The organism is Shewanella sp. MSW, assembly GCF_007636515.1.
In the GTDB taxonomy this organism is placed as follows: domain Bacteria; phylum Pseudomonadota; class Gammaproteobacteria; order Enterobacterales; family Shewanellaceae; genus Shewanella; species Shewanella indica.
On record NZ_LVDR01000010.1, the window covers coordinates 1 to 86,126 of the forward strand.

An 86,126-nucleotide genomic window follows, 5' to 3' on the forward strand; every position below is an offset into this window, starting at 1 on the left:
TTAAATCTTCCTTCCCAGAATCGGCCGGTACAGTTATCTTCCTGATTGGCTTGACGCGCTATCGGTTCGTTGAGACAACGCATGAACCAACTGATGTCACATAACCTGCTGCGAAAAATCGCGATAGTATGCTTCAGCCTAGGAACTTCATACGCTTCAATCAGCTCACCCTGGGTGAATTTGCGGGTTAACTCATCACCTTTAAACAGCTTATGCCATTGCTCAAGCACTTCTCTGTCTGTCCATCGGTTTGCTGTCTCTATATCAATATGCAACACCAGATGCAGATGATTACTCATGATGGCGAATGCCGCCACATCAATAGCAAAAACAGCTTCCAGTTCAAACAATAACGATTCCACCCAACCACGGCGGTGGTCATAATTCTTACCCGAGTAGGCATCATCACCACACAGAAAGGCTCGCCGCACCACGCGGCTGCAACAGTGGTAGTAAGGCGTATCTTCAAGGCTGATTTGAGTTCGGCGAGGGCGCGGCATAATAACCTCCTTGTTAAATGCTTAAACAAAGCATAGTCGGAAGCTAACTACCACGCCATTAATGCTGGGTGTCCATTTTTTACACTGCCTCGCCATCCCTGGCTCGGAAGGTCACAGTTCCGCTTGTGCCTGGAAAATAGGTGTATGTCTGCAAACTCTTCAGATATTTCAAGCTACTCAGCGCTAACAGAATTGCACCAATGCCCCCTTCGGAGCCGCCGCTGGCGTTGTTGCAAATTGGCGTAGCCGAGACAGGGATGTCGAGGCTCGAAGGTCGAGCAAGGATGCGAGTCCTGAGTGTAGCCAATTTGTTTCATAAGCCAGCGGGGATTTCGGCTACGTCGGGGTGTCCTTGGGGATGCAAGGGGCTTTGGACAAGCAAAACCCCTTGGCCGGTGTGGTGTGGAACACCACGACTTTAGGCCGCTGGCACAGCGGCTATCATAGCTTCCAGCTAAAAGTTCCTAAATTAGTACTGGCCGAGCTTCCGGCCACGGTGTAGCCAATCACCTGCGGTGCGCCTTTCGCACAGGCGATCCTGTGACATGGCGTGAATACGTCCATGTAGCCTCGACGAAAACGTCCCTGTTTTCGACGGTCACAGTTCCGCCTGTGCCTGGAAATGAGGTGTATGTTTGTAGAAATATAAGCAATTTTAAGCAACGTTATTTTTGCAGAATTGCACCAATACCCCCTTCGGAGCCGCCGCTGGCGTTGTTGCAAATTGGCGTAGCCTAGACAGGTGAGTTGACGCAGTGCACAAATGGGGCTTATTCGCAGCTTATTCGCCCTTTCCTAAGCCCCTTTGTTGTTGATTGGTTTTCTTGAGATTAAGCCAAGATTATTTCCATTTATCTCTGAGAAACTCAGGCTCCATATATTCGTCCGGATAACGTCTCTTGCTGTCCCGGCGGCGCTGTTTGACCCGTTTGTTCTTTTGCTTACCTCTGACATGATCTCCCCATGGAGCATCGTTGTCATCGAAATCATAGTGGTTTGACATGATCCATTTCCAATAACACAGTGCATATAGGTTGCACCGCTCCTTTTTACCTAAAGCGCCGGTCAAGCTAAAGTGAGAAATTTAGCGTCTCAAGGTAAAAATTATTGCATGTCTGTCCCCGATTCCCTTCGGGCATTAACCTGACTCTTGCTAGCCTTGTTTACGAAAACGAACAACAAACATCCCATCGGCATTGGCTTCAAAGGGCCAAATCGTCAAATACTGCGTCTGTTCACCGCTGAATGGGTGGCTGAGCGTTTCCAGAGTAAACTCGGGCCGCTTGGCCAGGAAGGCATCGACCACCTGGCGGTTTTCGCTGTCCGCCAGTGAGCAGGTGGCGTAAACCAAAGTACCTCCTGGCTTGACTGCATCGCAGGCGCGGCTGAGTATGTCGAGCTGCAGCGCGGGTTTATCGCTGATGGCCTGGCTGTCATCCAGCCAGCGCATGTCCGGATTTCGGCGCCAGGTGCCGGTGCAGCTGCAGGGGGCATCGACCAGCACGCCGTCGAAGGTTTCTCTGGCAACCGGCAGGGCATCGCTGCGCCAAGGCGCAACCTTGATGTTGAAACCGGCGCGTTTGGCGCGTTTTTCCAGTTCATTGAGCGCAGCCGGGCGGATATCCGAGGCGGTAATAGTGCCAAAAACGCCTTTGGCGGTACTATCTTGCTGCATCAGCGAACTGAGTTGCAGGCTCTTGCCACCAGCGCCGGAGCAGGCGTCCCACCAGTTTTCGCCGGCTCTTGGGGCGCAAACCTGACCTATGACCTGGGAGGCCAGATCCTGCACTTCAATAAACCCTTCTTTATAGAGTCTGATTTCATTGAGGTTGATACTCTTGCTGCCAAGGCTGATGGCGTCATTGAAGACGGGAGCGGCGCTAGCATCGACTCCGGCGCTTCTGAGTTCGGCCAGGGCCTTGGACAGCGGCATATTTTGCACCCTGGCCCAGATAGGCGGGCGACTGCAAAGCGCGTCTATCAGCAGCTCTTCCCCGGCCGCTGGCAGCGGCGCCACGGCCTGCCAGAACCAGTCCGGCGCCAGGTCTCTTGCCAAGACATGTTGGCCAGAGACCTTGAATACCAATGCGGCGGCGGCTTTGGGGGCCAGAGCCTGCTCAGGCAGGGCGAATGACTTGCCCACTTGTTGCTGCCAGGCACTGATAATGTCCGTCCAAGGGTGAGCTTCTATCGCCGCCGCCAATGCCAGGCGCTGGAACCACAGGGTTTGCTCATCGGTAGCTTCAAGTTGTTGTAACCAACCCCACCAACGAAATAGGGCAAACAGGGTTTCCCGAATGACCTTTCTGTCTTTGGAGCCGTGTTTCTTGTTGCTGCGGAAATAGTTCGCCAGCACCCGATCGGCACTCTGGCGACTGTCGAGGATTTCAGTAAACAGAGTGTTGATGGTGTTGGCATAACTGGCGGCACGTTTTTGGGCCGGAGTCAATGAAGGGCTTGGCGCGGTCAAAGGTCTCTCTGCATCAAGTGTGGATAGCAATGGCGCCAATATTAACAGAAGTGCCGCGGCCTGTCCCCGGCACCTTGTTTTGCTAATGTTTGCTAATGGTTACCACACGACTCAGACTTAGCGGGTAACCATTTGCGCTATCTGTTTGGCCCTGTCTTCATCGCTTAACTGGTCCCTGGACTCTGGGGTGACTATGCCTTTTTGACAGGCCGGGCGCAGAGCCAGCGTATCGAGCCAACGTTGCAGATGAGGCAGGCCTTGAATATCTATGCCGCTCCAGTCGTAAATCCGTACCCAGGGCCAGGTAGCCATATCGGCTATGCTGTACTCATCACCGGCCAAATAGGCATGTTTGGCCAACTGATTATCCATCACCTCAAACAGGCGCCGGCCCTCTTTTTGATAACGCTCTATCGCGGCCGGGATCTTCTCCGGAAAATAGCGGTAGAACACATTGGCTTGTCCCATCATAGGGCCTACGCCGCCCATCTGGAACATCAGCCATTGGATGACCTGGGAGCGCTTCTTGGCATCAGCAGGTAAGAATTTCCCTGTTTTTTCAGCTAAGTAAAGCAAGATGGCTCCGGATTCAAACACCACGAAATCATCGTTATCCCTGTCTATGATGGCCGGGATCCGGCCGTTGGGATTGATGGCTAAAAACTCGGGTTGTTTCTGTTCATTGGCACTGAGATCCAGATGGTGTACCCGGTAAGGCAAGCCCATCTCTTCCAGGGCAATACTGATTTTAAAGCCGTTGGGGGTGGCGGCGGTATAGAGTTCAATCATGTGTGTCTCCTAGATTTTATCCTTGCTTTTATCCTTGTTTTGGCTGGCTCATTGCCGGGCGTTGTCCGGTTTGCTCATACCAGCTCTGCAGCACAGGGAAAGGCTGCAGTGAAATCTGCAGATTTTTGATGAATCCCAATAAGATATAGGCGGTGATATCGGCAATGGAGTAGTTGTCACCGGCCAGATAAGGGGATTCACTCAGGCGCTGCTCCAGCAGAGGCAGGAAAGATTCCAGGCGCTTGCGGGATTCTTCGCCCCAGGCTTGAATGCAGGTTTCCCGGTCGCTGTAGATGCCGCTGATATTGCGAAATGCCTGAAAGGCAGGTAACAACCCCTGCAGTTCAACGATGCGCTGCCACATCTCCACCTTTGCTCGCTCCAGCGGCGTGTTGCCAAAGAGCTTGAGCTCGGTAGGGAACAGCTCGTCGAGATAACGGCAGATGGCCACAGACTCGCACAGATAACTGCCATCATCCAGCTCCAGCAGCGGAATGCGGCCATTGAGACTCTTGGCCTTGAATTCGGCCGAGAGATTTTCTCCGCCGCGAAGATCGACGTTTATCCGCTCGATATCTATGCCTTTCTCCGCCATGAAAATACTGACTCTGCGGGCACTTGGGGTAGGTCCGAGTTCATACAGCTTCATCTATCTTTCTCCATCTGTCTTGGGTCGTTTAGTTACTTTTCCTGGTTTGGTTTCAGGAAAATGTATTCAAATCTTTTTCGGAACGATCGTTTAGGTTAGACTTTAGGGATATCAGAACGATCAGTCAAGAATTAATTTGGCTAAATATACAGCACGTCATTCGCTGAAAACGTTTGGGAGCAGTATGGCAAGAAGTTGCAATTTTGACCGGCAAGATAAGCTGAAATTGGCAATGGAGCTCTTTTGGCAAAAGGGCTATGCCGCCACCTCAGTGGCGGATCTGGTCGAGCATCTGGGGATCAACAGATTCAGTCTCTATAACACTTATGGCGACAAGCTGAATCTGTACCGGGAGGCGCTGCGTCTGTATCTGCAGCAAAACTCTTTGCCAGCGCTCGACAGCCTGCGCGCTGAAGGCGCAGGGTTACAGCAGGTAATTGATTACCTTGAACAGTTTGTGGCCCTGCAGCGAGAGCAAAAATACGGCTGTTTCCTGCAAAATGCGCTGCTGGAGATGAGCCTGGAGGATGCTGTCGTACAGCAAGAGAGTCGGCACTTGTTTGACTCCATCAAGGAGGCGTTTGCCAAGGCGTTGACCCACGCCAGAGAGCGCGGCGAGCTTAACAGTGACAATACCGAGGCGCTCGCGGCCTGGTTACTGTTGCAACTGCAGGGGATTCGGGTGCTCGGCAAGGCCGGTTTGCATCAGGAGTTGCAGCAGGCGTTGAGTGTGATGCGCGCTCAGCTTGGACGTTGAGCCAGATTCTACCTGGGCAGTTTAAGCTCGGGTACGGCAATCAATAATCCAGGAACAGACATCAATAATCCAAGTCCAGGGCAAAGCACAGATAGCGCATCAACGCCTGGGTGTGTTGGAACTCACTGGCACAGAAGTCGACAAAATCGCTGCGACAAACCTGCTCTTTTGTCAGCATCTTAAGCGCCACAAAGTCTTTGCGTTTCAACTCGTTTATCAATGGGTGGCTTTTATCGAACCCCTTGGGTGGCCGCACCAGGCTGTCACCGTCCATCGTAAACCCATGACGCTGTAATTCCTCCAACGCCTTGCTGTAGGCGCGTGGGTTGTCGTCGATACATTGTCTGATGGCGCCGAGCACCTTGGATTCGGGGCGCCAGATCCCGGCAGCGATAAAGCAGCCATCGTTGGCCAGATGCAGATACAACCCGGGAGCGTGGACATCCTTACCCTGAAAATGGCGAAACTGGATCCCGACATTGAGCTTGTAGGGCGACTTGTCGTGACCAAAGCGAGTGTCCCGCTGTGGCCGCATCAAACTGCCTCCGACCTTCTTGGCGATCGCTGTCAATCTGGGAGACAAGGCCTGAATAGGCTGCTGCATCTGTTCAATAAACGCCAGTGCCGGCCCCCTGAGCAGGGTTTCATACTCATCCTGATGTTGCTTGAACCAGGCCCTGTCGTTGTTGTTTTCCAGCCGGGTCAGAAAGGCAAAACCTTGTTCGCTGAAGCTCATTTTTGTTCTCCATTTTCTTCACGGCGATATCTCAGGTGAAAGCCTGTTGTGAGTCAATTGGTTTTACATTTTTGAAACAAATATAACCAAATAGGATCCTGTGTAAATATCGGTGAGAATAATTCTCATTTGTCAGCTTGATTCTTATAATGCCGCCTTATTTTTAAGGGGAGATGATAGATGACAAGCGAACAATCCCGGCGAATGGCGCCGAGCGGCAAGCTGCCATTACTGCTGTGTGCCTTGGCGCCCTGGCCCTTGCTGGCCGCCACTTCTCAGCCGTCCAAGAGTGGTACCAGCGTGCTGGGTGAACCTAAGGTGGAAGCGATAGAGATCATAGAGGTGCGTGGCCAGCCTTTTCGTCGGGAACTGACGCTGACCCGTCCGGGCGAAGCCTTGGTGACATTGGAGGACATAGAGGAGCAACAGGCGGGAAACTTTGCCGAAGTGCTGGACACTGTGCCCGGCATCACTCTTGATGGCGGCCCCCGCAGCGGCGGTGAAAAAATCAATGTTTGGGGCTTTGGTGAGACAGAAGATCTCAATGTCTATGTCGACAACGCCCCGGTCGGGTTTGAACAGTATCGCTACGGCTCTTTCTTTATCGACCCGGATATGGTCAAGCGAATTGAGGTGATCAAGGGCGCCCACGATCCCCGCTCCGGCAATGGTGGTTTCGGTGGCTCCATGTATGTGGTGACCAAGAGTGCCGATGATTTTCTGGATTACGGCAAAAGCTTGGGCGCCAGAGTCAAGGCCAGCTATGCCGATAACAACGGCTTGGAGACTTACACTGGTACGCTTTATGGCCGCTTGAACTCAGGGCTGTCGGCACTTGTTAACTACAGCTATAAAGATGCCGGCGATCTTAAGCTGGGCAACGGCCAGGTGTTTCGTTTCTCAGGTTATCGGCAAAACAACCTACTGGCCAAGCTGGATTATGAGCTGGGGGCGCACAAGTTGTCTTTGAGCTATACCTCCTACGATGATGAAGGCCGTAAACCCTGGGCCAACCGCCGCGGCGAAATGCCCACTGTATCTGAGTTCAATATCAAAAAGTACGGCTCTTTTGAGGCGGCAAAATACGCCAATACCGCCCTCAACAGTTACAAAGACAGCACAGTTTCACTCAACTATCGTTATACACCGGCCAGTCCGCTGTGGGATCTGCAATTGGCGCTGTCCAGCAGCAGTAACGACAGGCACTGGGTAAGGCCCCAGATAGCCTTCGATAAGATGTTTGTTTCTGTAGGTAACTTTGGCCACGAGTCCTGGCTCGAATACGACAGGGACTTTATCGATATCAACAACACCAGCCAGTTGGGTGACCACTTGCTGACTGTGGGGCTGCAGTATCGCTCGCTCGATCGCCGCTCATTGGTATTCAACAAGAGTTATCAGAACAAGGCGGAGAAAAACTTCGGCCTGTACACGCCTTACTACCAGCCTGGAGGTCGCCAGGATACCTACGCCTTTTATATCAGCGACAGCATTGCCCTGACGGATAACTTCATCCTAAAACCATCGCTGCGGTTCGATAGTATTTACAGCATAGGCCATGGCAATCTGGCGCCGGATTACAACGACCCCAGTGTCGGCCATGACTTTTCCTCTACCCGCCACAGCGGTTGGTCGCCAAGGCTTGGGCTGGAATACCGTCTCAGTGATGTCAGCTTGCTGACCCTGGATTATGCCTACAGCCTGCAGGCGCCTGTGGTGGATGAGATTTACGCGGTGCAATATGCCAAGGCCAGTAGTGCTCAGGCGACCAGTCGCGGGATAGATGTCGAGCGGCTGCACGCCTATAAGCTTGGGCTGAGCAGCGCCTTTGATGGGGTCTTCGCCGGTGATGACAGGCTCTCGACCCAACTGACTCTGTATTGGAATCAGGGAAAACAGAATATCGCCCAGCGCAAAGGGCTCTGGGTCGACAAGAGTCAGCCATTTGAGAGCGGTTATGTGAATCTCGACGGCTACCATATCTACGGTGGCGATTTCGAGGCTCAATACCGTTGGCACGATTGGTTTGCCGACTATACGGCTTCCTATACCCGAGGCAAGCACAGCGGCAGCCTGCGTGACAGCAGTGGCAGGGATGAAAACCTGGCAGACATTCCTCCGCTCAATATGCGTCTGCACCTGGGGTACTACCTGACTCCTGAGCTGTCGCTCTCCTGGCGTGGCAGTTGGTATGATGCGCAGCAGAAGGTGCCGGAAGAGGGCCTGTTTGTCAGCGATAGACCCAGCCAGGCCTATTTTCTGCAAGACTTGTATCTTGCCTTCCAGCCGGAAGATATGTTGCAGGGGCTTGAGCTGAGGCTGGCGCTGCGTAACCTGACCAACCAGTATTACAGCCCGCATTTGGCTGACGGCATTGCGGCTCAGGGACGGGATATTCGCCTTAGTATGGCGTATCATTTCTGATAAAACCCCAGTTATTTTGTGCTTTTGTGAACTGCAAAACTGATCAAGCTCTGATTTTGCGGCATAATGTGCGTTTTGCCTGACCGAAGAATATTAGTGATGACTTCAGAAACTGAATTGCAAAGCCGCTGTGGCGGGAAATGTGAACTCTGTGGAGCCGAAGGCGCTCTGTCTGTCTATGATCTGCCTCACTCGGGTGATCGCACCGATAGTGACATTATGATCTGCGCTACCTGTGAAGGCCAGATTACCGCTCCGGACACCATGGATGTTAACCACTGGCGTTGCCTGAACGACAGTATGTGGAGTCAGGTTCCTGCCGTGCAGGTCATGGCTTATCGCATGCTCAAGCGCCTCAATGGCGAGAGTTGGGCTCAGGATCTGCTGGATATGCTTTATCTGGAAGACGATCTCAAAGCTTGGGGCGATGCCGAGTCTTTGTCGGCCGAGAGCGATGATTCGGCGCCGACACTGGACAGCAATGGCACTCAGTTGGCCGCTGGTGATAGCGTGGTGATCATTAAAGATCTCAACGTGAAAGGCACCAGCTTTGTGGCCAAGCGCGGTACCGCCGTGCGTAACATAGCTCTGACCAATAACCCTGAGCATATCGAAGGCCGGGTCAATGGCACCCGCATAGTTATCCTGAGCTGTTATGTGAAGAAATCATAAGGGGAGTTATTCGCCTCTTTACTGATTGATTCAGTTAAAAACGCCGCAGAAATCGATTTCTGCGGCGTTTTTGCTTTTCAGGCTTGGGAATAGCCGCTTGCTGGCATAATATTCCTTATAAAGAATCTTGCTATAGAGATAGTTATGTCGCAGGAAGAGCTAAAAACACAAACCCACAAGCCACAAGCCCACAAGCCGCAAGCCGCAGATATCAAGGATGGCGTAGATACCATAGTCAGCCAGTGGTTGGTCGCCGGGGTGACTGACGACCTGCAGCCGATGGAAGTCTTTGGCCGCCTGGCCAGGATCTACAAATATATAGATGCTGAAATCCTCCGTTGCCATAGCGAATTTGGCTTGCGTCAGGGAGAGTTTGATGTGTTGGCAACCTTACGCCGCAGCGGTGAGCCATACACTCTGACCCCGGGGCAATTGCACCAGAGCATGATGCTGACCTCAGGCGCCATGACCAGCCGTTTGGATAAGCTGGAGCAGAAAGGATTCATTTGTCGCAGCCACAGCACCGAAGATCGCCGGGCGGTGAATGTACGATTAACCGCCGAAGGCAAGGCCAAGGTTGAGGCCGCACTGCCTGCTCATATGGCGACTCAGCAGCAGTTACTCAAGGGTGTATCTGCCAAAGACAGGCAGAAACTGGCTGCGCTGCTCAAGGGCTGGCTGGCAGAGCTTGAGTCTTGAGCCATCTATCTTGAGCAAAGGTAACCTTCCGTCATTGGCGGAGCCGCGAGGCTCCATCAGTGCGCTTGTTTTGTTAATTAATGCACTGCGTGGGCCCTCAATAGCTGCATCTCCAGTTGCCGAACTTGAGTTCTCAACGACCAAGCTGTCTGCTACTGTATTTGATAAATTAATGATACTGAATCTGGTTGGCTGAAACTCATTGGCACGTACCTTTGATGGTTACCGCTTCAGTCATAGGTTGGCGTTTCAACGGATATTAAATGTTGCGCTCTTGACTGAACCCGGGCTGACAGGAATTCAGATCCCGGCTGCGGCCATTGGGCTTTGAGGTTAAGGTAGCTCAATGTGCCGATATGGTTGTTTTTGGTGTTAACAGGATGAATTATGAAGCTGTTTATTCGTGTGGCTGTAGTGTTGGGGCTGGTGTTTCTGGCGGTGATTGCGCTTGGGATCTACAGGTTCAACTTCACCCAAGATGACCTCTATGTCAGGGAAAACGATATGGTGCGTCCATTGGCTGAATTTGATGGTGGCGCTCAAGGTGTGATGCAGAGGTTGTTCAGCCTGGATACCCGAGAACAGTTCAGGATCCGTTTGCCGGACAGCAATAAGTTAGTCACTCTCACCGGCTTTAAAGAAGAGCAGCATCTGGCGTTTGGCGAATATCAGGATGAAGTGGTTCGTGGGGAGGTGTTGCTCGATTACCGTAAGTTGACTCCATTAAACTTGCCCGGCAATGCCGAATCGATGCAGTTTGTTGTTCCGTTCGCGGTGACAACCCAGGGCTCAGGTGTGTTCTGGTACCTGGGCATGTTCAGATTCGACTATCAAACCGGCGCCATTGCGCATCTGGCCAGCCAGTTTCTCGGCGACCGAATTGAGATAGAAGCCATTACCCCCAAAGAGCCGTTCGACCCGCCTTACAGCGTGACTTTGGCGCTGAAGACCCGCACCCAGGAGCAATCCATGGCCGAAGCGCCGGGCGAGTATGTGGAACGCACTTTCTTTGTGACCCTTAACTCGATTCTGCCGTCTTCTTCCCAATAGGCGCCCGACTGAATGAGCCATGAATCTATGTCTCATCAGGCCGCTTTCCGGGCGCTGACAGACTTTTTCCTTGAATTGGGGCTTGAACCCAGTGCTTTGGCGCCACTCTTGGATAAGGCTCAGCTGAAAAGTTGTCAGGCAGGTGAGGTGCTGCTGGCACAAGGTGGCAAACAGCAGTCGGGCTTTTTATTGCTCAATGGTCTGCTGCGGGCCAGCCACTATCTGAGTGATGGTCAGCAGCGCTGCAAAGAGTTCTATTTCCCTGGCGAATTTTGTCTGCTTTACAGCAGTTTTCTCAGTGCTGAGCCTGCCCGTTATCAGCTTGAGGCACTGGAAAACAGCACTCTGGTGGTCGTGCCCCTGAGCCTGTTTGAGCTTAGCGGGTTTCAGCGCGCCGAGCTTTCATTGCTGCGTGCCCAGCTGCGTTACAAGGAGCAGAAAGAAGCTTTTCTATTGCTCAAGTCGCCAGAGCAGCGCTACCTGTGGTTAAAAAATCATTGGCCACACTGGATAAGCGCCCTGAGCCAGGTGCAGTTGGCCAACTATATCGGCATCACCCCAGAGAGCCTCAGCCGTATTCGCCGGCGTCTTAACCTAAGTTAATGCCATCGCCTCAATGGCACAGCACAATAGCGGCCGGTTTCAATCTTCCGGGATATAGTGTTGTCCATTTTTGTTATTTCACAGCTGTTGGTCACTCTGGCGCTGTTTAGCGATCTTTTGTCATTCCAATTCAGGCACAGACGCGCCGTGCTCGCTTGTCTGGTGGTGTCGGGCCTGCTGATCGCGGCGCATTTTATCTTGCTTAACCACTGGAGCCCGGCCATTTTAATGTTGGTTGCCAGTGTCAGATTCTTTGTCAGTATCTTCACCGTTGACAGACGTCTGATGTGGCTGTTTATGGCCGCTTCGGTCACGGCCGTGGCCGTGAGTTTCAATCAATGGCTCGATCTTTTGAGTCTGGCCGGCAGTTTGTTGCAGACCAGGGCGGCCTTTTGCCGTGATGACAAAGGATTAAGGGAGCTGATGTTCGTCGGCAGCGGTTGCTGGCTGCTGAATAACATCCTGTTGGGTTCGCCGATGGCGGTATTGATGGAGTCTGTGTTTATCGGCAGCAATCTGTTGGGGTACTACCGTTTCTATCTGCGCCGCAAAGGCTCGGCGCCCGCACAAGGGGGCTAATTCATGCGCGCCTTGCCACCGATAATCTTGAATGCAGGCACGCCGCGGATCAGTGCCTGACGGGCGAAGACCTGGCCGCAGCCGGGGCAGGTACAGGGCGTTTGCGTATGATCTGTGAGGATCCGTTCGACAAAACATTTAACCAAGGCGCCTTTGCCGCCCTTTCGATATTTGAACAGTTTTGCTTTGCAGCCGCAGCAGATGATTTCCACCGTCTGTTGCGGTCCTTTTTTATTGGGCTTACTCACTTGCCCGGCAGTTCGGTTTCCAGCTCAATATCTGTGCAGCCCTTGGGGCAGCGGATGCTGGCAAGCTCTGAGGTGGATTTTGCCGGTGGCAAGGTGGCACTCAAGGCTTGTTGGCATTTAGGGCAGGGCACTTTTTTACCGGCCAGCAGTTGTTTGATCAGATTCTTCTGCGCCTTGAAGGACTGGGCGCTGCTTTGGTTGATATTGGAAAAGTCGGCGGATTGAGCTGTCATAGGCAGTATCTGAATTCGTCTGTTACGGGTAAATAAGTCTGCAGCGATTATAGCCTCGCTGGCGTGACAAATAAAAGAGGGGGCGCCTGGCGCCCCCTCTATCAATGCAGCTTGAGGTGGGGATGGATTATCCGGGTTATCCCCTTGGCAAACATCAGCAGGGTGCCCTTGACCACGCCGTGCAGCTCTATCAAATGGCGGCGATAGAGAGAGGTATAAACAAATCTGGCTATCTTGCCTTCGACCATGACGCCTCCGCCAATGAAAGACATCAGGTTGCCGACCGTGTGGAAGCGTGACAGGTTCACCAGTGAACCGAGATCCTTGTAAAGGTACTCTTTCGAGGGAGTCTTGCCGCTGAGCATGGCTATGATGTTATCCGCAGTCATCAAAGCCATCTGCCTGGCGGCCTGGCCCCTTGGCGGCACCCAGCTGCCGTCCGGCTGCGGACAAGCGGCACAGTCTCCAATGGCAAAGATATGCTCATCCAGCGTGGTTTGGGCATTGGGTTTGACCAGCAGCTGATGGATATGATTGCTTTCCAAGCCGCCAATACCGTGGAGAAACTCAGGCGCCTTGACCCCGGTGGACCAGATCACCATATCGCTCGGGATCTCTTCGCCCTCACTGGTAGTCAACGCCTTGGCTGTCACCTGGGTGATACGGGTATTGGTCATCACCCGGACTCCCAGAGTGCTCAGCTCTCTGGCGACTGCCGCCGAGATCTCTTCCTTTTCCACCTTGGGCAGTATTCGTTTGTCGGCCTCAATCAGGGTGACTTCCAACAGGCTGGTATCTATCTTGTAGCCAAAGCCTTTGAGCTGATCCACCGCGTGATGCATTTCGGCCGACATCTCCACTCCGGTGGCACCGGCGCCGACGACGGCGATTTTGATCTTCTCATCCAACTGTTGATGGCTGGCATAACGCATAAACTTGTTCAACAAACGCTGGCGGATGGCCATGGCTTGCTCTGTGTTGTCGAGGAAGACGCAGTGTTCCCGCACCCCGGGAATATTGAAGTCGTTGGCGATACTGCCGATGGCAACTACTAGATAGTCATAGTCGATGCGCCGTGATGGCAACAGCTCTTCACCTTTGTCATCACAAATGGGCGCCAGTATCACCTGCTTGGCTTTGCGGTCTATGTCCGTCATGGCGCCTTGCTGAAAGTGATAGCCGTGAGCGGCAGCGTGACTGCGGTAACTGATGGCATCAACCCCGACATCCAATGCGCCTGTGGCGACTTCATGGAGCAGGGGTTTCCAGACATGGCTGTCGGCGACATCGATAAGTGTGACTCTGGCTTTGGCTTTGCGGCCCAGTTTATGGCCCAGTTTGGTGGCGATCTCCATACCACCGGCGCCGCCGCCGACGATGACGATATTGGCTAACTCGTGCATTTAATGGCTTTCCTGTTGCAGATTTAAAAACAAATTCTGTTATTCCGGCGGGCGAACTCGGTCGCCCTGATTTGCATCAACCCCGCAAGGCCTGAATGATTGAGATCTTTAGACTTTGGCCCGCGCTGGAAAGTCTAGCAGTGGCAGGGTTTGCCAACAATTGGCCTAAAAATGGTTTATATCTGGGGTAAGTTTGAGTTTTCTTTTATTAGCTTTTGAAAAATAAGGAAATGATTTTCTCAAAAATGATATTGTCTATCGGATTTGTGCCAAAATGAATTGAATATCTGTGATCTATCGCCGTTGTCCGTGGTAAATTTGTGAGCTGGCGCTTGTTTGGCCGTATCTTTACCAGTAATGACAAGAATACGGCCAATTGAGAGTCTGCCTATGGCAGCTTGATTGACTCAGGGGTAATCAGCTCCAGGGCGGTTCAACCTAGGCTTTTCAGGCGAGTCTGGCAGTCCTGGTATATGTGCTCAACTATCTCCTCAACAGAGGTATCTTTGGTGCACTTGTCGATAAACACTTTGAGCGTGATCAGCGCATGGCCGGCGGATTTTAATCTCTCGCTGATCATGGCGAAGTAAGCCTCCTCCTTTTCCGCCTTACGCACCACTATGTTCTGAAAACAAAATACTCTGTTACCTGAGTGAGCATGCCACTTACTGAGTCGGTCGAGGGCGATTTCTGCCGAGTGATTGATTTCGATGTGATTGCGCCATGTGGCTTCGGCGCTCTGATCTTGGTAGTGGGGGCAACGAACTGTGTAATTGATTATCTGGGTAATGGCTGTCATAAGGGATCCTGCCTGGTTGATTCCTGAATTTATCATAGGGGCTGAACTAAAAATCGGCCACTGTGACAAGGGTTACAAACGCGGGGGTGTACTCCTTATTGCTTGCTGCTCTTAATCTCATTTAGCCTGTATTCGACAGAAATAAACCGGGGACAGATCTCAAAATTTAGCTGTTGCCGAATAACCGTCGAAATGCTGAGCTGATGGGCTTGGAAGCTTGAAGAGAGTGTTGACAGAAAGAGAAGAGGCCCGCTCGGTGAGCGGGCCTCTTGTACAGCTTTCTCATTGCAGGGAAAAAGCGGACGCTGAAATTATATTACAAATGTATCAAAGTGCGTTAGTGAAAATTTGGCAAATTTCCTCGTGAGTCGCCTGTTTGGGGTTGGTAAAGCCGCAGGCGTCTTTTAGAGCATTATCTGCAAGCACAGGAATATCTTCGGCTTTTACTCCGATTTTTGTCAGGTTTTCAGGGATTTTTACTGCCGCAGCCAATTCTTTAATCGCCTTGATTGCTGCCGCAGCACCCTGTTCATCACTCATGGCACTGACATCAACACCCATGGCTTTGGCAACATCTTTCAGTCTTGGTGCCGCCACTTGAGCATTGTATTCCTGCACATAAGGCAGCAAGAGTGCGTTACAAACGCCATGGGGCAGATCGTAGAAACCACCTAACTGGTGCGCCATCGCATGTACATAACCCAGGCTGGCGTTGTTGAATGCCATACCGGCGAGGAACTGGGCGTATGCCATCTGCTCACGGGCCTGGATATTGTCACCATGCTCTACCGCATTGACCAGGTTGGCGTGAATAAGCTCAATAGCCTTGATGGCACAGGCATCAGTGATGGGGTTAGCTGCTGTGGAAACATAGGCTTCTACCGCGTGCGTCAGGGCATCCATACCGGTTGCCGCGGTCAGGCTGGCAGGTTTTTTCAGCATCAGCTCTGGGTCGTTGACTGAGATGATGGGGGTAGTGTGCTTGTCGACAATGGCCATCTTAATATGGCGGCTTTCATCTGTGATGATGCAGAAGCGGGTCATTTCACTGGCGGTGCCGGCTGTTGTATTGATAGCCACTAAAGGCAACTGGGGTTTGGCCGACTGATCCAAGCCTTCATAGTCTTTGATGGAACCGCCATTGGCTGCAACCAGGGCAATACCCTTGGCGCAATCATGTGGTGAACCGCCACCCAGGGAGATTACGAAGTCACAGTTGTTGGCGCGCAACAACTCAAGGCCTGCTTCCACGTTGCTAACGGTTGGGTTGGGTTGAACGCCATCGAATACAGTGGCGCTAATGCCTGCCTGACCCAGCTTTTCGGCGATCTGTCCTACCAGACCTATGTTGACCAGAGGCTTGTCTGTCACTATCAGGGCTCGTTTGAATCCCAGAGTTTGGATATCACCGATAGCATCGTCTACAGCGCCCTGACCCAGGACGTTTACTGAAGGGATAAAGAATTTAGCAGCCATAAGTTCACCTGTATATGCTGTTGAAAATGAAATCTGTATCTCTCTTGATGTCAAATTACCAACTCATCTGACCAAAAAGCGTGAGGTAGCGCCAAGAATCGCGCCAAAAAGAAAGAAAATTAAGAGAGAACTGAAACTAAGTGACATAAAAGCTGTTTTTATGACACAGATGCGGATAACGCCTTTCCTTCCATGGTGGCTAGGGTTCCTACGGTCACCATATTATCCCTTAACAAGGGGAGGGCTATTAGTCGAAAGCATGGAATTCTCTCGACAAAGACCCGTATTTATATTGGGTAATCGAACCTTTCCGTGGTAGACCGACTCATTAATTACCACATAAGTGGTAGCTAAACAAGTAATTTATGCCAGAGGTTCATGCTCTCTATCTGACCACCTATTTGGGTATTGAGGTGCAGACGGCCGCCATAGCGGTAATCTGCTGCGGCAAAGGTACGGTTCATACCAACGGAAACGGCTCTGGCTATGGTATAGGCGGTTCGGTAGCCCTGGTGGAGTATTGCTTGTTCCATATGTGCCAGCAAGGCTCTGGCGCAGCCCTGTCCGCGGGCCTGTGGCAAAGTGGCGAAATCTGTCATCTCTGCACTGAGACTCTTGGGATCTTTTTCGGCAGAAGCCAGGGCTATCAGCCGCCCTTGTTGGCGGATCCCAAAGTAGTCGACATTACTGGCCATGTTCTGCCGTAAAAATTCCGGATCTTCAATGGGGAAGGGGTAGCTGGGAAACACCTCGCTATAGAGCCTGGCCATCTGTGGTAGGTCCTCTGCCCGGCAGCGACTGACCTCGGCCGGTGAATGGAATTCAGGCTTGATATCCGCCCTGGCGCGCTCCAACAGGGTATCCAACTCCGGCATGGTGCGAAATTGCCTGGTTTTGTCCTGGTAACGGGCGAGAAATACGGCATCCCGGCCTTGATAAAATCCTGGGATCCTGGCTTCTTCGCTGAAACCATATGCCAAAAACAGACCGGCCTTGTGCTCAGGTAACTTGGCGATGATCTTGCCGTAACCATGTTGCAGCGCCATAGCATTCAGCGCATCCAGTAAAGGGCCGGGTTCGGCATTACCAAGGGAGATTAAATAAATGCGATCATTGGCTGGGCCATGCTGGATGTGGGCGCCGAGTAAGTTGAGTTGCTGATCAAATTGAACTTGGGTCATGAGTGTGAACTGTCCTGATGCGAGGTGAGCCGGGGCTTGGGAGCTGGTTGGTGAATGATGTTGACCAGCACCAACAAACCGGCGGAGACCAAAATGCCATAGATACTGGGATCTAGACCGAGTTTAGCCAAGCCATCCGGCAGCTTGAGCAGCTCTGTCAGTAGTGCCAGCGCCGTGAGGCCACCCCCTAACATGGCGCAAAGTGCCGCCGTGGAGCTGACTCTGGGCCAAAACAGCGCCGCCAGAGTCGGGACAAACAGTCCGGAAACCATAAAGGCATAAGCATAGAGAATGGCATCCAATACCTGCCTGGCCTGACTGGCGAGGTAGATGGCCGCCAGCCCCAGCAATAGAGTGGCAATCATCGACAGTCTCAGGGTGTTGTTCCCTCTGGGATCCAGCCCGAGCAGATCTTGGGTCAGGTTGCCGGATGCCGCCATCAGGCAACTGTCTGCGGTGGACATGATGGCGGAAAAGTATGCCGCGATAATCAGCCCGGTAAAGCCCATTGGCAAGAGATCGCGGATCATCGCCGGCACCGCCATTTCACTGTCCATATGTGGCAACATGACTCTGGCGCACATCCCCAATAAAACACCGGATATCGCCATCAGGGGATATTCAAGCACCCCGGCCAGATACCAGGCGCGCTTGGCGGTGGCGCTATCTTTACAGGCAAACATTCGCTGATAGAGAGTCATGGCAATCAGCCACACAGGTGTGATGGTGAGTAGCCAATTGATGGCCGTGATGGGATCTATGGCGGTCAGTGACATATGGGACGGCGGCAGATTGCGGCTCAACCCCTGCCAGCCACCGACCTCTACCAGAGCGTAGGGCAGGGTAAAGCCAATCAAGCCCAGCAATAAAATGAGCCACTGAACGCTGTCGGTATAGATAACCGCCTTGAGGCCCCCAAATACAGTGTAAAGTATGGTGGTCCCGCCTATAACCCAGAGTGCCAATTGCAGCGGCGGCAAGGCATCGAAGCCCTTGGGCAACAGAGTGGCGGCCGCCAGTTTGGCGCCGGCGAGGATCTGCGCGCCGGTAAACCCCAGATAACCGATACAGGAGATCAAGGCGGCCAACATGGCGACTCTGGCCCCGAATCTGTGCTTGAGCAGATCCGGATAGGTATAAAAGCGCTCGCCCTGCTCCAGACGTTTGACCCTGGGAATAACAAACACAGCAGATAACCAGGCCCCCAGCAAACCGGTAAACAGCAGCCAGCTGCCCGCCAGCCCCATACTGAAGCCGAGACCGGCAAGACCTATGGAAAATCCACCGCCCACATCCGTGGCGGCAATGGAAAAGCCCACGTGCCTGGCTTTGATGTTGCGGCCACCGAGATAGTAGTCATCGCCGTCACTGTGGCGTTTGAAATGGAAGTAACCAAACCCCAGTAAACCTACGAGATACGCCAGGAAAATTCCATAGTCCAATGCGTGCATGGATCACTCCTGTAGCAGGAATGATACGTCGGCGCTGCGCCCCTCAAAGTTGGTGGCTATCAGACGCTCGCCTTCCGGGCCTGTTTGCCTGCGGACATATTCCGGCTGCACCGGCATTTTGCCCAGGCCGCCGACGCCATCGACGATAAAGGTGGGAATTGCCGGGCCGGATACCCAGCCGCGGATGCCGTGATAGATTTTCAGCATTCGCTGATAACTGACCTGAAACTTGCTGTTGCCCGGCGCCGGATCCATGGCATAGACGTAATAGGGACGTATGCCTATGGATACCAACTCCATTACCAGTTCCTGCATAGTATCTATGCTGTCGTTGACGCCTTTGATCAGCACACTCTGGTTGCCGAGCATGATGCCGGTTTCCCTGAGCATGGCGATATGTTTGCTGAATAAGGGGGTGATTTCTCTGGGGTGGTTTACTTGGGTGTTGATCAGTGTGACTCGGTTACGCTTCAGTACCCGGCACAACTCGGGGGTGACCCGGGTAGGAAGCTGCGCCAATAAACGGCTGCCGATACGCAGAATTTTCAGATCCGGTCTGGCCTCTCGGATCATCGACAGAATCTCATCCAGCTTGTCATCTGTGAGCAGCAAAGGATCGCCGCCCGACAGGAGCACGTCCTGCACTTCTGTATGTTGGCGCAGATACTCCACCGAACGACGGATCCTGTCCATGGAGATCACATTGAGCGGATCGGACACCATGCGCTTGCGGGTGCAGTGGCGGCAATAGGAACCACAGATGTTATGCACCAGAAACAACACCCGGTTGGGATACCTGTGCACTATCGAGGTGCCTTCCGGCATCATGTCATCTTCCGCCAATTGATCGCCCATTTCATGGGGGGCGACCTCCAACTCATCCTGCTCTGGGACGTACTGCAACCGAATCGGGCAGTTGGGATCATCTTTGTCCATCAGCTGGGCTATATAGGGGGTGATCCTGGCGGCAATCACTTCATAAACTTGGTCATCGACCGCGCGAATATTGTTGAATACCTGGGACAGTTGTTTGTCATTCTTAAAGCTCAGCGACAGGGTTTCTCGCCAGGGGCGATTGGCAACATCAAACTGCATCAGCGCCTGATGGCTGGAAAATGGCCGCTTCTCTGTGATGACTTTCAGTGGAATAGGATTTTCTTCGCTCTTGTACTTCAGGCTGGTGGCCGACATGGGGATAGTCCTTTTCTGATAATTAATGCTCGATAATTGATTTGAGCTCTAATTGTTAGCTATCTAATGATTACACTATGAGGTTTTTGTATCAACAAAAGATGAATAATTTGTTGGTCTAAAGTTGCATTTGGCGGTGCTGACATTTTGGGAAATTCAGCTATTGAGTCGATGGGCTATGAGTTTGCCGGGCTTTTCTGATAAGCTGGCGCCTTTCGGCTACCTGTGATTTCAGTAGCCCTTTTCGAACCAGTGTGAGTAGGAAGTATTCATGGAAAAGTATGAGCAGTTATTAATCTCGCTGCGCAAAGTGATCCGCGCCATCGACCTGCATTCCAGGCAGCTGAGCAAGCACTCGGGCCTCACCGGACCGCAGCTTATGGTGATGCAGAAAATCGCTTCCATGGGATCGCCGCTAGCTAAACAGGTGGCGACCGAGATCAATCTGAGCCCTGCCACCGTCACCACCATCATCGACCGTCTGGAAGCCAAGGACTTGGTCATACGTCAGCGCAGCCAAACCGATAAGCGCAAGATACACCTGTTGCTGAGTGAGTCCGGTGTTGCCTTGTTGGGACAGGCGCCCAAACCCTTGCAAGAGCACTTTATCAAGCGCTATCAGGCGCTGGAGGCCTGGGAGCAGAGCCAGCTCTTGTCTGCGGTGGAGCGGATTGCCACCATGATGGATGCCGAAGAGCTGGATGCCGCCCCCATGCTGCTGGTGGGACAAATTCAGCCGAGCGATGAGCCGGAAGCTGTGACCCCAAAGCAAACCAAGAGCTGAGTTTTCCTCTTTACAAGCGGGTCGCCGTCAGCGACCCCAAGATTGACTTCTGTTTGAACCCCCGTTTTCCCCCTGGTTGCCCATCCCGGCTTTTGTCGGCGATGTCTTGCACTCAATTGGTGAAAGATTGCACACTCTTGAGTCATTGGTGCAACTCATTTACCTTTGCTGCCTTTTGAGAGACGCTCGCCAAGCATCAGGGTTGATTTCATCAAGTTGCTGAATTGAATCATTAAATACTTGTCACTTGGCTGACACACCTCTGTCTTATTGCTGTTATTTTACCCTGGCATGCTATCTGCTCACAGGGAACTTAAGGTGATTGGCGTGGAGTGCTGAGATGGGACTGGAGAAGTTGCTGTATCTGCAAGGGATAGGGGACGGCTTCAGCGATAGCTATGGGCGTTTTTGCCCTACATCGGCCGACACACGCAAACAGATCCTCTGCGCCATGTGTGGCCCTATACCCGAAGATGCGAGCGAGCTTTGGATTGAGCAGCGGATCCATCAGCTCGATGCCGAACCCTGGCAGCAGCTGTTGCCTTCATTTCAATGGTGTTATCTCGACAGTCTCAGTCTGAGGTTCAGACTCGAGGCGCAGTCTTTGCTATCCAAGGCGCTGCAGCTGACGCTGACGAGTGAGCTGGGTGAGGAGTTTGTTGTCAGCTTTTCAGCGGCAGACTGTCCGGTGCGTGGCGATTATCGTATCGGTGAGCGCTGCTATTTTGAGCACGAGCTTAAACTGGACGAGGTTTCCGGTAACTGTGGCATTGCCGCCGGACTTGGCTACCACAGGGTGTCTTTATCCATCATTGAGCGTGATGGCGATGAGCAGCTACTTGCTGTTGGTACCTTGATGGTAGCGCCAAGGCAGGCTTTCCAAGGCGTACTGCAAAAAAATACGGCGCGACAAACCGAGCCTCATCGCAGGCCCTGGGGTGTCAGTGTGCAGTTGTTTTCTCTGTGGCAGGAGGATACTCCCGGCCCTGAGGCAATGGGCGACTTTGGAGCCTTGCTGAAGCTGATAACCCAGCTGGCCCCCAAGGGGCTGGACTTTATTCTGCTTAATCCCCTGCATGCGCTGGCGCTCACCGAGGATGCCTCCTCAAGTCCCTACAGCCCAATAGACAGACGCCGCCTGCACCCCTTGTATATCTCGCCGCTGCTTTGCGCCGAAGGGACGGCACCAATCCGTGATGCTGAATCTTTTGCCGAGCAAACGGCCTTCAGCCCCTGGCTGGACTATGCCCTTGTCAACCGTGATAAGTGTGCCCGCCTCAAAGCAATGTGGCAGCGTTTCAACGCTTTGCCCAAGGATGCTCCCAGGCGCCTGGGCTACGAAGGTTTTGTGCGTCGGGAGGGACTGGCGCTGCAGCACTATGCCCGGGAGCAGGCAAGTTTCGCCACCGGAGATTGGCCCTCAGATGCCAACTTTTATCTCTATCTGCAGTTTGTTGCCGAAGAGCAGCTGGCTTTGTGTCAATCCCGCGCCATAGAAGCCGGCATGAGTATCGGCCTTATCCGGGATCTGGCTGTCGGCACTGTTGGCAGCGGCATTGAGGTGAGTCAGCATCAGAGTCAGTTTTGCCAAGGTGCCAGCATAGGGGCGCCGCCGGATGCCTTTGCGCCCCAGGGGCAGAACTGGGGGCTGACGCCTCTGGATCCCGTCGGTCTCAAGCAAGCGGATTTTAGCCATTTTATTGAGTTGCTGCGCACCAATATGCGCCACAGCGGTGCCATTCGGATAGATCACGTGATGTCGCTGTTTCGTCTCTGGTGGTGGCCGGCCGAGGCCGAAAATCAGATTGAAACTGCAGTCGAAACTGAGTCTGGCAAGCCTGAAGGCGCCTATGTCTATTACCCCTTCGATACCCTGCTGGCGATTTTATTGCTGGAGAGCCAGCGTGCCCGCTGCCTGGTGATTGGCGAAGACCTTGGTCTGGTGCCACCGCAAATCTTAGCGCCGCTTAAGCTTGGCGGGCTGTACTCCAATGAGCTGTTCTATTTTTGCCGTGAGCAGCAGGATTTCCCCGAGTTTGGTGGATTTCGGCCGCCAAATGACTACAAGCCAAACGCCATCATGATGCTGAGCAACCATGATGTAGCGCCGCTCAAAGCCTGGCTGGAAGAAGAAGATCTCAGGCTCAGGCGGGAACTTGGTTTGCTGGGTGCTGAACAATACGCAAGGGAAAGCGATGACCGCCGCAGGGATATTCAGGCTCTTGAAGTTTGGCTCTCGCAATTTTATCCCTTTGAAAACAAGATAAAAGTTGCACTTGAGCCGGACTCTGTCACCTATACCCAAAACGTGATCCACAACCTCGCCGTCACAGTTGCCTCGGGGTGCAGTGCGCTTTTCAGCCTGCCGCTGACAGATCTGCTCGGCGATAAGGTGGCAGTCAATATCCCGGGCACCAGCGCTGAGTATCCCAACTGGCGCCGACGTTATTCGTTGGCCGTGGAAAGGCTCAATGATTCCGAGCTGCTGCAAACCTTGCTCAGGGATATCCGCCGGGTGCGCGAGCAAAGTTGCTGCGCTGAGCCGGAGCGGCTTCGAGCTCAATCAACAGGAGATGCAGATGAAACAGCAAATCGCCGCCAATGAAACCGCGCCGCACTTTAGTGAGCCAAAGCAGGAAAGCCTGGTCCCGGAACTGGACTTTGCCGCCGCCTGCGCCTTGGCCGAAGGGCGCCATGGCGATCCCTTCGCCTGGCTCGGAATGCATCTGGTCGAGCAAAATGGCCGCAGCCGCTTGCTACTGCGCGCCGTGCTGCCCGGCGCCGCCGCTGTCGAGGTGCTGGATGCGAAAACCGGCCGTAAGGTAGCCGAGCTTAACCCTGTCGTTGGCGCCGAGCCCCTGTTCAGTGGTTTTATGGGGCGCAGGGTAAAACCCTTCGACTACAGGCTCCGCATCAGCTATCCCCAGGCCGAGCTGGTGCTGGACGACCCTTACCGCTTTGATGCTTCGCTCGATGAGCAGGCATGTTTTCTCTTCAATGAAGGCAGTCTGCTGAAGGGCTGGCAGTTGCTTGGAGCCAATTGGCTGGAGTGCCAGGGCGAAAAAGGTGTGCGTTTTTGTGTTTGGGCTCCCAATGCCAAAAGCGTGTCTTTGCTGGGGGATTTCAACCATTGGGACAGGCGTCGCCACAGTATGCGCCGCCACCCGGCCTCAGGTCTTTGGGAGCTGTTTTTGCCGCAAATCCAGGGCGGTGAGCACTATAAATTTTTGCTGCAAACCCAGGATGGCAGCTGGCTGGAAAAGGCCGACCCCTGCGCCAGACAGATGCAAGGTGCGCCCCACAACGCCTCGATAGTGCCGATGGCGGAAAGTGATTGGCAGTGGCAGGACAATGATTGGATGGCCGCCAGGGCGCAAAGCACCTGGCACCGACAGGCGGTCAGTATCTATGAGCTGCACCTGGGGTCCTGGCGGCGTAACGGCGAAGGTGGTTTTCTCAGCTACGCAGAGGTGGCAGAACTCTTGGTGCCTTACCTGCAATCTCACGGTTTTACCCATGTGGAATTTATGCCGCTGAGTGAATACCCCTTCGACGGTTCCTGGGGTTATCAACCCGTGGGGCTGTATGCTCCCAGTCACAGGTTTGGCGATCCCGAGGGGCTTAAACTGCTGGTTGATGCCTGCCACAGGGCGGGTATTGGTGTGCTGCTCGACTGGGTGGCGGCGCACTTTCCTTCCGATCCCCACGGCCTGGCGCATTTTGATGGCACTTGTCTGTATGAACATGAAGATCCCCGCCGTGGCCGTCATCCCGATTGGGACACCTTGATCTACAACTATGGCCGCAAAGAGGTGCAGAGTTTTCTGCTCAGCAATGCCTGTTATTGGCTGGAGGAGTTTCATTTCGATGGCCTGCGCCTCGATGCCGTGTCCTCCATGCTCTATCTGGATTACAGCCGCGAAGAGGGCCAGTGGCAGGCCAACGAATATGGCGGCCGTGAGAATTTGGAAGCGATAGCCTTTTTGCAGCAGCTCAATACGCGTCTCTACCATGAGTACCCGGGGATCATCATGATTGCCGAAGAGTCCACCGCCTGGGATGGTGTCAGCCGGGATGTCGCTGCCGGCGGCCTGGGGTTCGGCTTCAAATGGAATATGGGCTGGATGCACGACACCTTGGATTATCTCACCAAGGAGCCGGTACATCGCAGCTATCACCACGGGCAACTGACTTTTTCCCTCATCTATGCCTATACCGAGCAGTTTATTTTGTCGCTGAGTCACGATGAAGTGGTGCATGGCAAGCGCGCCTTGTTGGAGAAGATCCCCGGCGATGACTGGCAGAAGTTTGCCACACTGCGGGCTTTTTACGGTTTTATGTGGGCTCACCCGGGGAAAAAGCTGCTTTTTATGGGCGGCGAGTTTGGCCAGCGACGCGAATGGCAACATGACTTCAGCCTCGACTGGCACCTGCTGCAGTATCCGTCTCATCAGGGACTCAGCGATTGGGTGCGGGATCTTAACCTCTGTTACCGCCGGCAGCCGTCATTGTGGCAGTGTGACGGCGAGCCGCAAGGGTTTCGCTGGCTCGACTGCAACGACAGTCAGCACAGCCTGCTGGCGTTTACGCGTATCGATTCTGACGGCAACATGGTGCTGGTTATCTGTAACTTTACCCCTTGTGTCAGGGAAGGCTATCGACTGGGATTGCCAGAGCCCGGACGTTACCGCGAGCTGCTCAACAGCGACAGCGCATTCTACGGCGGCAGTAATCAAGGCAACGCCGGCGGTATGGAAGCCGAGGTGATCCCCTGGCAGGGCATGCCATATAGCGCGCTGATCCGGGTGCCGCCCCTGGCGAGCGTCTATTTCGCCTTGGAGCGTGGCTGATGCAGATGCTTGCAGGCAAACCCTGGCCTCTGGGCTCGACCCTGGTGCATGCAGCCAATGGCGAGCCGGAAGGGGTGAATTTTGCGCTGTTTTCGGCTCATGCAACCCGGGTCGAGCTGTGCCTGTTTGAGTTCCAAAATGGCCAATGGCGGGAGTCGGGCCGTTTTGAGCTTATGCCGTCCTCGCAGCAGGTGTTCCATGGTTTGCTGCAGGGGGCCGGTGAAGGGCTTTGCTATGGCTACCGGGTGCATGGCCCTTATCAGCCTCAGGAAGGGCACAGATTCAATCCGGCCAAGCTGCTGCTGGACCCTTACGCCAGAGCCTTTTGTGGTCGCTGGCAGTATGGCCCCTGGCAACTTGGCTATGCCAGAGTCGATGAGCAGGGCCGGCCATTGGCCGCTGTGTGCCATCCGGGGGGGGCTGAATCCCCAGTGCCAGCGCTCCCGGTACCAGAGTTTCCTGTACCGGCGCTCGCTGTACCAGGGGCCCCGGAGCGGGAGTCCGGCAGCGGCGGAATAGGTGATGATTTATGGGCCGATCCCTGTGACAACGCCTGGGCCATGCCCAAATGCCAAGTGGTAGCCGATACCCGCTTTACCGGTAAGCGCTTGCCGGGCGGCCAATGGCGTAATGAAGTGATCTACGAAATGCACCTCAAGGGCTTCACCGCCGCCATGGCCGGGATCCCGCCAGAGCTTCGCGGCACCTTTGCCGGTTTGGCGCACCCGGTGGCGATAGCTTATCTCAAGTCGCTTGGGATCACCTGTGTCGAACTGCTGCCGGTGCACGCCTTTCTGTCAGAGCCTTTTCTGCTGGAGAGCGGTCGCAGTAACTACTGGGGTTATAACAGCATAGGTTTCTTCGCTCCCCATGGGGCATATTCGGCCTCTGACGACGCCATTGGCGAATTCAAGCAGATGGTCTCTGCCCTGCATGATGCCGGTATCAAACTTGTGCTGGATGTGGTCTTCAACCACAGCGCCGAGGGTAATCGTCAGGGGCCGACCGTCAGTTTTCGCGGCTTGGACAATCTCAGCTACTACCGTTTGCATGCAGCAGATAAGCGTTTTTATATCAATGACTCTGGCTGTGGCAACTGCCTGGATATCAGTCATCCAAGAGTGGTACAGCTGCTGATGGACTCGCTGCGTTACTGGGTCGATATCATGGGGGTGGATGGCTTTCGTTTCGATCTGGCTACCAGCCTTGGCCGTGAGATGCAGGGTTTCAGCAATCGCGCCGGATTATTCGATGCCTTGCTGCAGGACCCCGAGCTGCAGCAATGTGTGCTGATAGCCGAGCCCTGGGACATAGGCCCGGGCGGTTATCAGTTGGGGCAATTTCCCAATCGTTTTGCCGAATGGAACGACAGATATCGCGATACCCTGCGGCGCTTCTGGCGCGGTGATGCTGGGCTCTTGCCCGAGCTTGCCAGGCGCCTTTCCGGCTCAGGCGATCTGTTTGAACACTCGGGGCGCGGCCCACAAAGTTCAATCAACTTTATCTGCAGCCATGATGGATTCACCCTGAGAGATTTGGTGAGTTATCGCGAGCGGCACAATCAGGCCAACGGTGAAAACAACCGCGATGGACACCACGAAAACTTCAGTGCCAACCATGGCGTGGAAGGCGAGAGCAAAGATGCCGCCATATTGGCCTTGAGGGCGCGCCAAAGCCGTAATCTGTTGGCGAGTTTACTGCTCTCCCAGGGCACGCCCATGTTGCTGGCCGGCGATGAGTTCGGCAACTCCCAGAGCGGCAACAACAACGCCTATTGTCAGGACAACCCATTGGGTTGGCTCGATTGGCACAGGGAAGATACTGAGCTAGGCGCCTTTGTTCGCAAGCTTATCTATATCCGCCGGGATTGCGGTTTTTATGACAGCGATGACTATGTTCACACCGATGCCCTCCAGGCTCCCAGAGCCCTGGCTTGGTTTGCCGCCTCCGGCGAGGCCATGACACCCGGCCATTGGGGCGAAGTCCAGTGCCGCAGCTTACAGTTGATGCAGAGCCGTCAGCTCAATAAGAGCCTTCAGCGGGCAGAGAGCCGTCAGCGCAATAAGAGCCATCAGCTGAGCAAGAGCCTTCAGCTGAGCAAGAGCCATCAGCCCAATATGAGCCCTCAAGGAGAAAACAAACTTCAGACCGAAGCCCTGCTGATCCTGCTGCATGCCGGTGACAGCAACAGCCATTTTTGTCTGCCATCTCCGCCGCCCGGAGCCGGTGAGCAGTGGCAACTGCTGCTTTCCAGCGAAGCCGGACGGGATGAACAGCAATCCTGCTATCCCACAGCTTCATCTTTCGCCGTTGCCGCCTTCAGTTTTCAGCTGCTGGCCGCAGGTGGCCGTTATCTGTCGTCCTCAGCCAAAGGAGCCAGCCATGACTGACACTTCAAGGAATAGAGTCAAGAGCCGCAGTAAGAGCCAATCGACAACAGCATCAAAAGCCGCATCGCCAATCGCGCCCGCGACTCAACAAGCCCCAGGCCATCTGGCGCACCATGACTGCGAGCCCTGTGATTCACTGCCGGCGGCCTTTGCCAGACAGCTGAGATACGATCTTAACCGCAATGAGCGCAGGCCTCAGGAGCTCTATCAGGCGTTGGCCCTGAGCGTCAAAGAGCAGCTGTTGGACGATTGGTGCGCCAGTCGCAGCCAGGATGCTTTGTACCAGCGCAAACAGGTGGCCTATCTGTCGCTGGAGTTTTTGATGGGCCGAAGCCTGGGCAACGCCTTGCTCAATCTGGAGCTGACCGACGAGTGCCGGGAGATGCTGCAAGGCTATGCGGTAGCGCTTGAAACCCTGCAACAGCAAGAGCATGACGCCGGTCTGGGAAACGGCGGTCTCGGGCGGCTGGCGGCTTGCTTTATGGACAGCTGCGCCAGTCTCGGGCTGGCGGTCACTGGCTATGGCATTCGTTATGAGTACGGCATGTTTGCCCAGCAGATAGTTGATGGTTACCAGCAGGAGCAGCCGGACCGCTGGCTCAGGGATGGCAACCCCTGGGAAGTGCGGGCCTCACAGCACAATGTGACAGTGCCTTTCTTTGGTCATGTGCAGAGTCATGTTGACCGCGATGGCCGTCGGCACAGAGCCTGGGTGGATACCCAGGATGTACTGGCGGTTGCCTATGATATGCCGGTGCCGGGTTATCGCAACGGCCGGGTCAACACTCTGAGGCTTTGGAAGGCCGAGGCCACGGATGAGTTTGACCTTGCCGAGTTCAACCAGGGGGATTACACCGAAGCCGTGGCGGCCAAGAATCTGGCCGAGCAGATCACCATGGTGCTGTACCCCAATGACAGCAGTGAAAACGGCAAAGAGTTGCGGCTGCGGCAGCAGTATTTCCTGTCCTCTGCCAGTTTGCAGGATCTGTTGACGACCTGGGTTGCCAACAAAGGCCGGGACTTCAGTGAGTTTGCCAAGTTTCATGTGCTGCAGCTCAATGATACCCATCCGGCGATTGCGGTGCCCGAGTTGATGCGCCTGCTTATCGACGAATATCAGCTGGAGTGGCAAGCCGCCTGGGACATAGTCAGCCATTGCATGGCCTACACCAACCATACCTTGTTGCCGGAGGCGCTGGAGCGCTGGCCGGTGCGTATGTTCGCCCAGATGCTGCCGCGTATTCTGGAGATCATCTATGAAATCAACGCCAGATACCTGGAGTTGGTGGCACATCACTGGCCCGGCGACGTGTCACGTCTGCGGCAGATGTCCATCATAGAAGAGGGGGATGAGCCCCATATCCGTATGGCCTATCTGGCAATAGTGGCCAGCTTTTCGGTCAATGGTGTGGCGGCGCTGCACTCAAGGCTGTTGACCACAGGGCTGTTTCGGGACTTTTACGAACTCTGGCCGCATAAGTTTAACAACCGTACCAATGGTGTGACGCCCAGGCGCTGGCTGGCTCACTGTAACCCCCGTTTGACTGCGCTCATCAGCAGTCGCCTGGGGCAGGATTGGCTGAGCGACCTAAGATGCCTGACTGCCCTCAATGCCTTTACCTCGGACAAGCCATTTATTGCCGCCTGGCGTGAGGTGAAGCAGGCCAATAAACAGGCGCTGGCCGAGCTGGTGGCGCAGCGCTGCCAGGTGAACTTCGACCCCTCCATGATGTTTGATGTGCAGGTTAAGAGGATCCACGAATATAAGCGGCAACTGCTGAATATCATGCATGTGATCCATCTCTATCAGCGGATTGTCAGTGGCGATACCCAGGGGATGCAACCACGCTGTGTCTTGATTGGCGGCAAGGCGGCCCCCGGTTATGCCATGGCGAAACGGGTGATCAAATTGGCCAACAACGTGGCTCATATGGTCAATGAGGATCCCAGAGTCACTCCTTGGCTCAGGTTTGCCTTTTTGCCCGACTATAACGTCAGCGCCATGGAGGTGATCTGCCCGGGTACGGATTTGTCAGAGCAGATATCCACCGCCGGCAAGGAAGCCTCGGGCACAGGCAATATGAAGTTCATGATGAATGGCGCCCTGACCATAGGCACTCTGGATGGCGCCAATATCGAGATGCTCGAAGAGGTAGGTGAAGACAACTTCTTTCTGTTTGGCCTCAATGCCCTGGCGGTGGAGGAGCTCAAGGCGCACTACTGTCCGGCGCAATATATAGCGTCCTCGGCGGCGCTCGGCGGCGTAATGGCGCTGCTCAAAAGTGGGCACTTTAATCTGCTGGAACCGGGGATCTTCGACCCCATCATAGCCGCCATTGAGTCGCCACAGGATCCCTGGATGCTGGCGGCCGATTTTGAAACCTACCGTCTGGCCCAGCTGCAAGCCGCCAAGGCTTATCAGGACCCTCAGCGCTGGACCGCCATGAGTATTCGCAACACCGCGGTCAGTGGCCGCTTCTCCAGCGATGTCACCATAGCCGGTTATCGCGACCATATCTGGGGCGCGCAGTGAGCGCCTTTTTCTGTTAATTGGGAGCACGCTTTTATGCCGAATCCGAGTCCGCGTTATATCAGTAACCTTACCCGTGAAACCTATGCCCTGATCCTGGCCGGAGGCCGGGGTTCCCGCCTCCATGAGCTGACCGATTGGCGGGCCAAGCCTGCGCTCTATTTCGGCGGCAAGTTCAGGATCATCGACTTTCCGCTGTCCAACTGCATCAACTCGGGGATCCGCCGGGTAGGGGTGGTGACCCAGTACAAGTCCCATTCGCTTATCCGCCACGTGACCCGCGGCTGGGGGCATTTCAAAAAGGAGTTGGGGGAGTCGGTGGAGATATTGCCGGCGTCTCAACGGTATTCGGACAACTGGTATCAGGGCACGGCCGATGCTGTGTTTCAGAATATAGACATCATACGTCACGAGCTGCCGCGCTATGTGATGGTGCTTTCGGGCGATCATATCTACCGCATGGATTACGCCGGTCTGCTGGCCGCTCATGCCGAGTCCGGCGCCGATATGACGGTTTCCTGTATGGAGGTGCCGGTGGCCGAAGCGGCCAACGCCTTCGGGGTGATGGAGGTGGACAGCAGCAACCGTATTCTGGGGTTTGAAGAGAAACCGGTCGAACCCAGGCCCTTGCCGGATAACCCCGAATCCTGCCTGGCATCTATGGGCAACTATGTGTTCAATACTGAGTTTCTGTTTGAACAGCTGAAAAAAGATGCCCAGAACGCCGATTCCAACCGGGATTTCGGCAAGGACATTATCCCGGCCATCATAGAAAAGCACCGGGTCTATGCCTATCCGTTTCGCAGCGCTTTTCCCAACGAACAGGCCTACTGGCGCGATGTGGGAACTCTGGATTCTTTCTGGCAAGCCAATATGGAACTGTTGTCGCCGACGCCGGCACTCAATCTCTATGATGCCAAATGGCCCATCTGGACCTATCAGGAACAACTGCCGCCGGCCAAGTTTGTGTTTGACGATGATGACAGGCGCGGCATGGCGCTGGACTCTGTGGTTTCCAGTGGCTGTATTATCTCTGGTGCCACTGTGCGCCACTGCGTTCTCTTTAATGAGGTCAGGGTTTGTTCTTACTCAGAGGTGGAAGACTCGGTGATCCTGCCCGATGTGGTGGTGTTGCGTCATTGCCGGATTCGCAAGGCTATTATCGACCGGGGCTGCATTATCCCCGAGGGGATGGAGATAGGCTTCAACCATGACCACGACAGGGCCAAGGGTTTTCGGGTCTCGGAAAACGGTGTGGTGCTGGTGACCCGCGACATGTTGGGACTGCCTGTGGGGTACGAATAATGGTGGCGAAAGCAAAACTGCAGGTGTTGATGTTGGCGGCGGAAAATGCCGCCTTGGCCGGTGCCAAAGTCGGTGGTATGGCCGATGTGCTGGCCGAGTTGCCTTTGGCGCTGCAAAGCCAAGGCGTGGCGGCGCATATCATAATGCCGGACTATGGCTTTTTGGCCAAGGAGCAGGGGGCCGATTTTCTGTGCGAGTTTGAATTTGCTTTCGGCGCAGGCACCACCCGGGCTGGGCTGTATCGGATCGCTAATCCGGCGGTTCAGCCAGGTTCCCAGGGATTGTGGATCTATCTTCTGGCTCATGAAGGTTTTTGCGGCGTTAAGCGTGAAGTCTATAGCCTGGATGGCCCTGAGCGCCCCTTTGCCACAGATGCAGGCAAGTTTGCCCTCTTCGGCGCTGCTGTTGCGGCGGCGTTGAAACAGGGGTTATTGCCGCTGCCGGACAGGTTTCACCTGCACGACTGGCACTGCGGCGGCTTTGCCATGTTAAGAGCACTGGATCCCGCCTACTGCGGCCTATCAAAAGTGCCCTGCATCCTCAGTATCCACAATCTGGCGATGCAGGGGGTGCGGCCGCTTGCCGGCGAGGCATCTTCCCTGGCGGCCTGGTATCCCTGGCTGTTGGCCGAAGGGGCAAATCCCAAGCTGCAGCTGGCGCTGGATACCCGCTACCCCGGATGTATCAATCCGCTGCGGGCGGCGATTCAGTTCAGCGATGTCATCCATCTGGTCTCGGCGACTTACGCCAAGGAAGTGCTGCGCCCGTCACAACCTGAACAGGGCTTCTTTGGCGGTGAGGGATTGGAGGCTGAGCTGCAGGCCAAAGCCAAGCTTGGCCAGGTGTTCGGCATTCTCAACGGCTGTGACTATCAAAAAGGATTACCGCTCGCTGCCGGCAAGCGGCGGCAACTCAAGCTGCAACTGCCCAAGATAGCCACAGAGGCATTATTGAGTAAACTCGGGCGCAGCGATGCAGTGACGCCGGCCGATATGATTACCCAAATCCGTTTGGGGCAGATATCTGAGTCGCCGGGAATGCTGCTGACCTCGGTTGGCAGGCTCACTGAGCAGAAGTTACTCTTGCTGTGTCATCCCTGGCAGGGCAAAACAGTGCTGGAAGAGCTGCTGCTAAGGCTGGCGCAGTTCAGCGACAGCGCCTGTTTTTGGCTGCTCGGCAGCGGCGATGAGCAGATAGCGGCACTCTTTGGTCGCATCGCCGCGAGTAACAGCAATTTTCGCTTTATCAATGGTTATCATCAGGAGCTGGCCGATGCCCTCTATCAATGTGGCGATCTGTTTGTGATGCCCAGTTCTTTTGAGCCTTGTGGTATCAGCCAGATGCTGGCTTTGAGAGCAGGCCAACCCTGTTTGGTGCATGCCACAGGTGGGCTGGCCGATACCATCAGTGACGGTGACAATGGCATGGTATTCGCAGGGATTGGGCTGGATGAACAGGCCAAGGCGCTGCTCGACGCCCTGTCCCGGGCCTTGGAGCTCTATCCCACTGCCAACTGGAACGCCCTTAGAAAAAGGGCCTCCGCCAGTCGCTTCTTATGGCAAGACAGTGCCCAACTATATTTGAAGTTGTTATATGACGCCTAATTTTTCGGCAGTAATGAATGCTGCGCCGAGGTAAGCGCATAAATTAGTCAGGTTTCCAAAGGTGCTCTGCTACACTAGACCTGTAGATTTCTTCTTTGTTATTCACAGGCTTGGGAATAGATGGAACAGAGCATTTTCCTTCCTTTGGCACAAAATGCCGCTTTTCTGCTGGCATTGGTATTTATTTATGATGCGATTCCCAGACAACAACAACGGGACTACTTCCTGCTGTGGCGCTTGTTAATAGGCGTCATTATCGGTGGTATCTGTATTGCTTTGATGCTCACTCCCTGGAGCTATGAGCCGGGGATTTTCTTCGATAGTCGCTCTGTACTTTTAAGTATTTCAGGCCTGTTTTTCGGCGGTTTGCCAACCCTGATAGCGTGCAGTATTGCAGCCGCTTTTCGTATTTATCAGGGGGGCGGCGAAGGTGTTTGGATTGGCGTGGGAGTGATTCTCTCTAGTGGTTTGCTTGGTCTACTTTGGCGCAGGCGACGCAAACAGTCCCTCGCCGATATCGGCTACCCGGAGCTGGCCGGCTTTTCCCTGCTGGTGCATCTGGTGATGCTGGCCTGGATGTTGCTGCTGCCCTGGGAAACCGCCAAAGGGGTGCTTGCCAGTATCAGTTTACCTGTACTGACTTTGTTCCCACTCACCAATGTGTTGCTTGGGCGCTTGCTGTCGCGGCGACTGGAGTTTGAGCGCGACAATCGCATTCGGCTGCAGGATGACTTTTTGTTTCGCTCCCAGTTCAATATCGGCAATATAGGGATTTCGATTACTGCGCCGGATCAACATTGGCTCAAGATAAACCCCCATATGAGCAAAATGTTGGGTTATACAGAGCAGGAACTGACGCAATTGACCTGGTCTGAAATGACCCATCCCGATGATTTGCCCGCTGATATGGCGCAATTCAGGCGGATGCTGGACGGTGAAATAGACGAATATGAGATGGAGAAACGTTTTATCTCCAAGGCTGGTCATTATGTTTATACCCATATGACTGTGGCCTGTCAGCGCCATCATCAACAGGTGCAGCTGGTGATTGCCGGTTATATCGATATCACCTCGGCCAAGTTGGCTGAGCAGGCGAGTGCCGCCAGTCGCGAACAGTTGGAACTGGTGTTGCAAAGCGGTCAACTCGGCTTCTGGGATTGGGATCCCATCAAGGATACAGTAGTGCGTAACAAACGCAGCGCCGAGATCCTTGGTTGCTCGCTTGATAACCTCAACGATAACAAACGTCTGTGGCTAGATGGTATTCATCCCAAGGACAGAGACTGGGTGCTGCGTTCTTTGGATGATCATCTGGCCGGAAAAACAAAGCAGCACCAGGTGCAATACCGGCTGATCCGCCCGGATGGAGAGTTGCGTTGGGTACAGGACACCGGCAAGGTGGTTAGCCGTGATGAAAAAGGACGGCCGCTTAGGGTTTGCGGTGTACATGTGGATATTACCGAGCAAAAACAGCAGGAAGCTTCCCTTAAACTGGCGGCGTCCGTCTATGAAAACTCCAGTGAGGCGATGAGTGTGCTGGATGAAGTCGGCACTATTATGACGGTTAACTCGGCATTCAGTGCCATCACGGGATATCAAGCGGAGGATATTCTTGGCAGCAACATAGACATGCTCAAATGTGACGATCATGGAGAAGTGTTCTATCGTGAACTAAGTCAGGCGCTCGGGCATAAGGGGCGTTGGCAGGGCGAAATGTGGCTTCGTTGTTACGATGGCCGCAAGATAATGATCTGGCTCAGCATCAACACTATTCATAGCACGGATGATACGCCGCTGAGAAGAGTGGCGCTGTTTTCCGACATTACCGACAAAAAGCAGAACGAGCGTCTCATCTGGCGTCAGGCCAACTATGATGCCCTCACGGGCTTGCCAAACCGACGTATGTTCACCGAGCACCTGGGCAATGAAATTCGCAAGGCTGTTCGTCATCAACAAAAATTTGCGCTGCTGTTTCTGGATCTGGATTTTTTCAAGGAAGTTAACGATACCCTGGGCCATGATATGGGCGACCTATTGCTGGTGGAAACCTCAGAGCGACTGCAGACCTGTGTCCGTGAATCCGATGTGGTGGCCAGGCTTGGTGGCGATGAGTTCACTCTATTGCTCTCGGATGTGCAGGATCATAACGGGGTTGAGCGGGTTGCCAATCATATCCTCAGTAGTCTGGCCGAGCCCTTCAAGTTGGGCGATGAGACCGCCTTTATCAGTGCCAGCATAGGTATTACCCTTTTCCCAGATGATGGACAAACGGCTGAATTGTTACTTAAACATGCGGATCAGGCTATGTACGCCGCCAAAGATCAAGGCCGTAACCGCTTCAACTATTTTACCGCCTCAATGCAGGAATACGCCAGATACAGGATGCGGCTTATTCAGGATTTACGTCAGGCTCTTGAACGAAATGAATTCGAACTCAGGTTCCAACCTATAGTCGAGCTGGGCAGCGGTCGGGTGTTCAAGGCCGAAGCCTTGCTGCGCTGGAATCACAGTGAGCGCGGCAGTGTCTCGCCGGCAGAGTTTATCCCTATTGCAGAAGACACTGGGTTGATTTTCGATATCGGCAACTGGGTGTTTGAACAGGCGGCGCGTCAGAGTGCCGCCTGGCGCAAGGCCTATGGCCGCGAGGTGCAGATTAGTATCAATAAGTCGCCAATCCAGTTTCGCGACGAGGGTAACCGTTTTGCCGAGTGGCTGGAGCTGTTGGCAAGTCTTGAGGTGTCCGGCTCCGGGATCTGTATAGAGATAACTGAAGGGTTGTTGCTGGATGCCAAAATGGGGGTCAGTGATAAGTTGTTGGCCTACCGGGATGCCGGCATTCAGGTGTCGTTGGATGACTTTGGTACCGGCTATTCTTCCTTGGCGTATCTGAAGCGGTTTGATATCGACTATCTCAAGATAGATCAATCATTTACACGTAATTTGGAAACAGATGAGAGCGATTTGACTCTCTGTGAAGCCATCATAGTGATGGCGCACAAACTGGGGATGAAGGTAATAGCCGAAGGGGTGGAGACTGCCGGTCAGGCCGAGATCTTGACTCGTATAGGTTGTGATTATGCTCAGGGGTATCTGTATTCCCAGGCATTGGATATCGAAGGCTTTGAGCAAAAATATCTTGGTAAGCATCAGGTCATCGGCAGTGGAAAAGTCAGCTGATAACTTGTGTTTGCGCTATACTCGCCGGCCTTTTTATGTTTCAGGTGTTGAAGATGCAGTTTTCTGAAACCCAGCTGCCGGGGCCGCTGCTCGAAGCCGTTGCCCAGTGCGGCTATCGTGAGCTGACGGCGGTGCAGCAGCAGGTGTTGCCGGCGGCATTGGCCGGGCGGGATATTATGGCTTCGGCCCAGACAGGTACAGGCAAAACAGCGGCCTTTGGTTTGCCGCTGTTGGCCGCCTTGATTGATGAGTGGCAGCAACTGGGGCTCGCTGAGCCTGAGTATGGCGCCGCGCCCAGAGTGCTTATCCTGACACCAACCCGCGAGCTGGCACAGCAGGTGGCAACTCAGTTGGATAAATATGCCGTCCATACGCCATTTCGCATTCTGGCCATTTTCGGCGGCGCCAACTTCAACCCTCAACGTAAGGCGATAGCGGCCGGTATTGAAGTGCTGGTGGCGACGCCGGGGCGGCTGTTCGACCACCTTAGCCAAGATCATCTCAGGCTGGATAAGGTTAAGACCCTGGTGTTGGATGAGGCGGACCGCATGTTGGACCTGGGGTTCTTACCGGATATTGAGCGTCTGGGGCGCTATCTGCCAGCCGGGCATCAGACCATGTTGTTTTCTGCGACCTTCCCCGAGGAGGTCAAGCGCCTCGGGCATAAGTTGCTTGATAAGCCAGAATGGTTTGAAGTGGATAAAGAGCGCCGAACTCAGGCGCAGATCCAGCAAAAGGTGTATCCGGTAGACTATCGCCGTAAAGCCGAGTTGCTTGCCGAGCTTATTGGCCGCAATAACTGGCAACAGGTGTTGGCTTTTGTCAGTACCAAGGAGAGCGCCGAGCAGTTGCAGCAAGAGCTGAAACTCGACGGCATCAAGAGCGCCTGCTTTCACGGTGACAAGACTCAGGGCGCCCGCAGCCGTGCTCTGGCGCAGTTCATCGATGGTGAGATTCGGGTATTGGTAGCAACCGATGTCGCGGCCCGAGGCCTGGATATTCCGGCCTTGCCAAGGGTTATCAATCTCGAGCTGCCATCCCAGGCTGATGACTATATTCATCGCATCGGCCGTACCGGCAGAGCCGGGCGCAGCGGCGAAGCCATCTCTTTGGTGAGCCCGGCCGAAGAGCAAAAATTGGCTGAAATAGAAGCCTTGCTCGGTTACAAGCTGCCAAGAGAAGTACTGCCGGGTTACGAGAAGGGCGCGCCGTTGCCGGAGCGTTATTTACAGCCTATAGAGAAGCCCCGACATGCCAAGACTCACAGGGGCCATAAACCCGGTCGCAAGGGCCAGGCTCCGAAAGGGCCAAGGCGCAGATAGATTAAAAAAGCCTGCTATACTCAATGCGTTGCCTCAATAAGCCGTCGGCAGCGCAGCCCCCTTAGCTTAAGGAATAGTAAAGGTATCAGGAGATGAGTATGTTGCGAAAATTAGTGATCTTGCTGTGGTTGAGTATGCTTGTGGCTTGCAGTTCTACCCCCAAAGATTGGTCCGGTATGAGTTCAACCGAGATAGCCTCCTGGAAAGAGGCTGGCTTTGACTCCCGAAGCGCCCAGCAGTGGCATGTTGCCGGTTTCGATGCCTCAAGCGCAGGCGCCTGGCAGGATGCAGGCTTTAAACTCCAAGATGCCAAAGAGTGGCACTTGCAGAGTTTCTCTGCGGCCGAGGCCAAGGGCTGGCGCGCCGGTGGCTTTGACTTGGACGATGCCATTGAGAACCGTGCCAAAGGGCTGACACCGATAGTGGATCACGAACTCAAGCCTTAAGGTTTACAGAAATGGGCGCTATTGGCGCCCATTTTGCATCTGTTTACAATTTCCAGCTAACTCTTTCCCTGCTTGGGTTACACTCTGTTGCCTCAATGCTGTAAGGAATGGAGTCACAGATGATCCTTAAACCCGTCGCCACCAATCTGATAACCGGCTTTCTCGGCTCAGGCAAAACTACCTTTATCAAAGCGCTGCTGGCCAATAAGCCCGCTGGCGAGACCTGGGCGGTATTGGTCAATGAGTTCGGTGAAATAGGAATAGATGCCGGTCTGATGGGGCAGAGTGACTCAGGCGTTGTGATACGAGAAGTACCCGGTGGCTGTTTGTGCTGCGCCGCCGGGGTGCCGACTCAAGTGGCAGTGACCCAGCTGCTGGCCCGGGCCAAACCCGACAGATTGCTGATAGAGCCTACCGGCCTTGGACATCCCAAAGAGATTTTGAAAACCCTAAGCTCGAAACAGTTTGCCGAAGTGCTCAGCCTCAAGGCCAGTATCTGTCTGTTTGACCCGCGCAAACTCAGTGACAAGCGTTATACCGAACATGAGAACTTTCTCTCCCAACTGCAGATAGCCGATATCCTGATGGCCGGCAAGCAGGACCTCTGGCAACACCAAGCGCCAATGGCTCTGCCTGGGGATAGGCCGCAAAGTGATCCGGGGAGTGAGCAGCTAAGTGAACAGATAGCCGCCTTTATTGCCGCTCAGCAACTGGAAGGGGAGCTGTTTTACTGGTCCAAAGAGCAAAAGCTCAGCGATGAATTGTTGCGAGCGCTGGCTCAGCCGGCAAAGGCCAATTTGAACGTTAAAGCCACCCCCATAGGCGCCGGGCTGCTGCGGCAAAATGCCGGTGTGTTTGCCATCAAACCACTTGATGCCGACTCACAAAGCCCCGAAGCACCCGAGTGGGACGCTCGCGGCATAGTGTTCAAGAGTAATAAAGGCGAGGGCTGTTACAGCTATGGCTGGATCTTTGCTCCGGATTGGCTGTTCGATCTCGAGCGCCTCTATCGCTGGGCCAAGGCACTCGATGTGGTGCGGCTAAAAGCTGTGATGATCACCAAAGACGGCATAGCGGCACTCAATATGCTCGACGGTGAATTGAGTGTTGAAGAGCTCGATGATGTCATGGATTCCAGGCTGGAAATCATCAGTCGCGCCCCCTTGCAGCCTGAGTCTTTGGAGCAGCAACTGCTTGCCATCAAAGTCGCCGAATGATGGCCTATTTAAGGTAGTGGCATCCTGGCGGATAACTCGGGTACAATCCGCCATTCACTTTTCTAAGGTGATTGATTTCGGAGCGCTAATTTGAAAAGAGGCCGAGTAGGTGCCTCTTAATATGGCCTCTGATATCGAACTTATGGTTTAACACCTTCGATGTTGAGAAAGCGTCATGACCCAAAACAGCGTCTCCCAGACTGAGCAGGATCTCGCCTTACTGCAGCAGCCGGTCAGTAAACTCTTTTGGCGTTACACTGTCCCCACTGTGATGTCCATGTTGGTGACCGGAATTTACGTCACAGTAGATGGGATGTTTATCGGCCATTACCTGGGAGAAACAGGTCTTGCGGGTATTATGCTGGCTTATCCTGTGGGCGCCATTCTCTATGCGATCGGTGCGCTTTTGGGCATGGGGGGCGCCGCGCTTATCTCCATCAACCTTGGCCGCGGTGACGTCGCCAGGGCCAGAAAAATTCTCGGCAACACCTTTAGTCTTTGCCTGTTGAGTGCGCTGGTGGTGTCGCTTGCCGGAACCATGTTGACCGACGATATTCTACGCTGGCTGAAAGCCGAAGGTGAGGTCTATGAAGGTGCCTACCAATACCTGTTCTGGTACTTTGCCTTAGGTATTTTCCCCATTATCTCCATGGCCTTCTCGGCGCTTTTGCGTAATGACGGTCGCCCCAGTTTCGTCACCTGGATCCTGGTATTTGGAGGTGTGCTCAACACCCTGCTGGATTGGCTGTTTATTGTGGTCTTTCCCTTCGGATTGACCGGTGCCGCCATTGCTACCATGTTGTCCCAGGCGGTCACCGGCGGCCTGTGTCTGCAAAATTTCTTTGGCAAGCGCACCCGGCTTAATATCGACTGGCAGCAGATGAAATTGAGCCTGGAGCTGGTTTGGGAAATCGTTAAGTTGGGGATGCCCAGTTTCCTGATGAATCTCTACCTGTCGATTGTCTTAACCATGCATAACATGGCGCTGCTCTGGACCGGCACTTCGCTGCATGTGGCCGCCTATGGCGTGGTGAGTTATACCGAGGCCCTGTTCTATTTTGTGTTTGAAGGCATAGCCCTCGGCACACAACCCATTCTCAGCTTCAATGCCGGTGCCGGTCAATATGACAGGGTCAAGCAGACTGCCAAAATGGCATTTTCCGTTACCTTAATCTGCGCCTTGCTGGGATTGGTGCTTATCTACAGCCGCCCGGAATGGATGGTGTATCTGTTTGCCGGTGACAACCCGACCCTGGCCCCGGTTGCCATTGAAGGCATGTATCTTTATTTCTGGGGCTTACCGATGGAAGGTTTGATTTTGGTGGGCGCCAGTTTCTTCCAGGCCATCAATCGTCCGGCCGAGGCCTCGATACTCACGGGCAGCAAGTTGCTGCTGATAGGCCTGTTCCTCTGGGTGTTTGCCTGGGCCTTTGGGGTGCCGGGCGTGTGGATCTCCTTGGCGTCCTGCAGCAGCCTATTGTGCCTGTGGATGTTCTACAGCTTAAAGCGCACCAAGGTGGCATTACACCAACCTTGAGGGACAGGAAATGATGGCAAATATTTACCTGCATCAGTGATATATAAAGAAATATTAATTTAGAACTCGGGTTATTTTTGAGCGGGATCATGTTATAAAAGACTATCTTGCATTAGTTCATACTCTTGGGGGAATTTGTGACCAGTAAGCGGATTTTAATTGTGGGCGGCGGCGCCGGAGGATTGGCGCTGGCATCCAAGCTGGGACGCAAATTGGGCCTGAAGGAAGAGGCTGAAATAACCCTGATAGATAAGAGTCCGGTACATATCTGGAAGCCCAAACTGCACGAAGTGGCCGTTGGGGTGATAGATCAATCAGTAGAAGGCTTGCTGTATCGCGACCATGGCCTGAAAAATGGCTATCGCTTTCTGCGCGGTGAAATGCTGCAATGCGATCCTGAGGCCAAGACTATCACTCTGGCGGGTGTCAGTAATGATGACGGCGAGCAGATTATCGCCGAGCGTGATTTACCCTATGATTATTTGGTGATCGCCATCGGCGGGGTGGCCAACAGTTTCAACACCCCGGGCGCCAAAGAACACTGTATCTTCCTCGACAGCCTCGACAGCGCCAATCAATTTCATCACAAGTTGCTGGACAACCTGTTGCTGCTGGATGAAACCAGTGAAAAGCTCAGTATCGGCATAGTGGGCGCCGGCGCGACCGGAGTTGAGCTGGCGGCCGAGTTGCATCATGTGCTGGACTCGGTCAAAGAATACGGTTACCTCAATGTCGACAAGCATCATCTGGAAATTCACCTGATTGAGGCGGCGCCCAAGATATTGCCGGCATTGCCGGACAAGGTGAGTTCCAGAGCCCAGTCTGTGCTGGATCATATTGGGGTTCGCTTGCATATTGGGGTGCAGGTCAAAGAGGTGACCAAGCAGGGGTTTGTGACCCAGGAAGATGTGCTGATCCCTGCCGGACTCAAGGTGTGGGCGGCCGGCGTCAAGGGGCCGGATGTACTGCAACAGTTTGATAAGTTGCCGGTCAATAACCGTAATCTCATCGAGGTAGATGCCTGTATGCGGGTCAAGGGCCACAAGGATATCTACGCCTTGGGTGACTGCGCCTTTTTGGTGCAGGACAACGGCAAGCCTGTGCCTCCCCGGGCCCAAGCCGCATCGCAGATGGCGGAAACCCTGTATAAAAATATTCTCAACCGTTTGAAGGGCAAGGCAGAAAATCCTTTTGTTTACCGCGACTATGGTTCATTGGTGTCACTGAGCCGTTTCTCGGCGGTGGGCAATCTGATGGGTAACCTGAGATCCGGCTCCCTGTTTATTGAGGGTTATGTGGCGCGGATGATGTACATGTCCCTGTATCAACGCCATTTAGCGAGTTTGTACGGTTGGTTTTCGGCGTTGGTGTATCGTCTGGCGCAGCGGCTGCTGAAGTGGCACAGGCCCAAACTCAAGCTGCACTGATAAAGTGATTTTGAATCTTATCCTAAAGGCGCTCTGTAGAGCGCCTTTTTAGTGGCTGGAATTTCAGCTTGCTTGCACCCTGGCGCTCGAGTCTCTGATAACCGGCTCTGGGGTAAAGATTTCACTGCAAACGCTCTGTTCACGGCGATTGGCAATCAACAGTTCGGTAGCTATCTGGGCAATCTTGCCGTTGGGCTGATGCACTGTGGTCAACTTGGGCCAGGTTTGGCGTGAGAAGGGGCTGTCCTCAAAGCCGACAATCGAGAGCTCGGTGGGAATATCCACCCCTTCCAGCCTGGCGGCAAACAGGGCACCGGCGGCGATTTCGTCGTTACAGGCTACTATGGCGCTGGGCCGGTTAGCCTTTTTGAGCAGCTTTTTGGCACCCTCAACTCCGGATTCAAACGAGTATTCACCCTCGACAATCAGCTCGGGAGACTCGTCCAGGCCGTTATCTCTCAAGGCCTGACGATAACCTTCGAGACGCTCTTTGGTTGATTGGTGCTGATAGTCGCCGCTGAGAAAGGCGATTTGCCTATGCCCGAGATCGATAAGATGTTGGGTAATGGCCACGGCGCCGGATCTGTCATTAACCAGTACCGCCAGCCCGGTATCGGCCAGCACTCTGTCACCGGCCATGATACGAACATAGTTGGCGCCTATGGCATCCAGGGCGGAGAGTACCTTGGGATCTTCCGACAGCGGCGGCGTCAGTACCAGTCCGGCCAGGCGGGCATGTTTCACCATAGTGGTCAGCTGTTCACAAATACCATCGGCCTTGGCATCACAGGGGTGGATCAGCAGCTCATAGCCCTTGTCCCGACAGGCGGAGAGAATACCGTTCTGCATATCGATAATGTAGTAGGCGTTGGGGTTGTCATAGACGAAGCCTATGACATAGGAACTGGTGGCAGCCAGGTTGCGGGCAGCTAAATTGGGCTGGTAATTCAACGCTTTGATTGCAGCATTGACCTTGTCGATAGTGGCCTGTTTAACCGAAGGCTCATTATTGGTGACCCGGGATACTGTCTTGATGGAAACGCCGGCATATTTAGCCACGTCATTGATGGTTACTTTCATTCAACTTAGTCCGAGATATCAGGCGAATACTCACAGCCAGCAGGGGCCGGAAGCGGCATGGCCGCTGTCGAGCATCTTATACTGCTGACTTTTAATCAGTTTGGCAACGCAGAATTTAGCCATGATTTAGTCTGGGACTTAATTTGTTTCCCGCTACAGTTGACATGCTTGGTTGTATAAAACTCTACCTGAACAGTTTTTGACCAGCTTAAAAATCTGTTTTACCCCACTAACACAGCAATATGACAGTTTTTGTTTGCTTTGTGGTTATTTTGTTGTGGCAAGGCTGTTAATTATTGTGTAATGTTTGTTCCTGGACATGACAGCGTTGTCATTCCCTTGGAGGGAATGGTTATGGCAACAAAAAAGATAATAAAGTGATGGAAGGGAAACGAGATGAAAACATCTACCTTTAAGAAAACTGCCCTCGCTGCAAATATCGCTATCCTTCTTGGGGGAGCGGTATCTGTTGGCGCGCTGGCTGCCGAGGCAGCAGATAACAACAGCAACGAAACTGCCAATATTGAAAAAATTGAAGTCCGCGGCATGCGTGCCTCGATGAAGGCTTCGGTGAATACCAAGCGTTTTTCTGATGCCGTAGTCGATGCGGTAACTTCAGAAGATATTGGTAAATTCCCCGACAGTGATGTGGGTGAGTCTCTGGGACGTATTCCAGGGGTCGCCGTTAACCGCCAGTTCGGTCAGGGGCAACAGGTTTCTATCCGCGGCGCCTCGGCGCAGCTGACCAGTACCCAGCTTAATGGTCACTCTGTGGCTTCTACCGGTTGGTTCGATCAGCAGGCCATCGACCGCAGTTTCAATTACACCTTGCTGCCACCCGAGATGGTGGGCTCGATTGAAGTCTACAAATCGTCCCAGGCCGATATTGCCGAAGGGGGGATTGGCGGCACTGTTATCATCAACACCCGCAAACCGCTGGATTTGGATGCCAACTCGGTGTTCCTGAGTGCCAAAGGGGATTATGGTAGCGTCTCGGAAGAGATAGATCCTGAAGCCTCCGGCCTCTACAGCTGGAAAAATGAAGATGAGAACTTCGGTGTGTTGCTGGCAGGTTCCTGGAGCCAGACGGACTATCAGCGTAATGGTATCGAAACCCTGCTTGGCTGGGGGGAGATAGTGCCAACCACTTTCCAACAGGATCGTGAGCGCACCGCAATCAACCTGGTGTTGCAGTATCGTCCCACCGACAGACTGGAATTGGGGCTCAACTACATGAATCTGGAGTTGGACGCCAACAACGCCAACACCTCCATCTTCCTGTTCCCCACACAACGAGGCGACTACACCTGTGAACAGGTCAATGCCGCCGGTGTTTGTACCAAGATAAACCACAGCGATCAAGGCGGTTTTGCCTGGGCACAAACCTGGGCCCGTAAGGCGAGCATGAGCTCGGATACAGTGGATTTCAACTTCAACTATGAAGCGGATAATTTCACAATTGAAGGCCGCATTGGTCGCACCGAAGCCGAAGGTGGTACCGACTTGACTGCCAACTATGGTAACTCAATCGGTGTCCCGGCTGACTTTGCCGGTATTTATGATGCCACCGGCGATAAGATCAATATCGATATCGCCAACAAGTATTTTGAGGCCGGTGACTTTAACGACCCATTGGCCACTGCCGGCTGGGCGCTGAAGAAGCAGCCCAACACGGATGAAGAAACCTTCGCTCAGTTGGACTTCAACTTCCCGGTTGCCTGGGGCGCTATCAGTGCCATCAAGACAGGTGTGAGTTATGCCGATCATGAAGTCACCCAGATGACAGATAAGGCGATAGTCAATGATGCCAAGGTTCTGACCAAAGATGCTTCTGCCTACTACAATGGCACCATGTCATCCGGCGCCGGTTTCACTCTGCCTGAACCGATATTTGATGCCATGATTGCCGATGCCTATGCCGCCATCGATGGCTTTACTATCGACAAATCCGGTTATGGCACCATCCAGGAGGAGAACCTGGCCCTGTACGCCATGGCTACTTTTGCCGGGGAAGGATTCCGCGGTAACTTCGGTTTCCGTTATATCTCGACCGATATTGAGTCCGACTATTATGCGCTCAACAAACAGGGGCAGTTTGCCGATGACCTGAGCACAGACAAGTCCAGCTATAACGACGTATTGCCGAGCGTTAACATCGCCTTCGACTTGAGCGAGGATGTGATACTGCGCGCCTCTGCCGCTCAGGTGATCTCTCGCCCCAACTACGCCGAGCTGTTTGCCACCTCGACCCTGCCGGGTTACAACGATGGCACACCTTATAATGAAAAACTGGTGCGTGGCAGTGTGGCGCTGGATCCATTCAAGGCGACTCAGGCCGACTTGAGTCTGGAGTGGTATTTCAGTGATTCGGGCCTGTTTGCCGCCACTTACTTTATCAAGGATGTCAGCTCCTTTATCACCACCAAACAGAAGCTGAATCAGCAGATAGGTATTGAAGATCCCAACCTGGTAACCGAAGGTAAAAGTTCTTGTGGCGTAGGTATCTATGACTGTTGGACTGTGAGTGAGAAGTACAATGCCGACGGCGGCAGCATAGATGGTATCGAGCTGCAGCTGCAGGACTCCTTCGACAACGGTTTGGGTTACTCGGTGAACTATACCTTTGCCGATGCATCCTCTCCGGCAGAAAACTATCCTGACCGTGTGGGCGTGTTCTCTGACTCATCCAAGCATACCGTCAACCTGGTAGGTTACTATGAGATGGACGACTTCAGCGCTCGTCTGGCCTATAACTGGCGCTCTGAGTATATGATGCGCGAGCTGCCTGGCTTCTATGGTAACCGTCAGCACGAGTCTTACGGGACCTTGGACCTCAGTGCCAGCTACTCGGTAACCGACTATTTGGATATCACTTTTGAAGCGGTCAACATCACCGAAGAAGACAGCATACAGACGGGTGTTTCCCCAATTAGTGCAGAGGATGTGATCAGCGAATTCAAGGCCGATTACCCAGTGTGGAGCTTTGAAGGCGAAGCCAGATATAAAGTAGGCGTAGCCCTGCGCTTCTAAGTACAGCTCTTTATCTTCAATACCAAAGCCGACCTTAGGGTCGGCTTTTTACTCTTTATTGTTCAAGGTTTTCATCCTGCCATTTTGCGGCGTCAGGATGAGCTATCTCTGATGACAGAGGAGTGACTGATTTGGTTAATGATAGTGACGATGGATTATGGTTTCAGAGTTAAAGCAGACAAAGTTACTTGGATAGCTTTGTGCAAGTTGTTCAATGATGGGGAGTCATTGTCACCTAGGAGGTGTTGCGTTAATCTCAAACCATTAATTGGTCTTAATTGTCTTTGATAATTGGTGGCTCAAACATAAGTAAGCATTTGCCATGAGCACTGTGGCACATTACCCAGGCACTCGAGGTCCCTGCTCGGCGGGAGGAGAATAATAACAAAACCAAGGAGAGCATTATGAAGTCGGCTGTTGAACAGTTGTCCACTTACAAGAGTGTGCATCTTAACCCCACCAATATCAAAAGCCATTTTATTGGTATCCCTTTGATTATCTGGTCAGTATTTTTAATGCTGTCACTGTGGCGTCTGCCTTTTGCTGACGGTACGTTCAGTATAGCCATGCTACTGGCTGTCCTAGTCATGGCCTATTACATCAAGTTGCATTGGCGTTTGGCGCTGGGACTGGCGCTGTTTATTCTGCCGGTTATTCTGACAACTGAATGGCTCTATACTCAAGGCTATGCCAGTATCTGGTTGGGCATAACAGTTTTTGTTATAGGTTGGATATTCCAGTTTATAGGTCACAAGTATGAAAAGGCCAAACCTGCTTTTATTGATGATCTCAACCAACTGCTTATTGGCCCGTTTTTCCTGATGGCCGAAGTGTTTTTTATGCTGGGACTGGAAGATGAGTTGGATCGCACCATTACCGCGATCGCTCGGGACAAACGTCGGGCACTGGAAGCGGCCAAAAGGGCAGCCAAAACTGCCCAATGACTCAGTTCAAAGCAAGTTGAGTTTCAGGATGGACGATAAAATTGCGGCATGATCCGTACCGTTTTGATCATGTTGTCGGCCACTTCTACCACTTCCATAGGGTAACCTGCGAGTCTCAGGCTAGTGTTGGCCTGGGGGATCTCTTCCAGATATTCCAGGATCAAACCATTGAGGGTCTTGGGGCCGTCGGTTGGGAAGTCCCACTCCATCTCTTTGTTGAGGTCGCGGATGTTGATGGTGGCATCGATCAGGAAGCTGCCATCCTGCTGCGGGGTAATATCTTCGCTGGGAGTGGTGATCATGGAAGTGGTAAAGTCGCCGACGATTTCTTCAAGAATATCTTCCAGCGTCACCAATCCTTGAATATCCCCGTATTCATCTACCACCAGGCCGATGCGTTCCTTGTTGTGCTGGAAGTTAGCCAATTGCACGTTGAGCGGCGTGCCTTCGGGAATAAAGTACAGCTCTTTTACAGCCCTCAGCAGGGAAGATTTACTGAACTGTTCCTTGGATTGCAGTCTTAACGCATCACGCAGATGCACAAAACCTACGGCATCATCTATGTTGTCACGATACAGGAGTACCCGGGTATGCGGGCTCTGAATAACCTGTTTGTTGATGCTTTTGAAGTCATCATTGACATTGATGGCGTAGAGTTCAGAGCGGGGCACCATGATGTCTTCCACTGTGACCTTCTCCAGATCCAGAATTGACAACAACATTTCCTGGTGGCGTCTGGGGATAAGGGCTCCTGCTTCATGAACAACAGTGCGGAGTTCCTCCTGGCTCAGGGCATCATCGGCACGTATGGTGCGGATCCCCATTAGTCTGAGTATGAAAGACGTGATGATGTTGACGCTTTTGACCAGAGGCAAAAACAGCCATAACAACCACTTGAGTATCAGGCTTGATGGGAAGGCGATGCGTTCTGGATGCAGTGCAGCCACAGTTTTGGGCGTCACTTCGGCAAACACTAATACCACGAGTGTCAGTACCCCGGTGGCGATGGCTAATCCCAAGTCGCCCCAGAGTCGGATACCCAGAATCGTGGCGATTGAGGAGGCGAGAATATTAACCAGGTTATTGCCTATGAGGATCAGGCCTATGAGTTTGTCGGGACGGTCGAGTAGTTTGATGGCGCGTTTGGCACCTTTGTGGCCATTATTGGCCAGATGACGCAACCGGTAGCGGTTTAGGGTCATCATGGCGGTTTCCGAACCGGAAAAATACGCCGAAATCAGGATTAACAGCAGGAGAATTATCAGGAGTATGCCGGTCGATATATCGTCCAAAAAGGGGCCCCGTCAGGAATAGCGAAAGTTAGTAAATACTGGCAATTGGATGGAGTGTCAAGTCAGGCAAAGGTCTAGCCCTGCCTGACTTAATTCAGATTAGCTCAGGATAAGTTCTTTGACGATGCGGGCGCCAAAGTAAGCCAGAGAGAGCAGGCTGGCACCGGTCAGACTGTAGATCACTGCCGTGCGGATACGGCAACCCACGGTATATTGCTGCCACAGCATAGCGATATAGACGAACCAGGCCAGAATGGAAAGTACCGCCTTGTGGCCCTTGCCATCGGCAAACATATCATCAAGGAAAATAAAGCCGGTGGCCAGCGACAGACTCAGCAGAATCACCCCTATGATGATCAGATGATACAGCTGCTTCTCTACCGTCATCAGTGGCGGAAGCGCGGGGTTCAAAATCAGTTGCTTTTTCTTTAGCTTATTTTGGATTACAGCCAGTTGTATGGCGTAAAGCGCTGCTATCATCAAGGCACTGTAGGCCATCAGCGACAATACCACGTGGACCAATACTTCAGGGTGCACTTCAAAATGAGTGATGTACTTAGGTGGCAAAAGCCATAGCAGGGATACGGATATCACGGAGCAGGCGTACACCACAGGTACCAGCACAATGACCTTGATACGTGAAAGTACCAAGGTAAAGGCCAGGGCGATAATCCAGTTCACCATGGATATTACATTGGTCAGACTGAAATTCTGGCCATCGACAGTAAAGATTGCCTGGTACAAGGCTGCAGCGTGCAGTATCACACCCAAAGCGGCAAAACCGGCAACGGTGCGGCGGTTGGGCCCCTCGGCGTGAAACAAGCGGCTTGTCACTAATATCAGCGCTATGCTGTAGAAAAACATCGCGGCAGCAGAGAGAATGACCATCTGGGATTAACCTATCCTTATGTGTAATTGGCCTCTGTGGGCAGCTTTAGAAAACTTGCAGGTATTAGAATAACATGAGCCACAGGTAATTGGGCAGTGACCCAGACGACAAAATTACTCAGTGCCCAGTAGATTAGTGCGTAATAAAGGGTAATTGGTTCCCGTCAAAAACATTCATTTGTACCTTGATAAGCGTCTATTTAACCCCATGTTGAGAACAGGGCTGCATTAATACTCCGGCTATAGTTATAATATGCCCCATCATTTTACATTCATAAACGGTATAGAACTGGACGATGTTTGAGAATCTCACCGACAGATTGTCCCGCACCCTGAAAAATATCAGTGGTCGGGGTCGCTTGACTGAAGAGAACGTGAAGGACACCCTGCGCGAAGTTCGTATGGCACTGCTGGAGGCCGATGTGGCTCTGCCTGTGGTGCGGGAATTTGTCAGCAGCGTCAAAGAACGTGCCGTTGGCCAGGAAGTGGCTAAGAGCCTGACCCCTGGGCAGGTATTTGTCAAAATCGTTCAGAGTGAACTGGAAAAAGCCATGGGGGAGGCCAACGAGGCTCTCAATCTGGCCGCTCAGCCACCTGCTGTATTGATGATGGCAGGACTGCAGGGCGCGGGTAAAACCACCAGTGTTGCCAAGCTGGGTAAGTTCCTGCGAACCAGACAGAAGAAGTCTGTGCTTGTGGTCAGTGCCGACGTATACCGTCCGGCGGCGATCAAGCAGCTGGAAACCCTGGCCAATGAAGTCGAAGTCGAATTCTTCCCATCGGACGTCAGTCAAAAGCCGGTAGATATTGCCAATGCCGCCATCGCTTACGCCAAGCGTAAGTTTATTGATGTAGTCATTCTGGATACCGCCGGTCGCCTGCATGTGGACGAGGCGATGATGGATGAAATCAAGGCGCTGCACGCTGCGGTCAAGCCGGTTGAAACCCTGTTTGTGGTCGACGCCATGACAGGTCAGGATGCGGCCAATACTGCCAAGGCCTTTAATGAAGCGCTGCCGCTGACCGGGGTGATCCTCACCAAGGTGGATGGTGATGCCAGAGGCGGTGCCGCCCTGTCCATTCGTCACATCACAGGTAAACCGATTAAGTTCCTGGGTGTGGGTGAAAAAACTGATGCGCTCGAGCCTTTCCATCCAGACCGGGTAGCTTCCCGTATTCTGGGAATGGGGGACGTGTTGTCGCTCATCGAAGAAGTTGAGCGCGGTGTCGATAAGGAAAAAGCCCTTAAGCTGGCTTCTAAAGTGAAGTCCGGCGGCAGTTTTGACCTGGAAGACTTCCGTGAGCAGCTGCAGCAGATGAAGAATATGGGCGGCATGATGGGGATGCTGGAAAAACTACCCGGCGTTGGTCAACTGCCTCCCGATGCTTTGGCGCAGGTGCAAAACGGTAAGCTCACAGGTCAGATGGAAGCTATTATTAACTCCATGACGCCAAATGAACGTAAGCGTCCGGATATGATCAAAGGCTCACGAAAACGCCGCATCGCTGCCGGTTCAGGCACTCAAATTCAAGATGTAAACCGCTTGCTGAAGCAGTTTACCCAGATGCAGAAAATGATGAAGAAAATGTCTGCCAAAGGCGGCATGCATAAGATGATGCGCGGCCTGGGAGGCATGCTGCCTCCGGGAATGAAATTCCCCGGTCGCTGATACCAAATGACATTACCTGATGTTCTTAACTATTGTCCCGCTTGGGATAAGCTGTGAATGGGCGTTGTAAAATTAGCCGGGATCGGTTGCAATCGCCCGAAAGTCAGGTAAAATCTTCCGGCTTTCTATCTGGGACTCTTCGCGAACACGGGGTTCCAGTTTTTATTTTTGCTGAAAAGCAAATCATTAGAGGATAAAGAACGCATGGTTACCATTCGTTTAGCTCGTGGTGGCGCGAAAAAGCGTCCATTTTACAACATCGTTGTTGCTGATAGCCGCAATGCCCGTGACGGTCGTTTCATCGAGCGTGTAGGTTTCTTCAACCCTCTGGCCAAAGGTCAGGAAGAAACTCTGCGCCTGGATCTGGACCGTGTTGAGCACTGGGTTTCAAACGGTGCTGCAACTACAGAACGCGTAGCAAAACTGATTAAAGACGCTCGTAAAGCAGCTGCTTAATAGCGTTTAAGGTATAGATTGATGAGCAGTAACCCACAGCCAATCGTGTTGGGCAAACTTGGTTCCAGCTATGGCATTAAAGGTTGGCTGAAAATCACCGCCTATACCGATTCTGTTGAAGGTATTTTTGACTATTCACCTTGGCTCATTAAAGAGCAGGGCGAATGGCGTGAAGTGAAGGTCACCCAGTGGCGCTATCAGGGCAAGGCGGTTGTTGCCGCACTTGAAGGGGTAGAGACGCGGGAGCGGGCGCAGATGCTCACTAACTGTGAGATCGGCATACTGCCTGAGCAGATGAAAGACCTGCCGGAAGATGAATTCTACTGGCGCGATCTTATCGGCTGCGAAGTGATCAACACCAAGGGCTACAACATGGGCAAGGTCGATCAGATCGTGGAAACAGGATCCAACGACGTCTTGCTGGTGAAGGCCAACGCCAAAGATAGCTTTGGCAAAGCGGAACGTATGATCCCCTTTGTCACCGAACAGTTCATCAAAGAGGTGAACGTTTCGGCAAAACAGATTTTAGTGGATTGGGATCCGGACTTCTGAGTCGAGGAAACAGCTTATGTGGTTAGGGGTCATCACCCTGTTCCCGGAGATGTTTCGAGCAGTAACAGACTTTGGCGTGACGGGTCGGGCCGTGAAGAATGGCCTGCTGGAAGTACAGACGTGGAATCCCAGGGATTTCACCCATGATAGACACAACACTGTGGACGACAGACCTTATGGTGGTGGTCCCGGAATGTTGATGATGGTTCAGCCCCTTCGCGATGCCATTCATGCAGCCAAGGCTGCGGCAGGTGAGGGAGCCAAGGTGATATATCTGTCACCTCAGGGACGCAAGCTGACTCAGCAAGGCGTGTCTGAGTTGGCACTATCATCCAAGCTGATCCTGGTGTGCGGTCGCTACGAAGGTATCGATGAGCGCATCATTCAGACGGAAGTGGATGAGGAGTGGTCGGTTGGTGATTACGTGCTCTCGGGCGGTGAATTGCCGGCAATGACCCTGATAGATTCGGTTTCGAGACTGGTTCCCGGCGTGCTGGGCAAACAGGCCTCGGCAGAGCAGGATTCCTTCTCTGACGGATTATTGGATTGTCCTCACTATACCCGGCCTGAATGTCTTGATGGACTGGATGTTCCGGCGGTGTTGCTCAGCGGCAACCACGAACAAATTAGACGCTGGCGTCTACAGCAGAGTTTGATAAGAACACTGCAGCGACGGCCAGAATTATTTGAAAATCTAGCTCTGACTGACGAACAGACGACTCTATTAGCGCAGTTCGTTGACGCAATGGACTCAGCCTAGTCGCAGCTCAGTTAATTCTAGAACGGAGTAAGTTATGAACAACATCATTAAAATGCTCAACGATGAGCAAATGAAAAAAGACGTACCTGATTTCGGTGCCGGTGATACCGTAGTCGTTCAGGTTCGTGTTAAAGAAGGTGACAAAGAGCGTCTGCAGGCCTTTGAAGGCGTGGTTATCGCTAAGCGTAACCGCGGTCTGCACTCCGCATTTACCGTACGTAAGATCTCTAATGGTGAAGGTGTTGAGCGTGCTTTCCAAACGCACAGCCCAATGATTTCCAGCATCGAAGTTAAGCGTCGTGGTCGCGTTCGTCGTGCCAAGCTGTACTATCTGCGTGAGCGTTCAGGTAAGTCTGCACGTATCCGTGAGAAGCTGGCTACTAAGTAAGCCGCTACATAAAGACGCAAGTGTTCGCACAGAGACCCGCCTATATGGCGGGTTTTTGTTTTCAGCCGTAAATCACCTCCATAGCAGAAGGTGGACATTCAGCTATGCCAGACGAAGGTTTCTATTAGAAATTTCCCCCCGCAGTAATCACTGCTCAGCTTTCATCTTGGAAATGTAAACCCTAAATATCGCATATGGGCATAAGCTCCTGGCAAGCGGCTTTTATAGAAAAGCGTTAATGTATTTTAGGGTGACACTATTATCTTCTATTGAGATTATTGATGTTTGGGTGATTCTGTTGCAGGTTTATAGGCGATATGTTTTTTACTACACATCGTTTTCCATTAAAGCCGGGCTTGGTGTGCGAGATATCTCACAAGGTTGTGAGACAAACAAGAATTAAATAGCGGGTTTTGTCACTAAAAAATAATTAAACCATTTAAAATTAATTACTTACCAACCTTGTTTTGATTGCTGCAAAAAAGTTACAAGAGTTATTGGGCGGTTTGTGTACAACTCCTGGGCCGGGATTGTATTAGTATTTAAATCATCCAAGGACAAGGATGATTCAGGGAACAAGGTCAGGAAGGCCTCAACCGTGAGGAACACGGTCCAGGGATAACTCAAGGAAGATGCTTATCAGGATGATGGCAAACAGGGAAAGCTACTGACCCAAGGAATATGGTCAGCGTCAGGAAGACGAAACAGGATGTATTGAAAGGATGCACAAGGACGATACAGGACACGCTTAAGGACAGAGCAAGGCCCGATCAAGGGATAATCGGGACTAAGGGAACAGGTACGCAAGTACAGGGACTCACCAGGATGGTACAGGGAGCGCAGGACGCACGGCAGACGCATGGATGGTGCAGGGAAGCAACTTAATAGCTGGAAGGCTTAACAGAGAAACAGATGGGCGCGGCTTAATTGTCGCGCCCTTTCTTATTTCGGGGCTTTGAGAATAGATAAACTCAGTCGCTCCATACTCTGAATTTTAATGGCAGAACAACCCTAACTAGCTTTCATGGGTAGAGAAGGCCTCATCGACACCTGCCCGAATTGCACCCCCCTCCTGAGCCACAACCGCCACCGACACTGCCCCTGGCCGTTGGCGCTTCATGCCATTCGGGTTCGGGAAAGATGGGCCATTCGATTTTCTGGATTTGTTTGCCGTGCATCAGAATATGGCCGCGATACTGGTTGATGCCATCGGTACTGAACTCAAACATAAAGCGTGCCTTCCAGCACAGACCATTCCGGCCACCTATGCTGGGACGCGCCGACTCCATGGCGATGGCAAGCATCTGCACCTTTTGTCGCTGGCATTCCCTTTCGGCAAATACCCGGCTGAGTTCGGCCATTTGTCGCAGCTGCCAGAAAAACGCAGCAATCATAACCAGCGCTGCGATCAGTAGAAAATCTGTCATCATTCTGTGGTCGCCCTGAACAGACCGCCAATGGCGCCGGATAGGCGGTCACTGCGGTGAGGATTGCGAAGTTCGCTCAATACCTGGGTACGTATCCCGGGTATGGCCACAATATCAGCAAAGATTTGATTAAAGAAGCTTTGCTCCTGTAAAGCCAAAGCCTCGAGATAAATTTTGCGGCATCCATCCTGTTTCAGACTAAGCCAGCAGCGGGCGGCGATGGCAACCAAGGCATCAATATTTAGCGCTTGTTGCTTGTTCAGCTCAGTTATCGCCTGTTGGCAGAGTTCGGGGTGAGACGCCAAGGCGCGAAGGAAGTAAACCTTATGTTCGGGGGCCGCTTCTTTGAATGCCTGGAAGAGCGTTTCGGCAAGTGGCTCAGGCAGCAATATATGTTCCAATTGCTGGCAAAGGGCAATCTGTACCTCGGTGGCGCCTTTGTTCAATCCTTGTTGCAACAGGGCTGAGTGGTCCAGTTCATTGACCCTGGCACAGATATCCGCCAGCCCTTGCAGTCCCAGATGTTGCCAGTTTTCGGCTGCCACCTTGCCGCTCAGGTATTGGCAGGCATATTCATACTGTACAGAAGCGGCTTGTCCCAATTGTTTACGCACCAAGGCGTTGAACAGGGCCAATTTTTCCTGCGATGGCTTGAAACTGAAGGGATGATTGGCCATCTGTTGCTGCTGGGCTTCGCTCAGTTCACGGGTCAGGTTTTCCCCCATGGCTTCAAGCAGCATTTGAATAAACTGGCTACGCGCAGCTGGGACCAGGAGTCCGCGCTCATCCAAGGGTAATTTCAGGAACCAGATATATTGCTGATTGCTGCCATCCCAGAACACCAGGGCAAACTGGGCATGCCCTTGTATGGGAAAGGGGTAAGGGCTTTGAAGGGCTTCTATTTGATGAAAAGCCATGGGATCTATGTGCTGCACCCTGCGGCCGAGATCATAGACCTGATACTGGGTGTTGGCGGCGGTGAGAAGTTCGCTGAGGGTAGTGATACTGTCCATGCTCGTTTGACTCTTGTACAACAAATGCGGTGCATTATAGGGATAAGCTTGGCCCGATGGTATGATTGACGCCAATTTATTGTTTTGGATCTACGAGGTAACAGATGCCTTTTCTGGCGACTGAAAAACTCCTGTTGGCCATAGAGGTCGAATTGAAAGCGCTGGGAATGTGGAGCGCAACGGATCCTGGCGCGACTGCCATGGCCAGCCAGGCGCCCTTTGCCTGTGACAGTATGGCGTTTGAAGCCTGGTTGCAGTTTATTCTGTTGCCGAAAATGCGCGCGCTGATAGAAGCACAAATGCCGCTGCCATCAGCTATAGCAACTGCGCCTATGGCCGAGCATGTATGGGGTGAAGCGCCCACATATCGTAATTTGATCACTTTGTTGAGAACCTTGGATGAACTCCTTACCAAACAAGCAAGATGAGACCCAGCTTCAAGCCGAGATTTCGGAGCAATCTTTGACACCAGTGGATGAAGAGTGCCCCGAGATCCGTATCCTCTATGAAGATGAACACCTGGTTGCCATCCATAAACCGGCGGGATTACTGGTGCACAGAACCTATCTGGCGCGAAAAGAGCGTTTTTTCGCCATGCAGCTGACCCGGGATCTGGTGGGTTGCCATGTGTTTCCGGTGCACAGGTTGGATAGGCCTACTTCGGGCGTCTTGCTGTTTGCCAAAAGCAGTGAAGTTGCTGCTCTTCTGTGTCAGCAGTTTGCCGGGCGCGAGACGCGCAAGGAGTATCTGGCCCTGGTGCGCGGTAATATGCACCAAGCCGGTACACTGGACTATCCACTCAAAGAGGAATTGGATGCCGTGGCCGATAAAAATGCCGACCGCAACAAGGAAGCCCAGGATGCCATTACTCAATATGCGCCGTTGCTCAATGCCGAGATCCCTTTCCCGTCAGGGCGGTACCCCAGCAGTCGTTTTGCCTTGATGCGCCTCTCGCCGTTGACCGGACGTAAGCATCAGCTCAGAAGGCATATGGCTCATCTGCGTCACCCCATCATAGGTGACACCACCCACGGCGATGGCAAACAAAACCGTTTCTTTCGCGAACACTTCGGCCTCAACCGTTTATGGTTGCTGGCTCAGAGCTTGAGCTTCACTCACCCAAAGACAGGCGAACCCGTCACTATAGTGACAGAGCCGGAGGCTGAATGGCAGCAAGTGTTCGATGGCCTGGGCTGGGATGAGTCCCTGCTTGAGTCAGACAGCGGTTTACTGCTGGCTTAGGTTTCGTCTTTATTGGTGCGCTGGTGCATCATGTCAAGCAAGGGACGGTAAGCGTCGAGTGGATAGTGGGCATGGTGTTGGTCTTGTTGAGCGGCTCTAAAGTAACACATACGGCGAACATGAGTTGCCCTTTGATGTTGCTTCTGAAGTTTCTGTCTGCTGCTCTGTCGCATCGCTGCGTTTCCTTATCGCCAATGGCGTGTCGGCTGGGTGTCTGTTGATGCTTATGCTTGCAGCATAAGCAGACGATACAGTATGGTGGAGAACAATGAGTATTGACTCCGAGGTGCAGAGTATAACATGAAAAAAGTGAACCTGGTGTTTGGAACTGTCTATGGTAATGCCCAGTTTGTTGCCGAGACGCTCCAGAAGCAGCTCCAGACTCATGGCTTGGAAGCTAAACTTTGGCAAAGTCATGAGCTTAAAGGATATATACCGGCGGCCGATGAGTATCTGTTGCTGGTTTCTTCCACTACCGGGCAAGGGGATCTTCCGGATGATATTTTGCCCTGGTTTTTGGAACTGAAAGACACGGCCCCCTACTTGCCTGAGCTCAGGTACGGAGTTATTGCCCTGGGAGACTCGAGTTATGAGACCTTCTGCGGCGCAGGTAAACAATTGGATGAACTGTTTGCGGAGCTTGGCGCCAAACGTATCGGTGAACGTTTGGAGATTGATGCCTGCGAAACCATGGAACCCGAGGTCGAGGCTCAAGCATGGCTCAACAACTGGCTACCCCTGCTGAAAACAGAAGCGGGCGCCTGAAAGGCTTTTCACAACATTGGTTTAAGTTTGCTCAGCGCCTGAGTCAGGCGCTGCTTGTCCCCATAGCTATCCTGCCTGCTGCCGGAGTGATGAAAGGCCTGGCCAGCACGCCGACAGGTATTTTGTCTCCTTCGCTCAATGAGCTGTTTGCCACTACTGGCGATCTCATCTTCACTATGATGCCGTTGTTGTTTGCCATCGCGATTGCCATAGGCTTTTGCCGTGATCAGGGGATTGCCGCCTTCAGTGCTGCGTTCGGTTATGGGGTATTCAACTCAAGCTTATCGCTGCTGGCCTCGCAAAACCCCGTGCACACCTCGGTTTGGCTCGGAGTGGAAACCATAGATACAGGTATAGCCGGTGGCATGTTGCTTGGGGTAATGACCTGTTTGGCGATGGCCATGAGTCGTCATTTACGTTTGCCGGCTATCTTTTCCTTCTTTGAGGGACGCCGCAGCGCGCCATTGTTGATGCTGCCGTTGGCGGTGTTGCTGGCCTATTTGCTGGCGCTTATCTGGCCACCTTTGGCGCACTATATTGAGGTGTTCTCCAACTGGGCCGTGTATCAAAAGCCACAGCTGGCCTTTGCCATCTATGGCACAGTGGAACGCCTCTTGCTGCCGCTTGGACTGCATCATATCTGGAATGCGCCTTTCTACCTCGAGCTTGGGCAGTATTATCAGGATGGTCAATGGCTCAGAGGCGAAGTGGCGCGCTACCTCGCCGGCGATCCCCAGGCCGGCAACCTGGCCGGTGGCTATCTCATCAAAATGTGGGGCCTGCCAGCGGCGGCCCTGGCGATTTGGCGCTGTGCCGACAAGAGTGAACGCAATCGGCTGGCCGGCATTATGCTGTCGGCGGCGGCCACCAGTTGGCTCACCGGGGTAACTGAGCCGATTGAGTTTGCTTTCCTGTTTGTGGCGCCTTTGCTGTATCTGGTGCATGCACTGCTGACCGGGCTGGCTTATGCAGTCTGTATCTGGCTCGACATTCACTATGGGCTGGTGTTTTCCAACGGTTTGCTGGATTTTGCCCTTTTGTGGCATCAATCCGCCAACGCCGGTTGGTTTCTGATCCTGGGCCCCTTGACCGCAGTCATCTATTACCTGATTTTCCGGGCTTCCATCATGGCATTCAATCTTAAGACGCCGGGGCGGCTGGAGCCGGAAACCACTTCGGGCGGCAATCTGCTGGCCATGATAGGCGCGCTCGGCGGCGCCGCCAATATCCGCAACCTCAGCGCCTGTATGACCCGGTTGCGCCTGAGTGTTGAACGTCCTGAGCTGGTGGACAAGTCACGCTTGTTGGGATTGGGAGCCAAGGGCGTAATAGTGGTGGGGCAGGGCGTTCAGGTGGTGTTTGGCACCAAGGCCGAGACCTTGAGAGGGCTTTTGCAAAAGTATCTGGACAGCCGCCAGACAAGCCGGAGATAACGAGCTGCTTTTGATGAATAAATTTTAAGCGCGCCAGTGGCGAGACTGTGGCATATTCAAACTTTAATGCTGTAATCGGAGCCGATATGCCACGCAAAATACTGATGATTGATTGTGCCGATGAATATGGGCTTATCGCCAGAGTTACTGGGGTATGCTTTCAGCACAGACTGAATATCATCAAAAACAACGAGTTTGTCGATAATCAGCAGGGGCGCTTTTTCATGCGTACCGAGCTTGAAGGTGAGTTCGATGAAGCTAAGCTGTTAGAAGAATTGGCTGAAGTTCTGCCCAAGCAAAACCATATGAAACTGGTGGATGCCGGACGCAAGCGCATAGTGGTGTTGGCGACCAAGGAGGCCCATTGCCTTGGTGATCTCTTGATGAAAACCTACTATGGTGCCCTCGATGTGGAAATAGCCGCCATAGTGGCCAACTACGATACGCTGGCACCGCTGGCGGCCAAGTTTGAGGTGCCTTTTCATCATGTCAGCCATCAGGGGCTGGATCGCAGCGCCCATGAGCGTGCCATGTTGGATATTATCGCCGGCTATCAGCCTGAATACCTGGTACTGGCCAAATATATGCGGGTGCTTACCCCTGAGTTTGTCGAGCAGTATCCCAATAAGATCATCAATATTCATCACTCCTTTCTGCCGGCCTTTATTGGCGCCAATCCCTATCGTCAGGCGTGGGAGCGCGGGGTGAAAATTATTGGGGCCACGGCGCACTTTGTGAATAACTGTTTGGATGAGGGGCCTATCATTAAGCAGGATGTTATCCCTGTGGATCACAGTTACAGCGCGGCAGATATGGCCAAAGCCGGCCGAGATGTGGAAAAAAGTGTTCTCAGCCGGGGTCTGGCGCTGGTACTCAATGAACAGGTCGTGGTGTACGGCAACAAAACCTTGGTATTTTAATCCGAGTGTTTTGGGCTCAGTGAGTTCAGCGGAAACTCACGTAGAGTTTTTCCTCCTCTGGGATCATGGCCATATCGGAAATGGTCACTTTGCCGGGCAGGAAGCGGCCAATCTTTTTGGCTGTGCGATCGGCGCCATGACTCATGGCAAATTGATGCAGTGACTCACCATTGCACACCAGTCGAGGGAATACTCGCTGTTCATTGATCCGGTACTCACGCAAGGTGGTGGAAAACTCTATCATGCTGTTGCTGGCACTGGATTTACAGACCTGGATCAACGCCTGCTCAATATAAGGATCCATTGCGGCCTGGGCACTGAGAGAGCCGAAGCTCAGGCCGGCGACAGCCAGTAATACTGCGCCGGTGCGGGTACGTTGGCAAAGGTTCATGGCTTGCTCCTTTTCGGGATGCTTCAAGTACCATTTAAGTACAGTCGCAGCAGCGGCATTTGCCAGCGATTGAATAGAGGCTTTCTGTCAGCAGTTGTTGCTGTTTGGGCAGGGTGTGTCCCAAGGTGTGGAAGTTTGTCTCTTGGTAAGTAAATGTGTCTGCCTGTGCCCTTATGGGCAGAGCAGACAGACACATAGATGGGGATACTGACCTAATAAAGTGTTTATTGCTCTAGGTCAGTTCCCGAGGGCAAGGGTCAGTCGACCATCCGCAGCAGTTCGTTGATACCCACTTTTCCGCGGGTCTTCTCGTCTACCTTCTTGACTATGATGGCGGCATAAAGATTGTACTTGCCGCAGCTGGAGGGCAGAGTGCCTGACACCACCACAGAACCTGCTGGAACCCGGCCATAGTGAATTTCGCCGGTTTCGCGGTCATAGATGCGGGTGCTCTGGCCGATATAGACCCCCATGGAGATCACTGAGCCTTCCTCGACCACGACTCCTTCAACGATTTCAGAGCGGGCACCGATAAAGCAATTGTCTTCAATAATGGTCGGGCCGGCCTGCAGTGGCTCGAGTACGCCACCGATGCCGACACCGCCGGAGAGATGCACGTTTTTACCAATTTGCGCGCAGGAGCCAACCGTGGCCCAGGTGTCGACCATGGTGCCTTCATCCACATAGGCGCCCAGGTTAACGTAGGAGGGCATAAGCACAGTGTTTTTACCGATGAAAGAGCCTTTGCGCACCGCAGCCGGTGGCACAACACGTATGGCTTCGGCGCGAAAACGCGCTTCATCATAGTCGGCAAACTTCTGTGGTACCTTGTCGAAATACTTGGTTTCGGCCCCGTCGATTACGCCATTGTCGAAGATGCGGAAAGACAGCAAAACGGCTTTCTTGAGCCATTGGTGCACATGCCATTGGCCGTCCAGTTTCTCGGCCACTCGGGCCTCGCCTCTGTCCAGCATGTCAATCACTCGTTCCACGTCGGCACGCAGCTCGGCGTCAACTGTGGTTGGGCTTATCTGTGCGCGAGCTTCAAAAGCCGCCTCAATACGTTGGCGTAAAGCCTCCATTGGTTTCTCCCGTTTACTTAGGTTGTTGGGGTCCCGAATTGGGACAGGGCACTGATCAGTGACTCTTTCAGCCTGTGTTGCTGGGCTTCATCCAGTGCCAGTCCCTGATTGGTTTGTAGAATAAAAAAGTCCTCAGCGCGCTCGCCTATCGTGGTGATCTTGGCCGCCAGCAGGGTGACATCACAGCGATAGAAGGTTTCACCTATCTTGGCCAGCAGACCTGGGCTATCCAAGGCTATCAGCTCCATCATACTTGTACCATGGCGGCGGGTAGGCAGAAAACTGACCTGAGTCGGAACTTTAAAAGGTTTCATCTTGCGCGACAACTTGCGAAAGCGCGGGATCTTGGGTTGTTCGCCACTGAGCGCTTTGCCAAGGGCCTTGCGGATACTTTGTATCCGCGATAACTGACTTACCGCCTTGCCGTCCTGCTCGAGGATCACAAAGGTATCCAAAGCGTAATTGTCCTTGGATGTCATGATGTTGGCATCATGAACATTGATATTCTTGTTGTCCAGCACCGCCATCACAGTGGCAAACAGCTTGGGTTTGTCCTGGCAGTAGACAAACAGCTCTGTGCCGCCACGGGTGGTGTGTTTGGATACCATTACCAGCGGTTCATCCTGCTTGTGCTTTAGAATGGCCTCAGCGTGCCAGGCGATTTGATTGGGTTGATGACGCAAAAAGTAATCGGCCTTGAATCTCTGCCACAACAGATCCAGCGCTTTTTCCTTGAAGCCGCGCCGCAGCAACTCTTTCTTGGCTTTAGCTTGATGCTCCCGTACCCGGGCACGAATATCCACCGGCTTTTCTTTACCGCGGGCAAGCACTCTCTGAGTGGCAAAATAGAGATCCCTGAGCAGGGAGCCCTTCCAGTTGTTCCAGGTTTTTTCATTGGTGGCACAGATATCGGCTACCGTCAGGCAGTAGAGGTAACTCAGGTGCACCGCATCGCGAACTTTATCGGCAAAGTCGGCGACCACTTCCGGATCGGAAATATCCCGCCGCTGGGCGACAATCGACATCAACAGATGATTTTCTACCAACCAGCTGACCAAGCGGCCGTCGTGGTCGTTGAGACCGTGCAGTTTGCAAAATTCCAGCGCATCGACTGCGCCGAGCTTACTGTGATCGCCGCCGCGGCCTTTGGCGATGTCGTGGAAAATGGCCGCCAATACCAGCAGCCCCTTTTTTGGCAATTGATTGATCAGCACAGAGCCGAGTGGGAATTCCTCTTTCTGTTCTGCCTGGGCAAATTTGTCGATATTGAGCAGCAGCCTGTGGGTGTGTTCATCTACCGTGTAGGCGTGGAAGAGGTCAAACTGCATCTGGCCTTCAATGGCGCGCCAGGCAGGTAAATAAGCCGACATCACTCCGTGTTTGTGCATTAGCGACAGGGCGGCAATACCGCGAGCATGACGGAGAATTTCCATAAATACTCTACGGCAGCCCTCCCGGGCCATCAGCGGTTGCGGCTGGGCGCGTCTGGCTCTTCTCAGCGCCCTCAGGGTTGGCGCGTAAATTCCCTGAATGTTGGAATTGCGGGCCACATGCAAAAACAGCCTGACGATCTCTTCCGGATCGTCAAACAGCGCCAAGTCCAGCGCCTCGATAAAGCGACCGCGGCGCTGATAGTGTTCATCTATAGGCTGGATTTCCAGCGCCTGAGTGTGTCCCAGGGTGGCGCGTTTGAACAGTTGCAGCAGCATCTCGTTGAGCTCCATCACCCGCCGCACTGTGCGGTAATAGTGCTTCATCATCTGCTCGACCGCCAGTTGGGTAGCGTCTTCGTAACCCATGAGGCCGGCTACCTGACGCTGCAAGTCAAACAGCAAACGGTTTTCGTCGCGGCCCGATGCCAGGTGCAGGGCAAATCTCAGCTCCCAGAGGAAGTGCTGACACTCAAGCAGCTCTTCGAGTTCTACCTGCTCCAAAAAGCCGTGTCCGACCAGTTCTTCAAGTCTGGCGGCATCGAAGTGGCGCATAGCGACCCAGGCTATGGTCTGAATATCCCTCAGGCCACCGGGGCAGGTCTTGATATTGGGCTCAAGATCGAAGGCGTTGGCCCTGGCATGGCGGGCACGTTGTTCATCTCGCTTGGCATTGAAAAATTCGTTTGAGGGCCAGAATTGGTGCTCGCGAATCGCGTCGTAGAGAGTATCAAACAGGATTTCCGGGCCGGTAAGCAGTCTGGCTTCCAATAGGTTGGTGGCTATGGTGATGTCTTGTCGACCCTGTTGCAAGGTTTCTTTCAAGGTTCTGACACTGTGACCGATTTCAAGACCAGCGTCCCAGAGAAAGGCGATATAAGCACTGAGCCTGCTCTCGGCTGCTGGGTCCAGGTTGTCATCCACCAGAAACAGCAGATCTATGTCCGAGTAGGGATGCAGCTCACCGCGGCCATAGCCGCCGACGGCGATAAGAGCGATGGGATAAGCATCCAAGCCTTCGGCCTGCCATTGTTCAATCAGCTGCTTATCGACAAAGCGACAGCGGCTGGTAACCAGTTCGACTATCTTTTCTCGCGAGGTAAACCTGTCAAACAGGGCTTGATTCTGCTCACAAAGTGCCGTTTTGGCTGCCAGCGCTGTGCTCATTCTATTCCTTGGGTGACGCCTTATTTGGCGTGATTGATGATCCTCGGGAAATCTTCCTCGGCGCGCAGCGTCAGAACTTCTACGCCGGTTTCGGTGATTAACAGAGTATGTTCCCACTGAGCTGAATTTTTACCATCTGAGGTGGTGACAGTCCAGCCGTCATCCTTATTCAGTACAGAAGTGTGGCGACCGGCGTTGATCATCGGCTCAATGGTAAAGCACATGCCAGGGCGTAGTATGGTCTTGTCGTTGTTTCTGTAGTGCACCACCTGTGGTTCTTCGTGGAAGCCGGCGCCGATACCGTGACCGCAGTAATCCTGCACGATTGAATATTTGTCCAGGCCTGACTTGCTGGCCTTGATAAACTTCTCAACTGTGGTACCAATCTCGCCCAGCTGCATGCCGGGGCGAACTTTACGGATGGCGGCGTAGAGGCTCTCCTGGGCGATACGGCACAGGCGGCGATCTTTCGGGCTGACATCACCGATCAGGAACATTTTGGAAGTGTCGCCGTGATAACCGTCCTTGATAACTGTGATATCAATGTTAAGGATATCGCCGTCCTTGAGCACGCGATCACTGGGAATACCGTGGCAGATCACCTCATTGATAGAGGTGCAGATGGACTTGGGAAAACCGTGGTAATTGAGCGGCGCGGAGATGGCGCCCTGTTCTTCGGTGTACTTGGCGCAGATATCGTTGAGTTCGTTGGTACTGACCCCGACCTTGACGTGTGGGGCTATCATTTCCAACACATTGGCGGCCAGCTTGCCGGCGGCGCGCATTTTCTCAATTTCTTCTGCTGTCTTGATGACTATACTCATGGGGCTTTCTCTTAATAACGAGTGCCTTGGCCAAGGCCAATTCACCTTGTTTGTGAAACGGTAAAATAACGCTACTGACGCGGCTTTGAACTGAGTTTAAGGCCGACATGAGAGCGGTAAAAAGTTTGTGTTTGCCGGCGATTTATGGTATAAAGCGCGCCGTTATGTTTGACTCTAAGTGACTTTGAGTTGACGACTCTATGAGTTCGAATTAGCTTCAAGTCGGCTGCCTTTGATGGGGGAACCCATTTTGTCGGCAGGTAAGAGTAAAGATGGCGGCCATTATACATGGCATTTAACTCAAATACTAAATCACACACGTATCGACACATTCTTCGGGGTGCCCGCGGCTTGACCAAAGGGTCGAAGACATGGGATGCGTGGAGGTCTAACCCCTTAAATTAAGGTATAGAAAATGACTACAGTTTCAATGCGCGATATGCTCCAGGCCGGTGTACACTTCGGTCACCAAACCCGTTACTGGAACCCTAAGATGAAGCCTTTCATCTTCGGTGCTCGCAACGGTGTACACATCATCAACCTCGAGCACACTGTGCCAATGTTCAATGAAGCTCTGGCTTTCATCAGCAACATTGCTTCCAAGAAAGGTAAAATCCTGTTCGTAGGCACCAAGCGCGCTGCCAGTGAAGCCATCAAAGAAGCTGCCGTATCTTGCGAGCAGTTCTACGTGGACAAGCGCTGGCTCGGCGGTATGCTGACCAACTGGAAAACCGTTCGTCAGTCAATCAAGCGCCTGAAAGATCTGGAAACCCAGTCTGTTGACGGTACTTTCGACAAGCTGACCAAGAAAGAAGCGCTGATGCGTACCCGTGAGCTGGAAAAGCTTGAGAAGTCTCTGGGTGGTATCAAGAACATGGGCGGTCTGCCAGACGCCATTTTCGTTATCGGTGCCGACCATGAACACATCGCTATCAAAGAAGCCAACAACCTGGGTATCCCAGTTGTTGCCGTAGTAGATACCAACTCTGCTCCAGATGGCGTTGACTACATCATTCCTGGTAACGACGACGCTATGCGTGCAATCCGTTTGTATGCTGAGTCTGTAGCTGCTGCTGCCAAAGCTGGCCGTGGTCAGGACCTGGCTGTTCAAGCTGAAGAAGACGGTTTCATCGAAGCTGAATAATAAGGTGCGATGCTAGTACATCACCCTTATTAACCAAGAGATATGATTGGTTAACAGGGGCCATATGGCCCCTGTTTTATACCTACTTATCAATAGGTTAAATTTGTCGAATTATCAATTGAGGATTTAACAATGGCAATTACTGCTGCCCTGGTTAAAGAACTGCGCGACCGTACTGGCGCAGGCATGATGGATTGTAAAAAAGCCCTGACCGAAACTAACGGTGATATCGAAGCTGCAATCGATAACATGCGTAAGAGCGGCGCGGCTAAAGCGGCCAAGAAAGCCGGTAACATCGCTGCCGAAGGTACTATCCTGATCAAAAACGGTGCTGGTTACACTGCTCTGGTTGAAGTTAACTGCCAGACTGACTTCGTAGCAAAAGACTCTAACTTCCTGGCTTTCGCCAACGAAGTTCTGGACGCTGCCGCTGCTGCCAAAGTGACTGTTGAAGATCTGAAAGCCCAGTTCGAAGAAGCACGTGTTGCCCTGGTTGCCAAAATCGGTGAAAACATCAATGTTCGTCGCGTTGAGTACATCGACGGTGACAAGATGGCTTTCTATCGTCACGGCGATCGCATCGGTGTTGTTGTTACCGGTGAAGCCGATGAAGAAACGCTGAAGCACATTGCAATGCACGTTGCTGCCTCTAAGCCTGAGTACGTTAACCCAGAAGACGTTCCAGCTGAAGTGGTTGAGAAAGAGCGTTCCGTTCAAGTTGAAATCGCTATGAACGAAGGCAAGCCTCAGGAAATCGCTGAGAAGATGGTTGCCGGCCGCATGAAGAAGTTCACCGGTGAGGTTTCTCTGACTGGTCAACCATTCATCATGGAGCCAAAGAAAACTGTTGGCGAAGTTCTGAAAGAGAAAGGCGCCACTGTGACTAACTTCATCCGCTTGGAAGTGGGTGAAGGTATCGAGAAGAAAGAAGAAGATTTTGCTTCTGAAGTAGCTGCCCAAATCGCTGCTTCCAAGAAGGCTTAATCGCCAATTCTTAACCCTCCCAAGACCGCAGCAGCCGCTGCGGTCTTGTTATGACCAGGACAGAAAAAGATGAGCACCAACCCAAAACCTGCATTTCGACGTATTCTGCTGAAACTGAGTGGCGAAGCCCTGATGGGCGAAGAAGGCTTCGGTATCGATCCCAAGGTACTGGATCGTATGGCCCAGGAGATTAAGGAGCTGGTTGAGCTCGGCATTCAGGTTGGCGTGGTCATCGGTGGCGGAAACCTGTTCCGTGGTGAAGGGCTGGCCAAGGCCGGTATGAACCGCGTGGTGGGCGATCACATGGGTATGCTGGCGACAGTGATGAATGGTCTGGCAATGCGTGATGCGCTGCACCGTGCCTATGTTAATGCCCGTCTGATGTCTGCTATTCCGCTCAATGGCGTGTGCGATAGATACAATTGGGCCGAAGCTATCAGCTTGCTCAAGTCCGGGCGCGTGGTGATTTTTGCTGCCGGTACCGGTAACCCATTCTGTACCACAGACTCTGCTGCTTGCCTGAGAGGGATTGAAATTGAAGCAGAAGTCGTGCTAAAAGGCACTAAAGTTGATGGCGTATATTCAGATGATCCTATGAAGAACCCTGAAGCCGTCAAATACGATGAACTGAGTTACAATGAAGTTCTGGATAAAGAATTGAAAGTCATGGATCTGGCTGCTTTCACCATGGCCCGTGACCACGACATGCCTATATTGGTCTTCAATATGAATAAGCCAGGTGCGCTGCGCCGGGTTATCATGGGTGAAGAAGCCGAAGGCACGCTGATCAAAACGAAATAACCGACTGATTGCAAAAAGGACATTTAACGTGATTGATGCGATTAAAGAAGATGCACAGGTTCGTATGGACAAGTGTGTGGAAGCCACCAAGGCACAAATGGCCAAGGTGCGTACCGGCCGTGCTCACCCCGCACTGCTGGATTCTATCCAGGTGTCTTACTACGGCACCATGACCCCGCTCAAGCAGGTGGGTAATATTTCAGTTGAAGACAGCCGCACTCTGGCGGTTAACGTGTTCGACCGTAGCATGATTCAGGCTGTAGAAAAGGCGATCATGAGCTCAGATTTGGGCCTGAACCCTATGTCTGCCGGTGCCACTATCCGTATCCCTCTGCCGGCTCTGACCGAAGAGCGCCGCCGTGATCTGGTTAAAGTGGTGCGTGCCGAGGCTGAAAACGGTCGTATCGCCGTGCGTAACGTTCGTCGTGATGCCAACTCTGCGGTGAAGAACCTGGAGAAGGACAAAGAGTGTACCGAGGACGATGTACGCCGCAGCGAAGATGAAGTACAAAAGATAACTGACGTACATATCAAGAAGATAGACGAACTGTTGGCCGCGAAAGAAGCGGAATTGATGGAAGTCTGATATTGACTCGCTAAACTAGAGTTGATGCGCCGTGTAGGGGTATACTACGCGGCGTTTGTCTATTTATAAGGGTTGTTTATTCAGATGTCATCCAATATGGAAGCCGATCCTACGACTCCAACCAGCACAGGTGACTGCCAGACTTCAGAGTGCTTACCTGAGCAGCTTTCAGAGCTGGTAAAACAGTCTATCCCGCAGCATGTGGCTATCATTATGGATGGTAACGGCCGTTGGGCTCAGGCCCAGGGTAAAGCCAGGGTTTTTGGGCATAAGGCCGGAGTCAAAGCCGTGCGCCGGGCCGTGAGTACAGCAAGGCAGCTCGGGGTACGTTCATTGACCCTGTTCGCGTTTTCCAGTGAGAACTGGCGTCGTCCGGATCAGGAAGTCAGCCTGTTGATGGAGCTGTTTTTTACCGTGCTGCGTCGGGAAATCAAGCTGCTGCACCAAAATGGTGTCCGGTTGAATATTATTGGGGATACCAGTCGTTTTTCCGAGAGACTGCAAAAACAGATCCGTGCCGCCGAAGAGAAAACCGCTGCCAACTCAGAGCTGACCCTCAATGTCGCCGCTAATTATGGTGGCCGCTGGGACATAATGCAGGCCGCCCGCAAACTGGCAGAAAAAGTCGAATCCGGTGAAATGACCAGCAGTCAGTTCAGTGAAGAGGCCCTGGCAGCGCATTTGTGCATGCAAAATCAACATGAAGTTGATTTAATGATCCGTACGGGCGGGGATTACCGCATCAGTAATTTTATTCTCTGGCAGGCGGCTTATGCCGAGTTGGTCTTTACCGACACCCTTTGGCCGGATTTTGATGAGCAGGCATTTCGCCAGGCTGTGGCGACTTTTGCCAGCCGCCAGCGTCGTTTCGGTCTGACCGGAAGTCAGATAGAAGAAATACGCAGCGAATAACATCTTACGAGGGACATTTTTTGCTAAAACAACGAATAATAACAGCAATTTGGTTAATCCCACTGGTTATGGGGGCCATTTTTTTGCTCCCGGCGAGTTATTTTTCATGGGCCTTGGTGGCGGTATTTCTGATTGCGGCGAAAGAGTGGGGCCGTATTATCGACAGCCGTTGTGAGGTCACTCAATGGAGTTTTACCGCTACCCTGGCGATAGTATTGGTGGCGATTAACCTCCTGGTACCGACCGATGCCGTCTGGTCCAGAGGTCAGTTACACCCCATCATGCTGGCCATCATTCTTATCGGCGCCTGCTGGTGGCTATTCTCTTTGGTGCTGGTGATCTCCTATCCCCGCAGTGCCAAACTCTGGCAGGGCAGTCCCATGCTCAAGTCCATGTTTGGTCAGTTGACTTTGCTTCCTTGTTTCGCTTCCCTGATCGCGCTCAAGGCGCTCAGCAGTCCTGCTGACCCTTATTTTGGCGGTATCCTGGTGTTCTTGGTGATGCTGACCGTATGGGCCGCTGATTCGGGCGCCTACTTTGCCGGTAAGGCGCTGGGGCGGATTAAACTTATGCCCAACGTCAGCCCGGCCAAGACTCTGGAAGGTTTACTTGGTGGCCTGTTGACCACCATGGTGGTGGTGGCCGGTGTTTGCTATTTCTCTCCAGAGCAGGAGCTTGGACTGCTGATAGCCGTGACCCTATTTACCGCTTTGGCCTCGGCGCTCGGCGATCTGTCCGAGAGTATGTTCAAGCGCGCCGCCAAAATCAAAGACTCGGGCACTATATTGCCCGGTCACGGCGGTGTGCTGGATCGCATCGATAGCCTGACCGCAGCCTTGCCTGTATTTACCCTTATCTATATTGCATTCTGGATGTAGTGCTATGCAAAACATGGTGATTTTAGGAGCGACTGGTTCTATTGGTGCCAGTACCCTCAGTGTGATCCAACATAACCCGGCGGCATATCAGGTTTATGCGTTGGTGGCCAATACCAATGTCGACAAGATGGCCGAGTTGTGTACGATCCACCGACCTGAAGTTGCCCATATGGTTGACCCCAATGCTGCCAAGCTATTGGCCGAGCGTTTGGGGGCCACATCTGCTACCCGCGTGAGCAGCGGCGAGTCAGAACTACTTGAGCTGGTGGCTCACAGCCGGGTCGATGCCGTGATGGCGGCCATAGTCGGCGCCGCCGGCATGTTGCCAACGCTGGCGGCAGTCAAGGCCGGTAAGCGGGTGCTGCTGGCCAATAAAGAGGCGCTGGTGATGTCCGGGCGCTTGTTTATGGAAGCCACCCGCCAGTCGGGCGCGACTCTGCTGCCGGTAGACAGCGAGCACAACGCTATTTTCCAATGCCTGCCGGAAGCTGTGCAGCAACAGCTGGGTTATTGCAACCTTCAAGGCGCAGGCATTTCATCGATTCTGCTCACCGGCTCTGGTGGGCCATTTTTGAGCGCCGATCTTGCCAGTTTGGCGAGTGTGACACCGGCCCAGGCTATCAAGCATCCCAACTGGTCTATGGGGCCTAAAATTTCTGTCGATTCGGCGACTATGATGAATAAAGGGCTTGAGTATGTAGAGGCGCGCTGGCTCTTCAACGCCAGTGCCGAGCAGCTTAAGGTGGTTATCCACCCCCAGAGTGTGATTCACTCCATGGTGCAGTATCAGGATGGTAGCGTGCTGGCGCAGCTCGGTAATCCGGATATGCGTACTCCGATTGCTCATTGTATGGCCTATCCGGAGAGAATTGTTTCAGGGGTTGAACCTTTGGACTTTTTCAAAGTCGGACAATTGAGCTTCTGTGAGCCGGATTTTGCCCGTTATCCATGCCTTGAGTTGGCAATGACTGCCAGTGCTTCGGGGCAGGAGGCGACCACAGTGATCAACGCGGCCAATGAAATGGCCGTTGCCAGCTTCCTTAAAGGGGAAATTGGCTTTACCGATATCGCCCGGGTCAATGAAGCCTGTTTGGCCCGTGTGCCGCAATCGCCTTTAAATTCCATAGCGGATATTCTGGCATTGGACGGCCAAAGTCGTCAGTATGCCAAGGAAGCTATCGCCGGATGCAAGTGAGGAAAATAAGGTCTGATGTTTGATTTTTTATGGAACCTGGGCGCTTTTATCGTCGCCTTGGGGATACTGATCACCGCCCATGAATATGGCCACTTTTGGGTAGCCAGGCGCTGTGGTGTCAAGGTGGAGCGTTTCTCTATCGGCTTTGGTAAGGCGATTTGGCGTCGCCTCGGCAAAGATGGCACCGAATATGTGATAGCCATGATCCCGCTTGGGGGCTATGTCAAAATGCTCGACGAGCGGGTCGAGGATGTACCCGAGGAGCTTAAACAGCAGGCCTTTAATCGCAAGAGTGTCTGGGCGCGTATCGCGATAGTCGCTGCCGGACCGATAGCCAACTTTATCTTTGCCATTTTCGCGCTCTATATTATGTATCTTATCGGCGTGCCTTCACTCAAGCCGGTGATCAGCGATGTCAGACCCGGCTCGCCTGCGGCCGTGATGCAGATAGATGGCCCTCAGCAGATAGTGGCGGTTTCCGGGCAAAAGGTACGCACCTGGGAAGAAGTGAACCTGGCACTGGTCGGTCATATCGGCGATGACAGTATGAGCTTGACCCTGAGGCCGCTCGACCAGATATCTCAGCCTGACGATGGTCTTGAGCCTTCCGGGCGTACTTATCAGTTGGATATCCGCAACTGGCGTTTCGATCCGGAAAAAGAATCCCCCTTCAGTACGCTGGGGCTGGATATCTTCCGCCCGGATGTAATCCCTGAAGTGGAGACGGTTACCGAGGGCGGTGCGGCCGCCAAGGCCGGGGTCAAGGCCGGTGATATTCTGGTGGCCGTCAATGGTGAGGCATACAGCGACTGGCAAACCTTTGTCGGACAAATTAAAGTATCAGCCGGTAAGCCGTTGCAACTGACGGTTAAGCGCAGTGGTGAACAACAGACTTTCACTCTGATCCCGGACAGCCGCAAGGGTGCCAATGGCGAAATGGAAGGTGTCATCGGCCTGGCGCCCAAAGCCCCCAAGTGGCCGGACAATATGCTGCTGGATCTGCAGTATGGCCCGCTTGAATCCATTTCGGTGGCGGCAGATAAAACATGGCAACTTGTAGTCGTCAGCTTTAAGATGATCGCCAAGTTGTTTACCGGTGATGTTTCGGTTAAAAATTTGAGCGGCCCCATCTCCATCGCGCAGGGGGCCGGTAACAGCGCCAACATAGGGTTGGTATATTTTCTCGGGTTCCTCGCCCTGATAAGCGTAAACCTCGGCATTATTAATCTCTTGCCGTTGCCAGTGCTGGACGGGGGACACTTGATGTATTACTTGGTGGAAGTAATAACAGGTAAGCCTGTATCCGAACGGGTACAGGAAATTGGATTCAGATTTGGGGCGGCGTTGCTGCTGATGTTGATGAGCATTGCCCTTTTCAATGATTTTGCCCGACTCTGAGCAAGGACAGACAAATAATTAGAAGTGCGCTATGCGATTGAATAAACTTTTTGCCTCGATGTTATTAGTCGGCGCGTCGTTTTCAGGGAATGGTTGGGCAGAGTCTTTCCAGCCTTTTGAAGTGACCGACATCCAAGTTGAAGGTTTGCAACGAGTGGCACTCGGTGCGGCCTTGCTGAGTTTGCCTGTCAAAGTGGGTGACACAGTCGACCAACTTAAGTTGCAACAGGCGATAAAGAGCCTGTATGCCTCCAGTAACTTTGAAAATGTTCAGGTGTCCCGCGATGGTGGGGTGCTGATAGTGTCGGTACGTGAAAGACCGACCATCAGTGCCGTGACCTTCGACGGTAACAAGGACATCAAAGATGAGCAACTGCAGGAAAGCCTGGACGGCAGTGGTGTGAAGGTGGGCGAAGCCCTCGACCGCACCATGCTCTCGGGTATTGAGAAGGGCCTGCAGGACTTCTACTACGGCGTGGGTAAATACGGCGCCAAGGTAGAGGCCCAGGTGATCAACCTGCCTCGTAACCGGGTAGAACTTAAGTTTAAGTTTACCGAAGGTCTGGCGGCCGAAATCCGTCAGATTAACATAGTGGGTAACGAGCGCTTCAGCGACGCCGACCTTATCGGCATGCTGGAGCTCAAAGACTATGTAGCCTGGTGGGATCTGTTCGGCGAGCGCCGTTATCAGAAACAAAAACTGCAGGCCGACCTTGAGACCATCAAGACCCACTACCACAATAATGGTTATATCCGTTTCAAGGTGACCTCGACTCAGGTGGCTATGACGCCGGATCGTAAGGGCCTTTACATCACCATTAACGTCGATGAAGGCGAGCAGTACAAGGTCAAGGAAGTCAACCTGACCGGCGAGCTCATGGGCCGCGAAGAGTTGCTCAAGGGTATCTTGCCTATCAAGGCCGGTGAGCAATACAACGGCGCAGATGTGACCTTTACCGAAGAGATGTACAGTAAGTATCTGGGCCGCTTCGGTTACGCCTATCCAGAGGTGAAGACTTTCCCTGAGATAGATGATGAAACCAAGGAAGTGACCCTGAATGTTAACGTTAAGCCCGGCAAGCGTGTTTATGTCCGCGCGATTAACTTCACCGGTAACACAGTAACCAAAGATGAAGTAATGCGCCGTGAGCTGAGACAGATGGAAGGAGCCTGGTTGAACTCGGCCTTGGTCGAGCAATCCAAGGCACGACTCAACCGTCTGGGTTACTTTGAAACTGTCGATACTGAAACCGTGCAGGTGCCGGGCACAGACGACTTGGTGGATGTGGCCTTCAAGGTGAAAGAGCAGCCATCAGGCTCCTTTAACGCTGGTATAGGTTATGGTACAGAGTCAGGCATGAGCCTGCAGTTCGGGGTTCAGCAGTCCAACTTCCTCGGTACGGGCAACCAGGCCGGGATTAACCTGAACACCAACAAGTACTCCAAGAACGTCAACCTGTCGTATACCGATCCTTATTTCACCAAAGATGGGGTCAGCCTGGGTGGCAGCATCTACTGGAACGAGTTCGATGCTAATGAGGCTAACCTCGAACGCTATAAGAACAGCTCCTATGGTGTTGCGCTTAACAGTGGTTTCCCCATTAACGAGTACAACAGACTCAACGGCGGCATAGGCTATCGTCATAACACCATTTCTGAGATTTCCAGTTATGAGCAGGCGATCCGCTTCTATAACATCTATCGTGACAACGAGGATCCCAACTCTGACTTGAGCTTCGATAACTTCGAACTTAGCCTGGGTTGGTATCGCAGCACTCTCAACCGCGGAACCTTCCCAACCGACGGTTCATCCCAGCGTTTGAGTGGTAAGATCACGGTTCCAGGTTCGGATCTGCAGTACTTCAAGACTGACTTTGATACCAACTTCTATTGGCCGCTGACCCGTAGCCATAAGTTTGTGCTCTTGACCCGTGCCCGTCTGGGTTATGGCAACGGTTATGGTGGTTTCAATGACAACGACCAGATCCTGCCGTTCTGGGAAAACTACTACTCAGGTGGCTCCAGCTCACTGCGTGGCTTCAAGTCCAACTCTGTGGGGCCAAGAGCCTTCTATCTGTATCGTGGCAGCGAGCCTTGTGGACCCAATCCGGATGGTGAAGGCTGTAGCTTGCCGGGCGATCCCAACCAAGTTTACATCAGCTCAGGTCGTTCTATCGGTGGTAACGCCATCGCTACGGCCAGTATGGAGTTGATTGTGCCGACTCCTTTCCTGGATGAGGCCTATAGCAACTCAGTACGTACCAGCTTCTTTATCGATGCGGGTAACGTCTGGGATACGGAGTTTGATTATGACTCCTATCGTTTCTTGCCGGCGGATGAGTTTTCCAAGTTGGCCGATTACAGTGATCCGAGCCGTATCCGTGCCTCCTGGGGCCTTAGCCTGCAATGGCTGTCGCCCATGGGGCCCATGGTGTTCAGCCTGGCCTGGCCCGTTAAGGAATACGACGATGACGAGACCGAGATCTTCTCGTTCAATATTGGCAAAACTTTCTAAATTACATAAACTCGGCAAGCATTGCTGAAGAAAAACAAGGAGTCTGACTTTGAAAAAAATGGTAAACGGCGCACTGATGACGCTGATGTTGATGGGGGCTCCTCTGGCTGCCCAAGCTGAGAAACTGGCGGTTGTCGATATGGGCGCCGTGTTTGAACAACTGCCACAACGTGAGCAGATCAGCAACGCACTCAAGACTGAGTTTGGTGATCGTATGGCCGAAGTTCAGAAATTGCAGGAAGACCTTCGTGGTTTGCTGGAAAAGCAGCAGCGTGATGCCGCGCTGATGAGCGAAGCGCAAAAGACCGAACTGGTTCGTAAAATGGAATCTCTGAAGGCTGACTATCAGCTCAAAGGTAAGGCGCTGGATGAAGATCTGCGTCGTCGTCAGGGCGAAGAGCAAAACAAGCTGCTGGTAAAGGTGCAGAAGGCTATTAACACCATAGCTGAAAAAGAGAAGTACGACATGGTACTGCAACGCGGTGCCGTGGTTTATGTTAAGCCAGCTGCCGACATCAGTTCTAAAGTGGTTGAAGCCTTGAGCAAAGGCCAGTAAATCGATGAAGTCTTTTTCGTTGAAAGAGCTTGGCCAGCTACTAGGGGCTGAAGTTCGCGGGGATGACAGTGTGACTGTCTCCTCGGTGGCGACACTCGAAAAGGCGCGGCCGGATCAGATCACCTTTCTGGCCAACACCAAATACCGTAGCCAGCTGGAGCAGACTCAGGCTGGTGCGGTATTGATCTCGCCTAAAGAGTTGGACGGTTTTGCCGGTAACGCCTTGGTACTCAATGATCCCTATGTCGGTTTCGCCAGAGTCGCGCAATTGCTGGACAGTACGCCGGCCGCCGCAGAGGATATCCATCCCTCGGCGCAAATTCATCCCAGTGCCAAACTGGGTGAGGACGTTGCGGTTGGCGCTAATGCGGTAATAGGTGCCAACAGTATTTTGGGCGAAAACGTTCAGATAGGTGCCGGTACTGTGGTTGGTCAGGATGTCATCATAGGCTCAGGCAGTCGCCTGTGGGCCAATGTCACCGTCTATCATAATGTGCATATGGGGCAAAACTGTATCGTTCACTCGGGGGCGATTATCGGCTCCGATGGTTTCGGTTATGCCAACGAACGCGGTCAGTGGATCAAAATCCCTCAAACCGGCGGCGTGCGCATAGGTGACAGAGTGGAGATTGGTGCCGGTACTACCATAGATCGCGGCGCAATCGACCATACTGAAATTCATGATGGTGTGATCCTCGACAACCAGGTGCAAGTGGCCCATAACGATATTATTGGAGCCAACACTGCGATTGCCGGCTGCACTGTGTTGGCAGGCAGCGTGACTATAGGTAAACATTGTATCATTGGTGGCAATTGCGCGATTTCCGGTCATCTGAGTATTACCGATGGGGTGCATGTCACTGGCAGCACCAACATTACTAACGATGTTCGTGAACCTGGGGTATACTCCTCCGCCACTGTGGCCATGCCCAACAGGCTGTGGCGTAAAAATACGGTTCGCTTCCGTCAATTGGACGAGCTGTTCCAGCGGGTCAAGACCCTGGAAAAAACCGTTAAACCCCAAGATTAATACCGCTGTGTGTTAAGCGGCATGAGGAAACGAGTTCGTGTCTAATCAATTAAATACAATGGATATCAAAGAGATTTTGGCTTACCTGCCACACAGGTATCCATTTTTGTTGATCGATAGAGTACTGGATTTTACTCCGGGTGAAACTCTGCATGCGATCAAGAACGTCACCATCAATGAGCCTTTCTTTCAGGGACACTTCCCTGTGCAGCCGGTTATGCCTGGCGTGCTCATTCTGGAAGCCATGGCGCAGGCCACCGGCTTGTTGGCGTTCAAGACCATGAGCGACAAGCCGTCTCCGGACGTGTTGTATTATTTTGCCGGTATCGACAATGCTCGTTTCAAACGGGTTGTTGAGCCAGGTGATCAGCTGCACTTTGAAGTGAAGATGATCAAGGAACGCCGCGGGATTGGCGTTTTCTACGGCGAGGCCAAAGTGGATGGTGAGCTGGTGTGTTCAGCCGAAATCATGTGTGCCCGCAGAGAGATTAGCAAGTGATAGATAAATTAGCTTTCGTTCACCCCGACGCCAAGATAGGTAAGAATGTTACTATCGGTCCCTGGAGTTATATAGGACCGGATGTGGAGATCGGCGATGATTGCTGGATTAGTTCCCATGTGGTTATCAAGGGACCCAGCATCATTGGCAAGGGCAACCGGATTTTTCAGTTTGCCTCAGTTGGTGAAGATTGCCAGGACAAGAAATATGCCGGTGAACCTACCCGGCTTATCATGGGTGATAACAATATCATCCGTGAATCTGTCACCATTCACCGTGGCACAGTGCAGGACAACAGCGAGACCCGTATCGGCTCCAACAACCTGTTTATGGCCTATGTACATATCGCTCACGACTGCGTGGTGGGCGACAATGTGATCATGGCCAACAACGCCTCTATTGCCGGTCATTGCCATGTGGGTGACTGGGCTATTCTCGGCGGTATGACAGGGGTGCACCAGTTTGTGCACATTGGTGCCCATGCCTTTACTGCAGGTTGTTCTTTGGTGCTGCAGGATGTGCCTCCTTTCGTGATGGCCTCTGGCCAGGCGGCCATTCCCCGAGGTCTGAATATGGAAGGCATGAAGCGCCGCGGCTTTGCCAAAGAGACCCAGCAAGCGCTGCGCCGGGCTTACAAGACCCTGTACCGCAGCAGCCTGACTCTGGAAGAGGCCATCGCAGCTATGGCTGAAGACGCCGCAAAAGAGCCGCAGGTACAAGCATTTGTTGATTTTGTGACCTCCTCAAATCGAGGAATTATTCGCTGACACAGTGAGAACGAATGACACAAAATAGAAAGTTAGTCTTTGCAATGGTCGCCGGAGAAATCTCCGGCGATATTTTAGGTGCCGGCCTGATGAGAGCATTGCAACAGCGCTATCCGGACGCCCGTTTTATCGGTATAGGAGGCCCTCGCATGGAGGCGCTCGGATTCGAGTCGCTGTTTGCCATGGAAGAGTTGGCCGTGATGGGAATTGCCGAGGTGCTTTCCCGTCTACCGAGATTGTTGAAGATACGCTCGAGTCTGGTCAAACAGATAACCGCGCTGCAGCCGGATTGCTTTATCGGCATAGATGCCCCGGACTTCAATATCGGCCTGGAGCTCAAGCTCAAGGCGCGTGGGATCAAGACGGTGCATTATGTCAGCCCGTCGGTTTGGGCCTGGCGTCCTAAGCGGATCTTCAAAATCGCCCGCGCCACCAATATGGTGCTGTCACTGCTGCCGTTTGAAAAAGCCTTCTACGACAAGCATCAGGTGCCTTGTACCTTTGTCGGCCACACTTTGGCCGATGAGATCCCGATGGAGAATGACAAGCGTCTTGCCAGAGAAGCACTCGGCTTGAAAGTCGAGGCTGAATATTTGGCCATCCTGCCGGGTTCTCGTGGTGGCGAGTTGAAGATGTTGGCCCAGCCCTTTGTGGAGGCGGCCAGGCTGCTGAAACAGCGCTATCCGGATCTCAAGTTTATTACCCCCTTGGTGAATGAAAAACGCCGCCAGCAGTTTCTTGCCGCGCTGGAAACCTATGCGCCGGATCTGGAAATTCATATGACGGAAGGGCGCTCGCGGGAAGTGATGGCCGCCAGCGATGCCATCTTGCTGGCATCGGGCACCGCCACGCTGGAAGCCATGTTGGTCAAGCGCCCTATGGTGGTCGGCTATCGGGTCAGCCCTATCACTTACCGTATTGCCAAGCGGATGATGCAGATAAACCACTTCTCTTTGCCCAATTTGTTGGCCGGAAGAGAGTTGGTGGCAGAGCTTATCCAAGATGATTGCACTGCCGAGCGGATAGCCGAAGAGGTGGGTAAATTGCTGGATAAAGATAACCGGCCGCTGCTGGCCGAGTTTACTAAGTTGCACAGCCTGCTGGCCTGCAACGCCAGTGAGAAGGCGGCCCAGGCGGTTGTGGCATTGCTGGATAAAAAAGCCGAGGAAAGATGACAGTCTATAAGCAACTCTCGGAAGCCGAAGCGCAGCTGTTGTGCCAGGGGCTGGTCGCCGGGGTAGATGAAGTGGGGCGTGGCCCCTTGGTCGGCGATGTGGTCACGGCAGCGGTGATCCTGGATCCCGCCAATCCCGTCACCGGCCTCAATGATTCCAAGAAGCTCAGCGAAAGGAAACGCGATGCCCTCTATGAAGAGATCCTGGCCAAGGCGCTGGCGGTCTCAGTCGGTCGAGCCAGCCCGGCGGAAATCGATGAGCTCAACATATTGCATGCCACCATGTTGGCGATGCAGCGCGCCGTTACGGGCTTGAAGGTGCGTCCCGAAAAAGTCTTGGTAGACGGCAATCGGACCCCGGATTTTGGCCTGTCTTCGGCCGCAGTGGTTAAGGGCGATGGCTTGATCCCGGCCATCAGCGCCGCCTCTATCATAGCCAAGGTCACCCGCGACCGGGAGATGGCCGAGCTTGACCTCCGCCACCCTGAGTATGGTTTTGCTGCCCATAAGGGCTATCCCACCAAGGCGCATTTCGAAGCCTTGAGTCAACACGGTGTCTTGCCTGAACACAGACGCAGCTTCAGGCCGGTACGCGAATGGCTGGAACAGCATTCATAAGCCGTTCTGAAACCTAAAGATGCAACCCAAAGGGCAGCCGCTGCTGCCCTGTCATTTTTTGCTGTTACATCTTTTTGTTGGTATGTCGGTGAAAAGCGAATCTGAGCCGAGCGTCATTTCTCGGTTAATTGGCGCTTCTATCAACAGCAAGGTTAAATGGCCGGTTTTAACTTTGGTGAACCTCTCCCGGCGTGTTATCTTTGCCTATTGATTTTCAGCTTGTCAGAGTAATCGGATTTTCATGTCACAGCCCCGTTTCGTCCATCTACGTGTTCACTCAGACTTTTCCATGACCGATGGTCTGGCCAAGGTCAAGCCCATTCTGGCCAAGGTGGCCGATGAGGGCATGGCGGCAGTGGCGCTGACGGATCAGAACAACCTCTGTGGTCTGGTGAAATTCTACGGTGGCTGCCATGGCGCCGGGATAAAACCCATCATAGGGGCCGACTTCTGGATGTTGGTGCCCGGCTTTGAAGATGAGTTTTGCGCGCTTACCGTGCTGGCTATGGATAACGATGGCTACCAGAACCTGACTCAACTGATCTCCAAGGCCTATCTGCGCGGTCAGGTGCGTGACAGAGTCGCTATCGATCAGCAGTGGCTGCTGGAGCACGGCGCCGGTATTTTGCTGCTCTCCGGCGCAAGGGAAGGGGACTTGGGCAAGGCGCTGCTCAAGGGCAACCAGAACCAGGCCCAGGAACTGACCGATTTCTATAAGCAGTACTTCAACGACCGTTACTTTATTGAACTGATCCGCACCGGGCGCCCGGATGAGGAGCGCTACCTGCACATGGCGGTGGAACATGCTGCCAACACAGGCCTGCCTGTGGTTGCCACCAACCAGGTGGTGTTCATGACCCCGGAAGAGTTCGAGGCCCATGAAATCCGGGTGGCTATCCACGATGGCTACACATTGGCTGACCCCCGTAGACCCAAGAAATACAGCGAGCAGCAGTATCTCAAGACTGAAGCTGAGATGTGCGAGCTGTTTGCTGACATTCCGGAAGCGCTGCAAAACACGGTGGAGATAGCCAAGCGCTGTAACGTTACCGTGCGGCTTGGTGAGTACTTCCTGCCCAACTTCCCCACGGGTGAGCTGTCCACCGCTGACTATCTGGTGATGCGCTCCAAAGAGGGGCTGGAAGAGCGTCTCGAGTTCCTGTTCCCGGACCCACAGGAGCGGGCGGAAAAGCGCGGCGAGTATGACGAGCGTCTGGATATTGAGCTCAAGGTTATCAACCAGATGGGCTTCCCCGGCTACTTCCTTATCGTGATGGAGTTTATCCAGTGGGGTAAGGACAACGGCATTCCCGTGGGCCCGGGGCGGGGTTCGGGTGCCGGCTCCCTGGTGGCCTATGCGCTTAAGATCACTGACCTGGACCCGCTGGAATTTGACCTGCTGTTCGAACGTTTTCTTAACCCCGAGCGGGTGTCGATGCCCGACTTTGACGTCGACTTCTGTATGGACAGGCGCGATGAGGTTATCGATCACGTGGCCGAACTCTATGGCCGGGACGCGGTATCGCAGATCATCACCTTCGGTACCATGGCCGCCAAGGCGGTAGTGCGTGACGTGGGCCGGGTGCTGGGGCACCCCTACGGTTTTGTCGACAGAATTTCCAAGATGATCCCGGCCGAGCCCGGGATGACGTTGGCCAAGGCGTTTGAGGTCGAGCCTGCGCTGCCTGAAGCCTATGAGGCCGATGAGGATGTCAAAGACCTTATCGACATGTGCCGCAAGCTTGAGGGGGTGACCCGTAACGCGGGTAAGCACGCCGGGGGCGTGGTAATTGCGCCGACCAAGATCACCGACTTCTCGCCGCTTTATTGCGACGCAGAAGGGAAAAACCCAGTGACCCAGTTCGACAAGAACGACGTGGAAACCGCCGGTCTGGTGAAATTTGACTTCCTGGGTCTCAGAACCCTGACCATTATCGACTGGGCGCTGGGGATGATTAACCCAAGGCTCGCCAAGCTCGGCAAGCCGCCGGTCGATATTGCCGCCATTCCGCTGAACGATGCCAAGTCCTTCGGGGTACTTAAACGCTACGAAACCACGGCGGTATTCCAGCTGGAATCCCGCGGCATGAAAGATCTTATCAAACGTCTGCAGCCCGACTGCTTTGAAGATATGATCGCTCTGGTAGCCCTGTTCCGCCCAGGCCCGCTGCAGTCGGGGATGGTAGATAACTTTATCGAGCGTAAGCACGGCCACGAGGCCATCTCCTACCCGGATGAGAAGTGGCAACACGAGAGCCTTAAACCGATTTTGGATCCTACCTACGGCATCATCCTCTATCAGGAACAGGTGATGCAGATTGCCCAGACGCTGGCGGGTTATACCCTGGGCGGCGCGGACATGCTGCGCCGGGCCATGGGTAAGAAAAAACCGGAAGAGATGGCCAAGCAGCGTGCTGGTTTTGAAGCCGGGGCGATAAAAAACGGCGTTGATGGCGAACTGGCGATGAAGATCTTCGATCTGGTGGAGAAATTCGCCGGTTACGGCTTCAACAAATCGCACTCGGCCGCCTACGCACTGGTGTCTTATCAGACACTCTGGCTCAAGACCCACTATCCGTCTGAATTTATGGCGGCGGTAATGTCCGCCGATATGGACAACACAGACAAGATAGTGACCCTGGTGGATGAGTGTGAGCGCATGGGGCTCAAGCTTATTCCGCCGGATGTCAACAAGGGCCTGTTCAAGTTTACCGTCGATGAAGAGCTCAATATCGTCTACGGTATAGGCGCCATCAAGGGCGTGGGCGAAGGGCCGGTCGAATCGATTCTGGAAGCTCGCAAGGGTGGGCCGTTCAAAGACTTGTTCGATTTCTGCGCCCGGGTGGATTTGAAAAAACTCAACCGCCGGGTGATTGAGAAGCTGATCAATGCCGGCGCCATGGACAATCTGGGGCCGCACCGGGCTTCCATGATGGCTACCTTGCCGGAGGCGATACGCGCCGCCGATCAGCACGCCAAGGCCGAAGCCATAGGCCAGTGCGACATGTTCGGTCTGCTCAACGACGACCCCGAGGACAGCAAACAACAGTTTGTCGACTGCCCGCGTTGGCCGGACAAGGTCTGGTTGGAAGGGGAGCGTGAGACCCTGGGGCTTTACCTCACAGGTCACCCCATCAACCAATATCTCAAAGAGCTCAGGCACTACACCTCCGGGCGGCTCAAGGATATTCACCCCACAGACAGGGGCAAGACGGTCAAGGCCGCCGGATTGGTGGTCGCCACCCGGGTGATGCTGACCAAGCGAGGCTCAAAGATGGGGCTGCTGACGCTGGACGACAAGAGTGCCCGTCTGGAAGTGATGCTGTTTACCGAGGCCTTCGAGAAATTCAATCACCTGCTGGAGAAAGACAGGATCCTCATCTGTGAAGGTGAAGTGAGCTTCGATGACTTCTCCGGCGGCAACCGGATGACGGCGCGCAACATCATAGATATGGGCGAAGCCCGCAGCCACTTTGCGGCGGCGGTGGAGCTGGATCTCGACGCGGCAATATTGAGCCCGGAATGGCTGACACAGTTTTATGAGACCCTCTCACCCTGGCGCGGTGGCTCTGTGCCTGTGGCGATCAACTATCGTCAGGCCCAGGCCAAGGGACAGTTCCGTTTGAGTGACGACTGGCGGGTAAACCCCAGTGATGAACTCATGATGGCACTGGAAGCCATGCTCGGCACAGATAAGGTCAGGATCCTCTTCTAATGCCCCATACTCTGGTTGATACCCTGGTACTCAAGTTAACGGCGCTGCTGGATAAAATCGGCGCCACGGCTGACAACCACCTCTGGCTGGGTTACAGCGGCGGTATGGACTCAGAGCTGCTGGCCTACACCTTGGCGCGCTTTGGCGAGACTCACCCCAAGACGCCTTATCAAATCTCCCTGGTGCACGTACACCATGGCCTCAGCCGCAATGCCGATACCTGGGCGGCTCATTGTCGCCAAAGAGCCGAGCATTATGGCCTGAATTTTGTTCTTCGGAAGGTCCAACTTGAGCTCGGCCCGCGCGTCAGTATCGAGGCCGAGGCGCGGCGCGCTCGCTATCAGGCGATTGCCGAGCTGCTCAATCCCGGCGATATTCTGCTGACGGCCCATCATCAGGACGATCAGTTGGAGACGCTGCTGCTGGCGCTCAAGCGCGGTCAGGGCCCCAAGGGACTGGCGGCCATGGGGCAAGCTCAGCACTTGGCTCTGATATCTAAGGCAGAAAGTTCCTTGGCTCAGACATCCAGGGCAGAAAGTGCACCATGCTGGCAATTACGGCCCATGCTGGACAGCAGCCGGGCTCAGATAGAGCAGGCGGTGGCGAGTCTCGAGCTGCCCTATATCAATGATGAGAGTAATCAGGACACCCAGTATGACCGCAACTTCCTGCGCGCCGAGGTGATCCCAGTACTCAAGCAGCGCTGGCCTTCGATTGCCACTACGGCCTCACGCAGTGCCGCCCTGTGCGCCGAGCAGCAGTTGCTGCTCGATGAAGTCAGCGCCGAAAAGTTGCAGCCCTTGCTCGGCCGTTGCCGCTTCAGCGGCGTTAGGGTGCTGGATAGCGCCGGGCTCAAAGTGTTGTCACCCCAGTGGCAGGCGCAGTTGCTGCGGCAGTTTATTCAGATGCAGCGCTTGCCCTTACCGGCGCAGGTGCAGTTGCAGCAAGCCTTGGCGCAGCTACTTGATGCCAGGGAGGATGCTCAGCTTGAGCTTAGCTTTAAAGGATTGCTCCTCAGGCGTTATGGGCAACAGATCTATGCCATGGCGCCTCTGCCAGGGGCAGCATTCCAATTACTTGATAGCGCAGGTTCGGCTGAAGATGTGGCTGCAAGACTCTCGAAACTGACCCTGAGCCAAAAGCAGCTGCAAGCATTGAGCCAAGGGCAGAGTCTGAGTGTTGGGCTCACCTCCCCCTGGCAGCGCCTGGAGCTGACATTGGCTGACTCAGGGCCCAGGGTGGCGCTGGCTCAAGTAATGGCCCCACAACTGGCTTCGCTAATGGCGTCAATACCGGCACCACTACCGGCGTCACTATCGGCGTCACTAGGGGCAAAAGTTCAGCCATCAGATGTTGCTGCTGCGCCTGAATTGGTCATGGGACTCAAGGGTAGTTACCGCTGTCAGCCCCACAATAGAGACAAGGGGCGGGAGCTCAAGAAACTCTGGCATGAACTCGGAGTGCCGCCCTGGCTCAGAGACAGAGTGCCGCTGCTGATGCAAAATGGCCGACTGCTGGCGCTTGCCGGTGGTTTTGTCGAGCGTAGCGCACTGGCATCTGGCGCAGAACCCGGAATCGTGTTGAAACTGGTTGCTGAAGCAACCCCTTAGCGCAAATAATTGTGGGCACAGTGGCTAATATGGCTTTTGGCTAAAAGTTCCTAAGTGAGTATTGGCCGAGCTTCCGGCCACGATGTAGTCCATTACCTGCGGTGCACCTTTCGCACAGGCGATCCTGTGATTCGCTGTGAACCCATCCCTGGGCGCTCGACGAAAACGTCCCTGTTTTCGACGGTCACAGTTTCGCCTGTGCCTGGGAATTAGGTGTATGTCTGCAGACTCTTCAGATGTTTCAAGTTACTCCATTCTCACAGAATTGCACTAATTCCCCCCTCGGTGTCGCCGAGAGCCGCTGGCACTGCGGCTATTATGGCTTTGAGCCAAATCTCACTAATAAACCTGGTTTTAGCTGCCAGCTAAGTTGCAGCCCATCACCTGCGGTGCGCCTTTCGCACAGGCGATCCTGTGACTCGCTGCGAGTACGTCCCTGTAAGCTCTGCCTCGCCATCCCTGGCTCGGAAGGTCACAGTTCCGCCTGTGCC

The 86,126-nt window shown here is 53.3% G+C and carries 72 protein-coding genes and 1 pseudogene; 49 read left to right on the plus strand and 24 right to left on the minus strand.

Features of this window, described 5'->3' with window-relative positions; genetic code table 11:
- From AYI96_RS12105 to AYI96_RS12125, 5 genes and pseudogenes are all read right to left on the minus strand, one after another.
- Window positions 1-500: pseudogene (locus AYI96_RS12105) on the minus strand (transposase); the annotation flags it as partial.
- An 841-nt stretch (window positions 501-1,341) separates the two neighbouring features.
- Window positions 1,342-1,503: a hypothetical protein gene (locus tag AYI96_RS12110; RefSeq protein WP_037437387.1), complete on the minus strand. Its 162-nt coding sequence runs from the start codon at window positions 1,501-1,503 to the stop codon at window positions 1,342-1,344.
- A gap of 150 nt (window positions 1,504-1,653) precedes the next feature.
- On the minus strand, window positions 1,654-2,970 hold the full coding sequence (locus AYI96_RS12115) for an RsmB/NOP family class I SAM-dependent RNA methyltransferase (RefSeq protein ID WP_233962720.1): 1,317 nt from the start codon (window positions 2,968-2,970) through the stop codon (window positions 1,654-1,656).
- A 117-nt stretch (window positions 2,971-3,087) separates the two neighbouring features.
- Window positions 3,088-3,759 (minus strand): glutathione S-transferase family protein, encoded by a 672-nt coding sequence (locus tag AYI96_RS12120; RefSeq protein WP_144361680.1) that lies wholly within the window; start codon window positions 3,757-3,759, stop codon window positions 3,088-3,090.
- Window positions 3,760-3,787: 28 nt separating this feature from the next.
- The gene (locus AYI96_RS12125; protein ID WP_144361681.1) at window positions 3,788-4,408 is read right to left on the minus strand and encodes a glutathione S-transferase family protein; all 621 of its coding nucleotides are present in this window, start codon (window positions 4,406-4,408) and stop codon (window positions 3,788-3,790) included.
- Between the two features lie 184 nt (window positions 4,409-4,592).
- Between AYI96_RS12125 and AYI96_RS12130 the strand changes: the two genes are divergently transcribed.
- Window positions 4,593-5,165 carry a TetR/AcrR family transcriptional regulator gene (locus tag AYI96_RS12130; RefSeq protein ID WP_071476619.1) on the plus strand — a complete coding sequence of 191 codons (573 nt, stop codon included), beginning with the start codon at window positions 4,593-4,595 and terminating at the stop codon, window positions 5,163-5,165.
- Between the two features lie 61 nt (window positions 5,166-5,226).
- On the opposite strand, the gene AYI96_RS12135 is transcribed toward AYI96_RS12130, so the two are convergent.
- Window positions 5,227-5,901 carry a DUF2461 domain-containing protein gene (locus AYI96_RS12135; protein ID WP_039034740.1) on the minus strand — a complete coding sequence of 225 codons (675 nt, stop codon included), beginning with the start codon at window positions 5,899-5,901 and terminating at the stop codon, window positions 5,227-5,229.
- 180 nt (window positions 5,902-6,081) lie between these two features.
- Between AYI96_RS12135 and AYI96_RS12140 the strand changes: the two genes are divergently transcribed.
- From AYI96_RS12140 to AYI96_RS12165, 6 genes are all read left to right on the plus strand, one after another.
- Complete coding sequence (locus AYI96_RS12140; protein WP_233962721.1) at window positions 6,082-8,325, plus strand: TonB-dependent receptor domain-containing protein; 2,244 nt, start codon at window positions 6,082-6,084, stop codon at window positions 8,323-8,325.
- Between the two features lie 99 nt (window positions 8,326-8,424).
- Window positions 8,425-8,997, plus strand: coding sequence for a PhnA domain-containing protein (locus AYI96_RS12145; RefSeq protein ID WP_071476616.1), 573 nt, complete (start codon window positions 8,425-8,427; stop codon window positions 8,995-8,997).
- Window positions 8,998-9,141: 144 nt separating this feature from the next.
- Window positions 9,142-9,696: a MarR family winged helix-turn-helix transcriptional regulator gene (locus tag AYI96_RS12150; protein WP_071476615.1), complete on the plus strand. Its 555-nt coding sequence runs from the start codon at window positions 9,142-9,144 to the stop codon at window positions 9,694-9,696.
- Between the two features lie 387 nt (window positions 9,697-10,083).
- A complete protein-coding gene (locus tag AYI96_RS12155; RefSeq protein ID WP_071476614.1) occupies window positions 10,084-10,746 on the plus strand; it encodes a hypothetical protein in 663 nt (220 codons plus the stop codon).
- Between the two features lie 12 nt (window positions 10,747-10,758).
- Window positions 10,759-11,349: a Crp/Fnr family transcriptional regulator gene (locus AYI96_RS12160; RefSeq protein ID WP_101096118.1), complete on the plus strand. Its 591-nt coding sequence runs from the start codon at window positions 10,759-10,761 to the stop codon at window positions 11,347-11,349.
- Between the two features lie 60 nt (window positions 11,350-11,409).
- Window positions 11,410-11,928, plus strand: a complete 519-nt coding sequence (locus tag AYI96_RS12165; RefSeq protein WP_143078410.1) for a YgjV family protein — start codon at window positions 11,410-11,412, stop codon at window positions 11,926-11,928.
- On the opposite strand, the gene AYI96_RS12170 is transcribed toward AYI96_RS12165, so the two are convergent.
- The 8 genes from AYI96_RS12170 to AYI96_RS12205 form a co-directional block, all read right to left on the minus strand.
- The gene (locus AYI96_RS12170; RefSeq protein ID WP_028778989.1) at window positions 11,925-12,176 is read right to left on the minus strand and encodes a hypothetical protein; all 252 of its coding nucleotides are present in this window, start codon (window positions 12,174-12,176) and stop codon (window positions 11,925-11,927) included. The genes AYI96_RS12165 and AYI96_RS12170 overlap by 4 nt on opposite strands.
- Complete coding sequence (locus AYI96_RS12175; RefSeq protein WP_025011415.1) at window positions 12,173-12,409, minus strand: hypothetical protein; 237 nt, start codon at window positions 12,407-12,409, stop codon at window positions 12,173-12,175. Before AYI96_RS12175 ends, AYI96_RS12170 begins: the two co-directional genes overlap by 4 nt.
- Window positions 12,410-12,510: 101 nt before the next feature.
- Window positions 12,511-13,812: an NAD(P)/FAD-dependent oxidoreductase gene (locus AYI96_RS12180; RefSeq protein ID WP_025889419.1), complete on the minus strand. Its 1,302-nt coding sequence runs from the start codon at window positions 13,810-13,812 to the stop codon at window positions 12,511-12,513.
- Between the two features lie 433 nt (window positions 13,813-14,245).
- On the minus strand, window positions 14,246-14,611 hold the full coding sequence (locus AYI96_RS12185) for a hypothetical protein (RefSeq protein ID WP_039034746.1): 366 nt from the start codon (window positions 14,609-14,611) through the stop codon (window positions 14,246-14,248).
- A gap of 327 nt (window positions 14,612-14,938) precedes the next feature.
- Entirely contained in the window at window positions 14,939-16,087 is a 1,149-nt protein-coding gene (gene yiaY, locus AYI96_RS12190; RefSeq protein ID WP_039034747.1) for an L-threonine dehydrogenase, read from the minus strand.
- 350 nt (window positions 16,088-16,437) lie between these two features.
- The gene (gene ablB / locus AYI96_RS12195) at window positions 16,438-17,268 is read right to left on the minus strand and encodes a putative beta-lysine N-acetyltransferase (protein WP_071476612.1); all 831 of its coding nucleotides are present in this window, start codon (window positions 17,266-17,268) and stop codon (window positions 16,438-16,440) included.
- Complete coding sequence (locus AYI96_RS12200; RefSeq protein WP_071476611.1) at window positions 17,265-18,719, minus strand: sodium:solute symporter; 1,455 nt, start codon at window positions 18,717-18,719, stop codon at window positions 17,265-17,267. The genes ablB and AYI96_RS12200 overlap by 4 nt, the downstream gene beginning before the upstream one ends.
- 3 nt (window positions 18,720-18,722) lie before the next feature.
- Entirely contained in the window at window positions 18,723-19,910 is a 1,188-nt protein-coding gene (locus tag AYI96_RS12205; RefSeq protein ID WP_071476610.1) for a KamA family radical SAM protein, read from the minus strand.
- Window positions 19,911-20,181: 271 nt separating this feature from the next.
- On the opposite strand from AYI96_RS12205, the gene AYI96_RS12210 reads away from it, so the two are divergent.
- The 13 genes from AYI96_RS12210 to AYI96_RS12275 all read left to right on the plus strand — a co-directional run bounded on the left by AYI96_RS12210 (window position 20,182) and on the right by AYI96_RS12275 (window position 42,499).
- Window positions 20,182-20,694: a MarR family winged helix-turn-helix transcriptional regulator gene (locus AYI96_RS12210; protein WP_039034750.1), complete on the plus strand. Its 513-nt coding sequence runs from the start codon at window positions 20,182-20,184 to the stop codon at window positions 20,692-20,694.
- Between the two features lie 340 nt (window positions 20,695-21,034).
- A complete protein-coding gene (gene malQ / locus AYI96_RS12215) occupies window positions 21,035-23,299 on the plus strand; it encodes a 4-alpha-glucanotransferase (RefSeq protein ID WP_144361682.1) in 2,265 nt (754 codons plus the stop codon).
- On the plus strand, window positions 23,274-25,544 hold the full coding sequence (gene glgB / locus AYI96_RS12220) for a 1,4-alpha-glucan branching protein GlgB (protein ID WP_144361683.1): 2,271 nt from the start codon (window positions 23,274-23,276) through the stop codon (window positions 25,542-25,544). Before malQ ends, glgB begins: the two co-directional genes overlap by 26 nt.
- A complete protein-coding gene (glgX, locus tag AYI96_RS12230; RefSeq protein WP_260852996.1) occupies window positions 25,544-27,934 on the plus strand; it encodes a glycogen debranching protein GlgX in 2,391 nt (796 codons plus the stop codon). The genes glgB and glgX overlap by 1 nt, the downstream gene beginning before the upstream one ends.
- On the plus strand, window positions 27,927-30,467 hold the full coding sequence (locus AYI96_RS12235; RefSeq protein ID WP_071476607.1) for a glycogen/starch/alpha-glucan phosphorylase: 2,541 nt from the start codon (window positions 27,927-27,929) through the stop codon (window positions 30,465-30,467). The genes glgX and AYI96_RS12235 overlap by 8 nt, the downstream gene beginning before the upstream one ends.
- 33 nt (window positions 30,468-30,500) lie before the next feature.
- Entirely contained in the window at window positions 30,501-31,769 is a 1,269-nt protein-coding gene (gene glgC / locus AYI96_RS12240; protein ID WP_044733960.1) for a glucose-1-phosphate adenylyltransferase, read from the plus strand.
- Window positions 31,769-33,373 (plus strand): glycogen synthase, encoded by a 1,605-nt coding sequence (locus AYI96_RS12245; protein WP_260852997.1) that lies wholly within the window; start codon window positions 31,769-31,771, stop codon window positions 33,371-33,373. The genes glgC and AYI96_RS12245 overlap by 1 nt, the downstream gene beginning before the upstream one ends.
- Window positions 33,374-33,493: 120 nt before the next feature.
- Window positions 33,494-36,550: an EAL domain-containing protein gene (locus AYI96_RS12250; RefSeq protein ID WP_039034752.1), complete on the plus strand. Its 3,057-nt coding sequence runs from the start codon at window positions 33,494-33,496 to the stop codon at window positions 36,548-36,550.
- A gap of 53 nt (window positions 36,551-36,603) precedes the next feature.
- The gene (locus tag AYI96_RS12255) at window positions 36,604-37,872 is read left to right on the plus strand and encodes a DEAD/DEAH box helicase (RefSeq protein ID WP_144361684.1); all 1,269 of its coding nucleotides are present in this window, start codon (window positions 36,604-36,606) and stop codon (window positions 37,870-37,872) included.
- A gap of 98 nt (window positions 37,873-37,970) precedes the next feature.
- Window positions 37,971-38,318 (plus strand): hypothetical protein, encoded by a 348-nt coding sequence (locus AYI96_RS12260; RefSeq protein ID WP_144361685.1) that lies wholly within the window; start codon window positions 37,971-37,973, stop codon window positions 38,316-38,318.
- A gap of 119 nt (window positions 38,319-38,437) precedes the next feature.
- Window positions 38,438-39,535, plus strand: coding sequence for a CobW family GTP-binding protein (locus tag AYI96_RS12265; protein WP_144361686.1), 1,098 nt, complete (start codon window positions 38,438-38,440; stop codon window positions 39,533-39,535).
- Window positions 39,536-39,710: 175 nt separating this feature from the next.
- Window positions 39,711-41,072, plus strand: coding sequence for an MATE family efflux transporter (locus tag AYI96_RS12270; protein ID WP_144361687.1), 1,362 nt, complete (start codon window positions 39,711-39,713; stop codon window positions 41,070-41,072).
- A gap of 137 nt (window positions 41,073-41,209) precedes the next feature.
- Window positions 41,210-42,499, plus strand: coding sequence for an NAD(P)/FAD-dependent oxidoreductase (locus AYI96_RS12275; RefSeq protein WP_039034798.1), 1,290 nt, complete (start codon window positions 41,210-41,212; stop codon window positions 42,497-42,499).
- Between the two features lie 63 nt (window positions 42,500-42,562).
- Here the strand turns inward: AYI96_RS12275 and AYI96_RS12280 are convergent, their stop codons facing one another.
- Window positions 42,563-43,579: a LacI family DNA-binding transcriptional regulator gene (locus AYI96_RS12280; protein WP_039034755.1), complete on the minus strand. Its 1,017-nt coding sequence runs from the start codon at window positions 43,577-43,579 to the stop codon at window positions 42,563-42,565.
- Between the two features lie 396 nt (window positions 43,580-43,975).
- Here AYI96_RS12280 and AYI96_RS12285 point away from each other — a divergent pair, with 396 nt between their 5' ends.
- Together AYI96_RS12285 and AYI96_RS12290 are read left to right on the plus strand one after the other, a co-directional pair.
- Window positions 43,976-46,609, plus strand: a complete 2,634-nt coding sequence (locus AYI96_RS12285; protein ID WP_039034756.1) for a TonB-dependent receptor — start codon at window positions 43,976-43,978, stop codon at window positions 46,607-46,609.
- A gap of 404 nt (window positions 46,610-47,013) precedes the next feature.
- Complete coding sequence (locus AYI96_RS12290; RefSeq protein WP_071477052.1) at window positions 47,014-47,553, plus strand: DUF962 domain-containing protein; 540 nt, start codon at window positions 47,014-47,016, stop codon at window positions 47,551-47,553.
- Between the two features lie 23 nt (window positions 47,554-47,576).
- Here AYI96_RS12290 and AYI96_RS12295 read toward each other — a convergent pair whose 3' ends face one another.
- Complete coding sequence (locus AYI96_RS12295) at window positions 47,577-48,845, minus strand: HlyC/CorC family transporter (protein ID WP_039034758.1); 1,269 nt, start codon at window positions 48,843-48,845, stop codon at window positions 47,577-47,579.
- 99 nt (window positions 48,846-48,944) lie between these two features.
- On the minus strand, window positions 48,945-49,733 hold the full coding sequence (locus AYI96_RS12300) for an inner membrane protein YpjD (RefSeq protein ID WP_039034759.1): 789 nt from the start codon (window positions 49,731-49,733) through the stop codon (window positions 48,945-48,947).
- 296 nt (window positions 49,734-50,029) lie between these two features.
- Here AYI96_RS12300 and ffh point away from each other — a divergent pair, with 296 nt between their 5' ends.
- From ffh to rplS, 5 genes are all read left to right on the plus strand, one after another.
- Window positions 50,030-51,403 carry a signal recognition particle protein gene (ffh, locus tag AYI96_RS12305; protein WP_039034760.1) on the plus strand — a complete coding sequence of 458 codons (1,374 nt, stop codon included), beginning with the start codon at window positions 50,030-50,032 and terminating at the stop codon, window positions 51,401-51,403.
- 204 nt (window positions 51,404-51,607) lie between these two features.
- Window positions 51,608-51,859 carry a 30S ribosomal protein S16 gene (gene rpsP, locus AYI96_RS12310; protein WP_025010564.1) on the plus strand — a complete coding sequence of 84 codons (252 nt, stop codon included), beginning with the start codon at window positions 51,608-51,610 and terminating at the stop codon, window positions 51,857-51,859.
- A 21-nt stretch (window positions 51,860-51,880) separates the two neighbouring features.
- A complete protein-coding gene (gene rimM / locus AYI96_RS12315; RefSeq protein WP_025010565.1) occupies window positions 51,881-52,411 on the plus strand; it encodes a ribosome maturation factor RimM in 531 nt (176 codons plus the stop codon).
- 16 nt (window positions 52,412-52,427) lie between these two features.
- Window positions 52,428-53,171: a tRNA (guanosine(37)-N1)-methyltransferase TrmD gene (gene trmD / locus AYI96_RS12320; protein WP_039034761.1), complete on the plus strand. Its 744-nt coding sequence runs from the start codon at window positions 52,428-52,430 to the stop codon at window positions 53,169-53,171.
- A gap of 34 nt (window positions 53,172-53,205) precedes the next feature.
- A complete protein-coding gene (rplS, locus tag AYI96_RS12325) occupies window positions 53,206-53,559 on the plus strand; it encodes a 50S ribosomal protein L19 (protein WP_039034762.1) in 354 nt (117 codons plus the stop codon).
- Between the two features lie 1,040 nt (window positions 53,560-54,599).
- Here the strand turns inward: rplS and AYI96_RS12330 are convergent.
- Window positions 54,600-54,989: a DUF3301 domain-containing protein gene (locus tag AYI96_RS12330; RefSeq protein WP_039034764.1), complete on the minus strand. Its 390-nt coding sequence runs from the start codon at window positions 54,987-54,989 to the stop codon at window positions 54,600-54,602.
- Complete coding sequence (locus AYI96_RS12335; protein ID WP_039034765.1) at window positions 54,986-55,999, minus strand: DUF3549 family protein; 1,014 nt, start codon at window positions 55,997-55,999, stop codon at window positions 54,986-54,988. Before AYI96_RS12335 ends, AYI96_RS12330 begins: the two co-directional genes overlap by 4 nt.
- A 104-nt stretch (window positions 56,000-56,103) precedes the next feature.
- On the opposite strand from AYI96_RS12335, the gene AYI96_RS12340 reads away from it, so the two are divergent.
- Window positions 56,104-56,427: a YqcC family protein gene (locus AYI96_RS12340; RefSeq protein ID WP_071477055.1), complete on the plus strand. Its 324-nt coding sequence runs from the start codon at window positions 56,104-56,106 to the stop codon at window positions 56,425-56,427.
- The gene (gene truC / locus AYI96_RS12345) at window positions 56,399-57,241 is read left to right on the plus strand and encodes a tRNA pseudouridine(65) synthase TruC (protein WP_039034767.1); all 843 of its coding nucleotides are present in this window, start codon (window positions 56,399-56,401) and stop codon (window positions 57,239-57,241) included. The genes AYI96_RS12340 and truC overlap by 29 nt, the downstream gene beginning before the upstream one ends.
- On the opposite strand, the gene AYI96_RS20320 is transcribed toward truC, so the two are convergent.
- Window positions 57,238-57,414 (minus strand): hypothetical protein, encoded by a 177-nt coding sequence (locus AYI96_RS20320; protein WP_099049524.1) that lies wholly within the window; start codon window positions 57,412-57,414, stop codon window positions 57,238-57,240. The two genes, truC and AYI96_RS20320, sit on opposite strands and share 4 nt — an antisense overlap.
- A gap of 127 nt (window positions 57,415-57,541) precedes the next feature.
- On the opposite strand from AYI96_RS20320, the gene AYI96_RS12350 reads away from it, so the two are divergent.
- The 3 genes from AYI96_RS12350 to purU all read left to right on the plus strand — a co-directional run bounded on the left by AYI96_RS12350 (window position 57,542) and on the right by purU (window position 60,359).
- On the plus strand, window positions 57,542-58,006 hold the full coding sequence (locus AYI96_RS12350; protein ID WP_071477065.1) for a flavodoxin: 465 nt from the start codon (window positions 57,542-57,544) through the stop codon (window positions 58,004-58,006).
- Window positions 57,958-59,439, plus strand: a complete 1,482-nt coding sequence (locus AYI96_RS12355) for a PTS transporter subunit EIIC (RefSeq protein WP_071477056.1) — start codon at window positions 57,958-57,960, stop codon at window positions 59,437-59,439. The genes AYI96_RS12350 and AYI96_RS12355 overlap by 49 nt, the downstream gene beginning before the upstream one ends.
- Window positions 59,440-59,525: 86 nt before the next feature.
- Entirely contained in the window at window positions 59,526-60,359 is an 834-nt protein-coding gene (gene purU, locus AYI96_RS12360) for a formyltetrahydrofolate deformylase (protein ID WP_071477057.1), read from the plus strand.
- A 25-nt stretch (window positions 60,360-60,384) separates the two neighbouring features.
- On the opposite strand, the gene AYI96_RS12365 is transcribed toward purU, so the two are convergent.
- From AYI96_RS12365 to map, 4 genes are all read right to left on the minus strand, one after another.
- Window positions 60,385-60,750, minus strand: a complete 366-nt coding sequence (locus AYI96_RS12365) for a DUF3718 domain-containing protein (RefSeq protein ID WP_039034770.1) — start codon at window positions 60,748-60,750, stop codon at window positions 60,385-60,387.
- Between the two features lie 257 nt (window positions 60,751-61,007).
- On the minus strand, window positions 61,008-61,832 hold the full coding sequence (dapD, locus tag AYI96_RS12370) for a 2,3,4,5-tetrahydropyridine-2,6-dicarboxylate N-succinyltransferase (protein ID WP_028779848.1): 825 nt from the start codon (window positions 61,830-61,832) through the stop codon (window positions 61,008-61,010).
- A gap of 17 nt (window positions 61,833-61,849) precedes the next feature.
- Entirely contained in the window at window positions 61,850-64,429 is a 2,580-nt protein-coding gene (gene glnD, locus AYI96_RS12375; protein WP_071477058.1) for a bifunctional uridylyltransferase/uridylyl-removing protein GlnD, read from the minus strand.
- Window positions 64,430-64,449: 20 nt separating this feature from the next.
- Window positions 64,450-65,253: a type I methionyl aminopeptidase gene (map, locus tag AYI96_RS12380; protein WP_039034773.1), complete on the minus strand. Its 804-nt coding sequence runs from the start codon at window positions 65,251-65,253 to the stop codon at window positions 64,450-64,452.
- Between the two features lie 415 nt (window positions 65,254-65,668).
- Between map and rpsB the strand changes: the two genes are divergently transcribed.
- The 17 genes from rpsB to tilS all read left to right on the plus strand — a co-directional run bounded on the left by rpsB (window position 65,669) and on the right by tilS (window position 85,635).
- Entirely contained in the window at window positions 65,669-66,397 is a 729-nt protein-coding gene (gene rpsB, locus AYI96_RS12385; RefSeq protein WP_025010979.1) for a 30S ribosomal protein S2, read from the plus strand.
- 132 nt (window positions 66,398-66,529) lie between these two features.
- Window positions 66,530-67,381, plus strand: coding sequence for a translation elongation factor Ts (gene tsf, locus AYI96_RS12390; protein WP_028779851.1), 852 nt, complete (start codon window positions 66,530-66,532; stop codon window positions 67,379-67,381).
- Window positions 67,382-67,450: 69 nt separating this feature from the next.
- Window positions 67,451-68,182, plus strand: coding sequence for a UMP kinase (pyrH, locus tag AYI96_RS12395; RefSeq protein ID WP_039034774.1), 732 nt, complete (start codon window positions 67,451-67,453; stop codon window positions 68,180-68,182).
- A 28-nt stretch (window positions 68,183-68,210) separates the two neighbouring features.
- Complete coding sequence (frr, locus tag AYI96_RS12400; RefSeq protein WP_039034775.1) at window positions 68,211-68,768, plus strand: ribosome recycling factor; 558 nt, start codon at window positions 68,211-68,213, stop codon at window positions 68,766-68,768.
- 84 nt (window positions 68,769-68,852) lie between these two features.
- On the plus strand, window positions 68,853-69,680 hold the full coding sequence (uppS, locus tag AYI96_RS12405; protein ID WP_039034776.1) for a polyprenyl diphosphate synthase: 828 nt from the start codon (window positions 68,853-68,855) through the stop codon (window positions 69,678-69,680).
- A gap of 20 nt (window positions 69,681-69,700) precedes the next feature.
- Window positions 69,701-70,558, plus strand: a complete 858-nt coding sequence (locus tag AYI96_RS12410) for a phosphatidate cytidylyltransferase (RefSeq protein WP_039034777.1) — start codon at window positions 69,701-69,703, stop codon at window positions 70,556-70,558.
- A gap of 4 nt (window positions 70,559-70,562) precedes the next feature.
- Window positions 70,563-71,753 (plus strand): 1-deoxy-D-xylulose-5-phosphate reductoisomerase, encoded by a 1,191-nt coding sequence (gene ispC / locus AYI96_RS12415; RefSeq protein ID WP_144361688.1) that lies wholly within the window; start codon window positions 70,563-70,565, stop codon window positions 71,751-71,753.
- Between the two features lie 15 nt (window positions 71,754-71,768).
- Entirely contained in the window at window positions 71,769-73,151 is a 1,383-nt protein-coding gene (rseP, locus tag AYI96_RS12420; RefSeq protein ID WP_144361689.1) for a sigma E protease regulator RseP, read from the plus strand.
- A gap of 31 nt (window positions 73,152-73,182) precedes the next feature.
- Window positions 73,183-75,666 (plus strand): outer membrane protein assembly factor BamA, encoded by a 2,484-nt coding sequence (gene bamA, locus AYI96_RS12425; RefSeq protein WP_039034780.1) that lies wholly within the window; start codon window positions 73,183-73,185, stop codon window positions 75,664-75,666.
- A 58-nt stretch (window positions 75,667-75,724) separates the two neighbouring features.
- Window positions 75,725-76,222, plus strand: a complete 498-nt coding sequence (locus AYI96_RS12430) for an OmpH family outer membrane protein (protein ID WP_039034800.1) — start codon at window positions 75,725-75,727, stop codon at window positions 76,220-76,222.
- Window positions 76,223-76,226: 4 nt separating this feature from the next.
- A complete protein-coding gene (gene lpxD, locus AYI96_RS12435) occupies window positions 76,227-77,252 on the plus strand; it encodes a UDP-3-O-(3-hydroxymyristoyl)glucosamine N-acyltransferase (protein ID WP_144361690.1) in 1,026 nt (341 codons plus the stop codon).
- A gap of 37 nt (window positions 77,253-77,289) precedes the next feature.
- Window positions 77,290-77,751 carry a 3-hydroxyacyl-ACP dehydratase FabZ gene (gene fabZ / locus AYI96_RS12440; protein WP_025010987.1) on the plus strand — a complete coding sequence of 154 codons (462 nt, stop codon included), beginning with the start codon at window positions 77,290-77,292 and terminating at the stop codon, window positions 77,749-77,751.
- Window positions 77,748-78,518: an acyl-ACP--UDP-N-acetylglucosamine O-acyltransferase gene (gene lpxA / locus AYI96_RS12445; protein ID WP_144361691.1), complete on the plus strand. Its 771-nt coding sequence runs from the start codon at window positions 77,748-77,750 to the stop codon at window positions 78,516-78,518. Before fabZ ends, lpxA begins: the two co-directional genes overlap by 4 nt.
- 14 nt (window positions 78,519-78,532) lie before the next feature.
- Window positions 78,533-79,693: a lipid-A-disaccharide synthase gene (gene lpxB / locus AYI96_RS12450; protein WP_039034783.1), complete on the plus strand. Its 1,161-nt coding sequence runs from the start codon at window positions 78,533-78,535 to the stop codon at window positions 79,691-79,693.
- Window positions 79,690-80,310: a ribonuclease HII gene (gene rnhB, locus AYI96_RS12455; RefSeq protein WP_071477063.1), complete on the plus strand. Its 621-nt coding sequence runs from the start codon at window positions 79,690-79,692 to the stop codon at window positions 80,308-80,310. The genes lpxB and rnhB overlap by 4 nt, the downstream gene beginning before the upstream one ends.
- Before the next feature lie 241 nt (window positions 80,311-80,551).
- Window positions 80,552-84,025: a DNA polymerase III subunit alpha gene (gene dnaE / locus AYI96_RS12460; protein ID WP_101096145.1), complete on the plus strand. Its 3,474-nt coding sequence runs from the start codon at window positions 80,552-80,554 to the stop codon at window positions 84,023-84,025.
- On the plus strand, window positions 84,025-85,635 hold the full coding sequence (tilS, locus tag AYI96_RS12465) for a tRNA lysidine(34) synthetase TilS (protein WP_144361692.1): 1,611 nt from the start codon (window positions 84,025-84,027) through the stop codon (window positions 85,633-85,635). Before dnaE ends, tilS begins: the two co-directional genes overlap by 1 nt.
- Window positions 85,636-86,126: the final 491 nt, after the last annotated feature.

Coding starts and splice junctions, on each gene's coding strand:
- AYI96_RS12150 (WP_071476615.1), top strand. CDS start 9,142: ATGTCGCAGGAAGAGCTAAAAACACAAACCCACAAGCCACAAGCCCAC.
- AYI96_RS12290 (WP_071477052.1), top strand. CDS start 47,014: ATGAAGTCGGCTGTTGAACAGTTGTCCACTTACAAGAGTGTGCATCTT.
- dapD (WP_028779848.1), bottom strand. CDS start 61,832: ATGGAGGCTTTACGCCAACGTATTGAGGCGGCTTTTGAAGCTCGCGCA.
- AYI96_RS12285 (WP_039034756.1), top strand. CDS start 43,976: ATGAAAACATCTACCTTTAAGAAAACTGCCCTCGCTGCAAATATCGCT.
- ispC (WP_144361688.1), top strand. CDS start 70,563: ATGCAAAACATGGTGATTTTAGGAGCGACTGGTTCTATTGGTGCCAGT.
- AYI96_RS12270 (WP_144361687.1), top strand. CDS start 39,711: ATGACCCAAAACAGCGTCTCCCAGACTGAGCAGGATCTCGCCTTACTG.
- AYI96_RS12260 (WP_144361685.1), top strand. CDS start 37,971: ATGTTGCGAAAATTAGTGATCTTGCTGTGGTTGAGTATGCTTGTGGCT.
- AYI96_RS12265 (WP_144361686.1), top strand. CDS start 38,438: ATGATCCTTAAACCCGTCGCCACCAATCTGATAACCGGCTTTCTCGGC.
- AYI96_RS12280 (WP_039034755.1), bottom strand. CDS start 43,579: ATGAAAGTAACCATCAATGACGTGGCTAAATATGCCGGCGTTTCCATC.
- dnaE (WP_101096145.1), top strand. CDS start 80,552: ATGTCACAGCCCCGTTTCGTCCATCTACGTGTTCACTCAGACTTTTCC.
- glgC (WP_044733960.1), top strand. CDS start 30,501: ATGCCGAATCCGAGTCCGCGTTATATCAGTAACCTTACCCGTGAAACC.
- rpsB (WP_025010979.1), top strand. CDS start 65,669: ATGACTACAGTTTCAATGCGCGATATGCTCCAGGCCGGTGTACACTTC.
- pyrH (WP_039034774.1), top strand. CDS start 67,451: ATGAGCACCAACCCAAAACCTGCATTTCGACGTATTCTGCTGAAACTG.
- AYI96_RS12245 (WP_260852997.1), top strand. CDS start 31,769: ATGGTGGCGAAAGCAAAACTGCAGGTGTTGATGTTGGCGGCGGAAAAT.
- AYI96_RS12330 (WP_039034764.1), bottom strand. CDS start 54,989: ATGATGACAGATTTTCTACTGATCGCAGCGCTGGTTATGATTGCTGCG.
- purU (WP_071477057.1), top strand. CDS start 59,526: ATGCCACGCAAAATACTGATGATTGATTGTGCCGATGAATATGGGCTT.
- AYI96_RS12255 (WP_144361684.1), top strand. CDS start 36,604: ATGCAGTTTTCTGAAACCCAGCTGCCGGGGCCGCTGCTCGAAGCCGTT.
- ablB (WP_071476612.1), bottom strand. CDS start 17,268: ATGACCCAAGTTCAATTTGATCAGCAACTCAACTTACTCGGCGCCCAC.
- AYI96_RS12355 (WP_071477056.1), top strand. CDS start 57,958: ATGGCTCAACAACTGGCTACCCCTGCTGAAAACAGAAGCGGGCGCCTG.
- AYI96_RS12335 (WP_039034765.1), bottom strand. CDS start 55,999: ATGGACAGTATCACTACCCTCAGCGAACTTCTCACCGCCGCCAACACC.
- rseP (WP_144361689.1), top strand. CDS start 71,769: ATGTTTGATTTTTTATGGAACCTGGGCGCTTTTATCGTCGCCTTGGGG.
- malQ (WP_144361682.1), top strand. CDS start 21,035: ATGGGACTGGAGAAGTTGCTGTATCTGCAAGGGATAGGGGACGGCTTC.
- map (WP_039034773.1), bottom strand. CDS start 65,253: ATGAGTATAGTCATCAAGACAGCAGAAGAAATTGAGAAAATGCGCGCC.
- rimM (WP_025010565.1), top strand. CDS start 51,881: ATGAGCAGTAACCCACAGCCAATCGTGTTGGGCAAACTTGGTTCCAGC.
- tilS (WP_144361692.1), top strand. CDS start 84,025: ATGCCCCATACTCTGGTTGATACCCTGGTACTCAAGTTAACGGCGCTG.
- AYI96_RS12430 (WP_039034800.1), top strand. CDS start 75,725: ATGGTAAACGGCGCACTGATGACGCTGATGTTGATGGGGGCTCCTCTG.
- lpxD (WP_144361690.1), top strand. CDS start 76,227: ATGAAGTCTTTTTCGTTGAAAGAGCTTGGCCAGCTACTAGGGGCTGAA.
- AYI96_RS20320 (WP_099049524.1), bottom strand. CDS start 57,414: ATGCGACAGAGCAGCAGACAGAAACTTCAGAAGCAACATCAAAGGGCA.
- AYI96_RS12235 (WP_071476607.1), top strand. CDS start 27,927: ATGACTGACACTTCAAGGAATAGAGTCAAGAGCCGCAGTAAGAGCCAA.
- AYI96_RS12135 (WP_039034740.1), bottom strand. CDS start 5,901: ATGAGCTTCAGCGAACAAGGTTTTGCCTTTCTGACCCGGCTGGAAAAC.
- AYI96_RS12160 (WP_101096118.1), top strand. CDS start 10,759: ATGAGCCATGAATCTATGTCTCATCAGGCCGCTTTCCGGGCGCTGACA.
- AYI96_RS12130 (WP_071476619.1), top strand. CDS start 4,593: ATGGCAAGAAGTTGCAATTTTGACCGGCAAGATAAGCTGAAATTGGCA.
- yiaY (WP_039034747.1), bottom strand. CDS start 16,087: ATGGCTGCTAAATTCTTTATCCCTTCAGTAAACGTCCTGGGTCAGGGC.
- AYI96_RS12140 (WP_233962721.1), top strand. CDS start 6,082: ATGACAAGCGAACAATCCCGGCGAATGGCGCCGAGCGGCAAGCTGCCA.
- uppS (WP_039034776.1), top strand. CDS start 68,853: ATGTCATCCAATATGGAAGCCGATCCTACGACTCCAACCAGCACAGGT.
- AYI96_RS12365 (WP_039034770.1), bottom strand. CDS start 60,750: ATGAACCTTTGCCAACGTACCCGCACCGGCGCAGTATTACTGGCTGTC.
- AYI96_RS12300 (WP_039034759.1), bottom strand. CDS start 49,733: ATGGTCATTCTCTCTGCTGCCGCGATGTTTTTCTACAGCATAGCGCTG.
- rnhB (WP_071477063.1), top strand. CDS start 79,690: ATGACAGTCTATAAGCAACTCTCGGAAGCCGAAGCGCAGCTGTTGTGC.
- rplS (WP_039034762.1), top strand. CDS start 53,206: ATGAACAACATCATTAAAATGCTCAACGATGAGCAAATGAAAAAAGAC.
- tsf (WP_028779851.1), top strand. CDS start 66,530: ATGGCAATTACTGCTGCCCTGGTTAAAGAACTGCGCGACCGTACTGGC.
- truC (WP_039034767.1), top strand. CDS start 56,399: ATGAACTCCTTACCAAACAAGCAAGATGAGACCCAGCTTCAAGCCGAG.
- AYI96_RS12185 (WP_039034746.1), bottom strand. CDS start 14,611: ATGACAGCCATTACCCAGATAATCAATTACACAGTTCGTTGCCCCCAC.
- AYI96_RS12205 (WP_071476610.1), bottom strand. CDS start 19,910: ATGTCGGCCACCAGCCTGAAGTACAAGAGCGAAGAAAATCCTATTCCA.
- glgB (WP_144361683.1), top strand. CDS start 23,274: ATGAAACAGCAAATCGCCGCCAATGAAACCGCGCCGCACTTTAGTGAG.
- glgX (WP_260852996.1), top strand. CDS start 25,544: ATGCAGATGCTTGCAGGCAAACCCTGGCCTCTGGGCTCGACCCTGGTG.
- glnD (WP_071477058.1), bottom strand. CDS start 64,429: ATGAGCACAGCGCTGGCAGCCAAAACGGCACTTTGTGAGCAGAATCAA.
- lpxB (WP_039034783.1), top strand. CDS start 78,533: ATGACACAAAATAGAAAGTTAGTCTTTGCAATGGTCGCCGGAGAAATC.
- AYI96_RS12155 (WP_071476614.1), top strand. CDS start 10,084: ATGAAGCTGTTTATTCGTGTGGCTGTAGTGTTGGGGCTGGTGTTTCTG.
- AYI96_RS12250 (WP_039034752.1), top strand. CDS start 33,494: ATGGAACAGAGCATTTTCCTTCCTTTGGCACAAAATGCCGCTTTTCTG.
- AYI96_RS12350 (WP_071477065.1), top strand. CDS start 57,542: ATGAAAAAAGTGAACCTGGTGTTTGGAACTGTCTATGGTAATGCCCAG.
- AYI96_RS12120 (WP_144361680.1), bottom strand. CDS start 3,759: ATGATTGAACTCTATACCGCCGCCACCCCCAACGGCTTTAAAATCAGT.
- ffh (WP_039034760.1), top strand. CDS start 50,030: ATGTTTGAGAATCTCACCGACAGATTGTCCCGCACCCTGAAAAATATC.
- AYI96_RS12125 (WP_144361681.1), bottom strand. CDS start 4,408: ATGAAGCTGTATGAACTCGGACCTACCCCAAGTGCCCGCAGAGTCAGT.
- AYI96_RS12340 (WP_071477055.1), top strand. CDS start 56,104: ATGCCTTTTCTGGCGACTGAAAAACTCCTGTTGGCCATAGAGGTCGAA.
- AYI96_RS12145 (WP_071476616.1), top strand. CDS start 8,425: ATGACTTCAGAAACTGAATTGCAAAGCCGCTGTGGCGGGAAATGTGAA.
- trmD (WP_039034761.1), top strand. CDS start 52,428: ATGTGGTTAGGGGTCATCACCCTGTTCCCGGAGATGTTTCGAGCAGTA.
- AYI96_RS12175 (WP_025011415.1), bottom strand. CDS start 12,409: ATGACAGCTCAATCCGCCGACTTTTCCAATATCAACCAAAGCAGCGCC.
- AYI96_RS12110 (WP_037437387.1), bottom strand. CDS start 1,503: ATGTCAAACCACTATGATTTCGATGACAACGATGCTCCATGGGGAGAT.
- AYI96_RS12180 (WP_025889419.1), bottom strand. CDS start 13,812: ATGCACGAGTTAGCCAATATCGTCATCGTCGGCGGCGGCGCCGGTGGT.
- rpsP (WP_025010564.1), top strand. CDS start 51,608: ATGGTTACCATTCGTTTAGCTCGTGGTGGCGCGAAAAAGCGTCCATTT.
- AYI96_RS12210 (WP_039034750.1), top strand. CDS start 20,182: ATGGAAAAGTATGAGCAGTTATTAATCTCGCTGCGCAAAGTGATCCGC.
- AYI96_RS12200 (WP_071476611.1), bottom strand. CDS start 18,719: ATGCACGCATTGGACTATGGAATTTTCCTGGCGTATCTCGTAGGTTTA.
- bamA (WP_039034780.1), top strand. CDS start 73,183: ATGCGATTGAATAAACTTTTTGCCTCGATGTTATTAGTCGGCGCGTCG.